Annotated in this window: 101 protein-coding genes and 1 tRNA gene (2 of these 102 cut by a window edge); 53 read left to right on the top strand and 49 right to left on the bottom strand. The window is 39.0% G+C overall.

Going from position 1 to position 115,343, the window contains the following annotated elements:
- On the top strand, positions 1–1,144 hold the 3' portion of the coding sequence (locus PALI_RS03760) for a mandelate racemase/muconate lactonizing enzyme family protein (RefSeq protein WP_193154963.1). 32 nt of this gene lie to the left of the window's left edge; the window shows 1,144 of its 1,176 coding nt (coding positions 33–1,176); the start codon falls outside the window, past its left edge; it ends in the stop codon at positions 1,142–1,144.
- 68 nt (positions 1,145–1,212) lie between these two features.
- On the opposite strand, the gene PALI_RS03755 is transcribed toward PALI_RS03760, so the two are convergent.
- The gene (locus tag PALI_RS03755; protein WP_193154962.1) at positions 1,213–2,184 is read right to left on the bottom strand and encodes an FHA domain-containing protein; all 972 of its coding nucleotides are present in this window, start codon (positions 2,182–2,184) and stop codon (positions 1,213–1,215) included.
- Between the two features lie 121 nt (positions 2,185–2,305).
- Here PALI_RS03755 and PALI_RS03750 point away from each other — a divergent pair, with 121 nt between their 5' ends.
- Positions 2,306–4,846, top strand: a complete 2,541-nt coding sequence (locus PALI_RS03750; RefSeq protein WP_193154961.1) for a protein kinase domain-containing protein — start codon at positions 2,306–2,308, stop codon at positions 4,844–4,846.
- A 5-nt stretch (positions 4,847–4,851) separates the two neighbouring features.
- Here PALI_RS03750 and PALI_RS03745 read toward each other — a convergent pair whose 3' ends face one another.
- The 10 genes from PALI_RS03745 to zapB form a co-directional block, all read right to left on the bottom strand.
- On the bottom strand, positions 4,852–5,331 hold the full coding sequence (locus tag PALI_RS03745) for a hypothetical protein (protein ID WP_193154960.1): 480 nt from the start codon (positions 5,329–5,331) through the stop codon (positions 4,852–4,854).
- 132 nt (positions 5,332–5,463) lie between these two features.
- Complete coding sequence (locus PALI_RS03740) at positions 5,464–5,844, bottom strand: hypothetical protein (protein WP_193154959.1); 381 nt, start codon at positions 5,842–5,844, stop codon at positions 5,464–5,466.
- Positions 5,845–5,847: 3 nt separating this feature from the next.
- The gene (locus PALI_RS03735) at positions 5,848–7,419 is read right to left on the bottom strand and encodes a S41 family peptidase (protein WP_193154958.1); all 1,572 of its coding nucleotides are present in this window, start codon (positions 7,417–7,419) and stop codon (positions 5,848–5,850) included.
- A 47-nt stretch (positions 7,420–7,466) separates the two neighbouring features.
- Positions 7,467–8,306, bottom strand: coding sequence for an amidohydrolase family protein (locus PALI_RS03730; RefSeq protein WP_193154957.1), 840 nt, complete (start codon positions 8,304–8,306; stop codon positions 7,467–7,469).
- Entirely contained in the window at positions 8,303–9,031 is a 729-nt protein-coding gene (locus PALI_RS03725; RefSeq protein ID WP_193154956.1) for an SDR family NAD(P)-dependent oxidoreductase, read from the bottom strand. Before PALI_RS03725 ends, PALI_RS03730 begins: the two co-directional genes overlap by 4 nt.
- Positions 9,032–9,051: 20 nt before the next feature.
- Positions 9,052–9,540 (bottom strand): FKBP-type peptidyl-prolyl cis-trans isomerase, encoded by a 489-nt coding sequence (locus PALI_RS03720; RefSeq protein WP_193154955.1) that lies wholly within the window; start codon positions 9,538–9,540, stop codon positions 9,052–9,054.
- Between the two features lie 65 nt (positions 9,541–9,605).
- The gene (locus tag PALI_RS03715) at positions 9,606–11,066 is read right to left on the bottom strand and encodes a transglycosylase SLT domain-containing protein (RefSeq protein WP_193154954.1); all 1,461 of its coding nucleotides are present in this window, start codon (positions 11,064–11,066) and stop codon (positions 9,606–9,608) included.
- Between the two features lie 55 nt (positions 11,067–11,121).
- Positions 11,122–12,144 carry an MBL fold metallo-hydrolase gene (locus PALI_RS03710; RefSeq protein ID WP_193154953.1) on the bottom strand — a complete coding sequence of 341 codons (1,023 nt, stop codon included), beginning with the start codon at positions 12,142–12,144 and terminating at the stop codon, positions 11,122–11,124.
- 66 nt (positions 12,145–12,210) lie between these two features.
- The gene (locus tag PALI_RS03705) at positions 12,211–12,516 is read right to left on the bottom strand and encodes a cell division protein ZapA (protein WP_077536811.1); all 306 of its coding nucleotides are present in this window, start codon (positions 12,514–12,516) and stop codon (positions 12,211–12,213) included.
- Positions 12,516–12,746 carry a cell division protein ZapB gene (gene zapB / locus PALI_RS03700; RefSeq protein ID WP_077536812.1) on the bottom strand — a complete coding sequence of 77 codons (231 nt, stop codon included), beginning with the start codon at positions 12,744–12,746 and terminating at the stop codon, positions 12,516–12,518. Before zapB ends, PALI_RS03705 begins: the two co-directional genes overlap by 1 nt.
- 218 nt (positions 12,747–12,964) lie before the next feature.
- Here zapB and PALI_RS03695 point away from each other — a divergent pair, with 218 nt between their 5' ends.
- Positions 12,965–13,804, top strand: coding sequence for a 23S rRNA (adenine(2030)-N(6))-methyltransferase RlmJ (locus PALI_RS03695; RefSeq protein ID WP_193154952.1), 840 nt, complete (start codon positions 12,965–12,967; stop codon positions 13,802–13,804).
- Positions 13,805–13,859: 55 nt separating this feature from the next.
- On the opposite strand, the gene PALI_RS03690 is transcribed toward PALI_RS03695, so the two are convergent.
- Positions 13,860–14,426: a PhnA domain-containing protein gene (locus PALI_RS03690; protein ID WP_182702387.1), complete on the bottom strand. Its 567-nt coding sequence runs from the start codon at positions 14,424–14,426 to the stop codon at positions 13,860–13,862.
- 426 nt (positions 14,427–14,852) lie between these two features.
- Here PALI_RS03690 and PALI_RS03685 point away from each other — a divergent pair, with 426 nt between their 5' ends.
- The 7 genes from PALI_RS03685 to PALI_RS03655 all read left to right on the top strand — a co-directional run bounded on the left by PALI_RS03685 (position 14,853) and on the right by PALI_RS03655 (position 23,982).
- Complete coding sequence (locus PALI_RS03685) at positions 14,853–16,118, top strand: EAL and HDOD domain-containing protein (RefSeq protein WP_193154951.1); 1,266 nt, start codon at positions 14,853–14,855, stop codon at positions 16,116–16,118.
- A gap of 2 nt (positions 16,119–16,120) precedes the next feature.
- Positions 16,121–16,735, top strand: coding sequence for a paraquat-inducible protein A (locus PALI_RS03680; protein WP_193154950.1), 615 nt, complete (start codon positions 16,121–16,123; stop codon positions 16,733–16,735).
- Positions 16,736–16,892: 157 nt separating this feature from the next.
- Positions 16,893–17,192 carry a hypothetical protein gene (locus PALI_RS03675; RefSeq protein ID WP_193154949.1) on the top strand — a complete coding sequence of 100 codons (300 nt, stop codon included), beginning with the start codon at positions 16,893–16,895 and terminating at the stop codon, positions 17,190–17,192.
- Positions 17,193–17,304: 112 nt separating this feature from the next.
- Positions 17,305–18,681 carry a TolC family protein gene (locus tag PALI_RS03670; protein ID WP_193154948.1) on the top strand — a complete coding sequence of 459 codons (1,377 nt, stop codon included), beginning with the start codon at positions 17,305–17,307 and terminating at the stop codon, positions 18,679–18,681.
- A complete protein-coding gene (locus PALI_RS03665) occupies positions 18,671–20,215 on the top strand; it encodes an efflux RND transporter periplasmic adaptor subunit (protein WP_193154947.1) in 1,545 nt (514 codons plus the stop codon). Before PALI_RS03670 ends, PALI_RS03665 begins: the two co-directional genes overlap by 11 nt.
- Positions 20,216–20,223: 8 nt before the next feature.
- Entirely contained in the window at positions 20,224–23,343 is a 3,120-nt protein-coding gene (locus PALI_RS03660; RefSeq protein ID WP_193154946.1) for an efflux RND transporter permease subunit, read from the top strand.
- A gap of 183 nt (positions 23,344–23,526) precedes the next feature.
- On the top strand, positions 23,527–23,982 hold the full coding sequence (locus PALI_RS03655; RefSeq protein WP_193154945.1) for a hypothetical protein: 456 nt from the start codon (positions 23,527–23,529) through the stop codon (positions 23,980–23,982).
- Positions 23,983–24,222: 240 nt separating this feature from the next.
- On the opposite strand, the gene PALI_RS03650 is transcribed toward PALI_RS03655, so the two are convergent.
- The 3 genes from PALI_RS03650 to elbB form a co-directional block, all read right to left on the bottom strand.
- Positions 24,223–26,793 (bottom strand): diguanylate cyclase domain-containing protein, encoded by a 2,571-nt coding sequence (locus PALI_RS03650; protein WP_193154944.1) that lies wholly within the window; start codon positions 26,791–26,793, stop codon positions 24,223–24,225.
- A 165-nt stretch (positions 26,794–26,958) separates the two neighbouring features.
- Entirely contained in the window at positions 26,959–27,354 is a 396-nt protein-coding gene (locus PALI_RS03645; RefSeq protein WP_077536822.1) for a c-type cytochrome, read from the bottom strand.
- A gap of 227 nt (positions 27,355–27,581) precedes the next feature.
- Complete coding sequence (elbB, locus tag PALI_RS03640) at positions 27,582–28,229, bottom strand: isoprenoid biosynthesis glyoxalase ElbB (RefSeq protein WP_193154943.1); 648 nt, start codon at positions 28,227–28,229, stop codon at positions 27,582–27,584.
- Between the two features lie 523 nt (positions 28,230–28,752).
- On the opposite strand from elbB, the gene polA reads away from it, so the two are divergent.
- On the top strand, positions 28,753–31,488 hold the full coding sequence (polA, locus tag PALI_RS03635) for a DNA polymerase I (protein WP_193154942.1): 2,736 nt from the start codon (positions 28,753–28,755) through the stop codon (positions 31,486–31,488).
- 46 nt (positions 31,489–31,534) lie between these two features.
- On the opposite strand, the gene PALI_RS03630 is transcribed toward polA, so the two are convergent.
- Positions 31,535–32,335, bottom strand: a complete 801-nt coding sequence (locus PALI_RS03630; protein ID WP_193154941.1) for a lipase secretion chaperone — start codon at positions 32,333–32,335, stop codon at positions 31,535–31,537.
- Between the two features lie 3 nt (positions 32,336–32,338).
- Positions 32,339–33,259 (bottom strand): lipase family alpha/beta hydrolase, encoded by a 921-nt coding sequence (locus PALI_RS03625; RefSeq protein WP_193154940.1) that lies wholly within the window; start codon positions 33,257–33,259, stop codon positions 32,339–32,341.
- A gap of 708 nt (positions 33,260–33,967) precedes the next feature.
- On the opposite strand from PALI_RS03625, the gene PALI_RS03620 reads away from it, so the two are divergent.
- Positions 33,968–34,555, top strand: coding sequence for a YceI family protein (locus PALI_RS03620; protein WP_193154939.1), 588 nt, complete (start codon positions 33,968–33,970; stop codon positions 34,553–34,555).
- The gene (locus PALI_RS03615; RefSeq protein ID WP_193154938.1) at positions 34,552–35,070 is read left to right on the top strand and encodes a DUF1285 domain-containing protein; all 519 of its coding nucleotides are present in this window, start codon (positions 34,552–34,554) and stop codon (positions 35,068–35,070) included. Before PALI_RS03620 ends, PALI_RS03615 begins: the two co-directional genes overlap by 4 nt.
- Before the next feature lie 10 nt (positions 35,071–35,080).
- Here the strand turns inward: PALI_RS03615 and yihA are convergent, their stop codons facing one another.
- Positions 35,081–35,746 carry a ribosome biogenesis GTP-binding protein YihA/YsxC gene (gene yihA / locus PALI_RS03610; protein WP_193154937.1) on the bottom strand — a complete coding sequence of 222 codons (666 nt, stop codon included), beginning with the start codon at positions 35,744–35,746 and terminating at the stop codon, positions 35,081–35,083.
- 281 nt (positions 35,747–36,027) lie between these two features.
- On the opposite strand from yihA, the gene PALI_RS03605 reads away from it, so the two are divergent.
- The 3 genes from PALI_RS03605 (at position 36,028) to PALI_RS03595 (ending at position 38,532) form a co-directional block, all read left to right on the top strand.
- Complete coding sequence (locus PALI_RS03605; protein ID WP_077536830.1) at positions 36,028–36,660, top strand: c-type cytochrome; 633 nt, start codon at positions 36,028–36,030, stop codon at positions 36,658–36,660.
- Between the two features lie 749 nt (positions 36,661–37,409).
- Entirely contained in the window at positions 37,410–38,003 is a 594-nt protein-coding gene (gene yihI, locus PALI_RS03600; RefSeq protein WP_193154936.1) for a Der GTPase-activating protein YihI, read from the top strand.
- 13 nt (positions 38,004–38,016) lie between these two features.
- Positions 38,017–38,532, top strand: coding sequence for a DUF2489 domain-containing protein (locus PALI_RS03595; protein ID WP_193154935.1), 516 nt, complete (start codon positions 38,017–38,019; stop codon positions 38,530–38,532).
- Between the two features lie 76 nt (positions 38,533–38,608).
- Here the strand turns inward: PALI_RS03595 and hemN are convergent, their stop codons facing one another.
- Both hemN and yjgA read right to left on the bottom strand, forming a co-directional pair.
- Positions 38,609–39,982, bottom strand: a complete 1,374-nt coding sequence (gene hemN, locus PALI_RS03590; RefSeq protein ID WP_193154934.1) for an oxygen-independent coproporphyrinogen III oxidase — start codon at positions 39,980–39,982, stop codon at positions 38,609–38,611.
- A 124-nt stretch (positions 39,983–40,106) separates the two neighbouring features.
- Positions 40,107–40,640 carry a ribosome biogenesis factor YjgA gene (gene yjgA, locus PALI_RS03585; protein WP_007582068.1) on the bottom strand — a complete coding sequence of 178 codons (534 nt, stop codon included), beginning with the start codon at positions 40,638–40,640 and terminating at the stop codon, positions 40,107–40,109.
- 144 nt (positions 40,641–40,784) lie between these two features.
- Here yjgA and pmbA point away from each other — a divergent pair, with 144 nt between their 5' ends.
- From pmbA to PALI_RS03570, 3 genes are all read left to right on the top strand, one after another.
- Entirely contained in the window at positions 40,785–42,134 is a 1,350-nt protein-coding gene (pmbA, locus tag PALI_RS03580; RefSeq protein WP_193154933.1) for a metalloprotease PmbA, read from the top strand.
- A 72-nt stretch (positions 42,135–42,206) separates the two neighbouring features.
- Positions 42,207–42,686, top strand: a complete 480-nt coding sequence (locus PALI_RS03575) for a DUF721 domain-containing protein (RefSeq protein ID WP_182702368.1) — start codon at positions 42,207–42,209, stop codon at positions 42,684–42,686.
- 417 nt (positions 42,687–43,103) lie between these two features.
- Complete coding sequence (locus PALI_RS03570) at positions 43,104–45,179, top strand: M13 family metallopeptidase (RefSeq protein ID WP_193154932.1); 2,076 nt, start codon at positions 43,104–43,106, stop codon at positions 45,177–45,179.
- Between the two features lie 113 nt (positions 45,180–45,292).
- Here the strand turns inward: PALI_RS03570 and PALI_RS03565 are convergent, their stop codons facing one another.
- From PALI_RS03565 to PALI_RS03555, 3 genes are all read right to left on the bottom strand, one after another.
- The gene (locus PALI_RS03565) at positions 45,293–46,780 is read right to left on the bottom strand and encodes a Ppx/GppA phosphatase family protein (protein ID WP_193154931.1); all 1,488 of its coding nucleotides are present in this window, start codon (positions 46,778–46,780) and stop codon (positions 45,293–45,295) included.
- The gene (ppk1, locus tag PALI_RS03560; RefSeq protein WP_193154930.1) at positions 46,773–48,860 is read right to left on the bottom strand and encodes a polyphosphate kinase 1; all 2,088 of its coding nucleotides are present in this window, start codon (positions 48,858–48,860) and stop codon (positions 46,773–46,775) included. The genes PALI_RS03565 and ppk1 overlap by 8 nt, the downstream gene beginning before the upstream one ends.
- Positions 48,861–48,956: 96 nt before the next feature.
- Positions 48,957–49,463, bottom strand: a complete 507-nt coding sequence (locus tag PALI_RS03555) for a glycine cleavage system protein R (RefSeq protein WP_077536839.1) — start codon at positions 49,461–49,463, stop codon at positions 48,957–48,959.
- A gap of 371 nt (positions 49,464–49,834) precedes the next feature.
- Here PALI_RS03555 and PALI_RS03550 point away from each other — a divergent pair, with 371 nt between their 5' ends.
- From PALI_RS03550 to PALI_RS03520, 7 genes are all read left to right on the top strand, one after another.
- Complete coding sequence (locus PALI_RS03550; RefSeq protein ID WP_193154929.1) at positions 49,835–52,069, top strand: ABC transporter permease subunit; 2,235 nt, start codon at positions 49,835–49,837, stop codon at positions 52,067–52,069.
- A 15-nt stretch (positions 52,070–52,084) separates the two neighbouring features.
- A complete protein-coding gene (gene pstA, locus PALI_RS03545) occupies positions 52,085–53,734 on the top strand; it encodes a phosphate ABC transporter permease PstA (protein WP_193154928.1) in 1,650 nt (549 codons plus the stop codon).
- A gap of 27 nt (positions 53,735–53,761) precedes the next feature.
- On the top strand, positions 53,762–54,589 hold the full coding sequence (pstB, locus tag PALI_RS03540; protein WP_138584108.1) for a phosphate ABC transporter ATP-binding protein PstB: 828 nt from the start codon (positions 53,762–53,764) through the stop codon (positions 54,587–54,589).
- Positions 54,590–54,635: 46 nt separating this feature from the next.
- On the top strand, positions 54,636–55,337 hold the full coding sequence (gene phoU, locus PALI_RS03535; RefSeq protein WP_077536843.1) for a phosphate signaling complex protein PhoU: 702 nt from the start codon (positions 54,636–54,638) through the stop codon (positions 55,335–55,337).
- 150 nt (positions 55,338–55,487) lie between these two features.
- Entirely contained in the window at positions 55,488–56,165 is a 678-nt protein-coding gene (locus tag PALI_RS03530) for a TIGR00153 family protein (protein ID WP_077536844.1), read from the top strand.
- 39 nt (positions 56,166–56,204) lie between these two features.
- The gene (locus PALI_RS03525; RefSeq protein WP_077536845.1) at positions 56,205–57,473 is read left to right on the top strand and encodes an inorganic phosphate transporter; all 1,269 of its coding nucleotides are present in this window, start codon (positions 56,205–56,207) and stop codon (positions 57,471–57,473) included.
- 81 nt (positions 57,474–57,554) lie between these two features.
- On the top strand, positions 57,555–58,478 hold the full coding sequence (locus PALI_RS03520) for a hydrogen peroxide-inducible genes activator (protein ID WP_182700963.1): 924 nt from the start codon (positions 57,555–57,557) through the stop codon (positions 58,476–58,478).
- Positions 58,479–58,483: 5 nt separating this feature from the next.
- On the opposite strand, the gene PALI_RS03515 is transcribed toward PALI_RS03520, so the two are convergent.
- Both PALI_RS03515 and PALI_RS03510 read right to left on the bottom strand, forming a co-directional pair.
- Positions 58,484–58,696: a hypothetical protein gene (locus tag PALI_RS03515; protein WP_077536847.1), complete on the bottom strand. Its 213-nt coding sequence runs from the start codon at positions 58,694–58,696 to the stop codon at positions 58,484–58,486.
- Positions 58,697–58,893: 197 nt separating this feature from the next.
- Complete coding sequence (locus PALI_RS03510; RefSeq protein ID WP_077536848.1) at positions 58,894–61,419, bottom strand: EAL domain-containing protein; 2,526 nt, start codon at positions 61,417–61,419, stop codon at positions 58,894–58,896.
- Between the two features lie 341 nt (positions 61,420–61,760).
- Between PALI_RS03510 and queA the strand changes: the two genes are divergently transcribed.
- The 7 genes from queA (at position 61,761) to PALI_RS03475 (ending at position 70,052) form a co-directional block, all read left to right on the top strand.
- Complete coding sequence (gene queA / locus PALI_RS03505; protein ID WP_193154927.1) at positions 61,761–62,795, top strand: tRNA preQ1(34) S-adenosylmethionine ribosyltransferase-isomerase QueA; 1,035 nt, start codon at positions 61,761–61,763, stop codon at positions 62,793–62,795.
- A gap of 169 nt (positions 62,796–62,964) precedes the next feature.
- A complete protein-coding gene (gene tgt / locus PALI_RS03500; protein WP_193154926.1) occupies positions 62,965–64,092 on the top strand; it encodes a tRNA guanosine(34) transglycosylase Tgt in 1,128 nt (375 codons plus the stop codon).
- A gap of 25 nt (positions 64,093–64,117) precedes the next feature.
- Positions 64,118–64,456: a preprotein translocase subunit YajC gene (gene yajC, locus PALI_RS03495; RefSeq protein WP_007375993.1), complete on the top strand. Its 339-nt coding sequence runs from the start codon at positions 64,118–64,120 to the stop codon at positions 64,454–64,456.
- Positions 64,457–64,475: 19 nt separating this feature from the next.
- On the top strand, positions 64,476–66,335 hold the full coding sequence (gene secD / locus PALI_RS03490; RefSeq protein WP_193154925.1) for a protein translocase subunit SecD: 1,860 nt from the start codon (positions 64,476–64,478) through the stop codon (positions 66,333–66,335).
- Between the two features lie 9 nt (positions 66,336–66,344).
- Complete coding sequence (gene secF / locus PALI_RS03485) at positions 66,345–67,292, top strand: protein translocase subunit SecF (protein WP_138584115.1); 948 nt, start codon at positions 66,345–66,347, stop codon at positions 67,290–67,292.
- Between the two features lie 136 nt (positions 67,293–67,428).
- Positions 67,429–69,213, top strand: a complete 1,785-nt coding sequence (locus PALI_RS03480; protein WP_138584116.1) for a bifunctional diguanylate cyclase/phosphodiesterase — start codon at positions 67,429–67,431, stop codon at positions 69,211–69,213.
- A 29-nt stretch (positions 69,214–69,242) separates the two neighbouring features.
- Positions 69,243–70,052, top strand: a complete 810-nt coding sequence (locus tag PALI_RS03475; protein WP_138584126.1) for a substrate-binding periplasmic protein — start codon at positions 69,243–69,245, stop codon at positions 70,050–70,052.
- Between the two features lie 53 nt (positions 70,053–70,105).
- Here the strand turns inward: PALI_RS03475 and suhB are convergent, their stop codons facing one another.
- Entirely contained in the window at positions 70,106–70,909 is an 804-nt protein-coding gene (gene suhB / locus PALI_RS03470) for an inositol-1-monophosphatase (protein ID WP_002957826.1), read from the bottom strand.
- Positions 70,910–71,159: 250 nt separating this feature from the next.
- On the opposite strand from suhB, the gene PALI_RS03465 reads away from it, so the two are divergent.
- On the top strand, positions 71,160–71,576 hold the full coding sequence (locus PALI_RS03465; RefSeq protein ID WP_138584117.1) for a VOC family protein: 417 nt from the start codon (positions 71,160–71,162) through the stop codon (positions 71,574–71,576).
- A gap of 46 nt (positions 71,577–71,622) precedes the next feature.
- Here the strand turns inward: PALI_RS03465 and PALI_RS03460 are convergent, their stop codons facing one another.
- The gene (locus PALI_RS03460; protein ID WP_138584118.1) at positions 71,623–72,285 is read right to left on the bottom strand and encodes a LiaF domain-containing protein; all 663 of its coding nucleotides are present in this window, start codon (positions 72,283–72,285) and stop codon (positions 71,623–71,625) included.
- Between the two features lie 327 nt (positions 72,286–72,612).
- Here PALI_RS03460 and PALI_RS03455 point away from each other — a divergent pair, with 327 nt between their 5' ends.
- The 3 genes from PALI_RS03455 to PALI_RS03445 all read left to right on the top strand — a co-directional run bounded on the left by PALI_RS03455 (position 72,613) and on the right by PALI_RS03445 (position 73,862).
- Entirely contained in the window at positions 72,613–73,179 is a 567-nt protein-coding gene (locus PALI_RS03455) for a BON domain-containing protein (protein WP_138584119.1), read from the top strand.
- Positions 73,180–73,321: 142 nt separating this feature from the next.
- Entirely contained in the window at positions 73,322–73,480 is a 159-nt protein-coding gene (locus PALI_RS03450; protein WP_008166086.1) for a YqaE/Pmp3 family membrane protein, read from the top strand.
- A gap of 305 nt (positions 73,481–73,785) precedes the next feature.
- Positions 73,786–73,862, top strand: a tRNA-Ile gene (locus PALI_RS03445).
- Between the two features lie 595 nt (positions 73,863–74,457).
- Here PALI_RS03445 and PALI_RS03440 read toward each other — a convergent pair.
- Positions 74,458–76,278 (bottom strand): hypothetical protein, encoded by a 1,821-nt coding sequence (locus PALI_RS03440; RefSeq protein ID WP_193154924.1) that lies wholly within the window; start codon positions 76,276–76,278, stop codon positions 74,458–74,460.
- A 759-nt stretch (positions 76,279–77,037) separates the two neighbouring features.
- Between PALI_RS03440 and PALI_RS03435 the strand changes: the two genes are divergently transcribed.
- Positions 77,038–77,895, top strand: a complete 858-nt coding sequence (locus PALI_RS03435; protein WP_193154923.1) for a PA4780 family RIO1-like protein kinase — start codon at positions 77,038–77,040, stop codon at positions 77,893–77,895.
- Between the two features lie 272 nt (positions 77,896–78,167).
- Here the strand turns inward: PALI_RS03435 and PALI_RS03430 are convergent, their stop codons facing one another.
- Entirely contained in the window at positions 78,168–78,497 is a 330-nt protein-coding gene (locus PALI_RS03430) for a 5-carboxymethyl-2-hydroxymuconate Delta-isomerase (protein ID WP_077536859.1), read from the bottom strand.
- A 200-nt stretch (positions 78,498–78,697) separates the two neighbouring features.
- Here PALI_RS03430 and PALI_RS03425 point away from each other — a divergent pair, with 200 nt between their 5' ends.
- From PALI_RS03425 to PALI_RS03400, 6 genes are all read left to right on the top strand, one after another.
- Positions 78,698–79,180, top strand: a complete 483-nt coding sequence (locus tag PALI_RS03425; protein ID WP_077536860.1) for a CreA family protein — start codon at positions 78,698–78,700, stop codon at positions 79,178–79,180.
- A 189-nt stretch (positions 79,181–79,369) separates the two neighbouring features.
- On the top strand, positions 79,370–80,143 hold the full coding sequence (locus PALI_RS03420) for a hypothetical protein (RefSeq protein ID WP_077536861.1): 774 nt from the start codon (positions 79,370–79,372) through the stop codon (positions 80,141–80,143).
- 11 nt (positions 80,144–80,154) lie between these two features.
- The gene (locus PALI_RS03415) at positions 80,155–80,781 is read left to right on the top strand and encodes a LysE family translocator (protein WP_138586870.1); all 627 of its coding nucleotides are present in this window, start codon (positions 80,155–80,157) and stop codon (positions 80,779–80,781) included.
- A gap of 226 nt (positions 80,782–81,007) precedes the next feature.
- Positions 81,008–81,502, top strand: a complete 495-nt coding sequence (locus PALI_RS03410; protein ID WP_138586627.1) for a gamma-glutamylcyclotransferase family protein — start codon at positions 81,008–81,010, stop codon at positions 81,500–81,502.
- A gap of 14 nt (positions 81,503–81,516) precedes the next feature.
- Positions 81,517–83,058: a serine hydrolase gene (locus PALI_RS03405; protein WP_193154922.1), complete on the top strand. Its 1,542-nt coding sequence runs from the start codon at positions 81,517–81,519 to the stop codon at positions 83,056–83,058.
- A gap of 89 nt (positions 83,059–83,147) precedes the next feature.
- Positions 83,148–84,065 (top strand): histone deacetylase family protein, encoded by a 918-nt coding sequence (locus PALI_RS03400; RefSeq protein WP_193154921.1) that lies wholly within the window; start codon positions 83,148–83,150, stop codon positions 84,063–84,065.
- 12 nt (positions 84,066–84,077) lie between these two features.
- Here PALI_RS03400 and PALI_RS03395 read toward each other — a convergent pair whose 3' ends face one another.
- From PALI_RS03395 to rsmD, 14 genes are all read right to left on the bottom strand, one after another.
- Positions 84,078–84,371, bottom strand: a complete 294-nt coding sequence (locus PALI_RS03395; RefSeq protein WP_077536866.1) for a DUF4144 family protein — start codon at positions 84,369–84,371, stop codon at positions 84,078–84,080.
- The gene (locus tag PALI_RS03390) at positions 84,372–85,181 is read right to left on the bottom strand and encodes a DUF2797 domain-containing protein (protein WP_193154920.1); all 810 of its coding nucleotides are present in this window, start codon (positions 85,179–85,181) and stop codon (positions 84,372–84,374) included. It lies immediately after the preceding gene.
- A 22-nt stretch (positions 85,182–85,203) separates the two neighbouring features.
- Positions 85,204–87,744 (bottom strand): EAL domain-containing protein, encoded by a 2,541-nt coding sequence (locus PALI_RS03385; RefSeq protein ID WP_193154919.1) that lies wholly within the window; start codon positions 87,742–87,744, stop codon positions 85,204–85,206.
- Positions 87,745–87,859: 115 nt separating this feature from the next.
- A complete protein-coding gene (gene purD, locus PALI_RS03380) occupies positions 87,860–89,143 on the bottom strand; it encodes a phosphoribosylamine--glycine ligase (RefSeq protein ID WP_193154918.1) in 1,284 nt (427 codons plus the stop codon).
- Positions 89,144–89,158: 15 nt separating this feature from the next.
- Positions 89,159–89,980 carry a class I SAM-dependent methyltransferase gene (locus tag PALI_RS03375; protein ID WP_193155040.1) on the bottom strand — a complete coding sequence of 274 codons (822 nt, stop codon included), beginning with the start codon at positions 89,978–89,980 and terminating at the stop codon, positions 89,159–89,161.
- Positions 89,981–90,086: 106 nt separating this feature from the next.
- Positions 90,087–91,673 (bottom strand): bifunctional phosphoribosylaminoimidazolecarboxamide formyltransferase/IMP cyclohydrolase, encoded by a 1,587-nt coding sequence (gene purH / locus PALI_RS03370; protein WP_138586632.1) that lies wholly within the window; start codon positions 91,671–91,673, stop codon positions 90,087–90,089.
- 191 nt (positions 91,674–91,864) lie between these two features.
- Complete coding sequence (fis, locus tag PALI_RS03365; protein ID WP_002957804.1) at positions 91,865–92,155, bottom strand: DNA-binding transcriptional regulator Fis; 291 nt, start codon at positions 92,153–92,155, stop codon at positions 91,865–91,867.
- A gap of 19 nt (positions 92,156–92,174) precedes the next feature.
- Positions 92,175–93,146: a tRNA dihydrouridine synthase DusB gene (gene dusB, locus PALI_RS03360; RefSeq protein WP_171037543.1), complete on the bottom strand. Its 972-nt coding sequence runs from the start codon at positions 93,144–93,146 to the stop codon at positions 92,175–92,177.
- A gap of 281 nt (positions 93,147–93,427) precedes the next feature.
- A complete protein-coding gene (prmA, locus tag PALI_RS03355) occupies positions 93,428–94,309 on the bottom strand; it encodes a 50S ribosomal protein L11 methyltransferase (RefSeq protein ID WP_193154917.1) in 882 nt (293 codons plus the stop codon).
- A gap of 67 nt (positions 94,310–94,376) precedes the next feature.
- Complete coding sequence (gene rpoD / locus PALI_RS03350; protein ID WP_077536874.1) at positions 94,377–96,224, bottom strand: RNA polymerase sigma factor RpoD; 1,848 nt, start codon at positions 96,222–96,224, stop codon at positions 94,377–94,379.
- 123 nt (positions 96,225–96,347) lie between these two features.
- Positions 96,348–98,099 (bottom strand): DNA primase, encoded by a 1,752-nt coding sequence (dnaG, locus tag PALI_RS03345; RefSeq protein WP_077536875.1) that lies wholly within the window; start codon positions 98,097–98,099, stop codon positions 96,348–96,350.
- 243 nt (positions 98,100–98,342) lie between these two features.
- Positions 98,343–98,789 (bottom strand): GatB/YqeY domain-containing protein, encoded by a 447-nt coding sequence (locus tag PALI_RS03340; protein WP_193154916.1) that lies wholly within the window; start codon positions 98,787–98,789, stop codon positions 98,343–98,345.
- A gap of 19 nt (positions 98,790–98,808) precedes the next feature.
- Complete coding sequence (rpsU, locus tag PALI_RS03335; RefSeq protein ID WP_002957797.1) at positions 98,809–99,024, bottom strand: 30S ribosomal protein S21; 216 nt, start codon at positions 99,022–99,024, stop codon at positions 98,809–98,811.
- A 145-nt stretch (positions 99,025–99,169) separates the two neighbouring features.
- A complete protein-coding gene (rsmD, locus tag PALI_RS03330; protein WP_193154915.1) occupies positions 99,170–99,775 on the bottom strand; it encodes a 16S rRNA (guanine(966)-N(2))-methyltransferase RsmD in 606 nt (201 codons plus the stop codon).
- A 207-nt stretch (positions 99,776–99,982) separates the two neighbouring features.
- Between rsmD and ftsY the strand changes: the two genes are divergently transcribed.
- From ftsY to PALI_RS03305, 5 genes are all read left to right on the top strand, one after another.
- Positions 99,983–102,070: a signal recognition particle-docking protein FtsY gene (gene ftsY, locus PALI_RS03325; protein WP_193154914.1), complete on the top strand. Its 2,088-nt coding sequence runs from the start codon at positions 99,983–99,985 to the stop codon at positions 102,068–102,070.
- 85 nt (positions 102,071–102,155) lie between these two features.
- On the top strand, positions 102,156–102,833 hold the full coding sequence (gene ftsE / locus PALI_RS03320; protein ID WP_193154913.1) for a cell division ATP-binding protein FtsE: 678 nt from the start codon (positions 102,156–102,158) through the stop codon (positions 102,831–102,833).
- A complete protein-coding gene (gene ftsX, locus PALI_RS03315) occupies positions 102,830–103,816 on the top strand; it encodes a permease-like cell division protein FtsX (RefSeq protein WP_193154912.1) in 987 nt (328 codons plus the stop codon). The genes ftsE and ftsX overlap by 4 nt, the downstream gene beginning before the upstream one ends.
- A 296-nt stretch (positions 103,817–104,112) precedes the next feature.
- A complete protein-coding gene (gene rpoH / locus PALI_RS03310; protein WP_077536880.1) occupies positions 104,113–104,976 on the top strand; it encodes an RNA polymerase sigma factor RpoH in 864 nt (287 codons plus the stop codon).
- A gap of 180 nt (positions 104,977–105,156) precedes the next feature.
- The gene (locus PALI_RS03305; RefSeq protein ID WP_193154911.1) at positions 105,157–105,669 is read left to right on the top strand and encodes a ClbS/DfsB family four-helix bundle protein; all 513 of its coding nucleotides are present in this window, start codon (positions 105,157–105,159) and stop codon (positions 105,667–105,669) included.
- 277 nt (positions 105,670–105,946) lie between these two features.
- On the opposite strand, the gene PALI_RS03300 is transcribed toward PALI_RS03305, so the two are convergent.
- From PALI_RS03300 to gpmM, 4 genes are all read right to left on the bottom strand, one after another.
- Complete coding sequence (locus PALI_RS03300; RefSeq protein WP_193155039.1) at positions 105,947–106,714, bottom strand: divergent polysaccharide deacetylase family protein; 768 nt, start codon at positions 106,712–106,714, stop codon at positions 105,947–105,949.
- Between the two features lie 68 nt (positions 106,715–106,782).
- On the bottom strand, positions 106,783–108,039 hold the full coding sequence (locus tag PALI_RS03295) for a S41 family peptidase (protein WP_193154910.1): 1,257 nt from the start codon (positions 108,037–108,039) through the stop codon (positions 106,783–106,785).
- 34 nt (positions 108,040–108,073) lie between these two features.
- Positions 108,074–109,213 (bottom strand): murein hydrolase activator EnvC family protein, encoded by a 1,140-nt coding sequence (locus PALI_RS03290; RefSeq protein ID WP_193154909.1) that lies wholly within the window; start codon positions 109,211–109,213, stop codon positions 108,074–108,076.
- 3 nt (positions 109,214–109,216) lie between these two features.
- Complete coding sequence (gpmM, locus tag PALI_RS03285; RefSeq protein WP_193154908.1) at positions 109,217–110,761, bottom strand: 2,3-bisphosphoglycerate-independent phosphoglycerate mutase; 1,545 nt, start codon at positions 110,759–110,761, stop codon at positions 109,217–109,219.
- A 271-nt stretch (positions 110,762–111,032) separates the two neighbouring features.
- Between gpmM and PALI_RS03280 the strand changes: the two genes are divergently transcribed.
- Genes PALI_RS03280 through gpsA form a run of 4 tightly spaced genes read left to right on the top strand, consistent with a single transcriptional unit; the run spans position 111,033 to position 113,284 of the window.
- Positions 111,033–111,464 carry a rhodanese-like domain-containing protein gene (locus PALI_RS03280; protein ID WP_193154907.1) on the top strand — a complete coding sequence of 144 codons (432 nt, stop codon included), beginning with the start codon at positions 111,033–111,035 and terminating at the stop codon, positions 111,462–111,464.
- A 31-nt stretch (positions 111,465–111,495) separates the two neighbouring features.
- The gene (grxC, locus tag PALI_RS03275) at positions 111,496–111,753 is read left to right on the top strand and encodes a glutaredoxin 3 (RefSeq protein ID WP_077536886.1); all 258 of its coding nucleotides are present in this window, start codon (positions 111,496–111,498) and stop codon (positions 111,751–111,753) included.
- 34 nt (positions 111,754–111,787) lie between these two features.
- Positions 111,788–112,273 (top strand): protein-export chaperone SecB, encoded by a 486-nt coding sequence (secB, locus tag PALI_RS03270; RefSeq protein ID WP_077536887.1) that lies wholly within the window; start codon positions 111,788–111,790, stop codon positions 112,271–112,273.
- A 3-nt stretch (positions 112,274–112,276) separates the two neighbouring features.
- Positions 112,277–113,284 carry an NAD(P)H-dependent glycerol-3-phosphate dehydrogenase gene (gpsA, locus tag PALI_RS03265; RefSeq protein ID WP_077536888.1) on the top strand — a complete coding sequence of 336 codons (1,008 nt, stop codon included), beginning with the start codon at positions 112,277–112,279 and terminating at the stop codon, positions 113,282–113,284.
- Positions 113,285–113,328: 44 nt separating this feature from the next.
- On the opposite strand, the gene PALI_RS03260 is transcribed toward gpsA, so the two are convergent.
- A complete protein-coding gene (locus tag PALI_RS03260) occupies positions 113,329–114,816 on the bottom strand; it encodes a methyl-accepting chemotaxis protein (RefSeq protein ID WP_193154906.1) in 1,488 nt (495 codons plus the stop codon).
- A 9-nt stretch (positions 114,817–114,825) separates the two neighbouring features.
- Positions 114,826–115,343: the 3' portion of a substrate-binding periplasmic protein gene (locus tag PALI_RS03255; RefSeq protein ID WP_193154905.1), read on the bottom strand. The gene runs 208 nt beyond the window's last position; only the last 518 of its 726 coding nucleotides appear in the window; its start codon lies beyond the right edge, outside the window; its stop codon occupies positions 114,826–114,828.

Genomic DNA, 115,343 nt, shown 5'->3' with positions numbered 1-115,343 from the left:
TCACTGTCCTGATAGACCTTCCTGGACACCGGTGTTTGTACGTATTCATACTGATGAAGGCATTAGTGGTGTTGGCGAAGCGGGCCTTGCTTACGATTTAGGTCACAGCGCAGCCGCAGCCATGATTAAAGAAATGGCTGATGCCTTTTTAATCGGCCATGACCCGTTTCAAACCGAAAAACTATGGTCACGTATGCTGCGTGAGAGCTTTTGGGGCTTAGGCGGCGGACCTGTTGTATATGCTGCAATGAGCGCAATTGATACCGCACTTTGGGATATTAAAGGTAAAGCGCTTGGTTTACCTGTATACCAATTATTAGGTGGTAAAGTTAACGACAAACTACGTACATACGCATCGCAATTGCAGTTTGACTGGGATAGCGAATTTAAAGCGCTAGTACAGCCGCAAGAATATGCAGAAGCTGCTTTAAAAGCGATGGCTGAAGGTTATGATGCGGTAAAAGTAGATCCAATTCAGTACGATAAAGATGGCAATACTTATTACGACCGTACAAAAATAATCTCACGTACTGAAATGAAACTTTACCGTGCACGTATGCAAGCAATTCGCGAAGCCGTGGGCGACGAAGTAGATATTATTTTTGAATGCCACAGTTTACCGGGTGTTACCACAGCCATTCAGTTGGGTGAAATTGCACAAGAGTTTGACTGTATGTATTTTGAAGAGCCAGTTAACTACTTAAACCATTCACTGCATGCCAAAGTAGCCGATAAAGTATCGGTACCGATAGCCGGTGGCGAGCGTTTGTATAACCGCTGGGGAGTGCGTCCATACTTAGAAGATCAAAGTATTGATGTACTACAGCCAGATATTGGTTTGTGTGGCGGTTTTACCGAAACCAAAAAAGTATGTGACTACGCTGATATTTTTGATGTGCGTATTCAAGCGCATGTATGTGGCGGGCCCGTTGCAACAGCAGCCTCGCTGCACTTAGAAACAGCGATACCTAACTTTTTGATTCATGAACATCATACTTATGCGATTAAAAAGTGGAACCGTGAATTGTGCTTGCAAGATCCACAACCTAAAAATGGCTTTTTTGAAGTATCAGAAGAGCCTGGGTTAGGTATTGAATTAAACGATGAGATTGTTATGCGCTCTCAACGCGTAGAAATAAAATAGTTCAGCAAAGCATAATAAAGCCCCGCAGCCAATGTACATTGGTTGCGGGGCTGTTGGCTAATTGTTATTTATTCAATAGTGTTTTCTAAATTAGAAGATTCTATTTTTTTGCCTTTATAAATGGTAAATAATTTACCGCCAAAGCGAACCTTACCGCGTTTTCTTTCTATTAATGCGCTGGGTATTATTTCATTATTTAATAGCTCAACAAATTGTTTGCGTGCGCGATGAATTTGAATATTTACATGCGCTTCACTGATCCCTAAATCCTTAGCTAGCTTTTTAACTTGTACCCACCCTTGTGTATCTGCTTCAAAGCCATTTTGAATATCTTGTAGTTTATAACGCGCTAATAGCAGGGTGAGATAGTGATGTGAGCGAACATCAAAATCGAGTAGTGCAGTCTGACTTTTAATTTTAAGTTCGGCTAACTCTTCATCAAGACTGAGGTTAAAAATAAATTCCAAGTTATTACTTGGCTGTGCTTTTAGCTCGACTGTTTTTTCTTGGGTGGCTGCGCCAGCTAGAAATAAGCGCCATACATTGTTGCCCACACGCAAATCTTGACCATCATTAATTGGTTGTTGTAAGTGTTCATGCATGTCTTCATAATACCAACAGTGCTGCTGTGAATCGAAATGCAAAATAACTTCAGGGTGCTTATTATTAGGTAAAAAGTGGTATTGCTCTAGGTATATAATTTGCTCTTGTGATTCATTTACCGGAAACAGTAAATCTCGTGGTGGCTCTACCGAAGTAACGTGATACACCAAATTATTGATTTGTGAAAAACTGAGTTTATCGCCTTGTTTTAAAAGTGTATTTTGGTTTGTAGCGATTTTAATGTCGTTTAACCAGACCCCATTTTTACTTAAATCATTGATATACCATTGCTCATTAAGCCACTCAATTACGGCATGGATACGTGTGACTTCAGGGAAATCAAGAAAAGTATCTACAGAATGCGCTAATCTACCAAAGCGATGAAAGGCACGTAAATATAAGTTTTTTTGCGATTTAGTGTGTTTTAAAATGGCCATAATTAATCATTTATTTCCAGTTGTTATTCTTTATTATAGTTAAATAATATCAATAGATTGCAATTATTTGACCTTTGAAGTTAAACTAATGGTTAACATAATTTTAATAATCGGGAGCAGTGTGTTTAAACTCGAAGATCATTACCGAGAGCTACATCCTTTGGCGCAAGGTGGTATGAGTAAAGTATACCTTGGCATTGATTTAAAATTAGATCGACAAGTGGCGCTCAAGGTCATTGATTTATCATCTCCTATATCTGATAAAACCTTGTTGGAGGCTAAATTATTAGCGTGCTTTAATCATCCAAACATAGTGCAAATTTATAAAACTATTCAACATGACGAGCAATTGATTCTAGAGATGGAATATGTCAAAGGCACAACGCTTGAATGCTTAATTAAACAACAAAATCTTACACTACCAAAAAAACTTGAGTTGCTACTTGATATAACTCAAGGACTATTTGCAATACATCAACAGAATATTTTACACCTTGACCTCAAAGCAGCCAACGTATTGGTTAATGAAAGTGGCTCAGCTAAAATTGCTGATTTTGGTATTTCACAAATAAAAGACACTTTTCAAACTCAAGAAAACAGTAGTTTTGGTAGTTTAACAGCTATGTCGCCAGAGCAACTAAACGAGCAGCCGTTAGATTTTAGAAGTGACTTGTTTTCATTGGGGCTAATTGCTTACCAACTTTTTGCTAACCAACATCCATACATGGGGCAATCGCCCACACCTTCTAATAAATCAATTGCAGAACAAATAAAAAATAGTCGCTGCCGTGCTGATGCTTGTGCTATTGCGGATATTCCTGAGCCATTAGGATTATTGATAAATCGTCTTCTTTCATATCATGTAAAGCAACGTCCTGCATCGAGTGCTGAAGTTATTGAAGAGTTGAAGCATATCATGATGTTGCTAAATAATAATAGCGAGACGATTTCTCTGGCGGATATTCAGTTAGCAAGCAAACAGAAAAAATGGAAAGAATTTACTGTTTTTACATTATTATCGTGTATTGCTATTGGCCTTTTTTCAGTGAGTATTTGGTACTGGCAGGCAAATAAACCTAAAACTTACGTTGCAGTACTCCCCATTGAGTTTAGCAAAAAAACTAAGCTATTAGATTCTCAAAAGCAAGTGCTCAATCTGGCAATTAATGATGCTATTAGACAATATTTATTAGATACCTCAGGTTATGCGTTAATTTCTCAGATCGAAATTCGACAAACTCAAAAGTTATTAGGAGACAATTTAAGTTTGCCTATTTTAGGCAAAGCGCTTAATGCGGATCAGTTACTTACTACTCATTTAGACTGTACTCCATTGTCGTGTGATATTAATTTAAGTTTACTTGATGGTAAAACTGGCACTTTAGTTCGTGCTGAAAGAAGCGCGAGTGATACTGAGAATTACATGGGTATTTATAATGTAACAAGCAGCTTCATCGAAAAACTCTATACGGGTGATATTGCGACTAAACAAGCATTAAGAAAAGAGCGTGAATTTTTAGAGCGCTATGTAAGCTTGGTCAACGTTGTTTCAACTAACTCCCGAAATACTCTTTCTGTCATTGCAGATATAGAGGATTTAATATTACATAGCCCTGAATTTACACCTTTATATCCACTATACCGTAAAATTGTACTGCGTCATTATGATGAAACACTCAATCCTGAAGTGATAAAAAAACTAAAAATGACATTAGATACGCTTCCGAGCGCTTATCATGACAGCCCCGCTTATTTAATTGATTTGTTAGATATTTATCAACATGTTAAAGACAAGTACAACATGGATATAGTAATCGGAAAAATCCAAAAATCAGATATTGAAGAGTTTCAAAAGCAAACTTTGCTAGCTATTTATTATAAAAGAAGTGGTGAGTTAGAACGTTCATTAACTCATGCAAAGCTTGCTTATAAAATAAGACCGATGCTTATAACAACACGAAATTTAGCAATTGTTCATGTAATGCTCGGGGATAATAAAAAAGCATCTGAATATTTATCAAAAATATTAACACATATCCCAAATGATTTTTTTGCCTTGCAAACACTGGCTGATATTTCGCTGTTATCAGGAGATTTAGTTAAAGCAGAAGTAAATTATCAGCGATTAATTACGAGTTCGACAGCTATTTCATCAACATATTCAAATTACTCTATTGTGTTGTCTTTAAAAGGAGAGCTTACAGAAGCGCTATATTATGCGCAAAAGGCAGTGGAACTTTCGTCTAAAAATAGTACGCAACAGCTTAACTTGGCCGATATTTTATTTATGTTAGGTAAAAAGGATCAGGCTTCTGACATTTATAAAAACATAGATAAAGGGATTGCTGATGATACACAAGTTGTTGAACTCCTATTAGAAAAAGCGCAAGCGCAAGTTCATTTAGGTAAAAGCCAAAAGGCGATGATTAGCATTGATCGGGCTTTAAATCAAAACTCTGAATTAAGTGAAGTTTATTTTGTAAAAGCTATGGTTCAAACTATTTTAGGAGAAAAGTATTCAGCGGTGGCATCGATAGAACAAAGTATCAAAAAGGGCTGGAGTCCTGTGTTCTATCGGCTTATTTGGTTTAAACCGTTATGTACAGAGAATCAATTTAAAACACTCTTAGGTAAAGAGAATTATAATTCTCTCTGTACATAGGTCAGTTAGTCTGGTTCCATACCTTGAAGGATTACGCGCGGATCTTGAGAAAAATAACGCATTTTAGATTCCGAATTAGCTTTATTTTTCGCTACAAGGCGGAAGTTTACTTCATAATCTGCACTCTCACTTAGCAGGCCAGAAATAGCTTCATCTGGATTGTCAGCAAGTTTTGTTGCCAGCTCAGCAGGTAATGCGTGAGCAGGAATAATGCTTGAAATAGACACAATAAGTGATTGACCGCCATTTGCTACTATACTTGTTAATTGATAATTAAAATTATCTTTGGCATCAGAGAAATACGTGCCATTTTCAGCAAATTCCCATTCTGGGCAATCAGCCAATTCATAATATAAATTGACGGCTTGCCCTACCTTTAGTTTTTTATAATCAATACAAATATTTTCACTATCTCCACCCGTTGGGCTAGAAATGTCCCATTGTCCATCTTCTTTAGGAATAACTCGAAAGCTAAGATTACTCATTTTAATATCCTGTTTTAGGGTTAATAAATATCATTGTAGTTACTTTTGCAGCTTAAGTAAGCTGCGGTTATGTATAAAGCATATACTTAAGTGAGCTTAGCGCTTTTTTGTATATCACTGCCACAGAGTAAACTAATTATTTACTCGACAATTAACATCATTTAGCGCTTTGGTTGCCTTGCTATCAAGGTGGCGCACAAAACATTGTCCATCTTTAATCATTAACTCAAATTGATCGGGCATGTTGAGCTGCTTGCCCATAATAGGGTTACCCAAAGCACCTTTTTGATTAAGTCTATCAAGTGTCACCGTACTGCTTGTTAGAAATACGTCATCAGCCAATTGTACATGCGGACTATGAAGTAGCAGGGCGATAACTTCGGCGACAGCGGCACTATTAGGCTCTACTAATAATGCATGTTGCAGCTTAGGTGTCGACTCTGAGCTTTGTGCTGAGCATCCAGATAGTGCAATCGCTGTAATAATAGTGACTATTAATGAACGTATTTTCATAGTTTATCTCATGTTATCGCGAAGAATAATGTTTTGTTCAAGCATAGTTTGGATTCGCGTATCTTTTACCTCAGGGGTATCAGTAGATGATGCAAAACCGCGCATGCTGTTTATTGAGCTTGCTGCTGGGCAGCTGCCGGAGGTGCGATACTCTAATGCTGTTCTAAGCAGTCTTTCATCCGCACTACCTAGTTGCTTGGTAAAATCATCTGCAACGGCGCAGCCTTCAATGCGCATGGGTTGACGAGCGTTATCAACCGTATTTTGTGGTGCAAACCCATCTGAGTATTCACCAAAACCTTTATTATTCTGGCCAGTAAATTGAATAGTGAAATAAGTCGTATCACAATTATTGGTAGGGTAAAAACCATAGGGCTTACCACATGTACCAGAGCCAATTTGAATAACCTCTATATCAGCACCGCGTAACCCATTCATAATAGCCTCACTTGCAGAGCAAGTATTACTGGTGGTAAGTACATAAACACGATTTAGGTTTAGTGTAGGTAGTTGGCTGCCGCTTACAATACTTGCGCTTTTATCAAACCCTTTAAACTGATTAGTAAAGGGCATCGGCGTTATTGTTTCACCTGTTACAGGGTTTGTATTTGGATTTTTATCATTAAAGATTGTACGCTCAAAAAATTTACCTTGCGTGTTTGCGTTACCCGCAACCATGTAGGCAACTTGACTAGCCAATTCTAATAAGCCGCCGCCGTTGTAGCGTACATCAATCACTAAATCTTTAATATTACTCGCAGCAAGTTCGTTAAATGCATTATATAGTTGCTCTTCGGCAATCGCGTTGTGAGTATTAAATTGAAAATACCCTACATCACCACCGGCAAGGTCTGTGCGAACATTGATCACTGGTTGGGATGTTACATTTTGGGACGTAAGTGTAATGGTGCGATTTTCGTTAGTGCTGATATCTTTAAATATAAACTCGGTTACTTTCCCTGTTAGCTTTGGAAATAAGCCTGCATTAAGGGTACTAACATCACTAGCTGAAGTTGCATTAACAAAATCAATCCCATCGACTTCAACAAGCTCAAATCCACGTATTATATTTTGACTACTTGCTGGCGTATTTGGCTCGGTATAGGTAACAACGGCTTGTCGTGGGGCACTACTAGCGATTAATTTTATATTAAAGCCATAGCCATAACTAATGCCGGCTTGGTTTTGGCGCTCCCATTCATCGGTTGATAAAGTGAAATGAAAGTTATCTTTCTCAGCACCAGAGTCAGTAAGTTCGTTCGTTTTAAGCAGCTCAAAATAATCAGCTACTGCGCTGGTAAGCGCAGGGTCGGTATCTATAATTTCGTCGTACCACAGGTAAGTTTCGTTACTCCAAGAGCGCAGCCAGTTTTTTTCATTAATTGCTTGGCACTGCCCTTTAAACTGATTTGCATTAGCAAACGTACCGGAAACCCAGCTGGCATTATTTGTAGTTGTGCCAGTACCAGTACTCGTATCGGCTGAGCTTCCTCCACCGCCACACGCGACTAGAGTGCTAGCGAGTGTCAAAGGTAGAAGTATTTTTGCCATATTTAGTTTAGTTAGAGTGAACATGTAGAGGCTCGCTTTTTATACTGTTGAGTAAATATAGCGGTTTTTATTTATACTTGGTAGAGAAGTTTAGCGTTTTTGTAGCTTAATTGGTGCCAAGTGCCTTCACTATGGCATAAACCTGAATAAGAGTGCCATAAGTTGTTGTAGCTAATGTTGATTTGGCAAACGGGGAAGTTACTAGCAAACATAATGCGCTGCTCGCCAAACTGTTTTAAAATTGTGTTAAAGCATTCAATTTGTTGGTGATTATTTAATGCTAAAAGCTCAAAGCCTGAAAACTTTATAAAAATATTACAGTGCTTGGCTAGTTGTTTAATCGCTTGTTGCCAAAGCGCAGTATTGTTAGGTAATCCCGCATGGTTAATGACAATCTGTAATTGTGGGAGCTGTTTAGCGTAGTGAGCAATTTTTTCTGTCACCGGTATATTTTCAAGCTCAAACTGCGCTTCAAAATGTAATTTTAAATGACTTAGGTACTCTAGATTATCAAAGCAATTTTTATTGAGTAAGCGAGTTGCATCATTGCCTTCGGTTATATCCCTAATCCCAGCTAAATGAGTATGTTGAATATTTTTTAGTGCAGCAGAGAAATAATCAGTTTCTTGATCAATTTGCGCAAAACTAATTGCTTTAAAAGGTGTTTTTTTTAAGTGCGTGGTTAGCCAATGTAACTCATTTATTGGCGCATTATTATCAAACCCCGCTTCAATATGTACAAGACCTGCAAGTTTAAAATCGGTGCTTTGAATTAAATCTTCTTCGCTAACAGGCTGTTTTATTTTGTCTAAATTTGGCCATGCTGGTGGGGAAGCACCTTGTAACCATGAGTATTGGCCCTCACTTAAATTAAAAAAGTGTACATGTGGGTCAATTATTTTTGTACTCATTGGGCTGTATAGCCACCATCAATGCTTTGTAGGCTGCCAGTAATAAAGCTGGCATCGTCACTTGCTAAAAAACTGACAAGTGCCGCAACTTCGTCAGCTTGACCTAATCGATTTAGCGGTTGAAGGCTGGCTTCTTCGGCAACTATTTCAGCTTTGTTAGCGCCACTTTGCGCGCAGTACGCATCTATTGCATTGTGAAATAGTGGGGTCTCTATTGTGCCAGGACATACCGCATTTACACGAATATTAAAGCTGGCGTAATCAAGCGCTGTTGTTTTTGCCATTGAAGCAAGGGCATGTTTAGTTAAGTTATACGCAAACGAGTTTTGCTTACCTATAATTGCCTGATCAGAAGCAATTAATATAATAGAACCACTATTTTGGACTTTCATATTAGGTAGTACACTCTGTACGGCAGCGTAAGCACCTTTCACATTAAGTGCAAAAAGCGCATCGAGGGTTTGCTCATCGGTGCTTTCAATATTAGCGCTTAAGTGTTTTCCTGCGTTGGAAACAAGTACGTCAACACGTTGTGTTTGTTTACATATGGACATTATACAGTGGCGTACGGCAGCGACATCACTAACATCGCATAGATGAAATTCACCGCTGTCGCTAGGCTCTATATCAAGGTTGTGAACCTGATAGCCGTTGTGTAATAAACGCTTTACTACGGCTAAGCCAATACCTTTTGTACCGCCAGTGACAATCGCAACTTTAGACATACTTGCTCCTTTAGTGCTTATTAGTGCGAGTGACCACAACCGCCTTCAGCATGAACATGGCCATGAGAAAGTTCTTCATTTGTTGCTTCGCGAACAGAAACAACCTCAACAGCAAATGTTAGTGTTTTACCAGCAAATGGGTGGTTTAAATCACAGTCTGCGTTAAAACGGCCTACTTTAACAATCGTTACCTGATGGCGACCTTGATTAGAGGTAACCATAGCGGTCATGCCTGGTTTCCATACTTTAACATCACCTTGTAAGTGCTTTAGGGGAATGCGTTGAATTAAGTCGTCAACACGTTCGCCATAAGATTCACTTGGCTCTAATGTTACGCTAAATTTTTCGCCAGCGGCTTTTCCTTCAAGGGCTTTTTCTAAACCAGGAAGCATGCCTTCGCTGCCATGAATATAAGTAAGCGGTGCGTCGTTTGTACTCGTTTCAACTTGCTCACCCGCTTCGCTAAGGGTGTAATGAAATTCAACCGCTGAATTTTTACTAATTTGCATGCTTGTCTCTTTAAATTTTACTATGTTAGGAGGTGATTTTACGCGAAATAGAGTTGTTTATAAACTTAACGTGGTTGATTTAGTGTTTTTTGTAGATCTAATAGTAAATTCTTTTTTATTGGTATTGCTTTAGGTTTTTTTGCTTGGGGTATAAACATCACGAGTTGCGTACCAGGTTTTAATACACTCGATGCAGAGAGTTTATTCCATTTAGCTAAATCACTATGAGCTACATCATACAGCTGGCTGATTTCCCATAGATTATCACCTTGTTTTACCTCATAGTTTACTTCTATAGTGGGAATAACCAATTCTTTATGTTCAAGGTAGGGACTTATTTTATAGTCAACCGTAAGGGATTTTGGAAGCGTTTTTGGTTGCCCAACTAAGAGCTTTTCACCAACACTAATTAAGTTTGTTTGTTTATTATTAAGCTGTTTTAAGGCGATGACTGACATGTCGAGACGCCTTGCAATGCTATAAAGTGTATCGTTTTTTATTACTATGTATTCACCTGCAAAATTAGCCCTAAAAAATTGGCTTTTTAAAAGTGCTTCTTGTCTGATAGGGAGAAGTAAAGTGTGCGGGCCATTGGGTGAGCTTTGATTTTTTAAATAGCCTTGATTGAGCGCATGTAATTGTTTTGAACCTACACCTGAAAGTTTAGCGATCACCGAAAAATCAAATTGTTGACCGACATCCATTTGTGTAGTCAATGGTTTGTAAGCTAATTTTGGACGCTTGAGTGGTTTTTTCGGGTGTTTGACCAGGTAGCTCAATGCAAGTAGTTTAGGTACGTAATCGGCTGTTTCCTTGGGTAAGTTTAACGACCAATAATCGGTGCTTTTTCCTCTTTTTTTGTTTTTTTCAATTGCACGTTTTACGCGACCTTCGCCAGTATTATAAGCAGCAAGGGCATGTAACCAATTACCATCAAAACGTTTGTGTAAGTAGCTCAAATAATCAAGTGCCGCATCAGTTGAGGCGAGTACATCTTGACGACCGTCATACCATTGATCTGACTTTACACCAAAGTGATGTGCCGTTGCGGCTACTAGCTGCCATATGCCTACCGCTTGTTGCGATGATACGATTGTGGGTCTAAAGCCGCTTTCAACAAATGGCAGTAACGCGAGCTCCATGGGTAAGCCTTTTTTTTCAACCTTTTTCACAATGTGATAAAAATAGGGAGCGGCGCGCTTATTTACTGTGCGTAAATAATTTGGCTGTTTTAAATACCAGTTAATGCGCTTATTTAACGCAACGTTTTTATGAATTTTGAAATGCAGGTTATTTGCAACATGTACCCATAAGTCAGTTACTTGAGTTTGACGCTTTTTAATATCAGTTTGTTTAAGTGGCGATGGTGCTAGTTTAGAACTGCTTTGTTTTTTTTGTAATTCATTTTCAGATTGGTTATCTGCCTCATGGTGGGTAAGTATTTTTGGAGCATCTTGTAGCTCAGGCTCTGTACTCCCGCAACCAAATAAAAATAGACTTAAACAAAATAAAACCAAGCTGCGCATAGTGATCACTTTTATACATTCCTTTTATCATTTTAACACAATCCGTTGTGTTGAGTTATTTAGTGTTTTTAGCGCGGATTAGCCCAGCTTGTAAAAATAAATCACTCGATTTTTTGTTAAGTGTCTCTTCTGTATAAGGTTTCATAACTGATTCAGGGAACGACAGCACCAGCTTTTCTACAGTCTGGCCTTTATTGTTTTTTACATGCTCAGTAATGGCTGTTAAAAATAATAAAGGCTGTTTAAGCTGAGCTCTATTAAGCGTACCACCGTGGCCTGGAATAATTAAGCTGAGCTTTGAATCGTTTATATATTGCTTAAGAAGTGCTTGCCAGCTTTTGAGTTCACCGTGACCTGGATAAGGGAGCCAATCTACAGCATCACCTCCAATTAAAACACTGCCACCGTTAGTACTAATGGTTAAATCGCCATTGGTATGTGCTGCATGCGCATTAAGCGTTAGCTCAAAACCGCCTAAATCGAGCGTTTTGCTCTTATTGATAGCAATTTGAGGGGCATTAAGTTGATATTCTCGCCAGCGAAATAGTCGCTTTTTTGCTAACTCTAATTTCTCTCGCCACTGTGGTTGATCTTCTTTAGCAATATTGGCTAAGCGTTGGTAGCTGAGTTCTATACTTTTTTCATAATTATCAAGCTGATTAGTAAATGCTTTTTGATACACACTAAAGTTATCATTGACTCGTTGATGAACAATTAGTTTTGCGTCAGGATAAAAGTGCTGCATTACTGCCATGCCAAGTAAGTGATCATCATGGTAATGCGTAGCAACTAAATAACATAAAGGGGTTTTGAGGCGTTTTTTTAAATCATTAACTAATCGTTCTACACCAGCAAAATTTCCGCTCGCATCTACAAGTAGCGCACATTTTTTGCCCTCAATTAACACTTGATTTGAGTCGTAAAAGCGCAGTTTATCTTCTTGTTTTAAAAATTGAATGTTGGCATTAATTGTCTCCCAACTAACTGCTGCATGGGATAGAGGGGCTAAAAAGAGCAAAATATATGCTAGTAGTAAGTGCTTACATGAAGTGATTCTATTGGAATTAATTAACTTCATTTAATCTCTCAACGCTATATTATTTTAATTGCTCTTATAATAAACAAAAAGCGCAGTGTGCGCTTTTTATTTTTGATGTTTAGGGTCACTTGCCAAATATTGACTCAATTTATCAATAAGTTGGTCTTGTTGTTGCTGCTCAACTGTAGCCTGTGTATTTGCTTCTAGCAATTCATGGCTTAAGTTAAGCGCAGCCATAAGTAAGGCTTTTTGATCGCTTCTGACTGTTGAGCGTTTTTTCATTTTATCAACTAAGTCATTTAGATTTTTAGCTGCTGCTATTAATGCATCTTCTTGTCCTTCGGGACAAGCAAATTGCTGCTCTTTACCTAGCAACTCAACAGTGACCCGCTGGTTTTGCAGCTCAGACATTAGTTAGCCTGTTGTGCGCTTTGTAACTTATCTAGAAGACCCGATAACGTAGTGCTCGCATCTTTTTGTTTTTCTTCGTTTTCAAGAGCTTCCAACTGTAATAGTTCATTCTCGTCAATGAGTTTACTATTTTGATCTTTTAAGTTAGAAACATCTGTTTGTAATTGATTGTTACGATCAATTAAGGAATCGATCAGTTGTTCGAGTTGTTGAAGAGTATTGTTATTCATAAAGGCGCTCATATAACTGTAATTAATGTCATGCAAATGTAAAGCAAAGTGTGTTGATTTGCCAGCATTTACGGCGGTTTTAGCTGATTTTTCTTCTTCGTTAAGGGATAATTCAGCGTATGTGCTTTTTCATTCAGAAATGGTTCACTCTCAGTTGCCAAAGTATAGAGCTTATGGTTCACTGTTTTTTATTAAATAGCGTATGGCGAAAATAAACAATGCTTAGTTACAGACACTCATTTCATGCTGGTAATCCTGCTGATGTACTCAAACATTTAGTATTAGCACAGGTGCTAGGCTATCAAACGCTTAAAGATAAGCCGCTTGATTATATAGACACGCATTCGGGTGCTGGTTTTTTTGAATTAGCTGCAGCTGATGCACAAAAAACACAAGAATATCAAGATGGTATTCAAAAGCTATGGCAACATACAAGTAAGCACGCAGCATTGAATGATTACATTGAGTTAATTAAATCATTTAACGAAACGGATGCACTGGAGTTCTACCCAGGTTCGCCAAAAATAGCTGAACATTTTTTACGTCGCCAAGATAAAGGCTGGTTTTTTGAACTTCATCCGCGAGATCTATTGTTACTAGAAGAAAACATGCAAGGTAAGCGATCGATTCGTGTGCGTGGTGAAAATGGTTTTGCAGGATTAGTGGGATTACTACCACCAGCATCTCGTCGAGCGTGTGTATTGATTGACCCTCCTTACGAAATTAAAGATGATTATGAAACAGTTGTAGCGACTTTAATTAAAGCATATCAACGTTTTTCTACCGGCACTTATATGATTTGGTACCCAGTAGTAGATAGAGAGCGCATTAATAATATGGAACAAGGGTTAATAGATTCCGGCATGCAAAACATTCAATTGTTTGAACTAGGCACTGAAGAAGATACTGATGTGCATGGCATGACGGCATCTGGCATGATAGTCATTAATCCGCCTTGGAAGTTAAAACACACTATGGATGAAGTGTTACCAGAGTTAATGAGTTTATTGAGTAAACCAAGTGGTTTTTATCGTAGCGAACAGCTCGTTGATGAGTAGGTTTTTATCACTTTAGCTTATAAAAAGCGCTGTATTTACAGCGCTTTTTTTTGTCTTATTTTTTAACGAATTTAGTTAAAATAACAATACGCTGGCCGTCAACACGGCCTTCAATATGCTCAGGGTTACTTGTCAAACCAATATTACGTACAGCGGTTCCGCGTTTGGCGGTAAGGCTGCTACCTTTAACATCTAAATCTTTAATAAGTGTCACAGTATCACCCGCTTGAAGTACCACACCATTGCTATCAACATGTTTAACATCGTCATCTTCTGCAAGTGCTTTTTTAGCCCAAGTAAGCGTGTCTTCTTCAAGGTAAATCATGTCTAGTGCGTCTTGCGCCCAGCCATTGTCTGGTGCTAAGCGCGAAAGCATTCTATAAGCGACAACTTGTACTGCTGGCGTTTGGCTCCACATACTGTCGTTTAAGCAATGCCAATGTGTTGGTGTTAATTCGCTATTGCTTTCGATTTGATCTTTACATGTTTGGCATGTGTAAATGCATTTATCTGAGTGGGTGTCTGTTACAGGAGGGACTTCGTAAACAGCTAGATGATCAGTTGCTGCACACAATTCACATTGGCTATTACTGCGTTCAATTAAGGCTTTTTCAATACTCATGGAGGCTCTTTTTCAGTGAGTTAACATTTTTATTTATTATACCCCAGCAGAGTCGCTTTGTGTTATATACCCCTTCATTTTGTATGGTTATAGTGTGCAACAAGCGAGTTTTTAATATAGGTCTGCGTAATTATACCAATTTTATTAAAAACATGATCATTCTAGCGTATTAAATAACTCACTAACTACGTTAAAAATTATGATACATAGAACAACTATGTATCATAATTTTAGCCTTGTTATTGCGCTATTTTCTTATCGCCATAATAGATCACTAATTTAATGCAATTGGTATTAAGTAAAACCTCTTAATTGAGAAATTGTCACAGGGATTAAGATATTTTTACTATACTTTTAATATGTCATCTGTATTAAAGTGACTATATTGAGTGTTATTTGCAAATATGAACTTACAGGCTAAACCTATTGAAAGTGTCTAATACACCTAATTCAACTCCTTCTATAACGCAATATGTTGCTAGGCAGCCCATATTTAATATTGAAAAAGAACTATTTGCATATGAGCTGCTATATAGAAACTCGCCAAATAACGCTTTTCCAGTAGGTACAAGTGATCAGCACGCCACCAGTCGTTTATTTTTTAATACACTTATGTTGGTGGGGCCTGAGAAACTTACCGCCAATCAACTGGCGTTTATAAACTTATCTACGGATGCATTGCTTGATGATTTTCCAAAATTATTAAATCCAGACACCACCGTTATTGAAATAGTCGAACGTGCAGTAAATATTGCGGCGGTTGCTAATCGTGTGCGTGCACTTAAAAAGGACGGATATATTTTTGCGCTCGATGATTATGATGGTGATGCTAAGTGGGAGCCACTATTAGCGCTTGTTAGTTATATTAAAATAGAAGCAGATGAACCCATTATAAAAACGACTATATGGGTCAAAAAGCTTAAACGTAATTATCCACACTGTAAGATTATTGTTGAACGTATAGAAACGCACCAGCAATTTTTATTATTAAAAGCGGCTGGATGCGATTATTTTCAAGGGTTCTTTTTTTCTCAACCTGAGATGATTTCCTATAGTGGTGTCGATCCATCTAAAGCAAGTGTATTTGACTTATTGAAATCGGTTTCAAAAGCGTCTTTGTGCTTTGAAGAAATACACCAACGTGTGGCTAAAGATATAGGGATCACCACGCGCATATTAAAGTTGGCCAATGCACGTTCAGGTAATGCTAGTTTGGTCATTACTTCTATCTCACAAGCTGTAGTTTACTTAGGCGAAGATGTTATTCGTCAATTCGTTCGAGTGTTGGCTTTGAGTGATTTGGGTATTGATAAACCGACTGAATTAACTAAATTTGCACTTGTACGAGCAAGGCTTATGGAGCTAATTTTAAGTGAAAGTGATAAAGAGCTAGCTGAAAAAGCTTACTTGGTAGGCTTGTTTTCGATGCTTGATGCTATTTTGGATATAGAGCTAAAGGTAATAGTGGAAGAGTTTACACTCGATGAAAGCATTAGTGCTGCGTTATTAGTAGGTGCAGGCGCTTTGGGTGATTGTTTAATGCTGGTTAAAGCGATAGAAGGACAAGATTGGTCATTGGTTGATTCAACACTTCAACAGATCAATTCGCAACTTTCGATTGAGGAACTTTATAACTTTATTTTAGAGTCGATGCTTTATAGTGACGATGTGATAGAGGTTATGGTTGATTAAGTATGCGTAATTGGTTGTCTGTTTTAAGTATTATAATTGCGATAGGTTTATTGTTGCCAGGAATTACAAAGCCGATATTAACAATAGAAGGTAGTATAGATAAATCAAAGCTAGCGCAAGCGGGTATTGAAATGCTGGCTGAAGAGGGCGATGGCCGTACTCGTAGTATGCTAATGATGTTTTCGAACATGTTAGGGCTTGATAAGTTAGAAGGCGAGATTAGCGCCTATAACAAAACACAAAGTATTTTAGGCACAGTTAAAGAGCTTGCTAATAACAATAATCTATTTGTAGCCGCTTTAGTGGGGTTGTTTTCTATTGTTATTCCAAGTTTGAAGCTATTATTACAATTGCTCTATTGTTGCCTACCTTTGAATGGATTTAAGCAAAAGCTCGGTCTGGTTATTTGTGCATTAAGTAAGTGGAGCATGGTTGATGTATTTGTTATTGCATTAATAGTGACTTACTTAGCAGGTAACGCTCATGGTAAAAGTGGTGAGCTACTTGTTATGAATGCACAATTTGGTGAAGGGTTTTGGTATTTTAGCGCATATTGTATATTTGCAATTATCGCCAGTAACTTGATCAAAACACCCGATAAACCGCAATCTACATAATTAAAGTGTTTGTGGTTGCCGTTTGGTTACCTTACAATCGTTTTGAAATTTATTAAAGGGCATAATGTTGCAACGTTTTTACTCTAGTTTACTCATGATAACTTTGCTACTCACTTTTGTGGGTCAGGCAGTTGCGTCTGTAGCTATGGTATGCGAAATGCCACATATGCTAACTAAAACAGCAATGCATGCCCAAATGCCAATGACACAAAGTAGTGATGCAACAGCTGTCGCTAGCATGTCTGAAAATATGATACAGATGGATTGTTGCGACGACGAAAGTACGCCAAAAAATGATTGTAAATGCCCTATGAGTGGCTGCGCAGCTAATTCAATGCTTAATGTTGATACTTTATTTAGCGTTACTTTACTTGAATCTGAAAAAGTAAATGTACGTGTATTTACTACACAAATTAATATACCTCGTTCACTCTATCGCCCTCCTATATCTGCTTAATAGCAGGATAGGTGTATGTAAAAATTGCGGTAACCCCGTTTATTGGTAACCCTTAAACACCTTTTTTGCTTCCTAATTTAAGATTTTCTTTTATTTTTAGATGGAGCAGGTGATGAACCACGCTGTAAGTATTAAAGTCGTATTATGTAGTGTTATGTTATTTAGCACCGCTGTTAATGCGCAAAACAATTCAAATAACCTAAATACAGATATGCTAAAGCAAGTCAGTAATGAGCAAACGCTTAGCTTAACGCAAGCGCTTAATTATGCGCTAACGCATGAGCCATGGCTAAAAGCGAATAGCTACCAAGAAGATGCAGTAATAGCGCAAAGCATTGTCGCAGGCACCTTACCCGATCCTGTTTTAACGGTTGGCTTACTCAACTTACCTACTAACGGTTATGCGTTTGATCAAGAAGGGATGACGCAGCTTAAAATTGATTTAAGCCAAAAGTTTAGTCGAGGAGATAGCTTAGCGCTTAAACAAAAAGCATTAGCACAGTCTGCGCAGCAGTACCCTTGGCAGCGCGCCGATCGCTTAGCACAAGTAAAAGCAATTGTGATTGAGTCGTGGTTAAACGCGTATCGTGCTCAGCGTAGTATTGCTTTAATTGAGCAAGATAAAGGGCTATTTACTCAACTTATTGACATTACCGAAGCAAGCTACGCAAGTACCTTAGGTAAAACACGTCAGCAAGATATTATTCGTGCGCAATTAGAGCTCACCCGTCTTGAAGATAAGCTGGTTATGCTTGAGCAGCAATTTGAAAGTGCTAAAAACCGTTTAGCACAGTGGTTACCTATTAATATGCTTATGCAGCCTTTAAATGCCGAGTTTACTAAAACCACAGGGCTGGTTGATTTTTCGAGCCTTGAATTTGATGAACTAATACAGTTACTCATGGCGCATCCCGCAATTATTGCGCTAGAGAAAACGGTCACAGCAAAGCAAACCGAAGTTGCGCTCGCTAAGCAAAGCTACAAACCTCAAATGGGTGTTAATGTAGGTTATGGTTATCGAGATGATACCCCGATGGGGGAGTCGCGAGCTGATTTACTCTCGGTAGGGTTTAGTATTGATTTGCCATTGTTTACTGATAACAGACAAGATCAACAGGTTAAATCGGCTATTGCTAGTGCTGAGGCCTCTAAAACACAAAAGTTAGTGGCACTTCAAAAACTCAAGGGCATGTACTTTAAGGCGTTTAGCCAACTCGCTCGTTTGCAAAAACGCGATGCGCTTTATCAAAATACGTTATTACCGCAAATGTCAGAGCAATCTCAAGCAACACTTAATGCTTATACGCGCGACGACGGGGATTTTTCTGACGTGATGCGCGCGCGCATTAGTGAACTTAACGCCAAAATTGACGCACTTAATATTCAAGTAGATCAACATATTATTACCGCCCGCCTTAATTATTATGCAAGTAGCTTAGACACCCAAGTAATGGCAGAACAAACTGGAGAATTGCACAATGAATACTAATTTAAAGTTACTTGTTGCCGCCTTAGTTGGCGCAGGCGCCTTTGGGTTAATAGGCGGCTTGGTAATGCAATTTTTACCTAGCAACTCGGCAATGAATGAACAGCAAAATGCTAACAAACAACCCTTATATTGGGTAGCCCCTATGGATAGTAATTACAGGCGTGACACGCCAGGGCTGTCGCCAATGGGAATGGATTTAGTCCCTGTGTATGAAAACGATAGCAACGCTCAGGATGGACCTGGTGCTGTAACTATTTCGCCTGCAGTCATTAATAACTTGGGTGTAAGAACCGCCAAAGTAGAGCTTAAAACACTTCACAGCGATATAAATACAGTGGGTTACGTGCAATATAACCAAGATCAACTTATTCATATTCATCCGCGCGTAGAAGGCTGGATTGAAAGCTTATACGTTAAAGCGCAAGGTGCACAAGTTAAAGCCGGTGAGCCTTTATATACTTTGTACTCACCACAGTTAGTGAACGCACAGGAAGAGTTTTTACTGGCGGTTAATCGTAATAATAGCGTGTTAATTCGCGCTGCAAAGGCGCGTTTAGAGTCGTTAAACGTGTCTGCTGGATTTATTGGGCGTTTGCAAAAAAATAAAAAGATAATGCAAAATATTACTTTTTACGCAAAGCAAAGTGGTGTGGTAGATGAGCTAAATGTGCGAGAAGGATTTTACGTAAAACCCGGCACATCAATGATGAGCATTGCTCAGCTTGATGAAATCTGGGTAGAGGCACAAGTGTTCGAGCGCCAATCAGATCTGGTTAGCGTGGGCTTACCTGTAACGATGACGCTTGATTACTTAAAAGGTCAAAAGTGGCTGGGTAAGGTTGATTACATTTACCCCGCGCTTGATGCTAAAAATCGGACGCTGCGTGTCAGGCTTAGATTTAATAATGTAGATCATCGGTTAAAGCCAAACATGTTCGCGCAAGTGAGCATTCACGCTAAAGCGAGTAAGGCGCAATTTACAGTCCCTAAAGAAGCGGTAATTCGCACGCAGCATCAAAACCGTGTGGTTATTGCATTAGGCGAGGGTCGTTTTAAATCGGTAGAAGTCGAAGTTGGGCAAATTAATAGTAATGAAGCAGTCATTTTGTCTGGTGTAACGACAGGTGACACGGTAGTGGCATCAGCACAATTTTTAATAGACTCTGAATCGAGTAAAAGCTCTGACTTTAAAAAAATGGAAATGGCTAGTTCTGGTATCAACTCAGGTATGAGTTCAGGCCCGAATACGGATATGCAGCCACAAAGCGCCACGGTTAACGGCACTATTAACGCCATAGATACACAAAACCGTATTATTAATATTAGCCGAGAAGCCATTAAAAAATGGAATCGAGAACCCGGCACAATGGACTTTGTATTAGCGCCTGATATTGACATTACCAAGTTTGAAAATGCCCAGTATATTAATTTTACTTTTAGCATTATTAATAATGAATTTGTAATTACTAAAGCGCAAAACGCAGAGCCGATTGATCATTTTACTATGCAACCTATGCAACACAGTTCTCACTAGGAGCCATTATGATAACTGCTATTATTCGCTGGTCTGTTGGCAATCGCTTTTTTGTGTTGTTGCTTACATTAATTTTACTGGGTGGAGGATTGTTTGCACTAAAAAATACGCCCGTGGATGCCTTGCCTGACTTATCTGATGTTCAGGTCATTATAAAAACCACTTACCCGGGGCAAGCGCCGCAAGTAGTGCAAGACCAAGTCACATTTCCGCTCACCACAGCAATGCTTTCTGTGCCGGGTGCGCAAACCGTAAGGGGTTTTTCGTTTTTTGGTGACTCGTACGTTTACGTTATTTTTGACGAAAAAACTGATTTGTATTGGGCGCGTAGCCGAGTACAAGAATACCTAAGCCAAGTAGCAAGTAGATTACCCGATAGCGCTACGCCAGAGCTTGGTCCTGATGCGACAGGGGTCGGTTGGATTTATTTATACGCACTCGTTGATAAAACAAATAAACACGATATTAGTCAGCTACGAAGCTTACAAGATTGGTTTTTAAAGTTTGAGCTACAAACTGTGCCCGGTGTCTCTGAAGTGGCTGCTGTTGGTGGCATGGTTAAGCAATACCAAGTCAATGTAGAGCCTGATAAATTACGTGCATATGGTATCCCGCTTAGCCTTATTCAAACTGCTATCCAGCAAGGCAACCAAGAGATGGGCGCCTCGGTAGTTGAAATGGCTGAAGCTGAATACATGGTAACAAGCACAGGCTACATTAAGAGTGTTGCCGACTTGGAAGCTATTCCGCTTGGTGTAAACGCCAACGGTACTGCGCTGCAATTACGCGATGTAGCCGATATTAGAGTCGGACCGCAAATGCGCCGTGGTATTGCAGAGCTTAATGGCGAAGGCGAGGTAACCGGCGGCATTGTTATTATGCGCTATGGCGAAAATGCACAAAAAACCATTGAGCTCGTAAAAGCAAAATTAGAATCGCTTAAAAAGGGATTACCAGAGGGCGTTGAAATAGTCCCAGTGTACGATCGCTCCAACTTAATAAATAACGCGGTAGATAATTTAACAAGTAAGCTAATTGAAGAGCTTATTGTAGTTGCCTTAGTGTGTGTGGTGTTTTTGTTTCATGTGCGCTCATCGCTGGTGGCGATTATTACGTTACCGCTTGGGATTTTAACGGCATTTATAATTATGTATTGGCAGGGGATTAACGCCAATATTATGTCTTTAGGAGGAATTGCAATAGCGATAGGCGCAATGACTGACGGTGCTATCGTCATGATTGAAAATATGCATAAACATATGGAAAAAACGCCCCTTACCAACGAAAATCGCTGGGAAGTTGTGGCTAAATCGGCGAGTGAAGTGGGCCCTGCATTATTTTTTAGTTTATTAATTATTACTGTCAGCTTTATGCCGGTATTTATTTTAGAAGCGCAAGAAGGGCGTATGTTTGCGCCACTCGCTTACACTAAAACCTATGCGATGGCGGCTTCTGCTGGGCTTGCGATTACCTTGGTGCCGGTATTAATGGGTTACTTTATTAGAGGTAAAGTCATTTCGGAGCAAAAAAATCCAGTTAACCGATTACTTGTTGCAGGGTATCGTCCACTCCTTAACTGGGTGCTTAAATTTCCAAAAATGACATTGGTACTCGCGGTGGTTGTTTCTGCTATTGGCTTTTACCCGGTAAATAAAATAGGCAGTGAATTTATTCCGCCACTCGATGAGGGCGATTTAATGTATATGCCCACAACGTATCCTGGTTTATCGGTAGGTAAAGCACGCGAAATACTACAGCAAACCGACAAGTTAATAGCCACAGTACCCGAGGTTAAAACGGTATTTGGTAAAGTTGGGCGAGCAGAAACCGCAACAGATCCTGCGCCGCTTACAATGATAGAGACGTTTATTCAGCTAAAGCCCAAAGATGAGTGGCGCGAGGGTATGACGCTTGAAAAACTTAAAAAAGAACTCGACGGTTTAGTTAAATTTCCGGGGCTGACTAATGCGTGGGTTATGCCGATTAAAACACGTATCGATATGCTTGCAACGGGTATTAAAACGCCTGTGGGAATTAAAGTTGCGGGACCAAAGTTGAGCGAAATTCAAAAAATTGGTCAACAAATAGAAGTGCTTTTAAAAGATGTGCAAGGCACCGCATCGGTTTACTCAGAGCGCGTAGCCGGTGGACGTTACATAAAAGTAGATATAAATCGTGAAAAAGCCGCGCGTTATAGCTTAAACATTAGCGACGTACAGCAAGTTATATCGACTGCAATAGGTGGTACAAACGTAACACAAACGGTAGAAGGGCAAGAGCGTTACCCTGTTAATTTACGTTATCCGCAGGCATACAGAGACTCGCCAGAAGAGTTAATGTTGTTACCTATTGTAACGTCTACAGGGCAGCGTATAGCACTTGGTGATGTAGCCGATGTATTTATTGAAGATGGACCGCCTGGTATAAAAAGCGAAAATGCACGTTTAAACGGTTGGAGTTTTATTGATATAGATGGCGTTGATATTGGTACTTACGTTGAGCACGCTCAGCAAGTGCTCGATAAAGACCTAATACTACCTGCTGGCTACTCAATTACGTGGGCTGGGCAGTATGAATACATGCAGCGCGCTAAAGAAAAACTGACTTATGTATTACCACTTACATTAGCGATTATTATTGTATTGCTTTACCTTAATTTTAGAAGCTTTGCTGAGGTCACTATTATTATGGCTACGTTGCCACTGGCAATGATTGGTGGCGTATGGCTAATGTATTTAGAGGGCTTTAACTTTTCAGTTGCAGTAGGTGTAGGCTTTATTGCCTTAGCTGGGGTAGCGGTAGAAATTGGGGTCATTATGTTGGTGTATTTAAACCAAGCCTATCAAGAAAAGTGCCTCGAAGCAGAGCAAGCCGAAAAACCGCTTAGTTTAGTGCAATTACAGCAAGCTATTATTGAAGGAGCAGGGCTTCGAGTTCGCCCTGTAATGATGACAGTTGCGACAATTATTATTGGCTTGCTGCCTGTGCTTTATGGCACGGGCACCGGAAGCGAAGTAATGAGCCGAATAGCAGCGCCTATGGTTGGCGGTATGGGCAGTGCAATTGTACTCACCTTACTTGTTATTCCTGCGGTGTATTTTTTATGGCGTAAAAAAGGTCTTCAATAAATTAAATATATAGAGCAATACACTTACATATTGCTCTATAAAAGTTACTTATAATTTGTAAGTTGTTCTATAAAATAGTTATATATTACCACCTTGAAATTCAAGTGATTGTTTTATAGGTCTTTTTAGTTGGCACGTTATACGCAGAGTATTACTTATACAGTCAACAAGTAAGGAATGCACATGCAAGTTAAAACAATTAAAGGGGTATACGATTGGACCGTTTTGTTTCATACACAAATGGCGGCAAATTTTCATAGTGTCAAAGGTATACTCGATGAACATAACGCGATGCTGGTGGACTATTACTTAAATTACGAAAAAAAACTAGCTGAAGATTTAGTCGGGTTTAAGGCGATAACCGAAATAAATACGCTCGATACTTATAGTTACGAATACTTTGCTAAAAACCCTGAATTAATTACATTTCAAGATATTAGTAAAGATCAGCAATTTGATGAAAAAGTTATTCAAGGCTACTTAGCACAACAGCATCAAAAAGTGATTGAGTTGTACGAATACTTACTTGAACGCGCTAAAACAGATAACGGCCAAGAAAAACTCCAGCAAATATTAGAGCTTGAAAAGCAAGGCATAAAGCAAATGATGCAAAGCACTAACCGTCATATGGACATGTAATGCCAATTTTATTAAAAAAATGAGCATTCAAGCGTATTAAATAACTCACTAACTACGTTAAAAATTATTTATAGTCGACTGCATGGATGCAGAGCAATGCAGGGAGCAATTGCCGAGAACAACTACATACCATAATTTTAGCCTTGTTATTGAGCTATTTTCTTATCGCTATAATAGCTTACAAATTTAATGCAATTGTATAAATTATGTAACTATGAACACTTTGTGTGATGCAAGGGTTTAGTTTTTTATTGATTCTAAATTTGGGTCTAAAAGTTGTTTTTTATTAGCAAGGGAATGCTGCTTTCCAACAAAAAAATTTAATCCATGTTTGTCTAATAGTGCTCTGAAATTCAGTATGGACGGACCTTTAGCAATTACTTTCATTTTTTTTAGTTGAGTAATTGCTAGTACTCCTTGAAGTTGGAAATCGTAACTTTGTTGTTGTAATACGCGCTTACTAAACGTTGAGCTTAGTAATAGATAATCAAAGTTAACATCAGTCAATAAATTAAGCTCACACCTATCTTTGGCAAAGTTATTCAGCCCAATTGAGTAACCAAGTAGCGAAAGCTTCTTAAGGTTTTCGAGCTGTATTGCACATGCTTGGCGAATTTCTTGTTCATCAAATAGTAAGCAGAGTTGGCTTTGACCTTGTTGCTTACTAAGCACTTCGGTAAATAAAGTAAATTCATGCAATCCTAGCAATAGACTTGAGCATGGTACTAATGCCATTTTTATATTCGCATTTACGGCTTTAGTGAAGGCGCGTTGTAGTAGCTGCAACTCCACTTGTACGTGCTGCTCTTGATCGACTGCAAACTTTTTTAAAATATCAAAACTAGTACAACCAAGTATTGGGTGCTCCCCAAATGCTTCAAATAATGATTCTGATTGATGCTGTTCATTTAAAGTAATTATTTCAGAGCTTCTAAAGCTCATAGGTAATGCGTCAAGATGATGAAGAGTTTGCTGTTCTTGCTCTGGCACAGACTGGGTTAATAAAGGATGGAATAACTCGTATCGGTTTTTCCCAGAATTTTTGGCGTAGTACATAGCAGCATCAGCATCACGGATAATTTCGTCGGTATGTTTATAATCGAGTCTCGAGTAAGTTATACCAATACTCGCACCACTTTTTAAAGAGGTGTCTTTTAAGCTAAATGGCATTTTCATTAAATCGATAATACGATTAGCAACATCTTCTGCCTGCTGTGGCTCGGTTAGATGGGTTAGCAAAATAACAAACTCATCTCCACCTAAGCGCGCTAATAAATCGTGGTCACGTATACATTGCGAAAATAACTCACCAACATTTATTAAAAATTGATCACCTGCTTGATGTCCTAGCTGGTCGTTTATATCTTTAAATTTATCTAAATCAATGAACAACACGGCAAAATGGTGTTCAGGGAAACGTTGATAGTGCTGTAATGTTTTTTCGAGTTGAGTTAAAAACAAGCTGCGATTAGGTAGACTGGTAAGCGAGTCATGATGCGCATCATGATAAAGTTGTTGCTCTATTTTCTTTCGCTCATCTATTTGCATTTGTAAGTGTAAGTTTGTTTGGCGTAACTCCTTGGTTTTTTCGTTTACTCTAGACTCTAATTCATGGTAGCTTTTCTTAAGAGCTTGATTAGCGAGCTTTGTTTGCAATACCGCTGCAATTTGGTGAGAGACAAAGGTTATTAGTTCACAATCATCTTGGCTAAAAATATGTTTGTTATTGTAAGCCTGACAAACAATAAGGCCAATTACACCTTGTGATGTTTTAAGTGGAGATCCTAACCAACTGGTGGCTTTTTGTTCTTTTTGTACCGACTGGCTACGTTGTACCGTACCACTTTCTAATAACTCTTTAGCTCGACAAGGGTGTATAAGTTGAGTTTCTTCAGTACTAATTACCAGTTCGCTGTAACCTTTCGAAAAGCGTCTTGGTAATGTGTTTTCTTTAAATTCATCGACACAGTAGGGAAAGTTTATCCAACCGGATTCTTTATCATAAAGCGCAATATATAAATTTTCAGCGTAGGTAATTGTTTTTATTATTTCGTGTATTTTGAAGTAAGCATCATTAATATTTTTAGCTTGAGTCGCCAGTTCTGATATCTTAAATAAAATTTGCTGGCGTTGCAGGGCATGTTTACGTTGCTCAATTTCAATGTTGAGCGCGTCGTTACTATGCGTTAGTGCACGAGTTCTTATTTTAACTTCAGACTCAAGAAGCTCACGTTTTTTTACACGCTCTATAGCCGTAGCTAAATAAAGCGACATAACCTCAAGTAGCTGTATTTGTTGTGAACTATATGTTTGCTGCGTATCGTAGCTTTGCGCTGCTAACACACCAATAATATTTCTTTCTTGGTAAACAGGTACTCCTACCCAATGTTCTGCAGGCGTTCCCATTGCTTTAAATAGACCTTGATCCGCTGCCTCTTGCATTTGCTGTTTGGTAAAGTGAGTTGTTTTACCTTGCTTAAATACGTATCCAGTTACCCCTTTATCAAAACAATTAGGTTGATTAAGGGCAACGGCAATTGCGTCTTTTTCATCTGAAAAATAAGAAAGCTCTAACGATTGGCTGTGTTGATCTAACAACACGACATAAAAACTTTTACTGGGAACGTACTTTTGCAAAATATCGTGAATGGCGGGGTAGAGTAAGGTTAGCTCGGCAACAGTGCTTGCTTGCTCTGATAATTGGATAAGAGCATTTTGTAAATGATGCGATTGCTTGTATTTTTCTAATAGCGTTTTAAGACGTTTATTTTGATACGCTAATTTACAATGCGCTGAGCGTTTATCTTCCAATGATGTAACCGGCTATTTTTATTGTATAGTTATTAGCCTTATACTTTCATTTTTAGCGTTCACCGTCAAGTTGATATTATCGTAAAGTAGTCGCTAAAAGTGCTAAATTAGGCATTAAAAAAGGCTTACCTGTCGGTAAACCTTTTTATTTTAAAAACATTTTGTTTATTTAGATGACATAAAATCGATAGCTGCGCTAATTTCATCATCAGAACAATCCATACATGTACCTTTAGGAGGCATTGCGTTGAATCCGTTAAGTGCATGATCGAGTAAAATATCTTTACCTTTGGCTATACGTGGAGCCCAATCGTCAGCTGATTTTGGTGCACCTAATGCGCCTGTGCCATGACATGCAAAGCAAGAGCTTTGATATACTTGTTCGCCAGAACGGGGGCCAGTAGGTACGGCAGCTGCAGCGGCTTTATCACCTTCAAGATATACTGCACCAATTGGCGCGAGACGTTTTTTAATTGCATCTTCAGTCATAGAGTTATCATATGGCTGTGCGTATGCGGTGGTTGCTAGCAATAATAATGCTGCAGCTGTTAATTTTTTCATTTTGCTTTGCCCACTTCGATTTGAACGTGATCAATCACGATATAGATGACGGAAATTGAACCGATTATAACTCTCTGGCGCAATTTATAAAATGCTAAGAGACGTTTTTATTAATAAAACTGAATACTTTTTGCGTTAACGCAATAAATTTAATAATTTTTTCTTTTTGTTTAGCAATAAAATAAACGTAGTTAATTATAAACAAGTAAACGATCTTAAGATCAAAGTTAGTTTATAGCCAATACGCTACTAACAAGCTTTTCGATCCCAGCATCTGCGTCAAGAATAGTTTGAGCCAACATATAAGCAGGTGTAGTCACTAGTTTGTTCGATTGATCAATAACGACATTATTAACCTCGCAGTTAATATGTGTTGCGCCCAATAAGCTAAGTGCTTGTGCAGTATCAGGATCGTTGCCAATAGTAAGTTGAGCATTGTTGTAAATAAAAGGGATTAAAGCCGGTGCAATACACATATAACCAGCAGGTTTTTTTGCTTGAGCAAATGCTTTACAAGCATTAAGTACGTCATTATTAATAGAGGCTTGAATGCCTTTAACGGCAAAGTTGCATAAGTTTTTCGCAGCGCCAAAACCACCAGGAACAATTAGCGCATCAAACTGAGTAATATCGAGCTCAATCAGTGATTTGACTTCACCTCGCGCAATGCGAGCGGCTTCAGTTAATACATTTCGTTTATCAGTCATTACTTCGCCGGTTAAATGATTAACTGTGTGAAGTTGTTCGATATCCGGTGCAAAACATTGATAAGTGGCACCATTTTTAGCTATGTGTAACAAAGTTAAAATTGCTTCATTAATTTCACTACCATCGTATACGCCACACCCTGCTAATATTACAGCTACGTTTTTCATGCTTCTGTGCTCCTTAATTGAATTTTCTAGGTGTATAGTTTGAAGTTTAACATGGACGAAATTTTTCGTTTAAATAAAATTTAGTATAAAAAACGTTCGCTAAGTAAGTTGTTGCGCGGTATATGCCATTCGCTAGTTATACTCTATGAAAAAAAGTATAAAGGATCGCTATGATCTTTGATCCATTATGCTAGAATACTCCTCCGGTTATTCAAATGGATAGGAATAATCAAAGTGAGTAACAATATAAACGGTTATTAAAAAACCTTTTTCCACATTGGTTTAAAATAATAAAAAAAGAACCTCGTATTATCTTTTTTAAACAAAAACAAGTAGTTAAAGTATTTTCTAAGCATTTTAAAATGCTTTGGGAGGATAGCTTGTGGCTGTTATCTACACACTTATCCACAGCTTGCTCTAGTTTTAATAACACGATAAGCAGTAATTCTCTGTCGTTTTATTTACTACCTTATGGCATGCTTATAATTACCTTAATTTTTTGCATTTAGGATCCAAATTCACCATGGCTCAGATCCCCGAAAACCCACTTATTTTAGTTGATGGCTCGTCATATTTATTTCGTGCTTATCATTCTCCGCCGCATTTAACTAATTCTAAAGGTGAGGCTACGGGCGCTATTTATGGCGTGATCAATATGCTTAAAAGCTTGATCAGGCAATATGATCCCTCACATATGGTGGTTATATTTGACGCTAAAGGCAAAACGTTTCGTAATGATATGTACAGCGAATATAAAGCAAATCGTCCGCCAATGCCGGATGACTTACGCACTCAAATAGCACCGATACACAGTATTATTAAAGCGATGGGCTTTCCGCTAATTAGTATTGAAGGCGTTGAAGCTGATGATGTTATTGGTACATTTGCACGTATAGCATCAGAGCAAAAGCGCCATGTACTCGTCTCTACTGGCGATAAAGATATGGCGCAGCTTGTTAATGAACACGTTACGCTAATAAACACGATGACCGACAGTATTTCAGATCCCGTCACCGTGGTTGAAAAGTTTGGTGTAGGCCCCGAACTTATTATTGATTACTTAGCATTAATGGGCGACAAGGTTGATAACATTCCGGGCGTTGAAGGTTGTGGCCCTAAAACTGCGGTTAAATGGTTAGAAAAGTATGGCTCTCTTCAAGGTGTAATGGATAACGCCAGTGAGATTAAAGGTAAAATAGGTGAAAAGTTAGCAATTGCGCTTGATCATCTGCCTTTAAGCTACGAACTTGCAACTATTAAGTGCGATGTTGAAGTGGAATCTGATCTTGATACATTCAAACTTCAAGAGCCTAACAAAGACGAATTAATTGCATTATATGGTGAGTGCGAATTCCGTCGTTGGTTAGCTGAGTTACTTGATAACCCTAAAGATGCTGAAGGTCACTTAGCAGTACCTACCGAAGCTACTGAATTACCAAAAGTAGAAGATGCTCATTACGAAACGATTTTGACGCAAGCGCAGTTTGATACATTAATAGATCAATTAAATAGTGCTGAGTTATTTGCGTTTGATACTGAAACAACAAGCCTCGATTACATGAAAGCGCAATTGGTGGGCATGAGCTTTGCCGTAAAAGCGGGTGAAGCTGCTTATTTGCCGGTAGCGCATGACTACCCGGGTGCACCAGAACAATTAAGCCTTGAATTTGTAATGCAAAAATTGGGTCCAATTTTGGCAGATGCAAACAAAGCTAAAGTAGGGCAAAACCTTAAATACGATAAAAGCGTATTAGCTAATGCAGGTTTTGCGCTAAATGGCATTAAGTTTGACACTATGCTTGAGTCGTACGTATTCAATAGTGTGGGCACGCGCCACGACATGGACTCGCTAGCTCTTAAATACCTCGGCCATAAAAATATTAGCTTTGAAGATATTGCTGGTAAAGGTAAAAAGCAGCTTACCTTTAATCAAATTGAACTTGAAAAAGCAGCGCCATATGCTGCAGAAGATGCCGATATTACTTTGCGCCTACATGAGGTGCTTTGGCCAAAAATAGCGGCAGATGAAAAGCTAAAATCTGTATTCGAAGATATAGAAATGCCACTTGTTAGCGTGATTTCTGATATTGAACGCACCGGTGTTGCAATCGATAGCAACATGCTTGCAGCGCATAGCCAGCGCTTAGGTGAGCGTTTAATTGAGCTTGAAAAAGAAGCGTTTGAAATAGCAGGCGAACCATTTAACTTAAGTTCTCCAAAGCAACTACAAGTATTGTTGTTTGAAAAACTTGAGCTGCCGATTATCAAAAAAACGCCTAAAGGTGCACCTTCTACCGCAGAAGAAGTATTGCAAGAGCTTGCTCATGATTATCCGTTACCTAAAGTAATTATAGAGCACCGTGGTTTATCAAAGCTTAAATCAACGTACACCGATAAATTACCATTAATGGTGAATGAGAAAACCCAGCGTGTGCATACCTCTTATCATCAGGCCGTAACAGCCACGGGGCGTTTAAGCTCAACGGATCCTAATTTACAAAATATTCCAATTCGCTCAGAAGAAGGACGCCGTATTCGTGAAGCGTTTATAGCCGCAGATGGTTACAAAATTGTCGCTGCGGATTACAGTCAAATTGAGCTGCGTATTATGGCGCATCTTTCACAAGACAAAGGTCTATTAAGTGCATTTGCTAACGGCTTAGATGTACATAGTGCAACTGCCGCTGAAGTATTTGGTGTTGAGCTTGATGATGTAACTACCGATATGCGCCGTAAGGCTAAAGCAGTAAACTTTGGCTTAATTTATGGTATGTCTGCATTTGGTTTAGCGCGTCAATTAGATGTGCCACGCCACGAAGCACAGCATTATATAGATAAATATTTTGAGCGCTTTCCTGGTGTGCTTGATTATATGGAAACAACACGCGAGAAAGCGGCTGAAAATGGCTACGTTGAAACTATATTTGGTCGTCGCTTACATTTACCAGAAATAAACGCACGTAATGGCGCGCGCAGAAAAGGAGCCGAACGTGCTGCTATAAACGCACCAATGCAAGGCACTGCCGCTGATATTATTAAAAAGGCAATGCTGAGTGTTAACCGCTGGGTACATGAACAAGCGCCAAATACGATTAAGCTACTAATGCAGGTACACGATGAATTGGTATTTGAAATCAAAACAGAGTGCGCGGCACAATACACAAAACATATTTGTGAACTTATGTCACAAGCAGCTGCACTTGATGTGCCGCTCATAGTTGAAGCTGATGAAGGTGATAACTGGGAGCAGGCTCATTAATTGATTTTAAGCTATAAATAACGCGGCTAATTGCCGCGTTATTTTTTTATGGGTTAATTGCCAAAAATCGTCGTTTTTGGTTTGTTGTCAAATGCTCATCAAGTAAAGCTGTGATCATGTGTTGAGCTTGTTGCCCAGTGTATTGCTTATTTAATTGATCAATTTGAGTTACTAATTGTAAGTTTAGGCTCTGCCATTGCAGGCGTTGTTGTTGCAAGTTAATTAAGCGTGTTGCGGCAGCATCACCAAACTCTCCAGCGAGCTGGTTATAATCCTGACTAATAAGTGCTTGTTCAAGTTCATTATTTAATGCGTTTAACTGCTTGCTTGGTTTTAGCGCTTGAGTAAGGTGTTCAGGTAATGCTCCCTCAAGGTTTGCTAATAATTGTTGCTTTAACTCATCATTAATATGGCGATCTTGATTGATCTCGAGTTTAGCAATGGTATAGCGTTGCCACTGATTATCATCATCAAATAGTAGCGCAATCTCATCGTCGTTAAAGTATTGGCTTTGAACCGCAAGCATCTCTTTTAATTGTTCCGATAGCGATAAACCGTTTAGCGAATTTTGTAGTTCAGCAATGGCTTCTTTAAAGCTTAAATAACGGGCAAATAAAGCCGCGTGTTTTTTACATTGTTGTATTTGCGTGCAGGCTTGCTGTGTTTGCGTAATGCTAAAATTATCGTGTTCTTGCTCAGCTAGAATAATGTGGTCAAACATATCATCAACAGCCGTTGGAATGTTCACATCTGGCGGAAGAGTCTGCTTGTTAGGCTGAAAGATAAAATAACTAATAACAAGGGCCGTGATAATAAACACAAGCCCTACAAAGTATGAACGAAACATTATTTACAAACCCATGTTTTTTAGACGGTTTGCGTGCTGGCGATAAACGCTAAGTGGATCGGTTTCAAAAATATGATGAAAGCCAATCATCTGATTTACTTCATCAAGGTGATTCATTTTGTAGTTGTCTTTTAAAACATAGCCAAGGTGGCTACTACAACGTGAGACTAATCCATCATCATCCCCAGGAATGAGTAATGACGTAATCGCTAATGGAGCATCTGAGGGATCAAAAACATTAGTGAGTGTGCGAGTGCCGCTCCATGAAAAGTAATAAACGCCATTACTTGCTTGCATTGTGCCTTGGTCGCACTGAGATGCGGGTAAACCTTCAGGATATTTCTGATTAAACGCAAGTGCACCTTTCGTGGTTAAGCTCTCAAGTGCTCCAACAGCATTTTGTGGTAATCCATTATTACCTGATAGTAGTCCGATTAATCCACCAAAGGCATTAAATGCAGCTTTTGCAACGCCTTCAAGTTTTGAACCAGGAATTAGGCCTTGACGAACAACATCAGCAACAGGGCTTCCAAAATTTACGCCACCGACACTGGTTGCCGAAGCAATAATATCAGGACGAACAGAAGCGACATAACGAATACTTTGCGCGCCTTGGCTATGACCAATTAGATTAACTTTAGACGCGCCCGTTAATGCCATTATTTGTTCGACTTGTTGCAGTAATTGCTCACCTCGCTGCTCTGAGCTATTTACAGAAGAAACTGAAGTGACATAAACGCGAGCGCCATCTTTACTTAGATTTGTTGGAATACGATAGAAGTAATCAATACCTAAGATGTCGTCAAACCCCATTATTCCGTGAGTCAAAACGATTGGATATTTAGTTTGCGTATAGCCTGCATTTGCTGCAAAGCTTAAAATAAACAGTAAGCTACAAATAGATAGAACAAATATTTTTTTCATAAATGGTACTCTTTTGTGTATGTTTTATAACGTCATTAAACTGCTATTAGCAATTTCATTTGTGTGTTTTTTATTCAGCGCGTTACTAATAGAACAAATAATTAACATTTTAGCAATGTTAATTTTAAGTTAAATTAAAATGAAATTTGTAGGATTAGTTATATGTTTATCAATTCTTTCAATTCATCCCTTTATTTAGTTTATTTCTCAAGCCTAGTTTGTTAAAGTGCCGCCCGTCCTATCCTGTAGGACATCCTGTTGATGATGCATCTGAAAAGGTGCAACAAATTGATAGCTTCTCCCCAGTTTGCTATATCGGCCTACCAACGTGTTTGTTGGGCCGTTTTTTGTTTTATTCCCCCTTACATTAATCTACTTATTACTCATCCAAAACTCAGCTTGTATACCAATTTAAATCGATCATAGCTGCACCTTAAAGCCGTCTTTTTAAATAAAGTCGTAATGAAATATCGAATCCGATATTTTAGTATGGTTTGGGGGAACATCGGGTGATACCATCAAACAAGGGTCTATTTAACCTAAACTCTAGTTAAGAGGTAACACATTGGACCATAATGATATTTAAATTTATTTTTCTCTAGCCAGAGGTGTTCAGTAAATTCAACGCAGTTAGCGCTGAAAATAGCGGTTTGAGATTAATTTATTATCCAGAGTTCAGGTTATTCATATTTATTTAAGGAGTGCATTATGTTTAAAGCGTTAGCTATTGCAGGTTTATCGTTATCAAGTTTGGTTATTTCTAATGCCGCTCAAGCTAACTGGCAATTAGTAAATGATAAAAGTCAGTTGAGTTTTGTTTCGATTAAAAAAGATACCGTGGCTGAATCACACCATTTTACTAACCTCGAAGGTATGCTTTCAGATAAAGGTGAGTTTAGCGTTAGTATTGATTTAACATCAGCTGAAACCTTAATCCCCATTCGTAATGAACGTTTAACAACGTTATTATTTGAAGCGGCTAAATTTCCAAATGCCGTTTTAACGGCAAATTTAACTAAAGAGCTGAGTAATATTAAAAAGCCCGGTCAATATGTATTGAAGGGTATTAAAGCTGAGCTTGATTTTCATGGTAATAAAAAGCCATTAGTAATTGATGTACTGGTTAATAGTACGCAAAATGGAGATTTAACGGTGTCATCATTTACACCTATTATTATTAATAGCGATGATTTTGGTATAACGGAAGGTGTTAAACAGCTGCAGAAATTAGCGGGCTTACCTTCAATAGCAACAGCTGTGCCTGTTACGTTTGCAATTACACTTAAAAAGCAGTGATTTCTTTAAGTGAGCTTAGCAAGCAATTAAGCGAGCCAAGTAAACCTTTTGATAGTTGGCAGCCTACTTATTGTGGTGAGTTGCCAATTGTGATTAATCATGAAGGTAAATGGTTTTACGAAGGCAGCGAAATAACACGCCTCGCCATGGTAAAGCTATTTGCTTCTGTATTATGTAAAGAAGAAGAGCTGTTTTATTTAAAAACACCCGTCGAAAAAATAACAATAACGGTTGATGATGCACCGTTTATTATTGTTGATTGGCGTTTTGAAAATACAGCACAAGGGCAGGTTTTGTGTTGCATCGATAATGTGGCTAGGCTGTGGTTGGTGAGCGCTCAGCAGCCTTTGTATGTGAAAGATTATAAAGGCTCAAAAGTGCCTTATTTAAAGCTACCTAATGGGTGTAGTGCGCGTGTTGCGCGAAGCGTATTTTATCAGTGGGCTGAAAAAGCCGAGACTGATAAGCTCGGCTACTTTATTAAATCTGCTGGTAAACAGTTTTATTTATCGTAATTCAGACGTATTAAGCGTCTGGATTAGTTTCCTCAGTCGCTTTATCTGCAGGTGGCACTGCTATGATAGGGCCCAAAAACCATTCATCTAGCTTTTTAGCAACTTCTGGTAAGCCCGTGCCTTTTAGTGATGAAAATGCATGGACTGTTATATCCCCATCAAGCGTACTTAATTCACGGCGAACTTGCAGTACTTGCGCTTTACGTGCGCCTTGCTTAAGTTTGTCAGCTTTAGTCAATAGCGCCAATACTGGAATTTCACTACCAATTGCCCAGTTAATTAAATCGCGGTCTAGATCTTTTAAAGGATGACGAATATCCATTAAAATAACGATACCTTTTAAGCTTTGGCGCTTTTGCAGATATTCACCTAACGACTTTTGCCATTTCTTTTTCATTTCGATTGGCACTTTAGCAAAACCATAACCTGGCAAATCGATAAGGCGCATATCGTCAACATCAGCTAAATCGAATGTGTTGATCAGTTGAGTACGGCCAGGCGTTTTACTGGTACGTGCTAGTTTTTGATCTGTTAATGCATTTAATGCACTTGACTTACCTGCATTGGAGCGACCGGCAAACGCAACTTCAATTCCCGTATCAGCAGGTAATTTAGTAATGTCTGGAGCGCTTGTTACGAAAGACGCAGTATTATATTTGATACGAGATTTGAGCACAGGCTCTCCTAAAACTTAAAAAAATAACATTGAGTAAACCAAATTTACTCAGGGCGCGTATTTTATACTATAAAGGATGTATTAAAAAGCGTATTTAACCACCTAAAAGCAACGCCTGTGGTACATTTAAAACATGTTAAAGCTTAATCTAAGTCAAAACCCTGTAAATTATAAGCTTAATATGTGTAGAAAACGTGCCAGAGAATTTATTATCGTGTAGAATATGTTTATTACAGCATCACGATTGTAGATGATACAGGGTCGGAAACAGAGAATTCACCATGAAAAAAATAGCACTATCTTTAACAATATTGCTTGGTGCGTTGTCAGCAAGCAACGCAACAGCATTTGATGGCGATGTAAACGCAGGTAAAGAAAAATCAGTAACGTGTGCGGCTTGTCACGGCCCAGACGGTAATGCACCGATTAACATTTACCCTAAAATTGCAGGTCAACACCCAGATTACATCCTTAAACAACTTAAGGATTTAAAATTAGGTATGACGTCAGGCGGCAAAGAAGGGCGTATGGATCCAGTAATGAGCGCAATGGCTATGCCACTTAGCGAGCAAGACATGAAAGATCTATCTGCTTATTTTTCTTCAATGAACATGTCTGAAGGTGTTACACCTAAAGATGTTGTTGAAGTTGGCGAAATGTTATTTAAAGCAGGCGATGCCGAACGAGGAATTCCGTCGTGTGCTGCATGTCATGGTCCACGTGGTAATGGCTCATCACTGGCTAAATTTCCAAAAATTTCTTTTCAGCATCCAGGATACATCAAAGCTCAGCTTGAAAAATTCCGTGATGGTACACGTCATAATGACCTAAATGGTATGATGGGCGATATAGCGAAGAAATTAACAGATAAAGACATTGAAGTGCTTTCTCAGTACTTAGGCGGTTTACACTAAAGTCGTATTTATTTAATTTTAATTAATAAATACACTACAATGTTTACAAAAAGCAGCTCAAGCTGCTTTTTTTGTGCCTGAAACTAGCGATATTGCCGTTGTTATTTGTAAGACATTGGCCATACGGTAGTGTAAGAAAAGTCTTATTTTAAAAGTTTTATTTTTATTAAGTTATTGTAATTTAAATGAAGTTGAATTTGTTAACGTAGATGCTGCAAGAAAAAACATATAAATTAGTTGTAACAAAGTTATTAACGAGTAGATTAACCCCTGTCGCAAAATAATAATAAAATGGAAATAGCTATAAGGACAGTAGCGCGGCACGACTACGTAGCACTAGATTGTTGCTACAAAAGGAAATAACAAAAAAGAGTCAGGAAGACCGATAAAAATAAAAACTCATGGAAGTTTAATAATAAAAACAAAATGGAATGTCACAAGGAACGAAAAAATAATAACAATACGGACTGATAATAATAAAAATAATAATGACTAAAAAAAGTCGAAGGGAGAAGTGTCCAGATAATGGCGCTCAGATTAGCAGGCGGTAGAGATGTTTTCTCTACCGCCTTTTTATTTGTCCTGTTACAATACCCACCGTTTAATAACTGGCGATAAGCTAGTTTAGGCGCTATGACACGAGAAGCCCAACCTCTGAAGCGCAAACTGAATTCTTCTGGCTATGCCAGCACTGCGATGTCCATTAATTTGCACCTCGCTCAAAACCTCTTAAGTGAGACGATCAAGATATGAGTAGAACGAAAAAGTCACGCAAAAGCCCTTCAAATGGACCAGTACGTTTAAGCCAAGATAAGCTTAAAGAAATGCGTGCATTAAAAGAGCAGCGAGTTAAAAAAACCAAAGGTGCTAAGCCTGGTTCGCGTAATGCACCTGATGCATTAAATGACGATAGCCAAAATTCACAGTCAGGTTCTAGAGATAAGCGCATTGGTAGTAAAAAACCAGTGCCACTAGTTGCAACGGCTGTTGAACCAAAAGTAGAAATGAAACGTAACTTAAAGCCAACAATTGAGCTTAAAAAAGTTGTGCAACCTGAGTTTACACCAGAGCAAGAGCTTGAAGCGCTTGAAAACGATGTGCGTTTACTTAAATTAGTAGAGCGTCACGAAGGCGGTGAGCTATTAACGGGTAAAGATGCCAAGTACTTTAATAGCAGTATTGCTCGTCACCAGGTTTTATGCGAATTGTTAGGGCTTGAAGACGAAGATGAGCCAGAGCTTGAAGATGACTTTATTGGCGAAGGTAATTCAAACTCAGACTTTGATCAGTATCTATCAAATGATCTAGCAAATGAATGGCTAGATGATGAAGAAGACAAGTAATTAAGGGTAATTAATGAGTACTGCGATAATTTTGGCCTTGTTTTTAGGCGCTGCTATCATAGCTGGCTTGGCATTTTATGCGGGTCAGTTGCTGTATAAGTTAAATGCGCAAAAAAAGTTAATTGCCAAAACGCAGGCTGAACAAAAGCAAAAGCTTGAAAAGTCGCGTTTAAAACGAAACGCAAAACTAGCCGATAGTATTCATTTAATCGCACGTGCAATGAATGAAGAGCAGTGTGAGTTTTCTGAAGGCTGTTTACGCATTTGGGTACTTATGTCTCAATATAGCTTTGAGAACGAGCAAGATTTGACTGTTAAATATCCTGGTATTTATAAAATGTATCAGGTAGTTAAAGAAATGCCGACGCACGATGCACGTAAAAAATACTCTAAAAAAGAGATTTTTAAGCTAGATAAAGCTCGCTGGCAAGCTGAAGAAACACTTAAAGATGAGGTTAAGGCCGATTGCGCCAAAATTATCATCGAGTTTAAAGCCGCTCCAGGCAGCGATAAAGTGGTTTTTAATTAAAGCTACAACTCAAATACAAAAAGCAGACCTAGGTCTGCTTTTTTTGTGCCGATGTATTTGTTACCCAGAGTTAAGGCTAAATCACTCTTGAAAAGCGCGTTGTGTTAATTTGTTTTTGTAAATGAGCGTCAAAGCACATGCAAATAATACGAATAAATAAGTTACCGCGTGGTGTCACGCTAATTTTATGCTCAGTTATCGTTAGCAACTCATCTTTAATGAGCGGTGCAAGCGCAATTAACGCATCTTTAAAGTAGTCATTAAATACAAGCGTATGTTTTTCGCTAAACGCTTGTATATCTAATTCAAACTGGCAAATTAGCTGCTTAATTGCATCAGCACGAATGACATCGTCATGTGTTAAGTGCATACCTTTATTAAGAGCACAGCCGTTTTGTATTTCTACGCTGTGGTAATAATGCTTTAATTCTTTTTGATTTTGTAAGACGGCAGTGCCAATTTGTGAAATTGATGACACACCTAAGCCTAATAAATCACAATTTCCATGGGTTGTGTAACCTTGAAAATTACGGTGTAACTTACCTTTATTTTGTGCAACAGCTAGTTCGTTATCAATTTTTGCAAAGTGGTCCATACCAATAAACTGATACCCTGCTTGCGTCATTTGTTCTAGCGTATTTTTAAACATGGTGAGTTTATTATGTGCACTGGGTAAATCTACATCTTTAATTTTTCGCTGTGCGGCAAAGCGCTCTGGTAAGTGCGCATAGTTAAACACCGATACTCGGTCAGGGCTTAACTCAATAAGTTGCTTTATAGTTTGTTTAAAGCTCTGTGGTGTTTGTAGTGGTAGCCCATAAATCATATCTGCATTAATAGATTGAAACCCCAGTTCGCGAGCTTGTGTAATTAATTGCTTAACGGTATCTGCATTTTGCGGGCGATTAACAGCAAGCTGTACGTCATCGTTAAAGTCTTGAATCCCAAACGAGACACGATTAAAGCCAAGCATTCTTAAATCAACAAGCATATTATCGGCAAGTGAGCGTGGGTCTATTTCAATGCCGCGTTCAGTAGTTCGCGTAAAATTAAAGTGCTGCTCTAAAAGCTTTATTAAACGGGTCATTTGTTTTGCGGTTAAAAAAGTGGGTGTACCGCCACCTAAATGTAATTGCTCAACCGTGTAGTTTTTAAATAAATGAGCCTGAGCAATAATTTCTTTTGCTAAAAAATCGAGATAAATATCTGCTTTAGATTGGTGGCGTGTGATTATTTTATTGCAGCCACAGTAGTAGCAAAGCTGGCTACAAAACGGAATATGAATATACAAAGAGAGTGAGCGACTATTTGATGATTCTATCGCGCTTAGTAAGTCCTGCTGCTGATACCCATCACTCAGCGATAAAGCGGTGGGATACGAGGTATAACGGGGGCCAGACACATTATATTTGTTTATTAGGGTTTGATCCCACTGTGGAAGTTTAATCATCACGCGCACCTAAGTATTTATTTAGGGGGAGATTATAAAAAAGTACACAGGGAGGCAGTTTGATCTATAACAAAAAAGGTGCCAAAGCACCTTTTTAATAAAATATAAGTTAGTACGACATAAACTAATACGTAACGGTATGTGCATCTTTGAGATATTGGAATAACTCTTTATAACCTTTACCTGGCTTTTCAGCTTTCGCTTCTTTTGCCGCATTACGAACTAATTGGCGCATTTGTTGACGATCAAGAGACGGAAACTGCTCAATCGTCTCATTAATAAGGTCATCGCCTTGTTCAATTAAATCTGAACGTAGTTGCTCAATTTTTTTGACCAATACTTCAGCTTGGTTATTTTTATTAAGCATTACATCGATAATCGCTCTAATAGCGTCAATGTTTTCTACAGTACGCAACGTTTTAGCAATGTAATTTAAGTGACGGCGGTACGCGTCGCTTTTATTGCTAATTTTATCAGCGACTACCATGGCCGCTTTTAAATCATCATTTAATGGTAGGCGTTCGCGCTGTTTTTTACCCATTTTGGCAATTTCAGTACCTAACTGATGAAACTCTTGCGCTTCACGCTTAAGCTCCGTTCTTGATACATATTCAATTTCTTCTTCAATTTCAGCAGGCTTGCCTTTTTTCTTTGCCATGGGGTGCTCTTAAATAAAAATAACTTTTGCCATTATACATGAATATGATACTTAGGAATATTAGCTGATGTGATGCATTGAGTGTGTTAGCATTTAAATATAAGAAATGCGTGCATTATGCCCCTAAGGCTCAGGACTTAATTTATGAAAAGCCAACAAAACGATCCAATTTATTCGCAAATATCGCAAGTTAAAGATGCGGTAGCAGAAGTACTCGAACATGCTAAAAAATTAGGCGCGACAGCTGCAGAAGCGGCCATGTCTAGTACGTCTGGTTTATCGGTTAGTACACGAATGGGTGAAGTAGAAACCATTGAGTTTAACCAAGATGGCGGCTTAGGCATTAGCGTATATGTTGGTAATAATAAAGGCTCGGCGTCGACGGCTGATTTAAATCCAAAAACATTACGCACGGTAGTCGAAAAAGCGATTGATATAGCCAAATTTACATCGGATGACCCATTCAATGGCGTTGCTGATAAAGAGTTACTTGAATTTAATCCTAAAGATTTAGATTTATACCATCCTTGGGATGTAAGCCCAGAGGAAGGTATTGAGCTTTGTCATGCAGCTGAGCAGGCTGCATTAAATGCAGATGAGCGTATTGTTAATTCAGATGGCGCGAGTTTTTCATCGCACCAAGGGTTACGTGTGTACGGTAATAGCCATGGTTTGATAACGGGTTTTCCACGTACTCGTCATAGCATTAGCACTATGGTAATAGGTCAAGATGGCGAACACATGCAACGGGACTCTGCTTACACAGTGGCGCGCGATCAAGCGGGTTTAAATGATGCAGCAGCAGTGGGTCTTGAAGCCGCTGCTGAAACATTAGCCAAATTAAACAGCCAAAAGTTAGGCACAATGAAAGTGCCGGTTGTTTTTAGAGCAGACATTGCAAACTCATTGTTTGGTCACTTAGTGTCGGCCATTGGTGGTGGCGCGCTTTATCGTAAATCAAGTTTTTTACTTGATAGTTTGGGCACACAAGTATTTAGTAATTGCGTAAACATTGCAGAGCGTCCGCATATTTTGAAAGGCTTGGCATCGTCACCGTTTGATAGCGAAGGCGTTAAAACATTCGACAGAGAAATTATTCAAGGCGGCGAGTTACAAACTTATTTATTAGCAAGCTATGCCGCGCGTAAAATGAATATGAAGCCAACAGGCCATGCTGGCGGTATACATAACTGGCTTGTTGAGCAAACTCATAACGATTTAACTGCACTATTAAAAACCATGGGCACAGGCTTATTAGTAACCGAGCTAATGGGGCAGGGTGTAAATACAGTAACGGGTGATTACTCACGTGGTGCTGCTGGCTTTTGGATTGAAAATGGTGAAATTCAATATCCGGTAAGCGAAATTACCATTGCCGGTAATTTAAAAGACATGTTTAAAGGTATTTCTGCTATTGGTGGTGATATAGAACGTCGTGGTGGTATTCAAACTGGTTCAGTATTAATAGAGCAAATGCAAATAGCCGGCGCGTAGTATTAATACGCGGTGTATACTTAGACCGAGAGTATTATCTCTGGGTCTAAGTGAGTTTTTACGAGGTGTAAAATGGCTAAAGATAGATATGCACCAAAACCGCTAACCGATATTATGGCGGGGTTAAATAATCGTTTATCGGCTTATGCGGGCAAAAGCCAAGCACTTGATACACAGCAAACCTTATTAAAAGATTTTTTAGGCCCTAAATTGGGTGATAAATGCCGAGTTAGTAATTACCGAGACGGCACGCTAATGATAGAGGCGGTGTCGGCACCTATTGCGCTTAGACTTAATTACTTAAAAATGGATATGCTTTCGCATTTTAGAGCCGCTGGAATGGCAGAGCTCGGACAAATAAAAATCACTGCAAATCCTCAAGCGACTCAGCGATTAAGTACCGCGAACAAGTCGGGTAGTCCTACAGTTACCAATTCACGAAAAATGAGTGAGCAAACAGCGGATTACTTAAATGCGATAGCAGCTTCTGCACCTCCTTCTTTAAAAGAAAAGCTAGAACGTTTAGCGCTTCATGGAAAAAATAAAAGTTAGCCTTAACTACCCACCATCTTGTTATTGGTGGGGCTAATTTGGCAGCTCACCGTATTCAAAATACTTTGTTACATATTCTATTTTATTGTTGGCTTAATGAGGTTTATGATACTTCATGGTGCTTTTTATTATTTAAAGCCCCTTGATACCCATTCCATTAAGTAAAAGCGTATAGGCAGTGCTATTTTTACTCCTGCTATATTCAAGAATTTAATGGAGTTGGTATGTGATACCAACCCGCATAAATCTTTGATCAACTTAACGAATTAAATTGCACTATAACGTCGTTAAAATTTTTTATTTAGAACAACTAGATACAAAAAATTTTGCCTAGTTCTAGCGTAATTTTCTTAACGTTAAATAGACCCCATATATAAGCAGGTTGATATTAAATTCTAACTAACAAACGGAATCATTATGAATAAAGTAACAATGGCCGCTGCGAGCATCGCGCTTGCACTTGGTTTAGTAGGTTGTGGTGAAAAACAACAAGAAGCTAAAGTAACCGACACTCCAGTAGTAACAGCGCCTGCTGAAAAACCACTAGAGCTTGGTATTGAACTCGCTAATATGGATAGTTCAGTTCGTGCACAAGACGATTTTTACTACCATGTAAATGGCCAGTGGTTAGCTAAAACTGAAATACCAGGTGATAAATCTAACTACGGTTCTTTTTCGCAGTTATATGATGAGTCGCAAAAAGCGATGAAAATAGCCCTTGAAAGTGCAGCCGCTAACAAAGCCGCTGAAAAAGGCAGCGATGAATATAAAATTGGTGCATTTTACAAAAGTTACATGAATCAAGCTGCTCGTAATGAGCTAGGTATTACGCCATTACAACCATCAATAGACACGATTGATAGCGTTAAATCTAAAGCAGATTTAACGGGCTTAATGGCTAAAGTTCAAAAACAAGGTGGTAGTTTACCGTTTGGTTGGTTTGTAAATAACGATGCTAAAAACTCAAGCGAGTATGCATTGTACTTATCTCAGTCGGGTCTTGGTTTACCAGATCGTGACTATTACTTAAAAGATGACGAAAAATTCACTAAAATTCGTGCATCTTATGAGCAATACATCACCGATATTTTAGCTAAGTCAGGCGTTAAGAATGCAGCAGAAGCAGCTGAGAGCGTGCTTGCATTTGAAAAAACATTAGCTGATGCTCAGTGGAGCCGTGTGCAAAGTCGTGATGCAACTAAATCTTATAACAAGATGACAGTAGCAGATGCTAGTAAACTGATGGGCGACCTTGATTTAGCCGAATTTTTTAAAGATGCAGGCGTGAGTGCAAATGACATTATTGTACGTCAACCAAGCTACTTAGAAGCACTTGCTACTATTTATAAAGACACTGATTTAGCAACGTGGAAAAACTACTTAAAATTTCATTTTGTAAGTGGTTATGCAGAGCTACTTAGTGAAGACTTAGTTAACCTTAACTTTGACTTTTACAGCACAACATTGCGTGGTGTAGAAGAGCAAGCACCTCTTTGGAAGCAAGCGGTTGATGCATCTAATAGTGTACTTGGTGAAATTTTAGGTAAGGTATACGTTAAAGATAACTTCCCGCCAGAAGCTAAAGCACGTATGGAAGAATTAGTTGATAACGTAATTAAAGGTTACGGTGTTGCTATTGAAAACCTTGAGTGGATGAGCCCTGAAACAAAGCTTGCAGCGAAAGAAAAGCTAGACAAATTCACACCTAAAATTGGTTATCCAGATACTTGGAAAGACTACTCTGAGCTAAAAATCAACTCAGATGAGCTAGTAGGTAACTACATTCGTTATAGCGAATGGGCTTACGCAGACATGATCGCAAAATTGGGCAAACCAGTTGATCGTTCTGAGTGGCACATGACTCCGCAAACGGTAAATGCGTATTACAATCCAGTAAACAACGAAATTGTATTTCCAGCCGCGATTTTACAACCGCCATTCTTTAATTTAGAAGCGGATGATGCAGTAAACTACGGTGCAATTGGCGCAGTAATTGGGCATGAGCTTGGTCATGGTTTTGACGACCAAGGTGCTAAATACGACGGTGATGGCAACTTACGTAACTGGTGGAGCGAGACTGATCTTAAGCAATTTGAAGAGCGTACAGCGGCTTTAGTTGCACAATACAATGAGTACACACCTTTTGAAGATGCGAGTGTTAATGGCGAGCTAACGCTTGGCGAAAACATTGGCGATTTAGGTGGCTTAACCGTTGCGCATAAAGCGTATATGCTATCTTTAGGTGAGAAAAAAGCCCCAGTGATTGATGGTTACACAGGCGATCAACGTTTCTTCATGGGTTGGTCACAAATTTGGCGTCGTAACTACCGCGATGAAGAGCTACGTAATCGTTTATTAACAGACCCTCATTCACCAAGCCACTACCGTGTAATCGGTATCTTGTCGAACATGCCTGAATTTTACGAAGCGTTTGACGTAAAAGAAGGCGACAAAATGTATATCAAACCAGAAGACCGTGTAAAAATTTGGTAATTGACTAATTACCCCGATTTAAGGTTAATCAAAAGCCAGTAAGTATTTAGCTTACTGGCTTTTTTATACGCCATAATTATTTTATTTTTTCAGCCTTATTATAAACGCGGCAATTAACTGCAATTTAATGCGATACCGACTTTTTTGAGATAGTGCTGTTCTTGCTCTAAATCTGCTTGTAGCAGAGTATATTCTTGCAAGTAGCCATCGCAAAATTTTATAAATAACCCTGTGCTGCTTGCGCTAATTTCCATGTTTGGCTTTTGATTCGCTTGCCGTTTTTGATTAAATAAAATAGCTAAACGCAAAATAGTAATAAGCTTAAGCACTCGCTGCTGCGAGATGGTTATAAAGTCGGAGAGTTCATTAAGCTTGATTTTCTTACGATAAAAGCGAATAAGCGAACTTAGTATTAATTGCTCCTGTTGCGTAAAACCAGGTAATTGGCTATTAGCAACAATATAGGCACTGTGTTTATTTATGCCTGATGAGTTTATAGATAAACCAATTTCATGCAGTTTTGCTGCCCACATCAGTAGTGCAATATCGTCTTGATTATTAAGTTGCCATGGGCCTTTTAAGCGTTCGTAGAGCCAACTAACCGTGTCAGAAACACGGATTGCATGGGTCTTATCTACGGTGTATCTGTCGCTTATATTATTAATGGTATTACTGCGAATGTCGTTATCAACCAGTTTTTGCTGCATTTCATGGAGTAACCCTTCACGCAGCGAAAAGTCGCTGTAGGTAAGCTGGGTTATTGCAAACTCTCTAAAAATAGCGATTAGGATGGCAAGGCCACCACAAATACTAAGCTGACGCTCTGGCGTTAAACCTTCAATTAGCAGGTTATCTATTCGTTGAGCGCTGATAAATTGTTGTTTAAGGTTAATTAAATCGTCGTAAGTTATACAAGATTGATGTGGCTTTTTCGCACTTATCATTGCGAGTATTGCCTTAATTGTACCTGATGTACCAATGACATTTTTCCAGCCTTCGTTTATGTAACTAGCAAAAATAACTTCTATTTCTTGTTCTGCTTTTATTTCAGCTTTATTGAAGTGCTTAGGACTAATTATACCATCAATAAAAAATTGATTTGTGTAACTAACACAACCCATATTACGACTAGTAAGTAGTTTGTGTTGAAAGTGCTGGCCGATTATTAATTCAGTACTTCCACCGCCAATATCAATAACAAGACGGTTATCTTCATTATGTAGGTAGTGGGCAACACCTTGATAAATCAGGCGAGCTTCTTCTTGTCCTGCAACAACGTTAATATGAAATGGAAATACCTCATTTGCTTGTGTTAAAAAGGCATGGATATTTTTAGCGCGTCTAAAGGTATGGGTTGCCGCTACTTTTACATTACAGGCAGGGAAATCTTGCAGAGTTTTAGCAAACTGTTTTAGCACGACTAAAGCGCGATCAATAGCATACTGGCTTAGTTTTGACTTATCATCGAAACTATCAGCTAAATACACACGCTGCTTTTCTTTATGTAAAATTTGCAGTGTGCCATCAACTTCACGAGCAACGACTAAATGAAAGCTATTCGAGCCTAAATCGACAGCGGCTATAGATGGGCGATTACTCATTGTTATAATTACTTTCCCATTTTTTTAGATGATCATAAGTCGCTATTTGTGAACGAATTTTTTTACGATTCCCACGTCGCACATAAGTGTTTTTTTGTTCTTTGTCGATTAAGCGTGCTTTTGTGCGGTCTTTAAATTGTAGCTCTAAAATATCAATAATGAGCAGCTTTAATTTAGCGTCTAAAATTGGCACGCCCACTTCAACACGATGATCAAGGTTACGGGTCATCCAATCAGCAGACGAAATATACACTTTGTCCTCGCCGTTATTACCAAACACCATTACGCGAGGATGCTCTAAAAAACGATCAACAATACTAATCACTCTTATGTTATCGCTAAACTTGGCTACCCCAGGTATTAATGAGCACATACCGCGCACAATAATGCGAATTTTAACGCCACAACGACCAGCATGATAAAGCTTATCAACAAGCTGCTTGTCGACCAAATTATTTACTTTAACGGTAATTTTACCGGCAAAACCATTTTCGACGTGTTGAATTTCTTTATCGATTAAATCGAGTAAAGTGTCACGAGCATTGATAGGTGATAGCATTAAGTATTCAAAACTAAAAGGCTTATAGCTGCTTTCTATAAATCTAAATACGCTGTCGCATTCTTCACAGATCCCGACATGTTTCGTGAATAAACTAAAGTCGGTATATATTTTGGCGGTTTTTTCATGAAAATTACCGGTTCCAATATGCGCATACTTTACTATTTGGCCTTTTTCTTTACGTTGAATAATACACAACTTGCTGTGCACTTTTAACGCGGGTATACCAAAAATTACTTTAATGCCTGCGCTGCTTAATATTTTTGCCCATTCAATATTATTTTGTTCATCAAAACGGGCCTTTAGCTCAACCATTACGGTAACTTGTTTGCCATTTTTAGCGGCATTAATCAATGATGAAATAAGCCGCGATTTACTTGCAACACGATAAATATTAACTTTAATTTGTGTCACTTTAGGATCAAAGGCTGCTTGGCGCACATATTCCAGTAAATGATTAAATGTGTGGTATGGGTAGTAAAGTAAAATATCTCGCTCGGTAATAGCGTCAAATACGCTGGTGTGTTTGTTAAACGCGGTGCTTTGTAATGCAGGTAATGGTTTATTTTCAAGATACTGCCGGCCTACATTAGGGAAGGCAATAAAATCTCTAAAATTACGGTAGCGTCCAGCTGGGATCAGCGCATCATGATGAGTTACATTTAGCCGTTTTTTCATTACTTTAAGCATGCTTTCGGGCATCGTTTCGTCATAGACTAAGCGTACAGGTTCAGCATAAATACGTTGTTTTAATCCTTTGGACATCTTATCCAGCAGACCCTCTTCTAATTCATCATCAAGATTATATTCGGCATCACGGGTAAGCTTAATTGAGTGACCTTGGATAGTTTGAAAGCTAAAAAAGCTGCTGAATACGTCATTTAAAAAATATAAAATAACATCATCAAGCATCACAATGGTTTTATGGCGGCGGGTTTTCTCGCTTGGTAAATTTATAAATCTTGGTACACGATCGGTTGGCACTTCGAGCATTGCGTAATGATTTTTCTCGTCACTCATTTCTACAAATAAGTAAGTCATGGTGTCATTTACGTAATCTGAGTAATCTCTATTCTCATCAAGTAAGATTGGGGATATATGTTGTAGGACATTGTCAGTAAAGTAATTTTTTAACCAATTTAAATGAAATTCACTGAGCTTCTCTGGCCTATTTACGTGAATATTATGTGTGGTTAAATCATTTAAGATTTGTTGGTGAATTTGATTAAATTTCTTACCAAGCAGTAATACTTTCTTTTGTATCTGACTTAGTAGTACTTCATCTTCTTCAAAATTAGCATTAGGAAGTTTGCTTAATAAAATACGGCGCTTAACGTCGGCTACACGGACTCTGAAAAACTCATCAAGGTTATTAGAAAAAATACCTAAAAAACGTATGCGCTCAATAATTGGGTTACTTTTGTCTTTAGCTTCTTGCAGCACACGTTCGTTGAACGACAGCCAGCTTAACTCCTTTGAAAAATACTCAATAACGTGGGTGTGTTCTATGTGGGCATTCATACTTCATTCCGCTATTTAATGCTGAATAAAATATAATGTAACTTAATGACATTAAAGTGACATGCGTGCCAGCGATGTGACACGCATAAGGGGGTATTATACTTCTTCGGTGTCTACGATTAGATCACTTGTTATTGACTCGAGCGCATCAATAACTTCTTCTTTATTCATTCCATTTGGCAAAGTGACTGTCGCCACAGCGCTAAAAATAGGTACTCCCCAATTAGGTGCGCTTTGTTGTCTTGAATTTAAGTGAGTAATATTAGCCCCTTTATGGCGTATCACACTTGCTAGTTCTTGAACAATACCAGGGCGATCGTTACCTGTAATAACTAGATTAATTTGCTCAAGCGATGATTGTTCAATTTCAGTGTTACCCGCTTCAATACGTACATCGAGCTTGGGAAGTGCATTGAGTGCGCTTTGTAAGGATTGAAAATGCTCCTCTGCTACTTCAAGTTGAATAATACCTGCAAAGTGACCTAGTAGATGGCTCAAGTTACTACTAAGCCAGTTTCCGTGATTCTCCAATACGACCGAGGAAATATTTTCGACTAATCCAGGGCGGTCTTTCCCTAAAATAGTAATAACCAGTTGCTTCATAAATAATTCTCTTTTTAAGGCCAAAGAAAGTAAATGCGTAGGCACTAAGTGTTTAATTTATCGGTTGTTAAAGTGTAGCTATAAAGTCCTAATTTTAAATTGATAAAAACGGGATTTAATATACATGCTATGCATTTTTTAAAGCTACGATTGCCTATTTGATACTTTGTGAGTATTGACCTCGATAAATACTTTGTCCAATTATTTTACAATTTAGTTCACTTATAAGTCACTCATTTGAAGTTTTATTAAGCTAGTTGTCTAACTGCTTTATTTATATTTGCTATTAAGAGCTTATTATTACCGCTGTAACATTACTGTCATCTTGATGAAATATAATTTATGCAACGTTAAGATTTAAGGGTGTTTTGATGACTTCCAATCCGAATAAACCGACTTTTAATACGGATCGAAGCCGTCTATTTAAAGATCGGTTTGCCCAATTTGGCATAACCGCAGGCGGGGTAATGGTATTAGTGGCACTGCTATTAATATTCTTTTATCTTCTTTATGTAGTACAACCAATTTTTGAATCAGCTAAAGTTGAAAAGCGTAACAGCTTAAACATTGCTAATGCAGATCAGATTGTCGGTTTAGGCGTTGAAGAGCAAACTGAGGTGGCTTATTTATTAGGTCAACAAGGGCAAGTTGATTTTTATAATATTGAAAAATCAAATTTCGGTAAAAAACTCAAAACCCTCGATGTCATATTGCCAAGCGAAGCAAGTAGTTTTGCAACAAGCGCACCGTTTCAGGGGCAATATGCTTATGGCTTGAAAAACGGCACCGTGGTGGTGGTTGTACCTAAGTTTTTAGTTACCTTTCCAAACAACGAGCGAAAATTAACCCCACGTGTTGATTATCCACTTGGCGAAATGGCATTAGCAGTAGACGAACAAGGAGCGGCAATTAAGCGCTTTGCGTTTAGTCATTATGAAGATAAAACGGCTGTGGTTGCGTTAACCGAAGATAAACGTGTTTTATTCAGCAGCTTTGTGGCTGAAGAAAATATGTTTACCGGAGATGTTGAATGGGTTGTGCAGCGCACTGAACTTGATATCGAAGGCCGTGTAGATGAGCTTCTAATATCACCGGATACAACGCGTACATTTATTCGTTCGGCTAATCAAATTTATGTATATGATACACGCGACCCAAGCGATGTTGAGCAAATACAATTGCTTTCAGCCAACGAAGAGCGCGCAAATATAGTGTCTGCTCAATTATTAGCGGGTGCAAATTCGTTAATGCTTGCTAATGATAATGGTGAAGTTTCACAGTGGTTTGAAGTGAATACAGATACTGGCCGAGAGTATCAAAAAATTCGTTCATTCGAGACGAGTAAACAAAGTAAACTCAATATATTCACAGAATTTTACCGACGTACATTTTTCACTACCAGTAGTAATGGTGAGTTGGGTGTTTACTACACAACAAGTGAAGCTAAATTATGGCAGGGTAAAGTAAGTGAAGGTGAAATTAAAAACTTTGCAATTGCACCACGCTCTAATGCGGCATTAATTTTAGCTGATGACAAATTAACCGTATTAGAAATACACAATGAACACCCAGAAGTAACGTGGTCAGCACTTTGGCAAGAAGTATGGTATGAAGGTTACCCAGAGCCAGGCTATATTTGGCAATCAACCTCAGCCAGTGATGACTTTGAATCTAAGTTTTCATTAGTGCCAATTTCGTTTGGTACAATCAAGGCCGCATTTTACGCCATGTTATTTGCAGTACCAATTGCATTGTCATCGGCTATTTACACTGCTTACTTTATGTCGAGCGGATTACGTAAAGTTGTTAAACCAACAGTAGAAATAATGGAAGCACTGCCGACTGTTATTTTGGGCTTTTTAGCGGGCCTTTGGTTAGCACCACTGATTGAAGAACATCTACCCGCAATTGTTGGATTGCTCATCTTATTGCCGCTAGGTATTTTAGGTGCTGCATTTGGGTGGACTAAATTACCAGCCGGTATTCGTCATAAAATTCCTGAAGGCTCTCATTCAATAATCCTTATACCCGTTGTGTTATTTATTGGCTGGTTTTCATTTGCGATGAGCGAAACGATTGAGCTTTGGATGTTTGACGGCAATGTACGTCAATATTTAACAAATGAACTTGGTATGACGTTCGATCAACGTAACTCACTAGTTGTTGGTATTGCGATGGGCTTTGCGGTTATTCCTACTATTTTCTCAATAGCAGAAGATGCTGTGTTTAGTGTACCTAAGCATTTATCAAACGGTTCATTAGCGTTGGGTGCAACTCAGTGGCAAACACTTGTACGTGTTGTATTGCTAACTGCCAGCCCTGGTATTTTTTCCGCCGTAATGATGGGGTTGGGCCGTGCTGTTGGTGAAACAATGATTGTACTGATGGCCACCGGTAATACACCAATAATGGATTGGAGTATTTTTCAAGGAATGCGGACGCTTGCAGCAAATATTGCAGTTGAAATGCCAGAATCAGAAGTAGGCAGTTCACACTATAGAATATTATTTTTAGCGGCTTTTGTACTATTCATATTCACCTTTATTTTCAACACAATCGCTGAGTTTGTTCGCCAGCAATTGCGTGAAAAATACAGCTCAATGTAAGTGGAGAGACACGACATGGTAAAGCAGTGGTTTAGGTCTGGTTCTCCTTGGATTTGGATGACCGGTGGTGCAGTGAGCATCAGTTTGATTTCAGTGTTAGGTTTATTAGCAATGATAGCCTGGAAGGGATTAAGTTTCTTTTGGCCTTCTGAAGTGATGCAGTATGAGCTTGAAGGCTCTATTGCAAAGCAAACCGTTATTGGTGAAGTTTACGACCGAGAAATGGTACCCAAAGAGCGTTTAGCTGCAACAGGTGTTGATGTATCAGCATTTGATAAAGAAGAGTTTGAGCGTTTACTTATCAAAACAGGTAACCGTGAATACGTCGATTTAGATTTTCGTTGGATACTTGAAACCGATATAAAAGAAAAATCGGCACCAGCGACACTTGCGGTATTTGAGCGTAGTAAAAACGGTAATTTTTACGGTTACCTAGAGAGCGTTATTAAAGATGGCAAGCCAGTTGCTGGTGATACCGTTGAGGCTTTACACGAACTTGTTGATCGCGCAGTTGATTTAAATGATGAAGCGCTTGATTTACAAAACGGCGATATTGGCCACATTAACTATGAACTTGAACGCTTACGGTTAAAAGAGAAAGGTTATTTACTTGATAATGAGTTAACCGATGAGCGTGTTGCTGAACTTGCTCAAGCGCGTGCTAATTTACGTGCAGAGTATGGCGTACTTGAAAAAGAGTTATTCGCACTGCGTAAACTTGCAAAACGTGACTATGTTACTGTAAAAGATATGCGCGGTGAAATTGTGACTATCCCTATGTATCAGGTACTTGATGTTTGGTTTCCAAATGACATGGGCTTTTTTGCAAAACTAGGTCATTACTTTGTACAGCTAGGCAAGTTTGTATCTGATGATCCGCGTGAAGCAAATACCGAAGGTGGCGTGTTTCCTGCCATATTTGGTACTGTTTTTATGGTTATGCTAATGGCGGTAATAGTAACGCCGTTTGGTGTTGTCGCTGCAATTTACTTACATGAATATGCAGCGAAAAACGCAGTGACGAAAATGATTCGTATTGCAGTCATTAACTTAGCCGGTGTGCCTTCAATTGTATACGGTGTATTTGGCTTAGGCTTTTTTGTTTATATGTTAGGTGGTAGTTTAGACCAATTGTTTTACCCTGAAGCATCGCCAACCCCTGTATTTGGTACGCCAGGTGTAATGTGGTCAGCATTGACATTGGCTATATTAACGCTCCCTGTTGTAATTGTATCGACCGAAGAAGGGTTATCTCGAATTCCAAGCACGGTACGTGATGGTTCATTAGCGCTGGGCGCAACAAAAGTTGAAACGTTATGGCGTATTGTAATTCCAATGGCAAGCCCTGCAATTATGACCGGTTTAATACTCGCTGTTGCGCGCGCCGCAGGTGAAGTTGCACCATTAATGCTGGTGGGTGTGGTAAAAATGGCACCTACATTGCCACTTGATGGTAACTTTCCATATTTTCACTTAGATAGAAAGTTCATGCATTTAGGGTTTCATATTTACGATGTTGGCTTTCAAAGTCCAAATGTTGAAGCAGCGCGACCACTGGTATATGCAACTGCATTTTTATTGGTGTCGGTAATTATAACGCTCAACATAACGGCCATTGGTATACGTAACCATTTACGTGAAAAATTCAGATCGCTTGAACACTAATTAGTAAAGATTTTATAGGTAATAAACATGATTACAGTCGCTACACAAGTAAACCAAGCAAATTTGGGCATGAAGTTAGATTTAGATAATTTAACCGATGAGCAAAAAGCGCTAGAAATTAAAGACCTTGATCTTTACTACGGTGATAAACAAGCGCTTAGTAAAGTGAACATGAGCATCCCAAAAGGCCAAGTAACGGCGTTCATTGGTCCATCGGGTTGTGGTAAATCAACGTTACTGCGTTGTATCAACCGTATGAATGACCTTGTGGATATTTGTCGCATTGAGGGTGAAATATTACTGCATGGACAAAATATTTACGATAAAAGCGTTGATGTTGCTGCGCTTCGCCGTAATGTGGGCATGGTGTTTCAACGCCCTAATCCGTTTCCTAAATCAATTTATGAGAATGTGGTTTATGGTCTACGCTTACAAGGTATTAAAGAAAAGCGCAAACTAGATGAAGTGGTAGAGCAATCACTTCGTGGCGCAGCCCTGTGGGATGAAGTAAAAGATAGATTACACGATAGTGCATTTGGTTTATCGGGTGGTCAGCAACAGCGTTTAGTTATTGCTCGCTCAATTGCGATTGAGCCAGAAGTCCTTTTATTGGATGAGCCGACATCGGCACTCGATCCAATTTCTACTTTGGTAATCGAAGAGCTAATAAACGATTTAAAGAATAAATTTACCGTTGTTATTGTTACACATAACATGCAACAAGCAGCGCGAGTATCTGATCAAACCGCCTTTATGTACATGGGTGAATTAATTGAATACTCAGATACAAATACCTTATTCACAACACCAACGAAGAAAAAGACCGAAGATTATATTACCGGTCGTTACGGTTAATTAGCCTATTACAGCGTGTTGTATAAGATCAAAAGAGAAGGTAATTATGGAACATAACATTAATAAACACATTTCTGGGCGCTTTAACCAAGAACTAGAAAATGTGCGTAATCACGTATTAAGCATGGGTGGCTTAGTTGAGCAACAATTAAGCAGTGCACTTGATGCGGTCAGTCGAAACGATGCAGAGCTTGCGCAAAAAGTCCGTGAAAATGACTACAAAGTAAATGCCATGGAAGTGAACATTGATGAAGAATGTACACGAATTATTGCTCGCCGCCAGCCTGCGGCTAGCGACTTACGTTTAGTAATCGCCATAGCGAAAACAATTGCTGATTTAGAGCGCATTGGTGATGAAGCAAAGCGAATCGCAAAAGTTGCTCTTGATTCATTTACCAAAGATCAACAAGATCTACTCGTAAATATTGAAAACATGGGCCGCCAAGTTTTAAAAATGTTGCATGATGTACTTGATGCATTTGCCCGTATGGATGTGCAACGAGCATTTCAGGTTCACAAGGAAGATGCCAAGGTAGATCGAGAGTATGAAGCCATTACACGTCAAATTATGACTTATATGATGGAAGACCCTCGTTCAATACCAAAAATTATGGACTTAGTTTGGTCTGTTCGTTCGTTAGAGCGTATTGGCGACCGTTGTCAAAATATTGCTGAATACATTATTTATTTTGTAAACGGTAAAGATATTCGTCATACATCTCAAGAAGATATAGAAAAATCATTATAAATTTAACTATTTCATTCTTTTGTATTAAAGCGACCTTGTGTCGCTTTGTGCGTTGCAAGAGCAAGTGAAGCAATAAAAAGCGTTCACAATCGTTGTTAATGCTGTAAAATTCATGCTGCAAAGCATATCAATTTGATTAAAGGGTCAGTTATGCCTACAAACGCGTTTTTAGGAGTATTTGCAAAATCTCCTATCAAGCCAATGGAAGAACACATAAAGAAAGTTCATCAAGCAAGTAAAGCTTTGATACCTTTCTTTAATCACGTATTTAAAGAAGAGTGGGTACAAGCTGAAGAGCTTCGCATCACTATTCGTAATTTAGAGCGTGAAGCCGATGATATGAAAAGAGATATACGTTTACAGTTACCGCGCGGTTTATTCATGCCGGTAGAGCGTACAGATCTGCTCGAATTAGTAACCCAACAAGATAAAATTGCAAATAAAGCAAAAGACATTGCTGGACGTGTGATTGGTCGTGAAATGACCATTCCAAAAGTTATGCAAGTTGATTTCTTGGCTTATTTAACTCGTTGTGTTGATGCGACAAAACAAGCATCTAAAGCAATTAACGAATTAGAAGAGCTGCTAGAAACAGGCTTTAAAGGTCGTGAAGTGACCTTAGTAGAAAAAATGCTAGTTGAATTGGATGCAATAGAACAAGACACGGACGAAATGCAAATAAAAGTACGCCGCCAACTACGAGATGTAGAAGGTGAGTTAAATCCAATTGATGTGATGTTTTTATACAAAATCATTGAATGGGTTGGCGAGCTTGCAGATATTGCAGAGCGCGTAGGATCACGTCTTGAGCTGATGTTAGCTCGTTAATTTAAAATCAGTTCAAACACGAAAGATTAAGGTTTTACAATGGATATCATTGCATCTTACGGCACGGTATTAATTTTAATTGCCGCAGCAGTCGGCTTTTTTATGGCTTATGGTATTGGCGCGAATGACGTAGCTAACGCCATGGGAACTTCTGTAGGTTCAAAAGCATTAACAATCAAACAGGCTATTTTTATAGCGATGATTTTTGAATTTGCAGGTGCTTATTTAGCTGGTGGTGAGGTTACATCAACAATTCGTAAAGGAATTATTGATGCGGCACCATTTGCAGATATTCCAGAACTTATGGTTCTGGGTATGATTGCTTCTTTATTTGCAGCCGGAACATGGCTATTAATGGCTTCGTTTCTAGGTTGGCCAGTATCAACTACTCACTCAATCATTGGTGCAATCATTGGTTTTGCATTAGTTGCAGTAGGCACTGAGGCAATTCAATGGGATAAAGTAGGTGGTATTGTAGGTAGTTGGATTATAACGCCCGCTATATCTGGTTTTATTGCATACTTAATATTTATGAGTGCGCAAAAACTTATTTTTGATACTGATGCTCCACTTAAAAATGCTAAACGCTACGTACCACTTTATATGGGACTGGCGGGCTTTATTATGGCCTTGGTTACAATTAAAAAAGGCTTAAAGCATGTTGGCGTAGACTTAGGTGCTGTTGAAGGTTATGCACTTTCAATCGCCGTTGCAGTGATTGTGGCAATTATTGGTAAGATTGCTATTTCTCGCTTAAACATTGATCCTAAAGCCGATAAGCAAATGCAGTTCAACAATGTTGAAAAAGTATTTGCAGTATTAATGGTACTAACAGCCTGTTGTATGGCGTTTGCTCATGGTTCTAATGACGTTGCTAATGCTATTGGTCCACTAGCTGCTGTTGTAAACATTGTTGAAAACAATGGTGAAATTGCTAAGAAAGCCGCTATTGCTTGGTGGATTCTACCGCTTGGTGGTTTTGGTATTGTGGCAGGTCTTGCTATTTTAGGTAAAAAAGTAATTAAAACGATTGGTGAAGGTATTACACATTTAACACCTAGCCGTGGTTTTGCTGCTGAATTAGCTGCCGCTTCAACGGTTGTTATTGCATCAGGCACAGGTATGCCAATCTCTACTACACAAACCTTAGTGGGTGCGGTATTAGGTGTAGGTATGGCGCGTGGTATTGGTGCTCTTAATATGAGTGTTATCAGAAACATTGTAGTTTCTTGGGTAATTACGTTGCCAGTTGGTGCTGCCCTTGCTATTGTTATTTTCTATGTACTAAGAACCGCATTTGGGGTTTAACAAAAAAGTACTCAAAGACTTTTAGCTTGAAAAGATCTCAATGCCCTAGGTGTTGGGGTCTTTTTATTTGTGGAAAGAAAAATGACGAATCTCCCAAGTATTAAACAGTTACAGTATTTGTTGGCTGTTCACCAGTATCAGCATTTTGGCCGTGCAGCGAGTGCGTGCTTTATAGGGCAATCAACTTTAAGCAGTGCGATTCAAAACCTTGAGGAAACACTTGGTTGTCAGCTCATTGAGCGAGAAAATCGTAGCCTTATGTTTACCAGCATTGGTGAGGAAGTAGTAGAACGTGCACGTAGGATTATTAACGACACAATTAGTTTAAAAGAGCTTACTAAAAGCTTTTTAACACCACTGCATGGTAAATTAACCGTTGGTGTAATACCGACTATCGCCAGCTTTATTGCGGCTCCGCTCTATCACTTTTGTAAAGAAACTTTTGGTGATTTAGAACTGGTATTAATAGAAGATACTAGTGATAAGTTACTCGATAAGCTCGAGCATGGACATATTGATTTAGCGTTACTGGCTTTGCCATATGAAACCGACAAGTTTCACACTCAAGTGCTTGCTAAAGATCATTTTAGTTTGGTGCATCATAAAGATTACACACCAGCAAAGGGCGTGGAGGATTTTAATTTACTGCCGGATGCAAGTGTATTTTTACTCGAACGAGAGCACTGTATGACAGGGCATGCGCTCAGTGCGTGTCATTTAAATCGTGCTAGCTGTATTAATCCCTTTGAAGCGGCGAGTTTGCATACATTGCTTAGTATGGTTGAGCATCAGCTTGGTGTGACTTTTTTACCGCAAATGGCGATTAATGCCGGTATTTTGGATAATAAAAACATGATTGCGACCCCTTCGCAAAATGATGCATATAGGGATGTTGGTATATTGTGGCGTAAGACAACTGGGCGTATTCGTGATTTTAAATTGTTTAGCCAGCAACTTGAATCATTCTTAAAGTATCAATGCAGCTTAGATTTTATTAAAAAATAAAGCAGCTACAAAGGCTGCTTTTGATCATGTTTATGACCTTCGAAAGGTTCTAGTTCAGGTAAAAATAATAGGTAAATCCATACGACTAGGTTAAAGTAGGGCACACATCCTAAGACAGTAAATACCTTAACAGGATAGCCTTTAATCGTTGCATATCGATAACATTGATATGCAATAACAAAGTGTATAGCTAGTAACAAAGTAACTAATTGCATCATACCTTTCTCCTTAAGATCCTAAGTAGTATCAAACTTAACTACAAAAGCCAGTTATGTACCATTAAGTGGTAATGTCATGTTTTTCAAGTGTAATCCATTAAACAGCGTGACATTCGCTGGGTTGTGAGTAGAGTATAGGCAATAAAGACAATAATGACAGCAATAAAATGCTTAAAATTGTTTAATTTTACGGATTATTAGCTAGGTGATTGTTGATAAAAAACTTTATTATTTAAAATATTTTCAAGCTCAGCTTTAACTTTTTCGATGGGTATTGGGCGAGCTATAAAGTAGCCTTGACCATAATCTACGCCAATCTCTTTTAGTGCATAAAAGATCTCTTTATTTTCAACATATTCAGCTACAGAGAGTTTGTCGAGAGAGCTACTTATGTCATTGATTGCTTTTACTAGGGCTAAATCAATAGGATCATTTAGCATATCACGTACAAAGGAGCCATCAATTTTAACATGCTGCGCGGGAAGTTGTTTAAGATAGTTAAACGTACTAAAGCCAGTACCAAAATCATCTATTGAAAAGTGGCAGCCTAGGTTATTCAGCTTTTCGATCATTTTACGCGTTGCTTTTAAATTATTTATACTTGCTGACTCAGTAATCTCAAAAATAATACGGGTAGGAGATACTTGGTACTTTTCTAAATTTGATTCAATAAGCGGTAATAATCGTTCATCTAAAAAAGACTGAGCAGATAAGTTAATAGCAACTTGCTTTAATTCTGGATGTTTCGCAACGCAAGAAACTGTGTTACGTATAACGCATTGATCCATCAAAAAAGTATCGTTTAGCATTTCAAGAGAAGGAATAAATTGGTCAGGATATACGAGTTTATTATTGAGTTTTAAGCGCAGTAGAACTTCAAAATAGGCTACTTTATTCTCTTTAAAGTCCCATATAGGCTGATAGTGAAGCTCTATATTATTTTGCTGTAATGCTTGGCGTATTTCATGGCCCCACTCTAAACCTGTTTGTAATGTATTGTTTTGCTTATCTTCTTTTGAATAGCAGTGAACTAAGTTACGACCTAAGTTTTTAGCAATATATAAAGCAATGTCGGCTTGTTTTAAACACTCATTAGGGTCACAATTTTTTGATGTTATTTGAGCTAAGCCAATAGAGCAACTTATAGTATAAACTTGGTCGCCAGACATAAATGCATGTTTTTCTATTGCACTGCACACTCCCTCTGCTACTAAGTGAGCCTCAAGCAAGTTCATATTTGTTAGTATTACGGCAAATTCATCGCCACCAATACGACAAACTAGATGATCACCACCAATATTATCTTTAAAAAGCTCAGCGACTTCTTTTAAAACAACATCGCCTTGATGATGCCCTTTGCTGTCGTTTATTATTTTGAAATGGTCAAGATCAATATAGATCAATGCGTGTTCAATATTGGTATGTGTTTGATCAGGCATGCAAATTTGGTTAAGTTGTTGATCAAAATAATAGCGATTGTGCAGTCCCGTTAATGTGTCGTGTAATGCTAAATGACGCAGCTGTAATTCTGCTTGTTTTCGTTCATGGATATTATCGATTGTTGCCGTAATTGTCGCATTATTACGACTATTTTTAATCAGCTGAAGCCTGCATTCAACCCAAATTTCATTCCCATTTTTATGATTTATTTTTATTTCAATTTGTTGTTGCTGATCACCGCCATGGAGAATATTGCTTACTGTATTTTGTAGTTTTTGCTGGCATTCATTGGTACAAAAATCAGTGAGTGAGCGTTGCAGTGAATACTTCACGCCAAAGCCACTGAGTGTCTCCCATGCTGGGTTAATGAAGCGAATAAGGCCTTGTTGATCTAGTTCAAGGACAACCGTATTTAAGTGCAATAAAATACGTTGATGAGCTGAAAATAACTCTTTGTATTTTACTTCACTCAAACTTAATTGCTCAACTTTGTTGGCAAACTCAGCGTAACTCACCATAAAATCTTCTCGGCGTGCTGCGTGATCACATACTTTGTTCAAAAATGAAGGGTCGTAGGGGGCGCGGATAAAATCGGTAACGCCTGACAGCAAAAGCTGTTCTGCATAGTCTGCATCTGCGTTATCTATAATCGTTACAATCGCTTGCTTAGGGTTATGCTGTAAAATATCTTCTACTAATATGCTTGATATTTCAGCCCTATTTGCTGTTGCATCGAGTAACACAATTGAAAACTGCTGCTGATAATAAGCACTAAGCGCCTCTTTACTTGTGGTTACATGAGTAATTGCAAAGTTTAGTTTGAGTTGTTCGCTAATATCATTGGCTTTACTTTGCTGAGGTTCTAATAGTAATAGATTTAAGCGACTGCTTTTTTCTAAGTGTGTTGACAGCACATTAGCCAAAACTTGTGGCAACATATCTTGATGCTCAAAAGGCAGTACCGCATCAATACCATAGCTACGGGCGGTCGTTTCGGCTATTCGCTCACAGTAGATAGGGGGAGTTAGTAATATAGGTGTGTTTTTTGTGGTTTTTAATAAACCAGAACGGATCATTCGAGAAAAACGCCAGCCATCAATTTTACCTACATTCAGCCCTGTAATAATAATATCTACAGGTTGTTGCTTTAAGATTTTTAAGGCTTCCTGACTGTCTTGGACTTCAATAAAAGTAAACACATTTAAGCTATCTAAAGTGGCACGAATAGTGCGACGCTCAGCACTACTTGCATTTAATATTAGCAACTTAAGCCGTTTTGCCACGTATTATTACCCCTACAAAAACTTATAATTATTTAACCGAGTTAGAGTAATGACATTTCTTTACAAGAACAAGAAGATTTAACCTAAGTATAGACACTATTGGATTTTTGAGGTTGAAATTACACATTTCCCTTGTTTTTATACACAATAGAACATTGTTTAATTTATATAAGTAACCGAATTTAAGACATAGATTACTCGGTTTTTATTTATTGCCACAAAATAGTAGCCGCAGCTATTGCCAAATACCTTTAAATCCACCGAAATTAGGCTGATTTCTTGAGCTTAATACACGATAGATATACACTTGGCGCGATTTTAAATGATGTGGATAACCAATTATGCGCGTGGCTGACTTTAGCTTTGACTTACCTGATGAATTAATTGCTCGCTTTCCTAAAACGGATCGAACGAGTAGCCGCTTACTCAAGCTTGATGGCCCAAGTGGCGAGATTGAGCACAAAGTTTTTAGTGACATACTTGAATTAGTTCATGAAAATGACTTATTAGTTTTTAATAACACCAGAGTGATCCCTGCGCGTATGTTTGGCCAAAAAGCATCGGGTGGTAAAGTTGAGGTTTTAGTTGAGCGCGTACTTGATGAGCATCGCGTGTTGGCGCATGTTCGAGCAAGTAAGTCATTAAAGCCTGGTAACGAAGTGATCCTCGAAGGTAAAGCTAAAGCAATAATGGTGGCGCGTCACGACACCTTATTCGAACTTGAATTTGATCATAGCCAAAATGTGCTCGATATATTAAATGATATTGGGCATATGCCATTACCACCTTATATTGATCGCCCTGATAATGAAGCCGACCGCGAGCGCTATCAAACGGTTTACGGTGAAAAACCAGGTGCTGTTGCAGCGCCCACTGCAGGCTTACATTTTGATAAACAACTAATGGCTGCGTTAAAAGAAAAAGGCGTACAAATGGCATTTGTTACCTTGCATGTTGGCGCAGGGACATTTCAGCCAGTGCGTGTAGAGACGATTGACGAACATGTAATGCACTCTGAATACATTGAAGTACCACAAGATGTTGTAGACGCCGTTGCACAAACTAAAGCAAACGGCGGGCGAGTGATCGCTGTTGGTACAACGTCAATGCGTTCACTCGAATCTGCTGCAAAAATACATGGTGGCAAGCTCGATACTTACTTTGGTGATACCGATATATTTATTTATCCGGGTTATCAGTTTAACGTAGTGGATGCCATGGTTACTAATTTCCACCTACCAGAATCAACGCTTATTATGTTAGTGAGTGCCTTTAGCGGCCAAGAGAACATAATGGGGGCTTATAACACCGCAATTGAACAACAATATCGCTTTTTTAGTTACGGTGATGCGATGTTTTTAACACGTAAATATTAAATTTTTAGTAAAAATAACTACAAACCCCAACACATTGTTGAGGTTTGTATTTACGATAGTAAATCAGCATCGAATTTACCGTAGCTAATAGTATTAACTTAGCAAAAAGGGTAGAATCAAGCGGTTAAATTATAGCTTGTTGGACTGTTTTTCTGACATTGAGGATGATATGAAATTTGAATTAGACCGTACAGACGGAAAAGCGCGCCGTGGCCGCTTGATTTTTGACCGTGGTGTAATAGAAACACCCGCGTTTATGCCTGTAGGTACCTACGGTACTGTTAAAGGTATGACGCCGGATGAAGTAAAAGCAACGGGTGCACAAATTTGCTTAGGGAATACTTTTCACCTAATGCTTCGCCCAGGTACTGAAATCATCAAACAACACGGTGATTTACATGACTTTATGAATTGGGACTTTCCAATTCTAACTGACTCGGGCGGTTTCCAAGTATTCAGCCTTGGTGCTATGCGTAAAATTACCGAAGAAGGGGTGCTGTTTAGTTCACCTGTTAACGGTGAAAAAATTATGATGTCGCCAGAAAAATCAATGGAAGTACAGCGTGATTTAGGATCTGATATTGTTATGATATTTGACGAATGTACGCCGTATCCTGCGACTGAAAAAGAAGCTAAAGACTCTATGGAGTTATCGCTTCGTTGGGCTAAGCGTTCAAAAGAAGGGCATGGCGACAATCCATCTGCGTTATTTGGTATTATTCAAGGTGGTATGTACCCACAATTACGTGCACAATCACAAGCTGGTCTTGAAGAAATTGGTTTTGATGGTTATGCATTAGGTGGCCTATCTGTAGGTGAACCTAAAAACGAAATGATGAATATTCTTGATCATTGTGCGTTTAAAATGCCAGAAGACAAACCTCGTTATTTAATGGGGGTTGGTAAACCTGAAGATTTAGTTGAGTCAGTGCGTCGTGGTATTGATATGTTTGATTGTGTTATGCCAACGCGTAATGCGCGTAACGGTCATTTATTTATTACCACGGGCGTTGTTAAAATTCGTAACGCTGTGCATAAAACAGACACAGGACCATTAGATCCAGAGTGTGATTGCCATACCTGTGGAAACTATTCGCGTGCCTACTTACATCACCTTGATAAGTGTAATGAAATTTTAGGTGCTCGACTAAATACAATTCATAACTTACGTTACTATCAACGTGTTATGGAAGGTTTACGTAACGCGATCAGCGAAGGTAAATTAGAAGAATTTGTACAAGATTTTTATGCTCGCCGAGGCCAAGAAGTGCCAGAGTTGGCTGATATAAAAAATTAAACTTTAAAATTATAGAGGAAGTATCATGAGTTTATTTATTTCAAATGCACAAGCAAGTACTGGCGCAGCAGCTGCCGGCGGCGGAACTATGCAAATGCTAATTATGTTAGCTATTTTTGGTTTAGTTTTTTACTTTTTGATTTATCGTCCACAAGCGAACCGTGTTAAAGAGCACAAAAGCTTGATGAATGCGATGGCAAAAGGTGACGAAGTGCTAACCCAAGGTGGCTTAGTCGGTAAAATCGTTAAGATTTCTGAAGATAAAGATTTCATCGTTATCTCTTTAAATGAACAAGCAGAAGTAACAGTACAAAAATCGTCTGTATCTGCAGTATTGCCAAAAGGCACAATGAAGTCACTATAAAAATAATAAGGACGACCCCGTGTTAAACAAGTTTCCAGTTTGGAAGTATTTACTTGTTTTAGCTGTGGTAGCCATTGGCCTTTTATATGCCTCTCCAAACTTGTATGGTCGCGATCCGGCTATACAAGTTTCAGGTGCTAAAGGCGCTGATGTCGATCTCAGTGTTGTAGACAAAGTAAACGCAATCTTAAAAAAACATAATGTAACCGCTAAATCGACAATACTTGAAGATGGACAAATTTTAGTTCGTTTAAAAAATGTTGAAGAACAGCTAAAAGCGCAAGATTTACTGCGTGACTCGCTAAGTGATGATTATATTTCTGCTATTAATATGGCACCAGCTCAACCGGCTTGGTTAAAAGCGGTGGGTGGTAACCCAATGAAGCTAGGTCTTGATTTAAGTGGTGGTGTACATTTCACCATGGAAATCGATATGGCGACAGCGGTTGATAACCAACTTGAGCAAATGGAACAAGATTTTCGTAGTGATCTGCGCGAAGAAAAATTACGCTACCGCAGTGTTCGCCGTGTAGCTGGCTCAGAGCGTATGCGTGTAGAAATGCGTACGGAGGCCGATAAAGACGCGGCAGAAAACTTCCTGGAGACTCGCTACCCACTAAACGTTTATATTGATGATAGCAGCAACGATAACGCATTTTTTGCGACAATGAGTGAGCAAAAACTCAAAGAAATTCGTGATTACGCTATTAAGCAAAATGAAACGATTATTCGTAACCGTATCAACCAAATTGGTGTTGCAGAACCAAACGTACAGCGCCAAGGTGCTGAGCGTATCATTGTTCAACTGCCAGGTATTCAAGATACAGCCCGCGCTAAAGAAATTTTAGGTGCTACGGCAACGCTCGAATTTCGTGAAGTAGACGAAAACGCAGATGTTAGCGCGGCTGCTCAAGGTCGTATTCCGCCAGGTACTGAAATGATCATGAGTCGTGACGGTTACCCTGTTGTACTTAAAAAACGCATTATCCTAGAAGGCAGCCATATTACTGGTGCGCAATCTGGCGCAGATGAATATCAACGTCCACAAGTAAGTATTTCGCTAGATAGCAAAGGTGGGGCAAAAATGAATGCCTTTACCAAACGCGCTATTGGTAAGCGTATGGCAACGGTATTTATTGAATATAAACCATCAGGTAAAAAAGATGCAGACGGTAAAGCACTTCCACCTATTAAGGTAGAAGAAGTAATAAACGTAGCAACAATTCAAGCTCGCCTTGATCGCTCGTTCCGTATTACAGGTATCGATAACCCTGCTGAAGCGCATAACTTAAGTTTACTACTTCGTGCTGGTGCGCTTGTAGCGCCAATTCAAATTGTTGAAGAACGCACAGTAGGACCAAGCTTAGGGCAAGAAAACATTGAAGCAGGTATGACTGCGGTTGCACTTGGTTTTGCGTTTGTACTGGTGTTTATGCTTGTGTACTACAAAGGCTTTGGTATGGTGGCAAACCTTGCACTTGCGGCTAACTTAGTACTGATTGTAGGTGTTATGTCGTTAATTCCAGATGCCGCGCTTACTTTGCCAGGTATTGCCGGTATTGTACTAACAGTTGGTATGGCTGTTGATGCTAACGTACTTATTTTTGAACGCATTCGTGAAGAGCTGGCCGATGGCCGCAGTCCTCAACAAGCGATTCATTTTGGTTACGATAGTGCATTTAGTACTATTTTTGATGCCAACATCACCACATTAATCGCTGCCATTATATTGTTCGCAGTAGGCACCGGCCCAATAGCAGGCTTTGCGGTTACGCTTGCGATTGGTATTTTAACTTCAATGTTTACAGCTATTGTTGGCACCCGTGCGATAATCAACTTGTTTGTTGGCGGTAAACGCATTGAAAAACTTTCTATTTAAGGAGCAGACATGCAAATTTTAAGTTTGGGTACTCGAACCCTTCGTTTCATGTCTCTTCGAAAAGTGGCTATGGGCTTTTCGACGTTATTAATTTTAGCGTCGTTTGCATCAATTTTTGTTAAAGGCTTAAACTTTGGTTTAGATTTTACCGGCGGTACTGCGGTAGAAGTTGGTTTTTCACAGCCAGCTGATCTTAAAAAAGTACGTGATGCGCTAGCTGATAACGGTTTTGCTGATGCATCGGTACAACTGTTTGGTTCAAGCCAAGAGATTTTGGTTCGATTAGCACCACGCGGCAGTGATGTAAAAGCGGAAGTAATTGGTAACCAAGTAATCGATGCACTTAAAAAAGCAGACGACAGCGTAGTAATGCGCCGTATTGAGTTTGTTGGCCCAAGTGTAGGTGAAGACTTAAAAGAGCAGGGTGGCTTGGCCATGTTAACTGCGCTTATTTGTATCTTGATCTATGTTGCATTTCGCTTTGAATGGCGCTTTGCTGTGGGTGCGGTAGGTGCACTATTACATGATGTTATTATTACTGTAGGTTTGTTTTCTGTATTAGGTTTAGAGTTTGATTTAACTATATTAGCGGCAATCCTTGCGGTAATTGGTTATTCACTTAACGATACTATTGTTGTATCGGACCGTATTCGTGAAAACTTCCGTAAAGTACGCATCGACGATACCGTTGAAATTATTGATATTTCACTTACGCAAACACTTAACCGTACACTTGTAACATCAATCACCACTATTTTAGTATTGATTGCCTTGTTTGCATGGGGCGGACAAACTATCCACGGTTTTGCAACTGCATTGCTGTTTGGTGTGTTTATTGGTACTTATTCTTCAATTTATGTAGCCAGCTCGGTTGCTCTTGCAATGGGCGTAAGCAAAGAAGATTTAATACCAGAAGTAATTGAAAAAGAAGGCGCAGACCAAGACGCTATGCCGTAATGGATTTGTAACTGCTTTATAAAAAAACCGCTCCTTGAGCGGTTTTTTATTGTCTGTTGTTTGGCTATCTGCCATATAACGGTCATACAGGGTTGTTACTTTGTCGCTCTTATCATAATTATAATTGGGCCTAGCAGTGACTGTGCAACGTAAAGTTTTAGAATATATTTTAGATAACGGTGAAATAACCACATTATTCCAACCTATTTTTGATATATCTAATCACACTATTTTAGGCTACGAAGCCCTTAGTCGAGGGCCTAAAAATAGCCCTTTAGAGATGCCAAATAAGCTCTTTGCAGTTGCTCATGAACATGGACTGATTTCTGAACTTGAGTTGTTATGCCGCTCCAAAGCAATCGAAAATTTTGTAAAGTTGGCCTTGCAAGGAAAACTGTTTTTGAATGTAAGCCCTAAAACTTTACTCGATCCGTGCCACCCCAAAGGAGAAACCCTGCACTTAATTGAGCAATTTGGTTTAGCGGCCAATCGCGTAGTGATAGAGGTGACGGAGCAAGAAAAAGTAGACGACGGTTTCTTGTTGTTAAAAACTATAGCGCATTATCGAGAGCTGGGTTTTACCATAGCAATAGACGATCTGGGAGCTGGCTATTCAGGGCTAAAGCAGTGGTCAGAGTTACAGCCCAACTATGTAAAAATAGATCGTTACTTTATAGATTACTGCGATCAAAGTGAGGTTAAAAAAGAGTTTTTAAAATCAATTACCGTGCTGGCTAGAGCAACTAACACCTCCGTGATTGCTGAGGGGATTGAGCGTCCGGAAGAGTTGGCATTAGTCGAGGGTTTAGGTATTAAAAATGTACAAGGTTTTTTACTCGAAAAGCCAAGTCAGCAACCAAGTTACGATTTTAGATCAGAGCAAATACAAGCCCTTACGCTAAAGGAAAAAGATCAATTTGATCAATCTATGGCAATAGGGTTGCTAAACCTCACACAAGCTCAAATTGGCAGTGAAACACGCTGTAAAGATGCTCATAAGCTATTTGAACAGGATAAGTCGATTATTAGTATCGCGGTATTAAACCAGCAAAGTCAGCCTGTGGGGCTACTACACAAGGATCAACTAACCGAAGTGTTTGCGGCACCTTATGGCCATGCGCTTTACGATAAGCGCCCAGTGACAGCCTTAATGGATAAGCATCCATTGGTTGTCGACGAAAATCAAAAACTAGATACGGTGAGCCAGCAAATAACGGAGCAAGATTTTGATATTCGTCGTCATATTGTGATTACACGCAATAATAAGTATTTGGGATTAGCGCCACTTAGAGATATTTTAAAACATATAACAGAAGAAAAAATTCGTCACGCCCAGCATGCTAACCCGTTAACGATGTTACCTGGCAATGTGGCAATAAATGAAACAATCGAGCAGAGATTGCGAAGCAAAGATAAGTTTTCTCTAGCTTACATTGACTTAAACCATTTTAAGCAATTTAATGATTTATATGGCTATGCCAGTGGCGACAGTGTGATCAAGCTGTTAGCGGATGTAACCGTGCAAGCTTGCGCAAACAGTGCTAACTTTGTAGGACATATTGGTGGCGACGACTTTATGGTTGTGTTTGATCAAACCGACGCGGTCGCTATTTGTAATACTATTATTGAACAATTTGAACAGCAGTCGAGAGTGTTCTTTACACCTGAGCATATAAACAATAAAGGGTACTGGGCAACAAATCGCGAAGGCGAAAAGCAATTTGTGCCTTTACTTACTTTATCAATAGGCTTAGTGGAACCTGATTTACAGCAGTGTAAAAATAGTCATCAAGTCGCTGCATTAGCAACGGATGCTAAAAAAGAAGCCAAACGATATCGCCATAGCTATCTTTTTATATGTAAACGCAGAAGGCCAGCCCCCGCAGTAGTGCGCTTAACAACTAATAAAAGGGCGATTTAAAACCATAGGTGATAACTAAAATGATAACTATGTTGCCATTGAAGTATTTAATTAGTGCGATAAGTTTATTTGCGTGTAGCGCGATAGCAAACGAGGTTAATATTGTACATATTGCACAAGAGCAGCGTGAGCAATATGTTCCTGACGATTACTTGAAAAAACTACTCAGCAAAGCGCTCGTCAGCGCACAGTATCCTGCAGATATTCGAAGTGTATTTATTCACCCTCACCAGCAACGGATTTTAATTGCGCTTGATACAGAAAAATTAGATTTATATTGGAGTATGAGCAGCCCGGAGCGAGAATCATTAGCTATAGCGATTAAAATACCTTTATTTAAAGGCTACATAGGCAAAAGGGCATTACTGGCCAGTAAAGACAGCTTGGCTAGTTTTAAAGGTGTTAATACCATAGAGCAGCTTAGCAAGCTTTCTGCTGTGCAAGGGCATGATTGGCCTGATACCAAAATAATGGAATTCAATGGCTTGCATGTAAGGCCACTTGCAAATTATCAAGCGATGTTTACTTTAACCAGCAGTGGGCGTATCGATTATTTTCCGCGTTCATTTATAGAGGTGCATTCTGACCTTGCGGCTAACAAGCAAAGCAACCTCTCAATTGTACCTAATCTTTTCATAAGCTATCCAACTGGATGTTATTTCTTTGTATCAAAGCGTAAACCAGAGCTTGCAGAGGCAATTGAAAAAGGATTAAAAATAATGCAAAAAAATGGAGAGTTTGATGCGTTGTTTAATGAGTACTTTGCCAAAGAGATAAATAACTTGCCTTACAGTAAAGCTGATACTGTTGAAATTAAACTCGACAACCCTTATTTTTAGGCACAAAAAAAGGAGCCCAAGCTCCTTTTTAACATGCTATTAAACGCATTAAATTAGCGAAGTAACGACTCAGTTAATACTGGACGAATTTCACGAATAATTGCTTGAGTGAGTTTTGGCGAACCACAGATGATATTGCCACTGTGGTTATAGTTATTGCCACCAGCGAAATCTACAACCATACCGCCCGCTTCTTTAACCATTAGTTCGCCCGCAGCAGAGTTCCACGGTTTTAAACCAATTTCAAAAAATCCATCAACACGACCCGCTGCAACATATGCCATATCTAAAGCAGAACAACCCGCACGACGAATGTCTGCAGTGTGAACAAATAATGCTTTAAACGCTTCGGTGTATGCATCCATGTGGTTTTTGTTTTTGAAAGGGAAACCAGTCGCGAGTACAGTGCCTGCAAGAACCGTAGTTTTGCTAACACGTAAGCGTTTGCTATTAAGTTGAGTACCTTGACCGCGAGATGCAGTGAAAAGTTCACCACGAATTGGATCATAGATAACAGCTTGGTCTAAACGACCTTTAACTTTAAGTGCGATAGAAACCGCATAATGAGGGATGCCTTTGATGAAATTAGTTGTTCCATCGATAGGATCTACAATCCATTGGTAATCATCATCCTTGCCTTTATGCTCACCTAATTCTTCACCAACAATAGAGTGAGTAGGGTAAGACTGTAAAATAGTGTCACGAATTACGGCTTCGGCTTCTTTATCAATGTTAGTTACTAAGTCGTTAGCGCCTTTTTGTTGCACTTCAACTTTTGATAAATCTTCACTTGCGCGAAGTAAAATTTTGCCTGCGTTGCGCGCAGCGCGAACCGCAATGTTTAACATTGGATGCATGGAGTTACCTTTGGGTTGTAAAAGAACGTTTATATATTTCAGCCGGCGTATTTTAGCGACTTTTGACATAAAGTAAACAATAAACCCCAAATACTTATGTTTGTTTTTTATACAACATTGAAAGTTTAGCGTATTTATTAAAATATTTAGAGGGGATGCTGCTTTTAAAATAAAAAACTAAAAATAACACTTTACCTAAAGTTAGCTTGAGGTTTTATCGTGTGCCTAAATTAATAAACAGGAACACATTATGTATTTAGAGCACGTTAATTTAGTCGCTAATAATATTGAGAGCATGCTTAAATTTTATCAAGCCGTCTTTCCGAATTGGTCAATTAGAAGTGAAGGCGAGGGTACTTGGTATGGAAAGCCCAGACGCTGGGTACACTTTGGCGATGACACCCATTACATAGCAATAAGCGATCATGGTGAAGGTGAAAACAGAAACCTATCGGGTCATCAGGTGGGTTTTGCGCACTTTGCTTATGTAACTAATAACCTAGATGAGGTAATAATACGTTTAAATAAAGCAGGCTTTGTAATAAGTAAGGATGGCAGTGACAACCCATTTAGAAAAAACGTCTACTTTGTTGATCCGGCGGGTTTTGAAGTAGAGTTTGTCGAGTATTTAAGTGATATCCCCAGTGAAAGAAATAATGATTTGTAGCTTTATACTAAGCACCGTAAATTACGGTGCTTAAACATACTCAATATTATTGACGATTATTACCAGCTCCCAGCTGGGTTTTTAGCTCATTAGCAAAACTTATAAATTTTTCTTTTATGGTGCGTTTAATTTTTACTTCAACAGAGCCTAACACTGCTCTTCCTTCAATATGAATAGTGGGTCCTTGGCGCTTATTGAGCGATACCGATTTATTTTCAAGGCTACTTAAAATACAAAACATTTTAGACACTACGTTTACATGCTCCGGTACGTAAATTTCATCGCTGCCAAAAATACAATTAACGTGAATAGTCACATTTTGATGAGCAAAAATAGCGTCAGTAAAATCAAGTACCACCGAACCCATAAAATTGCTTAGATAAATATTTTTTGGCACAACCCATTGGCCACTTCGCTCGTTAGAGCCCAAGATGCTGCGTAGCGTAAAGTCATCATCACTGTTTTGCTGTGCACTGTAGTGTGGTGTGAACTGCGATTGTTTTTCGGCTTTGTATTGCTGATCGGTATTAAGTGTTAAATCTTCTACTAAGGCGAGTAGGGCTTCGTTATTAGATGCATCCATCGCTTTATCTAAGCGCCTTTCAAATGCATCAACAGAAATAATTCCATGACTGTAATTATAAATTAATTGATCAATGACTTGTTCGCGCACTTGCTCTATTGGACGGTCTTCAACTTTTACAGACATGGGCATTCCTTATTATATTCGCTATTAATATTGCTCTTGTTAGTTTGATTGCAAATCATATACCACTTATAAGTACTTTAATTATCAATGGGTTAATTTTTAACTCGTTTTTTTATTTCGTTATATTAACGATAGATTAACCAAAACAGCAATTATCTAGCTAATTTTACTATTTGAGAAAGTTTTACCGATAAGTCTGTAAATACTGGCATAGCCATAATCAAATTATTATCAGCATTAAGCTTAACTCATTGATTTTTAATATTAAATAAAGTTGGCCTAAAGTTCGCATTAATAAAAGTGTCTTTAATCAAAAGGAGAAAGATTATGAAAACATTTAACAAATCTATTATCGCGGCTTTAGTTCTTGGTTCTACGGCTATGAGTGCCCAAGCAAACAGCTGGGAAAACGAAAGTAAAGATGCTTGGATTGATGGTAAGGCAGAAACAGTTCTTCTTATGAACACTAATCTAAACAACTTTGACATTAATACAGATGTAAAAAATGGCAAGGTAGTACTTACAGGTAAAGTTGATAGCGAAGTAGAAAAAGAGCTAGCAGAAGAACTTGTACTTAGCCTAGACGGCGTATCTGGTGTTGACAACAGCCTTACAGTTGTTAAAAATATGGATACTAAACACACAGACAAAGACATGATGAACGATGATGATAACGACTTAACTGACGCTAAAATCACCACAGTAATCACAACGCGTTTCCTGTTTGACTCAGAAGTGGGCGGAACAGATATTGACGTTGATACCGACAACGGTATAGTAACCCTTAATGGTTCTGTAGAATCTGAAGCTGAAAAACAGCTAGCAGTTAAAATCGCTAAAAATGCTGAAGATGTTCGTGACGTAGTTGATGAGTTAACTATCGTTGCTGAATAACACAGTGTAGCTAAAACCCAGCATTGCTGGGTTTTACGTTTTTTATACCAATAACATTAAATCAGTGAGCTATTTAATGCTATAGAAAGGTCATATTTTTAATGAAATTGGTATTAATACTTAATTTAAATGGAGTTTTATCGTGGATATCATTCGTATAATATTATCTGTTTTATTGCCGCCGCTGGGTGTGTTTTTACAGGTAGGCTTAGGTTTACATTTTTGGTTAAATATTTTACTAACCTTGTTAGGCTATTTCCCAGGACTGATACATGCAATTTATATTATTGCTAAAAAGTAATACTGTTCAACCCGCTGCATAAGTCGCTGTGACTTGAAAATGACGATTTTTAAGTTTAGAGGTAAATTGAATTTATCAGCGGGTCGTAATTTTAATCAGTCCACACCTTCACCGTTCGCTCTAAGTTTTGTAAATTTAATATTTACACCCACCGAAAGTTTACTATTTAAGCAGTTAGCTTACTGATTGTTAAAATAAATGTTTTTGGTAGTGACAAGCCCCTAAAAAGTTTTTATACTGCAGTCCACTTTAGTCACTCAGGTGATTAAACGTTTCAAAATTAACTGTTTCAGTTATATAAAGTTGGCCCCTTAGCTCAGTTGGTTAGAGCACACGACTCATAATCGTTAGGTCCCCAGTTCGAGTCTGGGAGGGGCCACCACTTTTAAAAGCTTTCCAAGTAAATACCTACTAACCAAAATTACCTTGTGCTACTTTTCACTATAGCAGATGCATTAAAGCTTACTATTTTGAATACGAGACAGACGGTGATCCCCCCTAGAAATAATAGATTTGGAACTGATTTTTAAGTGAATCAAAGGTTACAAGCTGACTTTAAAAGTAATACGCTGAGTGGCTTTACAGCCACAAACCAGAAATTCAATCTCTGCACGAAGGTAGGAAAGTAAAACCTAACTCCACATCAGTTGCTTTTCTTAGTCTGAAGGGGGAAAAGGAGCTTCTTGATAGTAATGAAAAAAGGAAATAGACTTAAAATTTGCAAGACTTAACGAAACAAAAGTGCTTTTTAACGGGCTGAGTTTGTATCTAAGTAATTTCAGATTTAAAGTGACCTAGCTCTTGAGACGCAGTTTCAAGAGCTATTTGCCTAATTATCCCTAACTTTTGCAGCTCAGTCTGTACCACTTCGGTCTAAGTCCATGACCGCCATTAGAAAAAATAGTGCGCTATTAGTCGTTCTTTAAAATGAGCATGACCATTTACTTCAAATCTCTCAAATGCTTACGCTGTTGCTATTATGTATCACTCTTCTTTACTAGCTTATCTAAATCACCAATTAATGAGACTAGCTTGTTGTAAGAGTGATGATTTGTTTGTTTGTAATCTTCAAATTTGCCTTCATTTTTCACTCTCTCAGTTTTATTTGTCTCACTGCTATTTTCTAGTGTTTTAAGTAATACATTATCAATAATGCGAATATTACTTTCGCTGGTTGTTTTTTCGGCGAATTTTGTTTTCAGTTCATATTGAGATAGCAGCGGATTTTTTTGATAGGTTTTTTTATCAATATCTACTTTATTACTTTGTCCTACTTCAACTAATTCACCATTTTGGGCGGCGGCATTGATTTCATACTCTTCTTTTTTATTGTAGTGATCTGGCCGATCAAGTTGATAATCAAGGTGAGTATTTGCAGTCTTGCTTTGATTAACTTCATTTGAGTTGCCAGATTTATTCAGCTCGGTGCTTTGCTTTAATTCAACAGCACTCGTAGAAGACGTTTTGTTAGCTTTAGAAAATTCAAATTTAGCATCAAAATCGGCTAATTTAGAAATACCAGTGCCTAAGGCGTTGGTTTGTTCTTGGTTAATATCTTTATTACGAGGATCCTTTATAATTATTTTATCGACTAAGTCTGCGACTATGTCTTGTCCATTAGTAAATTGTTCCTTGGCAATTGACTCTATACTGCTATATTGCTCTGCTGCTGTAGACATGCTACTAAAAGCGTCTTTAAATAAAGCAAAGCCTTTGCGCATGTTCATGTCACTTTGGCGACCAAATATTGATTCATTATCCTTACTATTGCCTTTACTATTTTGGCGATTATCTTCCAAATTTTTATCTAAAGTACTAAGGTATTGCTGCATTTGTTGGTCATCTTTGTTGCCAAAAATAGACATGTCTAACGCGAAGTTTATTTTTTCAGCCCCATTTGATGATTCAAATACAAGCCCTTGTTGCTCTTTACTAATGTTATAACTAAGAGAAAGAGCGTCATTTTCATACTTAGTGTTTTTATTATCGTCTTTATTATCATGTGTTTTTGAAAACGATACATCAAAGCCTGATAGCTGCTGACTATTAAAATCGGCTAAAAAAGTCATGTCAATCTTATCTAAAGAGTCATCGCCGTATTTTGATGTTTTTGTAAGGCTGAAGTAATCATCGGCCATTTTACCGACTCCAGAAAGCACTTCGGTGAGTGCCTTATGCTCAGCTTCGGATAAATCGCCTTCAACTTCATAGTTAAGAATCGTTTCATTTTCTTCTATAGAATTATTCTTTGAATAATCAATAGAGATGCGGACAGTGTCACCTTCTAGTGTTTTTACTGATAACTGAAGTTTCGATTCCTCATATTTTTCTTCATCTTTTTTATAGGCCTGGACTGTTTCTTCGATGCTTTTTTTACTTTTGGCTAGAAAGGATTTTTGCTCATGACCTAATTGCCCAAGCCCAAGTAAAATATCACTTGTATTGGTATAGGCTGTATTTACATCTCGTACTGATTTATCTAGATAAGCGAGTAGATCATCACTGTTTTTATTTTGCGTTAAGCCTTCTTGGTAATTGGTGAATATTGTTTTGGTGGTAAGTTCTTCATTAGACAGTTTATACGTGGAAGACGCTTGTTGAGTCGATTGAGGTATTAATTTAGAAAGCTCTTGATGCAGTAGCTGCTCAACTTTTTCTTGGCTGAATTTGCTAAGGAGTTCTTCTGTTATTTCTGGTGCAATACTTTGCAATTCATCCGTGAGTGCGTACTCTGAATTACTGTTTGCTTGCGTCATTTTTGCAATTGAACTCGGCATTCCATTAAATATATTAATCATAATCATTCCTTAACTCTGAATTTATATTAGCCTATGTATCGGCCAGTAAATTTAAAACTTTAACCTAGAGCGTATTAATCTTTGGTGGTTGAATTTGCAGCAGCGTGTTTGGTGTTTAAGTAAGACAGAGCCTATGATGTGTGGTTGCTCACCATAAATAGGCGATAACGCAGGAGCAGTTACCGAGCCCACTAGGTTACAAACCTCACGGCGCGATTAAATCGCCCCTAGATTGAATGAATTTTAATCCACAAAGGCCAACACGCCCTAACAAGATATAAACTTTACAGCTAAGGCGTATTGATGTTGATGATTAAATTTGACACAAATTTTGAGGTGAAAGTTAATCTTAAATAATTAACCTGAGCTCTGGTTAAGAGATTTACTAACGCATTGAATTATAGTGATATTTAAATTTATTTTCTCTAGCCAGATATTTTCAGTGAAAACAAGGTGAATTTACACGTCAATAGCGGGCCTATTGCAAGTAAATTCAACGCAGTTAGCGCTGAGAATAGCTGCTCGAGATGGATTTATTATCCAGAGTTGAGGTTAATTAACTAAACTATTTTTTTCAGTCCTAAATCTGTCTTAGTCTTATAATAAACAGATTGTTATGTAATAATTTTTTGAATCACTTTTACTGTTAATTATTTCTTAAATTCTCAAAGATGATATCCTGTTTGAGTCACACTTAAATACATAGAGCATACTCGATACAATAATGATTAATAACCAATTCTATATAGCAGGGAACCTGTGAAAATACCAAAACGCCTACAACCTCTCGTTGATGATGGTTTAATTGATGAGGTTATCAGCCGATTAATGAGCGGCAAAGAAGCCGATGTTTTTGTTGTTCGCTGTGGCGAGCATATTCGTTGCGCTAAAGTTTATAAAGATGCTGTTAAACGTAGTTTTAAAAAAGCAGCCCAGTACCAAGAAGGGCGAAAAGTTCGTGGTGGTCGCCAAGCCCGTGCTATGGGGAAGCGTTCAAGCTATGGTCGACAGTTAGAGGAAGAGATTTGGCAAAATGCTGAAATTGATGCCTTATCACGTTTAGCTAATGCGGGTGTACGAGTTCCAGAAACATATTGTTGTATGGATGGTGTGCTAATTATGGAGTTGGTTTCTGATGATGCTGGCGATGTTGCACCTCAACTTGGCCATGTAACGTTGACGCAAGAAGAAGCGATTGCACAACATAAGTTAATGATGCACTACATTATGTTGATGTTGTGTGCGGGCATTATACATGGTGATTTATCTGAATTTAATGTTTTAGTTGATGATAAAGGGCCCGTTATTATAGATTTACCGCAAGCGGTTAATGCCTCTGCAAACAATAGTGCTGAGGCTATGTTTGCCAGAGATGTAAATAATATGCGCCGTTATTACGGTGAATTTGCACCGGCTTTGTTACATACACAATACGCTAAAGAAATGTGGGCGTTATTTGAAGAAGCTAATTTAACACCTAATTCTATACTTACTGGCGAGTTTGAAGACGATAGTGAAAATGCTGACGTTGATTCTGTTTTAGAAGAAATTCAAGCGGCCAGAGAAGAAGAAATAGAACGATTGGAGCGTATTAACGGCTCCGATGATGATGAATAAACTAGGTTTTTTTGATGCTTTAGGATTAATTTTTTAAATTTGCTCTACTTTTTTTGGATCACAGCGTTTAGCTAAACGCTGTGATCCAAAGAGTGCTTTGTACAGTGCCAATCCGCAATAATACTTAATCATTTTGAGGTGCCAAATTTGGCGCTAACTGCGTTAAAATTTCCTCATTTAGAACAACTAAATAACAAAGTTTTTGCCTTGCCATCGACACGTTTTACTACCTAAAAAATAGAACACTTAATTAAGTGAATGAGTATAACAAACTAATTTTTACGATATATCTCATGCTCAATATCATAAATAATTACGCTTAAGCTGTCTGATTCTCTGCAATAGGTTTTTAAGCACGAAAGTAAGCGCTCGCTTAACATTTGTTTTTGTTCTATGGAACGTCCAGCCATTATGTGCGCTGCAATATGAATAAACCCTTCTTTACCTGCACCTAGTTGATATTGCTGATAAGCAATGGCACGTGTTTTTATGGTTTCTAAATCAAACAAACCACTTTCGAAAGTGGTGCTATGGATTTTTTCTACCAGAACTTGTGGCAAAACAGGGAGGTCTTCTGAGTGTTCAATAATAATGTGCGGCATTTAGACGTTTCCTATTGTGTATTACAGCATGGGTTAATTGTATCAATACAACAGGGCTTACTAAACCCTGAGTTATTTAAAATCTTTGCTTTAAACTAATTTAGTCGTATTAATTTTTGATGTTAGTATAAAAGCCAATAAGTGAACCCTTGCTTATTTAGGTTGGCACTCAATTGTCGATATATTGATTAAGGATATGTATGAAACTACTACAAAAAATTAAACATTTGACTGTACTTGTGGGGGCTGTTGTTGCCTTAAGTGCTTGCTCTGATGATGTCGCATCGGTAAGTCTAGGGTTATTTACGACTAAAGATGTTGTAGTCAACTCTCAGCAAGATCCAATCATTAAAGGGGTTACGTGCCATATTAGCCATATAGAAGCTGATTTGGATTTTTCTGATCCGTCAGATATGTCTATTGCGTGTCGTCAAACCGGACCGATTACCGCAGATCAACTTCAAGCAATTGATCGTAGTAAGTCGGGCGAGGTTGTATTTAAATCATCTAAAAGTATTCTATTTAAATCGTTAAAAGTACGTCGTATTTACGATGCTAAAAATCGTACTTTATTGTATTTATCGTATTCAACTAAAGAATCAAGTGGTAGTCATCACCATGCGCTATCGACAGTACCGCTTTATAACACCAAAGCGTGGGACTGGGCACTTGAACAAGAATAATTATACCAATTGCATTAAATGAGTGATCTATTATAGCGCGAAGAAAATAACACAATAACAAGGCGGAAATTGTGACATATAGTTGTTCTATATGAATAATTTTCAACGCAGTTAGTGAGTTATTTAATGCGATAGAATGATCATGTTTTTAATAAAATTGGTATTAAACTAAAATTAAAAGAGCACATTATGTTAGCTTTATTTAAATCAGCACCATTATTAGAAGCGCAAGAGCAGCAATGGCTTATTGATACGTTTATTTGGGCTGTCGAAAATTTTGATGTTGAGTTTTTTACTAAACAAACCCAAATTGTATTGCCAACAGCTGCGTTTTTTCCAGATTCGGTATCAAGTATTGAAGAAATGGCGACGAATGTTTTTACTCGCGTTACTAATTACGCGGGTATGAGCGCATGGCCGATTCAGCTTGTTGCGCCGCAGCAATTACAACCACAGGTTTTTCCACATTTTGAATTTAGCGATAAAATACGTGGCGAAGGCAGCCATTTAATTGTGCCACCGAGCCATATGGTGAGCGTTTCTTTTAATCCAAATCAGATTAACCAGCCGCAGGATTTAGTGGCAAGTTATGCAGGTACATTGGCCACTATACTTATTCATCATGTTGGCGTGTTACCGCCAGGCGGTAAAGAGTACTTACCACAAGCGGCTGATGCACTTGCTTGTTTTTTAGGGTTTGGCGTGATGATGAGCAACACTGTGTATCAGTTTAAAGGCGGTTGCGGCTCGTGCTATAACCCATACGCTAATCGTGAAGCTAAATTAAGTGAAACTCATACTGTGTTTATGCATGCACTTGTTAGTTACTTTAAAAAAGATAAAAATTCTAAAAAACATTTAAAGCCACATCTGCGCAGTCAATTTAAAAAAGCTCAAAAAGAAATTAAAGAATTAGTACATAACTCGGCTAATCCGCTGCTATTAGCATATTCGCCAAACTAGTAAGGGTGCTTGTGGATTACTTAGATGAGTTTTTACTGATTGTTATTGCCCATTTTTTTGCTGTAGCAAGCCCAGGTCCCGACTTTGCTGTAGTACTTAAGCAAAGTGTTCAACAAGGTCGGCGTAACGCATTGTGGACAAGCGCAGGTGTTGGCGCTGCTATTTTACTGCACATTGCATATTGTGTTTTAGGTGTTGCGCTTATTTTAACGCAATCACCTAGTTTGTTTATGGCGTTGAAATATGTAGCGGGTGCCTATTTAGCTTACTTGGGCGTACAAGCGCTTAAAGCGGCAAAACCGCCTGCAAGCGCTGAAGATGAGGTTGAAAACAAAATAGTTCAAGAAGAACCAGTGTGGCTTGCCTTCAGACGCGGATTTTTAACAAATGCGTTAAACCCAAAAGCAACGCTGTTTTTTATGTCGTTATTTACGCTAGTGATTAGCCCAACCACACCGACTAGCGTGCAGGTAGGTTACGGTGTGTACATGGCGCTGGCTACATGGGCGTGGTTTTCAATGCTTTCAATGGTGCTTTCTAAGGCGAGTGTAAGAGAGTTTTTCCAACAGCGTGGCTACTGGTTTGACCGTGGAATTGGCGTTATTTTAATTGCTCTGGCGATACGTGTTGTTATTTAACCTGAACTCTGGTTAAGATATTTACTAATGTATTGAATCATAATGATATTTAAATTTATTTTTCTCTAGCCAGAGATTTTCAGTGAAAACAAGGCGAATTTACGCATCAATAGCGGGCCTATTGTAAGTAAATTCAACATAGTTAGCGCTGAAAATAGCTGCTTGAGATAGATTTATTATCCAGAGTTCAGGTTATTTAACTTATTTAAAAAGCGCAGGAGATAACATGCCGCTCTATAATTTTTCGTTTGGCTCTAATATGTCATCTAATCGTTTATTAGCGCGTTTACCTAATGCTAAACGAGTTGGAACAGCGGTTCTTAAAGGATATGAACTTACGTTTGACATGTTATTTAAAGATGGCTCAGGTAAGTGCAGTATTTGCCCAAGCGCTAAAAAAGATGAACTAGTTTATGGTGTTATTTATGAGATTAGTGATGCCGAAAAAATCATTTTAGATGGCATTGAAGGCGCCGGCTACGACTGCGTAGATATAACCCCAACGCTATTAACAGGTGAAACAATAAACGCACATTGTTATATAGCAAATACGCACGACAGCGATGTGCTCCCATATGACTGGTACATAAAGCATGTTCATCGCGGAGCACTTGAAGCCGGCGTACCAAAAGCATACAGTGATGCTATATTAAATCGTCCACAAAAAAGCGATACCAATCAAGCACGCGCAGCCCTTGAGTTTGCCGTACATCAACAATAATAAATAGGATTGATATGAAATTAACCCAACTAGCCACAATTGCTTTATTAGCTGGCACTGCCTTTAATAGCTTGGCACAAGTAGACACCGACAAAATTGATAACGTGATCAAGGCGTCAATGGCGCGTTTTGACGTGCCTGGAATGGCGGTGGCTATCGTTGAAAACGATAAAGTGATATTTGCTAAAGGCTTTGGTATCGTTAATCTTGAGACCAATAAAAAAGTAAATAAAGACACCTTATTTGGTATTGCTTCAAACACGAAAGCGTTTACTTCCGCTGCACTGGCTAAGCTGGTTGATGAAGGTAAATTAAGTTGGGACGACCGCGTTATTGACCGCTTACCAGAATTTAGGTTGTACGACTCATATGTAACACGCGAAATGCGTATTCGTGATTTATTAAGCCATCGCAGTGGGCTCGGGCTTGGGCAAGGCGATTTAATGATTTGGCCAAGCACGGATAAGCCCGTTGATGAAATTTTAGCTGGATTAAAATATTTAAAACCTGCGAGCAGCTTTCGTAGTAAATATGCTTATAACAATTTGATGTTTGTTACCGCAGGCGAAGTGGTTGCACGTGTATCGGGTATGAGCTGGAACGATTACATCGAAAAAAACATTTTACAGCCACTGCATATGGATAATTCACGCGCCGGCTTTTCACGTATTCCAAAAAGTAACACTAACTGGGCAACAGGCCATATTCCTATGGATGGCATGCTTCATCCATTTTTTGTGAACTACCTTGAGGACTTTAGAGGCGCAGGCGCAATTGCATCAAGCGTAAGCGACATGAGCCAATGGCTTCGTACGCAATTAGCAGGCGGTAAAATGCCAAATGGCGAGCAGCTCTTTAGTGAGCAACAGCAAACGCAAATGTGGCATCCACATATTACGTCTATTGCATCTAAAAGTGCGTTTGAATCATATCATCAGCAATTTAGAGGCTATGGGTTAGGTTGGAGTATTGAAGACTACCATGGCTTTAAAAAGTTAGGTCACGGTGGTGGTATTTTAGGAATGGTATCGCAAGTAACTCTGCTACCAGAGAAAAAACTCGGTATTGTTATTTTATCTAACCAACAAGCTTTTAGCGCGCTTTCGGCGGTTACACACGAAGTGCTAGAAGACGCACTTAACCTTGAAGATAAAGATTGGGTTGAAGACTTAGCTAAAAAACACTTTGAAGGAAAACAAAAAGCGTACGCTAATGCATCCCCAGAAGCGCCCGCTGATTATCAGCCACAATTACCAAATATTAATTACACGGGAACATTACATGATGATTGGTATGGCGACGTCATTGTTGAGCAGTTAGATGGCAAATTACGGATTGATTTTACACACACTAAACGCTTAAAAGGCACGCTTGAGCATTACACGGGCAATACATTCATTGTTAAATGGGACGAAAAATTGCTAGAAGCTGATGCGTTCATAACTTTTGATATGGACACAAAAAATAGAGTTAACGGCGCTAAAATGCGCGCAGTATCAACAGCGGTTACCGACTTTAGCTTTGACTTTAGAAACCTACAGCTAAAAGCAAAATAGTAATTTAATCTCGCTATACACCAAAGTCGCAAAGCCACTCGTCGGTGGCTTTGCTATATTAAGTTTTTACACCTTGTAAGGGACTTTTTATGCGTACCGCTGTTATTTCTCATCCTCATTGCCGTAAGCATAAAATGATAGACGACCACCCCGAGTGCCCTGAGCGTCTAGATGCTATAACCGACCGGTTACTTGCCAGTGGTGTAGATGTTGGCTTAACGCATTTGCAAGCTCCTAAAGCAGCGCGAGAGCATTATTTACTTGCCCATGACGAAGCACTTGTTAAACACGTAGAAACCACACTCCCAACCGAGGGGCTCGCTAATTTAGATGGTGATACTTGGTTATGCCCCGATTCGTTTAAAGCAATTGAGCGTGCAGTAGGTGCAGGGGTGTTAGCGGTTGATGAAATACTTGCGGATAAGCTAGATGCCGCTTTTTGTTCGGTGCGCCCACCAGGTCATCATGCTAATAGAGAGTCATCCTCAGGATTTTGTGTGTTTAATAACTTAGCTATTGCCGTTAAGTATGCACAAAGCAAAGGAGTTAAGCGCATTGCGATTGCTGACTTTGATGTACACCACGGTAATGGCACACAAGATATTTTTATAGATGATGAAAATGTGTTGCTTTGTTCGTTATTTCAGCATCCTTTTTACCCTAATACGGCAGTAAAAAATAATAATCACATAGTTAATTCACCGCTGCCAATAGCCAGTAATGGCGACGATTTAAAAGACGTGTTTACTCAGCAATGGCTAGTAAAATTAAAGGCGTTTAAACCCGAATTACTTTTTATTAGCGCAGGGTTTGATGCTCACTTAGAAGATGACATGGCAAGCCTAAAGTTTGTTGAAGATGACTACATTTGGCTTACCGAGCAATTATGTGAAGTAACAAAAGAAAGTGGCTGTAAAGGGGTTATATCGTATCTTGAAGGTGGCTATGCGCTATCAGCGTTGGGTAGAAGTGCTGTAGCGCATATAAAAGTGCTTACTGAGATTTAATTGTGCCGCGTTTTATAGCTCAAGTAAGTTAAATGCCTGCTCAACGGTCAGGGTCGTTATTTTACTTAAACAACAATGCCCTTCATTTAATAAGTAACTTGTTGTGATTACAGCAAGTTGCTCTGCGCTTAACGGCTCTCGCGGTGTATTGTCTAAAGTGCAGTACTCACCACATTTATTAAGTATAACCACATCAGCTAAATCGTTTGTTGTAACACTGTGCAAGTGCTCTTCACGCTCTTTTTGTGTGTGCGCTATTTCAAGCTCGTTATAAACAATAAGCAACTGTGGAAATTGATTAAGCATTTAGCCTACCGTTACTTCGTAAGACGTAAATTTACGAATGTTAATAACGCCTTTTTCGAAAATTAAGTACTGGCCTTTAATACCTTGTAGAACACCACTGACAACGGGGTCTTTATCAAAGTTAAATGAGCTGATTTTTGTTGGATATTCGGTGACTGGAAAGCCTAAATCAACCACATCTTCATCTAATTGCTCTATCGCTGTTGCACCAAATAACTCGCTTAGTTCGTTGAGTTTTTCACTAATTTGTGGAATTAACTCAGCCGCTGCTGCTTTTAAATCAAGTGCTTCGTTTTGGCCTTTTAACATATTGCGCCAATTGGTTTTATCAGCAATAAATTCAGCCAGTGCCACTTCAACTAAGCCTGATTGCAGGCGAGTTTGTACTTTGAAAATAGGCAATGCTTGAGTTGCACCTTGATCAACCCAGCGGGTAGGTATTTGTGTATGACGAGTAATACCGACTTTGAGTCCTGAGGTATTGGCAAGATACACATAGTGCGGGATCATGCAGTTTTCTTCGCCCCACTGTGGCTCTCGGCATGTACCTTGATCGTAATGACAGGTTTCTGGTTTCATTATGCACATATCGCAGCTAGCGAGCTTGCGCATACAGACAAAACAGTGACCTTGAGAATAGCTTTTTTTAGTTTTTTTACCGCAGCTAGAACACAAAATAGTGCCGCTAAAGGTAAGTGTAAGCTCTTTGCCTATTAGTGCATTTAAGTCTACTAAGTGCTCACCTACGGGTAAGTGGTACTGTACTGGTTCGGTTAAGCTCGATTTTAATTTACGCAGTGTGCCTTGCATCTTTACTTGGCCCCTAAAGATGTTAAAAAGAGGAGTCTAACATTTTTAAGCTATATTGGCTTTTTAAGAAATGTAAATAATCAGTGTAAGGCAGTGCTTTGGCATATAAATAACCTTGAGCGTAGTTAGCGTTCATGTCTTTAAGTAAATGATGAGTTTCTTGGGTTTCAACCCCTTCAATAGTGATTGATAAACCCAAGTTGTGCGCCATATCAATGGCTGTTTGTACAATAACCTGATGAGTTGGGTTGTTAGGTAGGTCAAAAACAAATGATTTATCTATTTTTAGTTCACTAAAGTGATAATTAATTAAATAGCTCAATGACGCGTAACCCGTACCAAAGTCATCTAAAACCACTTTAATACCCAATGCGCCTAGGTCATCAACTAATTTAATGAGGGCATCTTGACTATCTACAAAAGCTGATTCGGTCAGCTCAAATTTAAGTAAACGTGCAGGTATTTGATATTTAATTAAAATGTTTTCTACTTTTTCAGCTAAATTATTGATAGCTAAATTTTTAGCGCTTAGGTTTACGCTTATGGTGTGCTCAGGGTAGCCATTTTTTGTAAGCCCAACAATATCTCTACAGGCCTGCTCGATAACCCATAAAGTTAACTCGTTAATAATCCCAGTGTGTTCGGCAAGAGTAATTAGCTCTTCTATAGATAAACTGCTAAATGCAGGATCGGGCCAGCGTAATAAAGCTTCAGCCCCACTTACTTGATTATCAAATAAGTTAACTTGTGGCTGATAGTACAGTGCGAGTTGATTATTATTTATTGCTTGTTGCAATTTAGCCGCTAAAGATACATCCATCATTAGGTTACTGCCGTTTGAGGATGAACCTATCTGATTTAGGCTGTTTTTGGCGTTTTTAAGTGCCAAATAACCACGCTTTAACCAATATTCGAAATCGTTATTTTGAGCAGCAGAGCTAATGCCTATACTGTAATTAAGTTGCAGATTAAGCCCTTTAATTTCATATTGCTTAGGCAGATTATTAATTATCTTTATCAGTAGCGCTTCTAAGGTTTCTTGATTTTGTGTTTTAGTTGAAATACAGGCAAATACACCGCTATTCAGATCAGCCAATCGAGGGCTTGTATTTAAATTTGTCTCAAGGATTACAAATTGACGTTCGTGGCTTAATTCGAGTTCAAGCTGTTTCGCTACATGTTTTGCCAGTGCATAACCTTGAGAAGGGGTAATAATGGTATTGAGCGAATTGAAGTGGCGTATTTTTATTAAACACAAAGTGGTAGAGCGTTCTTGGCCTTGTAATGCCATAAATGCGTGTTTTAGCTTTGAGCTATTAAGTAGCTTAGTTTGTTGAGTGTGTGTGGCGTGGTAGAGTGCTCGTTCACGTTGATAACGCACTCGATCGGCTAATGCCATTGCCATCAATATCACTTCACATAGTATGGCGACTAAAAAAGCATGGCGTGTAGTAAAGCTATAAGATAAAAGTCCAGTGAGCTCCATTGGCTGTATTGCAGCACCAAATATTAAAGGTATCCACGAAAGCACATAAAACTTAGCCCATCTAAATCCAGTACGTAGTTTTTTATAAATTAAAATAACACAGACAATATAAAGCACGCCCATCACGCAAAAGAAGATGGGTGCTGATATGTTCTCAGGAATGAATAAGCTACTTATTGCTAATATAAACATAGCGTAAAGTAACGATATGCCCATTTTATAACGCCAGCACTTATCTTTGTGGTAGCGTAAAAACATAATGCAAAAAGACAGTGTAAAAAAAGAGATCGCGTAGTTAGTAAATATAACTTTTTCGTGAATAAATAATTGCCACTCTAAAGGCCATAAGTAGAAACCAAAGCCCAGTACTGCTCCCATCATGGTTATTGCACTAATAATATAACCAATATAAATGAGGTAAACACGGTCTTTTATGCCAAAATAAAGAACCAAGTTATAAAGCGCTGCCATCAGCAAAACGCCCACAAAAATCCCCCAAATACCCGTTTGCGAACGCACTAAATCGATAAATTCTTTGTCACGATATAAGTTAACAGGCGTTTTACTTATACCGATAGTGTCTATTTTTAGAATCAATCGTTGTGATGTTCTACTATCTAACGAAAAACGAATATGCGGTACGCTGTATTGAAATAATGAAAGTAACTCTTCCTTATCGCCGAGCCTGAAAGTATTAATAATTTCATTGTTTTTTGTTAGGTGATATATAGTGAGGTGATCGACCATAGGATTGTCAAAATGAGCAACTATATTTTCTTTTTTTAAGCTCTTATTTTCTAAGTCAAGAAATAGCCAATAATTTTGCTGTGCAAAGCTCCAAGGTATTTCAGAGAATGAATCATGAATAAGAAGATTTGGTTGGCTCACTATATCGTTAAGTGTAAGTGTTTTTTTCTCATCAATGTAATACGCATAATCGAGGTACACCGGTGCCGTTTTATCAATTGTATATCGAGTAGGCATTACAAGGTTTGATGTCAATGTACTGATAATAAAAAATATAAATATCAGAATGGCAACAGCAATTGCATTGTAGCGTAAAGTTCTTAGTTCCAATATTTGCGCACTTTTAAAGACCTTTTAAATAGTGTAGCACTAAAAAAGCGCAGGTAAGCTGCGCTTTTTTAGTTTAATTAACTCATTACACCAATAAGTTTTACTCGTGGGAAGCCTATTGCTCGCGGGCAATGGCACGGTAAGCAATATCTGTACGATATTCCATACCATCCCAGCTAATTTGTTTAACAAGCTCATAGGCGCGTTGCTGCGCTTCAGTAACTGTATTACCGAGTGCTGTTGCGCATAATACGCGACCGCCTGCGGTTACAACGTCACTGCCATTTTGCTTAGTACCGGCATGAAATACTTTTTCGCCTGCGGGGTAATCAACTTGCAGCCCCGAAATAACATCACCTTTTGGGTAATCACTAGGATAACCTTTAGCGGCAAGTACGACGCCAACGGCTGCGCGTGAGTCAAACTCAATCGTTGTTTTATCAAGTTCTACACGGTTAGCTGCTTCAATCAATTCAACAAGATCTGACTGCAAACGTAGCATCATTGGTTGAGTTTCAGGGTCGCCGAAGCGACAATTGTACTCAATTACTTTAGGAGTGCCTGTTTCGTCAATCATCAAACCTGCGTATAAAAAACCTGTGTACGGATGGCCTTCGCTTGCCATGCCTTCTACTGTAGGGGTGATCACTTCGTTCATAATACGCTGGTGGATTTCATCAGTAACAACAGGCGCAGGTGAGTATGCACCCATGCCACCCGTATTAGGACCCGCATCGCCATTGTAAGCGCGTTTATGGTCCTGACTGGTAGCAAAGGGTAATACGTTTTTGCCATCAACCATAACTATGAAAGAGGCTTCTTCACCGTCTAAAAATTCTTCAATAACAACACGGCTTCCTGCATCACCAAACGCATTACCCGCAAGCATATCGCGAATAGCATCTTCAGCTTCACGCTCGTCCATGGCTACAATTACGCCTTTACCCGCAGCCAAACCATCTGCTTTTACAACTATTGGCGCGCCTTTTTCTTTTAAATAAGCAAGGGCAGGGTCAATTTGTTCAAACGTTTGATAGTCGCCTGTCGGGATTTTATGACGTGCTAAAAAGTCTTTAGTAAACGATTTAGAGCCTTCGAGCTGAGCTGCGCCCGCAGTAGGGCCAAAAATAGCCATGTTATGTTCACGAAACTTATCAACAACACCCAGTACTAACGGTATTTCTGGACCTACAATTGTAAGCTCTACTTTATTTTGCTGTGCAAAACTAAGTAAACCCTCTAAGTCGTCAACGTTGATTGCTACGTTTTCAAGTTTAGGTTCAAGTGCGGTGCCTGCATTACCAGGGGCTACAAATACAGTGTTTACTTTGATGTTTTGAGCGGCTTTGAACGCAAGCGCGTGTTCGCGGCCGCCGCTGCCAATGACTAAAACATTCATGGCGAAAATTCCTATTTAAAGCGGTTTCTTAAATTTCAGCGTCATGCGGTCGCTTTCACCAATGGCTTTATATTTATCAGCATCTTGTTCGCCGAGTCTTAAGCTTGGTGGTAGCGTCCATACCCCTTTAGGGTGATCGGCTGTATCTTTTGGATTTGCATTTATTTCACTGCTTGCTACTAATTCAAACCCTGCTTGTTTTGCAAGCTCTACTACGTAGCTCTGCTTCATATAACCTGACGTTTTTTGATCTTCGTCAGCGCGCTCTTCAGCTAAACGGTGCTCAACTAAACCTAATGTGCCACCTGGTTTAAGGGCTTTATAAAAAGCTTGGAATGCACTTAATGCTCCGCTTTTATCTTTGCCCATGTACCAGTTATGTACATTACGAAATGTTAAAACCATATCGGCACTGCCAGCTGGCGCAATATCTAAATGTGTTACAGGCGCAAACTCAGTAATTTTAACGCTATTAAAACGCTCATCGTCAGCTACTTTTTGCTTAAAGCCCGCAAGAGAGCGTTGGTAGTAGCCAACTGATGAATCAGCAGGAAAATGCGCAGCATAATAAGTGCCTTGCTCTTTTAGTGCTGGCGCTAAAATTTCACTATACCAACCACCGCCAGGTGCAATTTCAACAACGGTCATAGTTGGTTTAAAGCCAAAAAATGCCAGTGTTTGAGCTGGATGGCGATATTCGTCACGAGCACTGTTTTTAGTACTGCGCTCACTTGATTTTAGTGAGTGCTCAAGGCTCGATTCGTGGTTATGGCTAAGTGCCATAGTCGATGTCATAGTTAGTGTGGCTACAAGTAGCGATTTTAGCGCAAATTTCATCATCTGTTCCTTCACATTATAATTTTAAATAGGTTATTGAATAGTCAGAATACGTGAATTTATAGCAAACAAAAAGGGCTAAACCAACGTTTAACCCTTTGTGTGATTAGTGGCGGAAATGGCGCATACCAGTAAGTACCATTGCCATACCAGCTTCATCTGCGGCAGCAATTACTTCTTCATCGCGCATTGAGCCACCAGGCTGAATTACCGCAGTAATACCAGCGGCTGCTGCTGCGTCAATTCCATCACGGAATGGGAAGAACGCGTCAGACGCCATAACTGAACCTTTAACTTCAAGGTTTTCATCAGCGGCTTTAATGCCTGCAATTTTAGCTGAGTATACGCGGCTCATTTGGCCTGCACCTACACCAATAGTCATGCCGTCACGGGCATAAACAATCGCGTTTGATTTAACAAACTTAGCGACTTTCCAGCAAAACAGTAAATCTTTAAGTTCTTGCTCTGTAGGCTGGCGCTTAGAAACAACTTTTAAGTCGCCTTGCGTTACCATGCCTAAATCGCGATCTTGAACTAAAATACCGCCGTTAACACGTTTAATATCTTGGCCAGCGGCTTTACCTGTCCACTGTCCACATTCTAATAAGCGAACGTTCTTTTTAGCTTCAACAATTTTTGCAGCATCGCTCGAAATACTAGGTGCGATAATTACTTCAACAAATTGACGGTCAACAATTGCTTGTGCAGTTGCTGCATCTAGCTCTCGGTTAAAGGCAATAATGCCACCAAATGCTGATGTAGGGTCTGTTTTAAAAGCGCGCTCGTATGCTTGTAGAATATTGCTCCCAATTGAAACACCACACGGATTAGCATGTTTTACAATTACGCACGCTGGTACATCAAATTCTTTAACACATTCAAGTGCAGCATCGGTATCTGCAATATTGTTAAACGAAAGGGCTTTACCTTGCAATTGAGTGGCTGTTGCAACTGATGCTTCAGCAATGTCATTTTCAACATAGAAAGCTGCATCTTGATGTGAGTTTTCACCGTAACGCATATCTTGCTTTTTAGTGAACTGCATATTGATAGTACGTGGGAATTTAGTCTCTACAGCAGCTTCCTCGGTGTAATCAGGAACCATTTTACCAAAGTAGTTAGCAATCATGCCATCGTATTGAGCTGTGTGCTCGTATGCGGCAATCGCTAAATCAAAACGGGTCTTATACGTAGTAGAACCATTGTTGTTTTGCATTTCACTAATAACACGGTCGTAGTCGCTCGCGTTTACCACAATTGTTACATCTTTGTGGTTTTTAGCGGCTGCACGAACCATTGTAGGGCCGCCAATATCAATATTTTCAATGGCATCTTCAAGGCTGCAGTTTTCTTGAGCGACAGTATTCGCAAAGGGGTATAAGTTAACTACAACTATGTCGATAGCAGAAATGTTGTTCTCTGCCATTACGCTTTCATCTTGTCCGCGACGGGCTAATATGCCGCCGTGAATTTTAGGGTGAAGAGTTTTTACGCGACCATCCATGATTTCAGGGTGGCCTGTGTGATCTGACACTTCAGTCACTTTTATGTCGTTATCAGCAAGTAGTTTGCATGTGCCGCCAGTTGACAATATATCAACGCCTTGCGCTTCTAGTGCGCGGGCAAATTCAACAATACCGGTTTTATCAGACACACTTAATAGTGCGCGACGAATGGGACGATGAGTATCCATTGTAGTTTGATTTCCTCAGTTAATGAGCTAGCTTAGAAGCGGGTATTTTAACTGATTACTACTCAAAAAACGACTTATAAAGGCTTAATAAGCGTGAGCATTTTGCAATTTGGTTAATAAGTTGTAGGCATAAAAAAAGCACCCTAAGGTGCTTTTTTAATAATTAGCTGTGGTAAATCACAGCCAGCATATTAGTTCATGCCGTATTTTTTTAGCTTTTTACGTAAAGTACCACGGTTGATACCTAGTAAAATTGCTGCACGTGTTTGATTACCACGTGTGTATGTCATTACTTCTTCAAGTAATGGCGCTTCTAGCTCTGAAAGAACAAGGTCGTAAACGTCTTGCACATCTTGACCGTTAAGCTGTTTTAAATAGTGGTGAACAGCTTTTTTTACTGCATCACGCAATGGCTGCGGTTTCTCGTGTGACTGAACATGAGGGTTAGTGATAAATGGAGAAGTCACGTTTTGTTCGAACATTATTAAGTCTCTTTCTTTCTTAGTTAGCTGCTAGTGTTTTAAAGTATTGCTCTAATGCGACGACCTGTGCCTGTGGGTTGTCGAGCGCATTAAATACTCGCCTAAACTGACCATCACTGTCATGGGTTTGCAAATACCAAGATACATGTTTGCGAGCAATTCGTGCGCCCATTGGTTCACCGTAAAACATATGGAGGTTTGTTAAATGCTCCATTAAAATGCTGCGTACCTCTGCAATAGCAGGTGGCTGCATATGTTCACCAGTTCGCAAATAGTGGTCTATCTCCCTAAATATCCAAGGGCGACCTTGGGCGGCTCGACCAATCATAATGGCATCTGCACCCGTATAGTCTAAAACCTGTTTTGCTTTTTCAGGTGATGTAATATCACCATTGGCAACAACAGGGATCGACACTGAACGTTTTATATCCCTAATCGTGGCGTACTCAGCATCACCTTTATACATACATGCGCGCGTACGCCCATGTACAGCAAGTGATGCAATGCCATAACGTTCAGCTATTCTCGCAATCTCTACACCATTACGGTTATCCGGATCCCATCCTGTACGGATTTTAAGTGTCACAGGTATATCAACAGCATTAACAACTGCGTCAATAATCTCTTCCACAAGTTCAGGAAACTGTAATAAGGCAGAGCCTGCGAGTTTCTTGTTCACTTTTTTTGCTGGGCACCCCATATTGATATCTATGATCTGTGCACCGTTAGCAACATTGAATTGTGCGGCCTGCGCCATAAGCTCAGGATCTGCTCCTGCAATTTGCACAGCACGTATACCCGATTCACCGCTGTGATCCATACGGTTCATCGACTTTTCTGTTTTCCAAACCCTAGGATTAGACGATAACATTTCAGACACAGCAAGCCCCGCGCCTAAGCGACGACAAAGTTGTCTAAATGGTCTGTCTGTAATGCCCGCCATTGGCGCAACAATTACATTATTCTCAAGTTGGTATTTACCGATACGCACTATATTCAATAGGCCTCTTTTCAAGGGGCGCTAAGTTTACGGTTTTTTTAGCAAAAATCAAAGGCTATAAATTGAACAAAAGTGACTTTTTTTTGCACTTTTCGTATTGACATTTGATAACCGTATGACGAAGCGGTTTATTTGTGTGAAATTTAAGCTGATTTTGTTTTTACTATAAAATAGGTTTATTTTTTATTATGTAAAAAAATAGTAAAGCCTGTTAAATGCAGGCTTTACATGAGCATTTTGAGTTAATACTCTAAATTGATGTTTTAAGTGAATTACACTTTTTTGGTACCACTGACGCGTGTCCAGTCACCTTCAACAGCAATATTATCAAGTTCAATAAAAGGCGCGTAAATATCAGCAACTGATTGTGCTTGCTCTTCTAAAATGCCTGACATGGCAATTTTTCCGCCTGGCTTTAATAAGCCTAAAATGACACTGTGTAATTCTCGTAGCGGCTGCGCTAATATATTTGCTACAACAATGTCGGCGCTAAATTCCGGCTGGTTTTCAGGCAGGTATACTTCAAGTTTGTCAGCCACCCCATTACGGTTAGCATTATCTAGGCTTGCTTCGAGTGCTTGTGGGTCAATATCAATCCCAATCATGCGCTCTGCGCCTAGTTTTATAGCAGCTATGCCTAAAATGCCTGAGCCACAGCCAAAATCAACCACTGTTTTACCTGTTAGATCTTGGCTTTCTAACCATTTGAGGCACAGCGCTGTTGTTGCATGTGTACCCGTGCCAAAAGCAAGGCCCGGATCAAGTAGTACATTTACTGCATCAGGATCTGGAATGTCGCGCCAGCTTGGACAAATCCACAGTTTTTCACCAAATTGAATTGGGTGGAAGTTATCCATCCATTCACGTTCCCAGTCTTTATCCTCAAGCTGCTCAATTTTATAAACTAAATTGTCTTTCAGCTCGTTATGACGTTTTAATAACGCAACGACTGCGTTCATATCGTGATTAGCTTCGAACAAGCCAATAACTGTGGTATCAGCCCAAAATACAACAGTGCCAATTTTTGGTTCGTAAATAGGGGTGTCTTTTGCGTCAATAAAGGTTACTGAAGCGCTACCCGCTTCCATTAATAGGTCGCTTACGGCATCAGCTGTTGCAGCATTGGCATTAATACGAATTTGGATCCAAGCCATGGTTATTTCCTTCAAATAGAAAAAAGGCCGCTATAGCGGCCTTTTTAGTTTATATAGTAGCGCTAAATTATTTAGCGTCTAAAAAGCTTTTCAGTAAATCTGAGCGAGAAGGGTGGCGTAATTTACGCAGCGCTTTCGCTTCTATTTGACGAATACGTTCACGTGTTACGTCAAACTGTTTACCTACTTCTTCTAAGGTGTGGTCGGTATTCATATCAATACCAAAACGCATACGCAGTACTTTCGCTTCACGAGCAGTTAGGCCTGCAAGTACATCGTTAGTTGCGCCACGAAGCGACTCCATTGTTGCCGAATCGATTGGCGAATCAATAGTTGTATCTTCGATAAAATCACCTAAGTGAGAATCTTCATCATCACCGATTGGTGTTTCCATTGAAATTGGCTCTTTAGCAATCTTAAGTACCTTACGGATTTTATCCTCAGGCATCATCATGCGTTCTGCTAATTCTTCTGGATTTGGCTCACGACCCATTTCTTGTAACATTTGACGAGAGATACGGTTAAGTTTATTAATCGTTTCAATCATATGTACTGGGATACGGATTGTTCTTGCTTGGTCAGCAATAGAACGAGTAATTGCTTGACGTATCCACCACGTAGCATAAGTAGAGAACTTATAACCACGGCGATATTCAAACTTATCAACCGCTTTCATCAGACCAATGTTACCTTCTTGGATTAAATCCAAGAACTGTAAGCCACGGTTTGTATATTTTTTAGCTATTGAGATTACAAGGCGTAAGTTAGCTTCAACCATCTCTTTTTTCGCACGGCGGGCTTTCGCTTCACCAATGCTCATTCGACGATTGATGTCTTTTATACGCTCAATGCTTAAACCTGTTGTTTGTTCAATAACAGATAATTTATTAATGCTACGAATGATTTCTGGCTTAACTTCTTCAAGTTTAGCTGAATACTTTTCGTTACCTGAAATTTCTAAATCAACCCAAGAAGCGTCTGTTTCGTTGTTAGCAAAATGCTTAACGAATGTTTTCTTTGGTAATTTAGCAATTTGAACAGCTTGTTTCATGATTAGACGTTCTTGAACGCGAACTCTGTCCATCATTTCACGCATGTTATTTACCATGCGATCAAACTGTTTAGGTATTAATTTAAAGGTCCTGAAAAGCTCACCGATTTCAAATATGGCAGCTTGTGATTCAGGATGCGAACGACCTTTAGCTTCAAATGTATCACGTGCTTTATTGTATAGATCACGTAAGTTTTCAAAATGAATGCGCGCTTCTTCAGGATCTGGCCCTGTGTCTACTTCTTCTTCATCTTCATCGTCGCCATCAATATCGTCTTTATCATCTTTATCATCATCAAGCTGTTTAGCGCTTAATTCTGAACCAATGTTAGTTGCTGAAATTGGCGCTTCATCTTCATTAGGATCAATGAAGCCGACGATAATATCGCTTAAACGCATTTCTTCGGCTTCAAACTTATCCCACTGTTCAAGTAGGTAAGTTATCGCTTCAGGATATTCAGCAACAGAAATTTGTACTTGATTGATACCTTCTTCAATACGTTTAGCGATAACAATCTCGCCCTCACGTGTCAGAAGTTCAACAGTACCCATTTCACGCATATACATGCGCACAGGGTCTGTAGTACGGCCGATTTCTTTTTCTACAGTCGCAAGGGCTGCAGCGGCAGCTTCAGCTGCGTCTTCGTCTGTCGTTGTTTCTTGCATCATTAATTCATCAGCATCAGGCGCGTTTTCGCTAACCTTGATACCCATGTCATTAATCATGCTTATGATATCTTCTACTTGATCTGAGTCTATAATGTCTTGTGGAAGGTGATCATTTACTTCTGCAAAAGTTAAGTAGCCTTGCTCTTTACCCTTTTGAATCAGAAGTTTTAATTGTGACTGAGGAGTTGGATCCATAGAGATTGTTTCTTCCACTCTGATAAGTTGATACAACAGGCGCCATCATGTAGTTTGCATTAAGCTAACTAGAATAATGTGACGCAGTGAATAGCACAGTATAACAGCCTAAATCAAATCTGACTAGCTGTTAGTGGCTTTTAACGCTGTCATTAACAAATGACATTCAAGTCTTTCGTCGCTATTGAGACCTTGTGTCTTGTCCTTTATTAATAAGGTCTCTAGTCGATAATTTAAACACTGATCTTCAATAAATTTAAAAGTATTTTTAAAAACAGTCTCTAAACGCTCTTCATTTATCTCATGTTGCCACATTGTGAGCTTAATTAGTGGCTCATAGTCTTCAGTTCCTCTGAAAAATTCAAGCAGCTGTGCGGTGGTAATGTTTTCTTTTTCTAATGCTTGTTCTTGTAAGCGCAACAGTAGGCCGATACCAGCGATATTCATTTGCGCTAAGTCGGGCAAATAAGGAATACTTTTAGCTAGTTGTGGGTGTTGAATTAAAATTCCAATGGCTTGGCGCATCGGTGTTATTTTAAATTTTCGCTCAATAGAATGCTGCTGCTTAGGTGTTTTTAAGCGATTATTAAGCTGCTCGCGTGTTCGACCAATTAAACGACCGAGTTGTTCAAGAATATTTTCTTGGTAAAACTCACTGGGTATTTTTTCGATGAGTGGCAGTGCAGCGCTCAGTAGTTTTGCTTTACCTGAATCAAGCGTTAAATCTATTTCTTGGCTTAATTTATTAAACAATACTTTAGTGAAGTCATCAGCTTCACTTAAGCGTTGTTCAAACAGTTCTTTACCTTCCTTTTGCACTAAGGAATCAGGGTCTTCACCATCGGGTAAAAAAGCAAAGTTTAAGGCTTTTCCATCATTCAAATAAGGGAGTGCATTTTCAAGTGCTCGCCAAGCAGCATCACGGCCTGCACGGTCGCCATCGTAACAACAAATAACTTTATCCGTTGTTCTAAAAAGGGTGTGCATGTGCTCGCTTGTTGTTGCAGTACCAAGTGCGGCTACAGCGTATTCTATCCCTTGCTCAGCAAGCGCCACCACATCCATATAGCCTTCAACAATAAGCACATGGTCTAACTTTTTATGGGCTTGTTTTGCCTCGTATAAACCATATAACTCAAAACCTTTATGAAAAATTCGGGTTTCGGGCGAGTTTAGATATTTAGGGCCTTGGTCTGCTTGCATTACACGACCACCAAACGCAACCACACGTCCGCGTTTATCGCGGATTGGGAACATTAAACGATCGCGAAAAAAATCAAACTGTCTGCCTGGTGTTTTTTCTGAAGCGAGCTTTAGCTCAACCAATTGTTCTTTTTGATCTTTATTGCGACCAAGTTGAAGGCATAAACCATCCCATTCACTCGGGGCGTAACCAATCATAAATTTCTTAACTATTGCACCGCTTAAACCACGGCCTTTAACATAGTCAATGACTGCCGCCGAATTGCTGTGGTGTTTTAATTGATGCTGATAAAAGCGCGCTGTATGGAGCATTAAATCGTAGTCAGAGCGTTTTTGCGCTGCGGTACGTTCTGGCGCTGAATTTGTGCCTTGTTCTCGAGGTACTTCTAAATTAAGCATGCTGGCTATTTCTTCAATAGCATCAACAAATTCAAGTTTTTCATATTCCATCACAAACGAAATAGCGTTCCCGTTAGCACCACAGCCAAAGCAATGATAAAACTGTTTATCTTGCGATACAGTGAACGATGGGGATTTTTCGTTATGAAATGGGCAACAAGCTTGATAATCCTTACCTGCTTTTTTTAGACCTACTTTTGAGTCTATCAGGTCGACAATATCGGTTCTGGCAAGTAAATCATCTATAAAGTTACGTGGGATCTTTCCAGCCATTAGTAAAATACAGTCCTGAAATAATAAGAAGAATAACGAATATGAAATTTACTTTTTTATACTTGCTTGATGCAAGATATAACATGCTTTAACTTACCAAAATGATAGCTAAATAAATAGGGAAGCTATCAATAATTTCATTTTAAAGTGGTAAAATTGATGCATTTTTATCAAAGCTAAAAACAAAGAAACCGAGCACAAGGCTCGGTTTACTTCAATCATACTATAATGTATGTGGGCGTATTAGGCAGTTAATCGTTGCTTAATTAAACCAGAGATTTTGCCCATATCGGCGCGACCTTCAGCTTTGCTTTTGATTATACCCATTACTTTACCCATGTCTTGCATACCTGCTGCGTTAGTATCAGCAATAGCCGTGTCAATGAGAGCAATTATTTCTTCTTCACTCAATTGTTGAGGTAAAAAAGTTTCAAGCGCTACTATTTCATTGGCTTCAATATCAGCTAAATCATCACGCCCAGCATCTTTGTACTGAGTGTAAGAGTCACGACGTTGTTTAACAAGCTTCACTATAACGGAGGTAATGTCTGCGTCGTCTAGTGTTATTTGCTCGTCAATTTCACGTTGCTTGATTGCAGCAAGTACCATGCGAATAGGGTTAAGACGTTGTTTGTCTTTAGCTCTCATCGCATCTTTTTGCGCATCTTTTAGCGTTATTAAAAGGCTCATTTATACAAGACCTAATATATTAGTATAATTTAACGCGGCGAGCGTTATCACGAGAAAGTTTTTTCATGTGACGCTTAACAGCAGCAGCTTTTTTACGCTTACGCTCAGCTGTTGGTTTTTCATAGTGCTCGCGACGACGAACTTCTGAAAGGATTCCTGCTTTTTCACATGAACGCTTGAAGCGACGAAGTGCTACGTCAAACGGTTCGTTCTCTCTTACTTTAATTACTGGCATTAAAAATTCACCTACCTAAATTATGAGCGTTGCTCAAGTTGATCAAACATTGATCAAGTGGTTCAAAAATGGTGCGGTATTGTAATCCGAAGCAACACCACATGTAAAGGACAATATTAACAGAAACGCATCATGTAAAATAGTTTTAATTTGCTTGGCGCTGATACAACCTACAGAATACTTGTCCAGCTTTCTTTTCTTTAAGTAACAACCAGTTACTGGGCGCTTCAAATGACTTTAAGTCACTTTCTACTTCAACATAAATTAAAGATTTTGAGTTGAGCCATTGATTTTTTTCTAAAAAAGCACAGCTAGTTTGGGCTAAGTTTTTATGAAAAGGGGGATCAACGAAGACAAGATCAAAAGGGGCATTTAGATTTTTTTGTTCCAAAAACGATAATGTGTTTGTGTTTTTTACGTGCGCATTTTGCAATTTCAACGTCGTTATATTCAGCTCAAGCTGTTTTGCGGCTGATGAATCAAGCTCAATAAGAGTAGCACTCTTAGCAAAGCGAGATAATGCTTCAAACCCTAAACCGCCGGAGCCGGCAAAGCAATCGAGCACGTTTGTATCTCGTGTATCTTGCATTAACCAATTAAAGACTGTTTCTTTTATGCGGTCTGTGGTCGGGCGAAGACCTTGTACGTCTTTTACTGGAAGCTTTCGACCTCGAAATTGACCACTTATAACTCTAATAAAGCCATCACTCGATGTGTTGGTGTCTTTATTTTTCGCTGTTTTATTTCTCATTTAGCTCACTAAAAAATGGTATCTGGGATCTAGCTCAGATAATATTACAGTAGATTACGTATAGCTTCATTTTTCAACCGCATTAAAAGTGTTACTATTTAACACTTATGTTTTGAACGGTTGTTTGGCTGGCAAATATTGCTGAGCATTTTCAAGCTATTTTCAAATTTTAGTTTATCAGATTTTTATAAGTGGTTATTAGCAAGTATGGCAAAAAAAAGTAAATTCCTGTCTTGGTTAGGTTTTGGTAAGTCAGATGAAAAACAAACAAAAGAAACTAATAACCAACAAACGTTGGCCGAACAACAAGAAACTGAGCGTTTAGAGCAAGCACGTGTTGAAGCTGAAAAAGCAGAGGTTGAGCGTTTAGAACAAGCACGTGTTGAAGCTGAAAAAGCAGAGGCTGAGCGTATAGAACAAGCACGTGTTGAGGCTGAAAAAGCAGAGAACGATCGTTTAGATCAAGCACGTGTTGAAGCTGAAAAAACAGAGGCTGAGCGTATAGAACAAGCACGTGTTGAAGCTGAAAAGCACGCTATTGAACAAGCACATGCAGAGTTATTGGTAAAAGAGCAAGCTGATGCCCAAGCACAACAATTAGAGCAACAACATCGTTTAGCTGAACAAGAAACGCAAATGCGCCTTGAGCAAGAGCGTATTGCAGCCGAACAAGCAGAGAACGATCGTTTAGAGCAAGCACGTGTTGAGGCTGAAAAAGCAGAGAACGCTCGTTTAGAGCAAGCACGTGTTGAGGCTGAAAAAGCAGAGAACGCTCGTTTAGAGCAAGCACGTATTGAGGCTGAAAAAGCAGAGAACGCTCGTTTAGAGCAAGCACGTGTTGAGGCTGAAAAAGCAGAGAACGATCGTTTAGAGCAAGCACGTATTGCCGCTGAACAAGCAGAGAACGATCGTTTAGAGCAAGCACGTATTGCCGCTGAACAAGCAGAGAACGAGCGTTTAGAGCAAGCACATATTGCAGCTGAAAAAGCAGAGAACGATCGTTTAGAGCAAGCACGTATTACAGCCGAAAAAGCAGAGAACGATCGTTTAGAGCAAGCACGTATTGCCGCTGAACAAGCAGAGAACGCTCGTTTAGAGCAAGCACGTGTTGAGGCTGAAAAAGCAGAGAACGCTCGTTTAGAGCAAGCACGTGTTGAGGCTGAAAAAGCAGAGAACGCTCGTTTAGAGCAAGTACGTATTGCTGCAGAAAAAGCAGAGAACGATCGTTTAGAGCAAGCGCGTGTTGCAGCTGAACAAGCAGAGAACGAGCGTTTAGAGCAAGCGCGTATTGAGGCCGAAAAAGCAGAGAGCGATCGTTTAGAGCAAGCACGTATTACGGCTGAACAAGCAGATAAACCTAAAAAAGAAGGGTTCTTCTCTCGTCTTAAAAAAGGTCTGTTAAAAACTCGTCTCAATATTGGTTCTGGGTTTGCATCAATATTCAGCGGCAAAAAAATAGACGATGATTTATTTGAAGAACTTGAAACCCAACTATTAACTGCCGATTTAGGTGTTGACACTACCATGAAGTTAATCGACCGATTAACTGATGGCGCAAATCGTAAGCAGCTAAAAGATGGTGATGCGCTTTATGAACTGATGAAGCAAGAAATGGCAACCATGCTCAAAACTGCAGAGCAGCCTTTAGTTATACCTGTTGATAAAAAGCCGTTTGTTATATTAATGGTGGGCGTAAATGGTGTAGGTAAAACAACCACTATAGGTAAACTAGCTAAGCAATTTCAAAGTGAAGGCAAGTCAGTTATGTTGGCTGCCGGTGATACATTTAGAGCCGCAGCCGTTGAACAATTACAGGTATGGGGAGAGCGCAATAGTATTCCTGTTATTGCACAGCACACAGGTGCTGATAGCGCGTCTGTTGTTTTTGATGCATTCCAAGCAGCCAAAGCTCGTAAGATTGATGTGTTAATCGCCGATACAGCGGGTCGCTTGCAAAATAAAGATAATTTAATGCAAGAGCTTGAAAAAATAGCACGCGTAATGAAAAAAATAGACCCAGATGCGCCGCATGAAGTGATGTTAACAATAGATGCTGGAACAGGTCAAAATGCTATCAGCCAAGTGAATTTGTTTAATCAATGTGTTGGTTTAACGGGCATTACTCTTTCAAAACTTGATGGGACGGCAAAGGGCGGTGTTATTTTTGCTGTGGCTGATAAATTTAATATCCCAATTCGTTATATTGGTGTTGGCGAAAGCATTGATGATTTACGTACTTTTAAGAGTGACGACTTTATTGATGCGCTATTTAGCCAAGATGAGGACGACGTTTAATTTACCAAAAGGGAGCTTGCTCCCTTTTTAATTGCGAGGAATACCAATTGCATTTGTGTTTTTGATGAAGTTGGCATAATAAAAAATGATAAATTTTCAGCAAGTAAGTAAAACATATCCAGGAGGGCATCGCGCTCTCGAAAAAGTTAATTTTCATATCAAACAAGGTGAACTGGCGTTTTTAACCGGCCACAGTGGGGCGGGTAAAAGTACGTTATTAAAGTTGATTAGTTTAATGGAGCGCCCATCAGCGGGTAATGTATTTATTAACGGTGTTGATTTAAATAAGGTTAACTCACGCCAAGTTCCTTATGTTCGTCGTGATATTGGCATTATTTTTCAAAATCATCGTTTATTAGAGCGCTATAGCGTATTTGATAACGTAGCATTACCATTAATCATTGAAGGTACTCACCATAACCAAATTTCAAAGCGTGTTCATGCTGCTCTCGATAAGGTGGGTTTAATTGATAAAATAAAATGTCACCCGTCTATGCTTTCAGGAGGCGAGCAGCAACGTGTTGGTATTGCTCGTGCTATTGTAAACTCTCCGCCAATTTTATTAGCCGACGAGCCGACTGGTAATTTGGATCCTGAGCTTTCAATGGAAATTTTGCGATTATTTGAAGACTTTAATAAACACGGTACAACGGTGCTTATTGCTACACACGATTTAGGTTTGGTTGCGCGCATGAAATACAGAAGTTTAACCTTAAAAGAGGGGCGAATGCTTCAAGACCCCTTAGCTGAGGGGGCATTATGAGCTTACTGTTTAAAGGTCGCCATAATAAAAACGAAAAGCAAAAAAAATCTATCTTGGCTGGCGGTTACTTTTTTATTATTAACATTTTTCGCCAAGGCGTGCATAGTCTCGGTGAAATGTGGCGAACCCCTTTGGCATCTTTGATGACAATTGCCGTGCTTGGGTTGAGCTTAACACTACCCGCCACACTGTATTTAGTGGTTAAAAATGTTCAACAAGTCAGTAGTGGGTTTGAAGAAGCGAGCGAAATATCATTGTTTGTAAAAGAAACAATGAACGAGCAACAAACACAAACCTTAGTTAAACGACTGGCACTTTACCCAGAAATTGAAAGTGTGACGTTTATTTCAAAGCAGCAAGCGCTGACAGAATTTAAAGATGTGTCAGGGTTTGGGCAAGCGTTAGAGTACTTAGATAGTAATCCACTTCCTGATGTTGTGCTTGTAACGCCAACTAAGCGCCATAGTCAACCTAACGCAGCTAAAGCGCTTTTAACCAAGCTTGAAAATGAGCGTGAGGTTGATTTTGGTAAGCTAGATATAGCTTGGTTAGAGCGTTTAAATGCACTCCTTAGCTTACTAAAAGAAAGTGTAATAACAATCACGCTACTATTATTGACTTCGGTTACGCTTATTATTGGTAATACTATTCGTTTATCTATTATGGATAAAAAAGAAGAAATACAAGTAATGAAACTGGTAGGGGCTACCAATACATTTATTCATGCGCCATTTTTATGGACTGGTATTTGGTATGGGGTTATTGGCGGGTTATTCGCTTTTGTATCGGTGGCTTTGATGATGTGGTGGCTATCTTCTGCCGTAAGTACTGTTGCAGGGGTTTATCAAACTAGTTTTTCGTTGATTGGCTTGTCATTAAAAGAATTTGGATTTTTGGTTTTACTTGCAACAAGCTTAGGCTTTATTGGCTCATACCTTTCTGTAAATCGTTATATTAAAGAAATAGAACCTGACAAAGTATAAGTGAACCAACCCAGCTCGATATGCGTATGTTGTCGAGCTGGGTTATACCCTCCATTATTAAAACTGTCATAATTTTGTACTATTCTCCACTCTAAGTAATGAGTTGTAAACGATGTGCTGCGCTAAGGTTAAGCCCTTACTGTGCCTTAATTCATCACTTATTCAGTCGCTTATAGTAGACTTAGGCAACGCTAAAAACCTCTTGATTTATGATTTAAAAAAGTTTTAAATTGGGGTTAGCACTCTTAGGTAAAGAGTGCTAAGATGGTTTCAAATGTTTATCACCGAGGTGAAAAATGAGTAAAGATTTATACGCAATGGCACTTACAGTCGGACAACAAAGCGCAAGCATGGACGGTTACCTTCAAGCGGTAAGCACTATCCCTATGCTTAAAGTTGAAGAAGAGCAAGAGCTTGCCAAGAGGCTTCAGGAAGAAGGCGATCTTAGTGCTGCAAAGCAACTCATTATGTCGCATTTACGTTTTGTAGCGCATATTGCTAAAAGCTACTCGGGTTATGGTTTGCCACAAGCAGACTTAATTCAAGAGGGCAACATTGGCCTGATGAAAGCGGTAAAGCGTTTCGACCCTACCGTAGGTGTTCGTCTAGTATCGTTTGCAGTGCATTGGATTAAAGCAGAAATTCATGAGTTCGTGCTTAAAAATTGGCGTATTGTTAAAGTTGCAACGACTAAAGCACAACGTAAATTATTTTTTAATCTGCGCAAAAACAAAAAACGTTTAGGTTGGTTTAACCAAGCTGAAGTGAGCACTGTGGCAAGCGAGTTAGGTGTAAGTGAAAAAGAAGTTCGTGAAATGGAATCGCGTATGAGCGGCCAAGACATGGGCTTTGACTTAACTGGTGATGATGACGATAACGCACCAACAAGCACTTATTCACCTGTACAATACTTGACCGACGGCGCAGCTGATTTAGCTGATGATGTAGAACAACAACAGTGGAAAGAGCAGGCGCATACGCGTTTATTTAGCGCCCTTAAAACACTCGATGAACGCTCGCAAGACATTGTTAGTGCACGTTGGTTGTCTGACGACAAGGCAACTCTTCAAGAGCTTGCACAAAAGTACAGCGTATCTGCTGAGCGTGTTCGTCAGCTTGAAAAAACAGCGATGAAAAAGCTACAAAGCGCTATGAGCTAATAGTGATTTGAGCAACAAATTTTAAAAGCCCTGCATGAAAATGCGGGGCTTTTTTGTTTTTGTATAGGTTGCTCTGAGGCAGTAAAGTCAGTTGAAATAAGCTGAACAGGTGCGCATAAACTATAGCGACCCGCTAATTTTTCGATTTTTAAATGTGCTATTACATAGGAGGGTTTCACAATGTCATCAGTGCCTACAAATAAAGAAGAATTGTATCAAGCGATAAAACTAAACTCTGAAAAAATACTTGAAGATTATTTATCAATTCCAAAAGAGTATGCACATAAAAATGGTATCGAGGGTAATGTTAAAGGAGCGATAATTAATGTGGCAGATACACTCGCTTACCTTCTTGGTTGGGGCCAGCTAGTGTTAAAGTGGCACCAATTAAAGTCAGAAGGTTCTGATGTTGATTTTCCAGAGACTGGGTATAAATGGAATGAGTTAGGTCAATTGGCTCAATGCTTTCAATCACAGTTTAAAAGCTGGTCATATAGTCATTTGATTTTAGAGTTTAAAGTGACAATAGCTAAAATATTATCGCTTATAGAGTCCTTAGATAATCATAGTCTTTATGACATTGCTTGGTATGAAAAATATACGCTAGGTAAAATGATCCAGCTAAATACATCTTCACCCATGAAAAATATGCGCATAAAAGTGAGGCGGTTTAAGAAAATCAATCAAATATAGCAGTAGATCGTATGATATTTAAAATTTAAATATTCAGTACTTTTTAAGTGTTATTTTTTTATTTTCACTTATTGCTTGCTACATTATTTCACTCAACTTTACCTAGGGCGTGTTGACCTTTGTGGATTGAAATTTGTTCAATCTAGGGGCGATTTAATCGCGGCGCGAGGTTTGGCATTTATGCTGCGTTATCGCCTATTTATGGGGAGTAACCACACGACATAGGCTCTGCCTTGCCTAAAACCAAACAGCCTGCTGCAAAATCAATCACGAAAGGTCAACGAGTCCTAGCACTTATTCTTTTGCCCTCGGCCTGTGCGAGTTGAATATATTTATGTTCGACCAGCTGTGAAACTGGCACAAGTTCGAAACCTTGCTCTGATAGCTGTGGCAATGCTTTGCGTAAAAAGGCAATTGTTTCTGGGTAGGGGTGAGCAATTGCAATAGCAAAATTATGCTTAGTGGCTTGCTGTTTTAACTCATCAAACCTCAGTTGTAATTGTTCTGCAGTGGTTATGTTGTCTAAGAATACTTGGCGGCTAATATTGGCTACACCTAAAAAGTTAGCGGCATTTTGAGCTTGGCTTAAATCAGTAGTGCGACTATCTAAAAAATATAAATGACGTTTTTTGAGAACCTCCATAGTCCACTTCATGGCTTGGCTTTGTTGCGTAAGTGCTGAGCCCATATGATTATTAACCCCCTTAACTTGTGGCAAGCTCGCTAAAGCTGTGCCTAGCGTTTGCTGAAGCTGCTCTTTAGTCATATTTAGTGTAAGTGCGCCTGGGCCTAGCTCTTTATCATTTAGCGCCTGCATAGGGACGTGAAGTAATAACTCTTTATTTGATTGGCTAGCAAGCGTTGCAAAAATTTGTGAATAAGGTGTGTGAGGTAAAATTGAATATGACAATTGCCCAGGCAGAGTTAAAAATTCCAAGTCCCGTTGGTGATAGCCGATATCGTCAATCACTATTGCTATTTGTTTAGCTTTTACATCTATTGATGCAAAGTAAAATATCAACAAAAATGATGTTATTATTTTTATATTTATAGTTTTCACTTTATAATTTTTATTATCTTTAGGCTCAGTAAGTCGCTCTAAATAAAGCGATATTATTGCATGCTGAGTAATTGTTTTGCTTTAACTAATTGCAAATCAGCTAGATTACTTACAGGTAATTGCTGAATGCTTTTAGTTTGTTCGTTTTTTATTATAACGGCTTTATTGTTTTGTGAAAGGTTTGTTTGATTAATCGCCACATCGGGTGTTATTCCTACGCCATCAATTGATTTTCCTGACGGTGTAAAGTACTTCGCGGTGGTAAGTTTTAAGGCTGTATCTCCATTACCGAGGGGAATGAGTGATTGTACAGAGCCTTTACCAAAAGATTGATTCCCTACAACGGTTGCACGATTATTATCTTTTAAAGCCGCCGCTAAAATTTCAGCCGCTGAAGCTGAATTTTCATTTATCAGCACTACAATAGGGGCGCCTTTTAATACATCACCTCGTTTAGCGTAAAAAGTTTTATTTGCATCAAAAAAGCGACCTTTAGTTGTAACAATAGTGCCGCTTTGTAGAAACATATCAGATACGGCAATCGCACTTTGCAGTGTACCGCCGGGGTTATCTCGCAAATCAATAACAAGCCCTTTAAGTGAGTCATCATAATAGTCTTGCATTGCTGTAATTTGCAAAGCAACTTCTTGCAATGTGTTATTAGAAAAAGTGTGAATGGCTAAATAACCAGTGCCAGAATCTAAGACTTTGCTTGTAGCACTTTTTAAATTTATTAGTGTTCGAGCAACGTTAAAAGATATATAGGCTTTACTTGTTTGTCGTTGTACGGTTAAGTTTATATCACTAAAGTTGCTATTTCTTATTCGTGTGGCTACTTCGTCAAGTGTCAAATTTTCAACGATTTCGTTATTAACACTTATGATAATATCGCTGGCTAAAATACCGGCTTTTTTGGCGGGAGAGTTACTTACTACGTCTACGATGGTTATTTTGTCTTTAATACTTTTAACTTCAATTCCAAGACCCGTATAGTGGCCATTGGTGTTGTTAAATAGAGCGGTGAGTTCATGCTCGTCTAGGTATTTGGAGTAAGGATCGAGTTTTGAGTACAAACGTTCAAATTGCTGAGTGCTGTATTCTATGTGTTGGCTGTTTTGTAAGGCCAAATCGTCAACGTAATAGGTGTGTATATTAAATAAAATCTCATCTATTTGTTGGCTTTTTAATTCTTTTACTGAGCTAGCTAGAGCCTGGCTAAATGAAAAAATAAAACTAAATAAAAGCAGACTCATTATCAAGCCTGCATACATTGTTTTTGAATGGTTTGTAGTGGCGGTTTTATTTATCATCAGCTGCTCCAGAGCGGCGCAGCGGTTTATTCAATTAAATGCGTCTGCACCATTTTACAGGATTTACTGCGCGTCCTTTGTGGCGTATTTCAAAGTATAGACCAGAATTTGCTTGTCCGCCGCTTTGACCAACTAAAGCTAACGTTTCGCCTTCACGCACCATATCGCCAACATCTTTGAGAAGCGTTTGTGCGTGTCCATATAAGCTCATAAAGCCTTTGCCATGATCTACAACAATCACCCAGCCATAGCCTTTCAACCAATCAGCAAAGACCACTTGACCATTATGCACGCTGTTAACATTAGCGCCTTCTACAGCCCCAATCAGCACTCCCTTCCAATCAATGCCGCCATGCTTTCGTTGACCAAATGTGTGCTGCAACTTACCTTTACTTGGCCAATCTAGTTTTCCTTTGTTTTTATTAAGGCCGAGCAATTCAATTTTTTGTGTTTTTTCTTTTTCGAGTTCTTCGATAGTCGAGATTAAGGTTTGCTGGTTTTCTTTTAAATAGTTAATCGAATCTTTGGTACCACTAAGTTGTGCTTTGAGGTTGTTAAAATTCGCTTTTCGATCACTTTGGGCTGCAATTAATGCGGTTTGACGTCGTTTTTGTTCGTTATGTAGCTCAATTAGTTGTTGCTCTGTTTTTGCAAGTTCAACTTGATTCTGGGCAATTTGCTGTTGCAGTACTTTTAGCTCTTCAATTTGCTTTATTCGGGCTTTATTTAGATAGTTATAATAACTAAGTGTACGCTCAAACTTGGCTGTGTCTTCTTGATTTAGCATCATTTTAGAGTAGTCGTCGCCTCCAGCCATGTAGGCACTTTTTAATTGTGCGGCTAAAATACGTTGAAACTGGACATGCTTTTCATCGAGCTGCTGTGCTTTTTGTTGCTGCTGCTTTTGTTGCTGTTGGGCTTTTTTAACTGCTTGTTCTGCCATATTCAGTGCTTTAGCATTTTTAGCGATATCTAGTTCGTGGCTTTTGAGATTTGTTTGTAATTTAGCAATTTTTTTACGCTGCTCATTGTATTCGGCTTGGCTTTGGTTAAGAGCCTGTTGGACTTCTGATAAGTCCTTTTTAGTACGGTCTTCATTAGCGACAGCAGGAGCCGTCGCCAATGAAGTAAGTATTAAAGTGTATTGAATTAATAGATTAATGCGTCTATTCATGTGTTATTTCAGTGTCATGATAGGTGTGCCAGTCATTTCACTTGGCTGCTTCATACCCATTAAGTGCAGCATTGTGGGCGCTACATCGCTCAATGCCTTACCTGCTGATGGGGTTGCATCACGACCTACATAAATAAATGGTACAGGTTCGCTAGTATGTGCTGTATGCGCTTGTCCCGTTTTAAGGTTAGCCATTTGCTCGGCATTACCGTGATCAGCTGTTATTAATGCTTCGCCACCAAACTCTTCAAGTGCACTGATAACACGGCCAATGCAAATGTCTACTGCTTCGCAGGCTTTAACGGCAGCTTCAAATACACCAGAGTGACCAACCATATCGCCGTTAGGGTAGTTACAAATAATAGCGTCGTATTTACCACTTTTAATTGCTTCAACGAGTTTATCGGTTAACATTTCTGAGTTCATTTCAGGTTGTAGATCGTATGTTGCTACTTGCGGCGAAGGGATAAGCTCGCGTGTTTCGCCTTCAAATTCGTTTTCGCGGCCACCACTAAAGAAAAATGTTACATGGGCATATTTTTCGGTTTCAGAAATACGTAGCTGTGTTTTGCCATTTTTTTCAAACCATTCGCCTAAAACATTAACTAAAGGCGTAGGGCCAAACGCAACGGGTGCATTAATATCAGCAGCGTATTCGGTCATCATTACAAAAGCACTAAGTTTAGGTGTTTTTGTTTTAGTGAAGCCATCAAAGCTAGGTTCAACAAAAGCGCGCGTAATTTCGCGAGCTCTGTCGGCTCTAAAGTTTGCAAAAATTACAGTGTCGCCATCGTTTATTGTTACTGGGGTTGCGCCTTCAGGGGAGATGGTTGTAGCGGCTACAAATTCATCGTTTTCATCGCGTTCGTAAGCTGCTGCAAGAGCAGCAACGCCGTTGTCATAACTATAGTCACCCTCACCCAGGGTCATTACGTTATACGCTTTTTCTACGCGGTTCCAACGGTTGTCTCTGTCCATTGCATAATAACGGCCAATTAGCGAGGCTAAGCGGCCGCATTTAAGCTCACTAAATAATGCTTCGATTCGTTCGATAGAGGTTTTGGCACTGCGCGGCGGTGTGTCGCGGCCATCTAAAAATGCGTGAAAATATACGTTTTTTGCACCGCGCTTTGCTGCAAGTTCAATACTTGCGACTATATGATCTTCGTGGCTATGTACGCCGCCAGGACTTAATAACCCCATAATATGAACTGCTTTGCCTGCCTTTACAGCCTTATCTATATTTTCAACAAGTGCAGGCGTTGAATCAAATTCACCATCGTTAATTGCTTTAGTAATACGAGTGAAATCTTGATAAACGACACGTCCAGCGCCTAAATTTACATGGCCAACTTCTGAATTTCCCATTTGTCCATCAGGAAGACCAACATCAAAACCCGAAGCTGAAATTAATGTGTGTGGGCGTGTAGCCCATAAATTGTCTAATACCGGCGTGTTTGCTGCTAAAATAGCGTTACTTTGCTCATCTTCGCGATATCCCCAACCATCTAAAATCATTAATACCAGTGGTTTTTTATGTTCTGTCATAATAGTTCCTGAATAATTAACACCTGTCTGGCTTTAGCATACCGTGTTTTGTAGCTAGAATCAGCAATCAAAACAGCATATTAAAAATTTTCATAATACGGTATAAAGTAAAGTTGTTAATGTGTGCTTGGTGAGTAGCATGCAGGGGGATTTATGTGCTTTTAAACCGCCGTAAACTCGCATTTTAAGTTGGTTTGGGTATACTTGCGTGGCTAAAGTCTAAAATATCTAAAACATAGCGTTTTAGGATGTAATTTATAGTGGAAGTCGAATGGATCAATATATTGAATTTATCACCAATCACCCCATTTTAAGCCTTGCTTGGGTTGGTATTGTATTTCTTATTGTTAGTGGCTGGATAAAAAGTAAGTTTTCAGCTGTACGTCAAATAAATCCTCAGCAACTTACGTTACTTATTAACCGTGAAGATGGTCAAGTAATCGATATGCGTGCGCAAAAAGAGTTTAATAATGGGCGAATTTCTGGAGCTGAGCACTTAAGCCCAGAGAATGCGAAAAAATCTGACTTTTCAAGCCTTGAAAAGTACAAGACTAAACCCATTATAGTGGTATGTACTACAGGTATGACTGCCCAAAGTACTGCAACCACTATGAGCAAAGCAGGTTTTGAACGTGTCTATGTATTAGCTGGGGGCATGGGGGCGTGGCAATCTGCGAGCCTACCAACCACAACAGGTCGCTAATCATTTTAGCTAGACCGATAGAGGATTTATTATGAGTAATGTTGTTTTATATACTAAGGCGTATTGTCCATTTTGCCAGCGCGCTCTTTCGCTACTAAATAGCAAAGGTGTTGAGTACACTAATATTGATATTGGTGTTCAGCCTGAGTTACGCGATGAAATGATTGCAAAAGCGGGTGGGGCAAGCACAGTACCGCAAATTTTTATTAATGATGAACATATCGGTGGCTGCGACGACATGATGGCTATTGAAGCGCAAGGTAAACTTGACGCTAAGCTAAGCGCTTAATTTAATTATAATAACGAACAAGTTAGGAATAACAATGAACGAAGAAACTCAAGATGTAGCAGCTCAAGAAAGTGGCGCACAATTTACAATTCAACGTATTTACACTAAAGATGTATCTTTTGAAACACCAAATTCACCAGCTATTTTTCAAAAAGAATGGACGCCAGAAGTTAAGCTAGACTTAGATACTCGTTCTAATAAATTAGACGAAGGTGTATTTGAAGTTGTTTTAGCGCTAACTGTAACCGCTTCACTTGGCGAAGAAACTGCGTTTTTATGTGAAATTCAACAAGCAGGTATTTTTACTATTGCTGACGTTGAAGAGGTGCAACTTGCACACATGCTAGGTGCATTTTGTCCTAACGTGTTATTCCCATATGCGCGTGAAGCAGTATCAAACCTTGTTAACCGTGGTACTTTTCCACAGCTTAACCTTGCGCCAGTTAATTTTGACGCATTGTTTGCACAGTACATGCAACAACGTACTGCGCCAGCTGACCAGGTTACAGCAGACGCATAATTTATGAGTACAGCAACGACAGCTGTTACTGTATTAGGGGCGGGGTCTTATGGCACCGCCCTTGCTATTTGTTTAGCCCGAAATGGTCACAATGTGACGCTTTGGGGGCGCAATAGCGACGACGTTGCCACGCTTGCAGCTGAGCGGAAAAATCAACGTTACTTACCCGATGCTCCTTTCCCTGATACTCTTTTTCTTGAAGCCGATTTACAGCGTGCCGTTGCTAGTAGCGCTATTGTGCTTGTTGTTGTGCCAAGCCATGCATTTGGCGATACACTTGCGCAGATAAAGCCTGCATTGCAAGAAGGTGTAAAAGTTGCTTGGGCGACCAAAGGGCTTGAGCCAAACACGGGGCGCTTATTACAGGAAGTTGCTTTACAAGAGTTAGGTGATGGTATTCCATTGGCGGTACTTTCGGGTCCTACATTTGCAAAAGAGATGGCGATGGGATCACCGACTGCTATTTCTGTATCTTCCACGTCCCCTGAATTTGCTCAGCAGTTAGCTGATTTACTTCATTGTGGTCGCTCATTCCGTGTGTATAACAATGATGATTTTATTGGTATACAGCTAGGTGGTGCGGTTAAAAATGTTATTGCAATCGGTGCTGGTATCTCAGACGGGGTAGGTTTTGGCGCTAATGCACGTACTGCACTCATTACACGTGGTCTTGCAGAGTTATCGCGTTTAGGCTGCGCTCTTGGCGCAAAACCAGAAACCTTTATGGGTATGGCTGGTCTTGGTGATTTAATTTTAACCTGTACTGATAATCAATCACGTAATCGTCGATTTGGTTTAGCACTAGGTAAAGGCGAAAGTGTCGATGCTGCTATTGAGTCAATTGGTCAAGTAGTTGAAGGCTTTAGAAATACCAAAGAAGTGTATTTGCTTGCACAGCGTACTGGTGTCGAAATGCCAATTACTGAGCAAATCTATAAAGTTCTTTATGAAAATAAAGATATGAAAGAAGCTGCAATGGCCTTATTAGGCCGAGAGCAGCGTTCAGAATAAAAATAAGCCTTCCAGTTCAATTATGTACTGTAAGGCTTGTTATTTCAGGTTTTAAAAATACTTACCGACTTTTTCAGTTGCAGGGCCAGTGTTTTCATATCTTCTGAGTATGTTTGAACTTGTTCAATTTTCCCCATACTGTTTTGACCCGCAGAGACGACCTCATTAATATTTTTACTCAAGTCCTCAGCAACCGCGCTTTGTTCGGACACAGCACTAGAAATATGACTCGACATATGTGTAATTGATTCTATCACTTCAGATATATTTGAAATCAATTCGCTGGCTGTACTTGCCGCACTCATGCTTTCTTGGCTCATATTTTTACTTAAACTCATAACATTTACAGCTGATTGTGATCCCTGTTGTAGTTTATTTATTGTTTCATGGATCTCAGCCGTACTTGTCTGTGTTCTGCTCGCTAAAGATCTTACTTCATCAGCTACTACAGCAAATCCACGACCTTGTTCACCGGCTCTGGCAGCTTCAATCGCGGCATTTAATGCAAGTAAGTTCGTTTGCTCTGCTATTGCCTGAATAACATCTAGCATAGATACAATGCCCTGCACGCTATCTTCAAGGCTACTTATAACCGTTGATGCTTCATCGAGTTGAGCAGCTAATCTCTCTATTGAGTTAATTGAGCTTAAAAAAGCATCATGCACCTTTTTAGCATCTACATTTGCTGTTTCAGCAGAGCTTAGCGTCAACTTAGCATTACTTTCAATTTCTACTGCCGATGACGCCATTTGTGTAATTGCAGTGGCAATTTGATCTGTTTCCGACTGCTGCTCTGTCAAATAGCGAAAACCTTCACTACTAACATCAGAGATGCTACCAGCAACGTTAAACGAATCCTCAACGGAAAGCTTAACATCGTTAATCAGCTCGGCTATTTTATGTTCAAACTGATTAAATGAAGCCGCAAGTTTTCCTATTTCGTCATTACGGCGAACAATTATTTGTTGAGTTAAATCGCCATCTCCATTGGCAATAGTTGCCATTTTTTCAGCAACTTCAGATAAGGGTTGAGCAACTAATTTTTTAAAAATATAAACTAAAACGGCGCCTAAAATAGTCACTAGGAGTAAAACTTTAATGATTGAAAATATAGCCAACTCAAGCAGTGCCGCTTCAATGTGACTAAATTCGATATAAAGGTTAATTTTGCCAACTTTATTTTGCGTTCCGGCATCATCATAAAACAATTCATTTTGTACCATAGACGGTGTTTCAGCCCCGTCGGTTTCAACAAAAAGTTGTCCGTTAGTATCATATATAGTGATTTTTGATATATTTTGAGATGCAACTTCCGCATTGATTAACTTTTTAGCTAGTTCATCTTGAAAATTCCACATCGCATTGGGCAGTGATAGCCCAATGCGTTCTTTTGTCAGATTAATCTCATTATCAAGCTTTAGTTTTAATTGGCTACTTTGTGCAGTGTAATCATAAACACCAAAGCAAAGTAAAACAAAAACCATTGCGCTTAATGTAGTAATAACCAGTCTAAATAAAATTGAACGAGTCAAAATAGCCCCTTACTTAAGGTAGTTTGCCATAATGGTATTAACATCGATTTTTGCTAGTCCTTGATTATAAATTGTTTGCCATTTTTGTCCTTCTGCATCATTTCTAAAGGCAATGTATAGCTTTTTATCTTCTAATAACGTTGTATTCATGGCTACTTTACTTTTTATTCCTGCTAAAGACTTATCTGTAGCTAGTAAATACTTAAGCACATTGGCATCAATCACCGCAGCATCAATTCGTCCAGCAGCTACTTTTTTAATGTTTAGGACATCAGAAGGTGCTGCGTCGCCTTTAATTGTGCCAGAAGCTATCATGTCATCAAGCTCCTTAGTGTTGACATAATCTTGTACAACACCAATACGTTTACCCGAAAGGTCATTCACCGATGAAAAGGTTATTGGCTTAGCACTATTTTGCACAAGGCCGAGCGGACCAGTGCCAGTTGCATCAGAAAAAATAAAATCACTGGTTTCGTGCATATATTCTGGAAAGTATCCAACATATTTTGAATTTGCTTGTAAGGCCG

The sequence above is a fragment of the Pseudoalteromonas aliena SW19 genome, assembly GCF_014905615.1.
Taxonomy (GTDB): domain Bacteria; phylum Pseudomonadota; class Gammaproteobacteria; order Enterobacterales; family Alteromonadaceae; genus Pseudoalteromonas; species Pseudoalteromonas aliena.
Note: the sequence above shows the minus strand (reverse complement) of the source record. Positions and strands in the feature narration are given on the sequence as shown.

Coding starts and splice junctions, on each gene's coding strand:
- secB (WP_077536887.1), top strand. CDS start 111,788: ATGAACGAAGAAACTCAAGATGTAGCAGCTCAAGAAAGTGGCGCACAA.
- PALI_RS03465 (WP_138584117.1), top strand. CDS start 71,160: ATGTATTTAGAGCACGTTAATTTAGTCGCTAATAATATTGAGAGCATG.
- PALI_RS03410 (WP_138586627.1), top strand. CDS start 81,008: ATGCCGCTCTATAATTTTTCGTTTGGCTCTAATATGTCATCTAATCGT.
- purD (WP_193154918.1), bottom strand. CDS start 89,143: ATGAATGTTTTAGTCATTGGCAGCGGCGGCCGCGAACACGCGCTTGCG.
- phoU (WP_077536843.1), top strand. CDS start 54,636: ATGGAACATAACATTAATAAACACATTTCTGGGCGCTTTAACCAAGAA.
- PALI_RS03745 (WP_193154960.1), bottom strand. CDS start 5,331: ATGAGTAATCTTAGCTTTCGAGTTATTCCTAAAGAAGATGGACAATGG.
- PALI_RS03295 (WP_193154910.1), bottom strand. CDS start 108,039: ATGATAAATAAAACCGCCACTACAAACCATTCAAAAACAATGTATGCA.
- PALI_RS03280 (WP_193154907.1), top strand. CDS start 111,033: ATGGATCAATATATTGAATTTATCACCAATCACCCCATTTTAAGCCTT.
- PALI_RS03730 (WP_193154957.1), bottom strand. CDS start 8,306: ATGAGTACAAAAATAATTGACCCACATGTACACTTTTTTAATTTAAGT.
- PALI_RS03570 (WP_193154932.1), top strand. CDS start 43,104: ATGAATAAAGTAACAATGGCCGCTGCGAGCATCGCGCTTGCACTTGGT.
- PALI_RS03430 (WP_077536859.1), bottom strand. CDS start 78,497: ATGCCGCACATTATTATTGAACACTCAGAAGACCTCCCTGTTTTGCCA.
- PALI_RS03655 (WP_193154945.1), top strand. CDS start 23,527: ATGCAAGTTAAAACAATTAAAGGGGTATACGATTGGACCGTTTTGTTT.
- yjgA (WP_007582068.1), bottom strand. CDS start 40,640: ATGGCAAAGAAAAAAGGCAAGCCTGCTGAAATTGAAGAAGAAATTGAA.
- ftsY (WP_193154914.1), top strand. CDS start 99,983: ATGGCAAAAAAAAGTAAATTCCTGTCTTGGTTAGGTTTTGGTAAGTCA.
- grxC (WP_077536886.1), top strand. CDS start 111,496: ATGAGTAATGTTGTTTTATATACTAAGGCGTATTGTCCATTTTGCCAG.
- gpsA (WP_077536888.1), top strand. CDS start 112,277: ATGAGTACAGCAACGACAGCTGTTACTGTATTAGGGGCGGGGTCTTAT.
- PALI_RS03475 (WP_138584126.1), top strand. CDS start 69,243: ATGTTGCCATTGAAGTATTTAATTAGTGCGATAAGTTTATTTGCGTGT.
- pmbA (WP_193154933.1), top strand. CDS start 40,785: ATGAAAAGCCAACAAAACGATCCAATTTATTCGCAAATATCGCAAGTT.
- PALI_RS03550 (WP_193154929.1), top strand. CDS start 49,835: ATGACTTCCAATCCGAATAAACCGACTTTTAATACGGATCGAAGCCGT.
- PALI_RS03755 (WP_193154962.1), bottom strand. CDS start 2,184: ATGGCCATTTTAAAACACACTAAATCGCAAAAAAACTTATATTTACGT.
- PALI_RS03405 (WP_193154922.1), top strand. CDS start 81,517: ATGAAATTAACCCAACTAGCCACAATTGCTTTATTAGCTGGCACTGCC.
- PALI_RS03420 (WP_077536861.1), top strand. CDS start 79,370: ATGTTAGCTTTATTTAAATCAGCACCATTATTAGAAGCGCAAGAGCAG.
- PALI_RS03440 (WP_193154924.1), bottom strand. CDS start 76,278: ATGATTAATATATTTAATGGAATGCCGAGTTCAATTGCAAAAATGACG.
- ftsX (WP_193154912.1), top strand. CDS start 102,830: ATGAGCTTACTGTTTAAAGGTCGCCATAATAAAAACGAAAAGCAAAAA.
- queA (WP_193154927.1), top strand. CDS start 61,761: ATGCGCGTGGCTGACTTTAGCTTTGACTTACCTGATGAATTAATTGCT.
- PALI_RS03530 (WP_077536844.1), top strand. CDS start 55,488: ATGCCTACAAACGCGTTTTTAGGAGTATTTGCAAAATCTCCTATCAAG.
- PALI_RS03555 (WP_077536839.1), bottom strand. CDS start 49,463: ATGAAGCAACTGGTTATTACTATTTTAGGGAAAGACCGCCCTGGATTA.
- PALI_RS03705 (WP_077536811.1), bottom strand. CDS start 12,516: ATGTCTGAGCTGCAAAACCAGCGGGTCACTGTTGAGTTGCTAGGTAAA.
- PALI_RS03595 (WP_193154935.1), top strand. CDS start 38,017: ATGAGTACTGCGATAATTTTGGCCTTGTTTTTAGGCGCTGCTATCATA.
- PALI_RS03395 (WP_077536866.1), bottom strand. CDS start 84,371: ATGCTTAATCAATTTCCACAGTTGCTTATTGTTTATAACGAGCTTGAA.
- PALI_RS03290 (WP_193154909.1), bottom strand. CDS start 109,213: ATGAATAGACGCATTAATCTATTAATTCAATACACTTTAATACTTACT.
- pstB (WP_138584108.1), top strand. CDS start 53,762: ATGATTACAGTCGCTACACAAGTAAACCAAGCAAATTTGGGCATGAAG.
- PALI_RS03670 (WP_193154948.1), top strand. CDS start 17,305: ATGAACCACGCTGTAAGTATTAAAGTCGTATTATGTAGTGTTATGTTA.
- fis (WP_002957804.1), bottom strand. CDS start 92,155: ATGTTCGAACAAAACGTGACTTCTCCATTTATCACTAACCCTCATGTT.
- PALI_RS03565 (WP_193154931.1), bottom strand. CDS start 46,780: ATGAGTAATCGCCCATCTATAGCCGCTGTCGATTTAGGCTCGAATAGC.
- rpoH (WP_077536880.1), top strand. CDS start 104,113: ATGAGTAAAGATTTATACGCAATGGCACTTACAGTCGGACAACAAAGC.
- PALI_RS03375 (WP_193155040.1), bottom strand. CDS start 89,980: ATGAAATTTGCGCTAAAATCGCTACTTGTAGCCACACTAACTATGACA.
- PALI_RS03675 (WP_193154949.1), top strand. CDS start 16,893: ATGCCACATATGCTAACTAAAACAGCAATGCATGCCCAAATGCCAATG.
- yajC (WP_007375993.1), top strand. CDS start 64,118: ATGAGTTTATTTATTTCAAATGCACAAGCAAGTACTGGCGCAGCAGCT.
- polA (WP_193154942.1), top strand. CDS start 28,753: ATGGCTCAGATCCCCGAAAACCCACTTATTTTAGTTGATGGCTCGTCA.
- PALI_RS03630 (WP_193154941.1), bottom strand. CDS start 32,335: ATGTTTCGTTCATACTTTGTAGGGCTTGTGTTTATTATCACGGCCCTT.
- zapB (WP_077536812.1), bottom strand. CDS start 12,746: ATGAATAACAATACTCTTCAACAACTCGAACAACTGATCGATTCCTTA.
- PALI_RS03390 (WP_193154920.1), bottom strand. CDS start 85,181: ATGCAAGGCACACTGCGTAAATTAAAATCGAGCTTAACCGAACCAGTA.
- PALI_RS03740 (WP_193154959.1), bottom strand. CDS start 5,844: ATGAAAATACGTTCATTAATAGTCACTATTATTACAGCGATTGCACTA.
- PALI_RS03625 (WP_193154940.1), bottom strand. CDS start 33,259: ATGAAAAAAATATTTGTTCTATCTATTTGTAGCTTACTGTTTATTTTA.
- PALI_RS03340 (WP_193154916.1), bottom strand. CDS start 98,789: ATGAGCCTTTTAATAACGCTAAAAGATGCGCAAAAAGATGCGATGAGA.
- gpmM (WP_193154908.1), bottom strand. CDS start 110,761: ATGACAGAACATAAAAAACCACTGGTATTAATGATTTTAGATGGTTGG.
- PALI_RS03680 (WP_193154950.1), top strand. CDS start 16,121: ATGCGTAATTGGTTGTCTGTTTTAAGTATTATAATTGCGATAGGTTTA.
- PALI_RS03735 (WP_193154958.1), bottom strand. CDS start 7,419: ATGTTCACTCTAACTAAACTAAATATGGCAAAAATACTTCTACCTTTG.
- tgt (WP_193154926.1), top strand. CDS start 62,965: ATGAAATTTGAATTAGACCGTACAGACGGAAAAGCGCGCCGTGGCCGC.
- PALI_RS03525 (WP_077536845.1), top strand. CDS start 56,205: ATGGATATCATTGCATCTTACGGCACGGTATTAATTTTAATTGCCGCA.
- ppk1 (WP_193154930.1), bottom strand. CDS start 48,860: ATGAATGCCCACATAGAACACACCCACGTTATTGAGTATTTTTCAAAG.
- PALI_RS03425 (WP_077536860.1), top strand. CDS start 78,698: ATGAAACTACTACAAAAAATTAAACATTTGACTGTACTTGTGGGGGCT.
- pstA (WP_193154928.1), top strand. CDS start 52,085: ATGGTAAAGCAGTGGTTTAGGTCTGGTTCTCCTTGGATTTGGATGACC.
- PALI_RS03605 (WP_077536830.1), top strand. CDS start 36,028: ATGAAAAAAATAGCACTATCTTTAACAATATTGCTTGGTGCGTTGTCA.
- PALI_RS03695 (WP_193154952.1), top strand. CDS start 12,965: ATGCTTAGTTACAGACACTCATTTCATGCTGGTAATCCTGCTGATGTA.
- PALI_RS03400 (WP_193154921.1), top strand. CDS start 83,148: ATGCGTACCGCTGTTATTTCTCATCCTCATTGCCGTAAGCATAAAATG.
- PALI_RS03460 (WP_138584118.1), bottom strand. CDS start 72,285: ATGTCTGTAAAAGTTGAAGACCGTCCAATAGAGCAAGTGCGCGAACAA.
- PALI_RS03725 (WP_193154956.1), bottom strand. CDS start 9,031: ATGTCTAAAGTTGCGATTGTCACTGGCGGTACAAAAGGTATTGGCTTA.
- PALI_RS03715 (WP_193154954.1), bottom strand. CDS start 11,066: ATGCGCAGCTTGGTTTTATTTTGTTTAAGTCTATTTTTATTTGGTTGC.
- rpoD (WP_077536874.1), bottom strand. CDS start 96,224: ATGGATCCAACTCCTCAGTCACAATTAAAACTTCTGATTCAAAAGGGT.
- PALI_RS03660 (WP_193154946.1), top strand. CDS start 20,224: ATGATAACTGCTATTATTCGCTGGTCTGTTGGCAATCGCTTTTTTGTG.
- PALI_RS03620 (WP_193154939.1), top strand. CDS start 33,968: ATGTTTAAAGCGTTAGCTATTGCAGGTTTATCGTTATCAAGTTTGGTT.
- PALI_RS03520 (WP_182700963.1), top strand. CDS start 57,555: ATGACGAATCTCCCAAGTATTAAACAGTTACAGTATTTGTTGGCTGTT.
- yihI (WP_193154936.1), top strand. CDS start 37,410: ATGAGTAGAACGAAAAAGTCACGCAAAAGCCCTTCAAATGGACCAGTA.
- PALI_RS03690 (WP_182702387.1), bottom strand. CDS start 14,426: ATGAGTATTGAAAAAGCCTTAATTGAACGCAGTAATAGCCAATGTGAA.
- PALI_RS03515 (WP_077536847.1), bottom strand. CDS start 58,696: ATGATGCAATTAGTTACTTTGTTACTAGCTATACACTTTGTTATTGCA.
- elbB (WP_193154943.1), bottom strand. CDS start 28,229: ATGAAAAACGTAGCTGTAATATTAGCAGGGTGTGGCGTATACGATGGT.
- PALI_RS03665 (WP_193154947.1), top strand. CDS start 18,671: ATGAATACTAATTTAAAGTTACTTGTTGCCGCCTTAGTTGGCGCAGGC.
- hemN (WP_193154934.1), bottom strand. CDS start 39,982: ATGATTAAACTTCCACAGTGGGATCAAACCCTAATAAACAAATATAAT.
- dnaG (WP_077536875.1), bottom strand. CDS start 98,099: ATGGCTGGAAAGATCCCACGTAACTTTATAGATGATTTACTTGCCAGA.
- purH (WP_138586632.1), bottom strand. CDS start 91,673: ATGGATACTCATCGTCCCATTCGTCGCGCACTATTAAGTGTGTCTGAT.
- prmA (WP_193154917.1), bottom strand. CDS start 94,309: ATGGCTTGGATCCAAATTCGTATTAATGCCAATGCTGCAACAGCTGAT.
- rsmD (WP_193154915.1), bottom strand. CDS start 99,775: ATGAGAAATAAAACAGCGAAAAATAAAGACACCAACACATCGAGTGAT.
- rpsU (WP_002957797.1), bottom strand. CDS start 99,024: ATGCCAGTAATTAAAGTAAGAGAGAACGAACCGTTTGACGTAGCACTT.
- PALI_RS03455 (WP_138584119.1), top strand. CDS start 72,613: ATGAAAACATTTAACAAATCTATTATCGCGGCTTTAGTTCTTGGTTCT.
- PALI_RS03645 (WP_077536822.1), bottom strand. CDS start 27,354: ATGAAAAAATTAACAGCTGCAGCATTATTATTGCTAGCAACCACCGCA.
- PALI_RS03575 (WP_182702368.1), top strand. CDS start 42,207: ATGGCTAAAGATAGATATGCACCAAAACCGCTAACCGATATTATGGCG.
- suhB (WP_002957826.1), bottom strand. CDS start 70,909: ATGCATCCAATGTTAAACATTGCGGTTCGCGCTGCGCGCAACGCAGGC.
- PALI_RS03710 (WP_193154953.1), bottom strand. CDS start 12,144: ATGAAGTTAATTAATTCCAATAGAATCACTTCATGTAAGCACTTACTA.
- secF (WP_138584115.1), top strand. CDS start 66,345: ATGCAAATTTTAAGTTTGGGTACTCGAACCCTTCGTTTCATGTCTCTT.
- ftsE (WP_193154913.1), top strand. CDS start 102,156: ATGATAAATTTTCAGCAAGTAAGTAAAACATATCCAGGAGGGCATCGC.
- PALI_RS03720 (WP_193154955.1), bottom strand. CDS start 9,540: ATGCAAATTAGTAAAAATTCAGCGGTTGAATTTCATTACACCCTTAGC.
- PALI_RS03305 (WP_193154911.1), top strand. CDS start 105,157: ATGTCATCAGTGCCTACAAATAAAGAAGAATTGTATCAAGCGATAAAA.